Source organism: Lentzea sp. NPDC051213 (assembly GCF_044455585.1).
GTDB lineage: Bacteria > Actinomycetota > Actinomycetes > Mycobacteriales > Pseudonocardiaceae > Lentzea.
Map to the genome: position 1 here is coordinate 111,444 of NZ_JBITEX010000003.1, position 112,041 is coordinate 223,484.

The following is a 112,041-nucleotide window of genomic DNA, read 5'->3' on the forward strand; positions in this document are numbered from 1 at the left end:
GCCGTCTGCACGATCGGCTCGTCTTCAGAACCCGCGGCGGCCGAGCGGCGGACCGCGGCGCGAAGCCTCGCCAGCAGCTCGTCCATGCCGAACGGTTTTGTCACGTAGTCGTCGGCACCGGCGTCCAGCGCCTCGACCTTGTCCACCGAGTCGGTGCGAGCCGAGAGCACGATGATCGGCAGGCTGGTCCAGCCGCGCAGGCCCGCGATCACGTCGGTGCCGTCCATGTCCGGCAGACCCAGGTCCAGAACAACGACATCGGGCTTGCCGTCGGCCGCGAGTTCGAGTGCCGTGGCGCCGTCGTGAGCGGTCAGCACCTCGTAGCCGCGGGCCGCGAGGTTGATCCGCAGAGCGCGCACGATCTGCGGCTCGTCGTCGACCACCAGTACTTTCGTCACGGCACCCTCTCATCGGCCGGGAGCGAGATCACCACGGTGAGGCCGCCGCCGGGCGTGTCCTCCACGTCGATCGTGCCTCCCATCGCCTCGGTGAAGCCCTTCGCCACGCTCAGACCGAGACCAACGCCACCCGGCGTGCGGTCGCCGAGGCGCTGGAACGGGGCGAACACCTCGTCCGCCGTGCCCTTGGGCAGGCCGCGGCCGTGGTCGACCACGCGCAGTTCGACCTCGTTGCCGTGTGCAGAGGCCCGCAGTGCCACGGCGCCGGCGTAGCGCAGTGCGTTGCCGACGACGTTCGCGATCACGCGTTCCAGGAGGCCGACATCGGCGCGCACGGGCGGCAGCGACTCCGGGACGTCCACCTCGATGTCGCCGGTCAGGCCGCGCAACGCCCGCGCCACCGCCTCGTAGTAGCCGACCGAGCGGAACAGCGGCTCGACCGCGCCGGTCGCGAGCCGGGACGAGTCGAGCAGGTTGTCGACCAGGCCGGTGAGCCGGTCCGCCGACTCCTCGACCGCCTCCAGCAGCTCGGCGGTGTCGGACTCCGACAGCCGCAGCTCGGGGTCTCGCAACGAGCCCACGGACGCCTTGATCGAGGTGAGCGGGGTGCGCAGGTCGTGGCCGACGGCGGAGAGCAACGCGGTGCGCAGCTCGGCCTTCGACGACTGCCGCTGAACCTCCAGCGCCTGGTCGGCCATCCGTTGCTGCCGCAGCGCCAGCAACGCCTGGCCCGCCGCCGCCTCCAGCACCCGGCGGTCGGACGCGGGCAGCGAACGTCCGCGCAACGCCAGATGCACGTCCGGGGTGACCGCGATGTCGACGTCCGCCTCGTCGGGCTCGTCGGGCGGGCTCACGCCGACGCACGCCACGCGTTCCCACTCGCCGTCCGCGCGTTCCAGCAGCGCGACCGAGGTCAGGCCGAAGTTCTCCTTCACCTTCTCCAGCAGCCGCGCCAGCGGATACGGGTTCGTCAGCACGGTGCGCGCGTACGACGCGAGAAGGGTCGCCTCGGTCCGTGCGCGCGCTGCCTGCGTGGCGCGGCGGGCGGCGTAGTCCACCACCAGCGCGGTCGACACGCCCACAACGATCATCGCGAAGAAGGTGAGCACGTTCTGCTGCGCGTCGATCGTGAACGTGTAGAAGGGCTCGGTGAAGAAGAAGTTCAGCAGCAACGCGCTGAGCAGCGCGGTGGTGATCGCCGGCCCCAGCCCGCCCACGATCGCCACGACGAGCGTGACCAGCAAATACGCGATGACGTTCGTGGAGAAGTTCAGGCTGCCCCGCAGCGTCGCTCCCGCCGCCGTCACCGCCGCCGGCCCGGCCACCGCGAGGAACCAGCCCCACGCGAGCCTGCTCGGCTTCAGCGGACTGACCGCGAACCGGGCACGCCAGCCGCTGGTCGTCGCCGGGTGCGTGACCATGTGGACGTCGATCGCGCCGGACTCCTGCACGACCGTGGAGCCGATGCCCGCCGAGAACATGCGCGCGAACCGTGAACGGCGTGACGTGCCGACCACAAGCTGAGTGGCGTTCACGCCGCGTGAGAACTCCAGCAGCGCCGTGGGCACGTCATCACCCACGACCGTGTGGAACGTGGCGCCGACGTCCTCCGCGAGTTTGCGGTACTTCGTCAGCGAGTGCGGGTCGGCGCCCGCAAGGCCGTCACCACGCAGAACGTGCACCACGAGCAGGTCACCGCCCGCGCGCGTGGCGATGCGCCGCGCGCGCCGGATCAGCGTCTCGCTCTCCTTGCCGCCCGTGATGGCGACGACGACACGTTCGCGCGTCTCCCACGTGTCGGTGATCTGCTGCTCGGCCCTGTAGCGCAGCAGTGCGACGTCGACCTGGTCGGCGACCCAGAGCAGCGCGATCTCGCGCAGCGCCGTCAGGTTGCCGACGCGGAAGTAGTTGCCGAGGGCGGCATCGATCTTGTTCGCGGCGTAGACGTCGCCGTGGGCGAGCCGGCGGCGCAGCGCCTCCGGCGTGAGGTCGACGAGCTGCGTCTGCGCAGCCTTGCGCACGACCTCGTCCGGCACCGTTTCCTGCTGAGAAACGCCCGTTATGCGCTGAACGACGTCGTTCAGCGATTCAAGGTGCTGAACGTTGACCGTCGACAGCACGTCGATGCCGGCGTCGAGAAGTTCTTCTACGTCCTGCCACCTTTTTGCATTACGCGTCCCCGGCGCGTTGGTGTGCGCGAGTTCGTCGACGACCGCGACCTCCGGCGCACGGGCGAGCACGGCGTCGACGTCCATCTCCGTGAGTTCGACACCGCGGTGCGTGGAGTGTCTGCGCCGCACGATTTCCAGGCCGTCGACCAGTTCGGCGGTCTTCGCGCGACCGTGGGTCTCCACAAATCCGACGACCACATCGGTGCCGCGTTCCCGCCTGCGGTGGGCTTCGCCGAGCATCGCGAAGGTCTTGCCGACCCCGGGAGCTGCACCGAGGTAGATGCGGAGCTCGCCACGCCTGGGTTTCGCACTCACCTGACCAGTCTGCTCCTGGAGCCAGGTCGACCGTTCGGGGGTACGCACTGGGCCGCCCGGCCAGGCAAGTGCTCCTTCCCACATCTTTGTCCTGAGATCTGACTCGTTGAATCATCCTTCAGCACGACGCCCGTTCGAGTGAGCCTCGCTGCGCTTTTTACGCCGTTTACCAGCACATTTAAGTGTGTCGGACGCGCGCCGTGACAGGCCCGGTCACCACAACGGCCGAATGGGTTATCGGCAGTTGGCGGATAGCGCGCAGAGCGTGAATGAGGGAAAGTGCCAGGGTTCGTGTCCGAATTAGGACAATCACATGCGCGCGGAGAAACGATGCCCACCACCGTCACCAACCACGAAGCTCTTCAACTCGTGGTGGCAGTGCACCGGCTGGTGCGAAGTCTTCGGCAGGCTGCTCCGGCCCGCCGTTTGCAACCCACCCAGTTATTGGTGCTGTCAGAACTGAGCTCCCACGGCCCGATGCGGATCGGGGAGATCGCGGTGCGCGCGCTGTGTTCGCAGCCGACCGCGACAACCGTTGTGACCAGCCTCGAAGGCACCGGCCTAGTACGCAGGGAGCCCGACGCGGCTGACGGCAGAGCGACGATAGTCGTGCTCACCGAAGTTGGTCGCGAGACGATCCTGTCGCTCGCTCACGGCGAAGCCGAACTATTGAGTGAAAGAATGGCCGAACTTTCGCCAGAAGACAGAGAACTCCTGCGTTCGGCCATGCCGGTATTGCGCCACCTGGCCGAACCGCAGGAAATCAAGTAGGAGCGGGACCCCCCGACAGGTCCCGCTCCAGGATTACTTGCTGGGTGACACCGAAGTGGGTGGCACCGAGCTGGAAGGTTCGCCACTGGAACTCGGCGACGGCGTGCTCGACGTTGATGACGGAGCGGACACGCTCGGTGCCACCGTGTAACAGGCGCCGTTTTCATAGTCGATCTTCGGACGCGGATACCTGTTAGCCGGAATCATCGGTTCCGGGTCACTGCCACCACAGCCGTAGTACTGCCGGGGCGCGTTGATGGGATTGCCGTCCTGGTCGTACAACAGCACGTTCGTGAGCAACTTGCCGTTCTCGTCGTAGGCGTAGATGTTCTCGTGGTTCTGCACGATCGGCTGCGGGTACGACGAGCGTGACGTGTTGTACGCGAGCTGGTCCGCGGTCACGTCGATCACCTGGACCAACAGTCCCACCGCCAGCGCCGAGGCCGGCAGGCTGAACCACAGCCACCGCCGGTCGATCTTGGCCCGCGGCCCCGCGAACACCGACACCACGGCAATCGCGGCAACGCAGAGGAATCCCAGGATGTCGCGGCCGGCGAGCAACACGGCCCCAAGCCCGAGCAAGCCGGCCCGCACCAACCACCAGGCGGTCTGCAACGACTTCAGGTAGGTCAACGCCCGCTCCGCAGGCGTGCCCTCCTCGAGCGTCAGCCACTTCTTGATCCGATGCGTCTCCGGCAGGTCCATGATCTCGGCCTGCGCCGCCCCGCGGTCGTGCACCAGCGCGAGGCTGAGCACCAGGATCACCGCCGGTACCAGCAGCACCGCCGGTTCACTCAGCGCCGCCGGCCCCAGCAGCAAGGTGAGGGCCGTGGCACCGCCCAACCCCCACGCCGCCGCCCGCGGCCTGGTGAGCAGCTTCTTCTTCGTGGTCACCGGCAGTCGCTCGGTCCGCGGCGGGTAGCCGGCGGCCTGGCGAAGCTCCTGCGCGTACTGCTCGGGAGTGCCGAGCCGCTGCTCGAGCGTCTCGTTCTCCCCGAGCTCCGTGGACAGCTCGGCGACGTGCGCCTCGACGTCCTCCATGATCTCGGCGACCTCGTTGGCCGGCAGGTCGTCGAGCGCCGCCCGCATCCCGGCCAGGTAGTACTCGACGCCGAGCGCCTGCGTGTTCATGCGACCTCCCCGAGCAAGCCGTCCAGCGTGCTGGCGAACGACCGCCACGTGTTCCCCGACTCGATCAGGCGAAGCCGCCCTGTCTCGTTGATGCTGTAGTACTTGCGGTTCGGTCCCTCTTCGCTCGGCACCACGTACGAGGTCAGCATCCCCGCGTTGTAGAGCCGTCGCAGCGTGCCGTACACCGACGCATCCCCCACGTCGTTCAGTCCCCCGGCGCGCAATCTGCGCACCACGTCGTACCCGTACCCGTCGTCCTTGCGCAGAACCGCAAGAACGGCCAGGTCCAGCACCCCTTTGAGCAGCTGACTGGTGTCCATCGACCCCTCCCGCACTGTTGCGCGGTGAACAGTACTACGCAGTGCGCAGTACTGTCTAACGCGCGTTACAGGCTCGAGATCATTTGGCGTGGACGAACGTGTGCACGAGAAGTCCACGCAGGTGGGTGACGGCACACCTGTAGGACGCGGGGGTGCGAGAAGGGTTGGCCGAGCCGTGGATCAGACGCGCGGACGCGGCTGGCAGCGGGGGCAGGAGTAGGACGAGCGGTTCATGAACGGCTCGCGGATGATCGCGGCGCCGCACCGCTTGCACGGCCGGTTCTCCTGGCCGTAGGCGTTCAGGGACCGGTCGAAGTACCCGGACTGCCCGTTGACGTTGACGTAGAGGGCGTCGAACGACGTCCCGCCCTGCCCGAGCGCCTCCGCCATCACATCGGTGGCGTGTTCCAGCAGCTCAGCGGCCTTGGCGCGAGCCAGCTTGTCCGTCATCCGGGTGCCGTGCAGCCTGGCGCGCCACAGCGCCTCGTCGGCGTAGATGTTGCCGATCCCCGAGACGAGGGTCTGATCCAGCAGGGCGCGTTTGATCTCCGTGTGACGCAGGCGCAACGCGCGCACGGCAGCCTCACGGGAGAAAGAAGGGTCCATCGGGTCGCGCGCGATGTGCGCGACCGTGTCCGGCACCAGGTCCCCGTCGACCTCGACGAGCTCGGCGAGCGCGAGGCCGCCGAAGGTTCGCTGGTCGACAAAGCGCAGTTCCGGGCCGCCGTCGGCGAACCGGAACCGGACGCGTAAGTGCTTCTCGTCCGGGGCGTCTGACGCCTCGACGAGCATTTGGCCGCTCATGCCCAGGTGAGCGAGCATGGCGGCCTTGTCGGCCAGTTCTACCCAGAGGTACTTGCCGCGGCGCCTGGCTGCCACCATCGGTTGCGAGACCAGACGCGCGCAGAAGTCAGCGGCGCCGAGATCGTGCCGGCGGATGGCGCGTGGGTGCAGGACCTCTACCGAGGAGATGACCCGGCCGGACACGTGAGCGTCGAGGCCGCGTCGCACGACCTCGACCTCTGGGAGTTCGGGCACGTCAGTCTTCGGACTTGCCCTCGTCGACGGGCTGCGCCTCGATCACGGCGGCCTGCGGCTTGGTGGGCTTGAGCACCCACACACCTGCCCGGCTCGTGTCCCTGACCAGCACAAGTCCCTGGATTCCTCCGTTGCGGGAGGTGTTCACCGGACCGCGAGCGGCGGAGCGGCTGCGGCGGTTGGTGCGGTACCTGGTCGCATACATTGCGGTCTCAGTCTTCCTCGGTTGGGGAGGTCCCTGGCGTCACCGAGGCGCCATTCTGTCGGTTGGCGGAGACAGCCGACTCCTGCTCGGCATGTACCCGCTCCGACAGAACATGATAAGCCGCTTCTGCGGCTTTCTGCTCGGCTTCCTTCTTGGTGCGCCCATCACCCTTGCCGTAGGGCTGGCCACCGACGAGCACCGTGGCGGTGAACTCCTTGCGGTGGTCCGGCCCCTGGTCGTCCACGCGGTACTCCGGGACGCCGAGACTGGCTTGAGCGGTGAGCTCCTGCAGGCTTGTCTTCCAGTCCAGTCCAGCACCCAACAGCGGAGCTTTGGCCAAGAGCGGATCGAACAGCCGGTGAACGAACGTTCGTGCGGTATCGATACCGAACTGCAGGTACACCGCACCGATGACGGCTTCGAGGCCGTCGGCGAGGATGCTCGCCTTGTCCCTGCCGCCGGTCAGCTCTTCGCCACGACCGAGCAACAGGTGTGCACCGAGCCCGCCATCACCCAGGTTGCGCGCGACGCCAGCCAGCGCGTGCATGTTGACCACGCTGGCGCGGAGCTTCGCGAGCTGACCTTCGGGAAGGTCGGGGTGAGTGCGGTAGAGGTGGTCGGTGACGACCAGCCCCAGCACCACGTCTCCCAGGAACTCGAGACGCTCGTTCGGCGGCAAGCCGCCGTTCTCGTACGCGTAAGACCTGTGGGTGAGCGAGAGCACGAGCAGCTCGGCGTCCAGGTGGACGCCGAGCGCTTCGAGCAGGTCCGCGCGGTCCGCTTGCGGTGCGCGCGGCGGCTTTCCCCCCACTACGTCGCCGAGGAGATCAGGCCGGCTGAGCGACCTGGCGGCCAGCGTACTGACCACAGGCCGGGCAGGCGACGTGCTGCGGCTTCGGCTGGCGGCAAGCCTTGTTGGAGCACGCCACCAGGTGCACGGCAGACGTCTTCCACTGGGAACGACGCGCACGGGTGTTCGAACGCGACATCTTCCGCTTCGGGACGGCCACGACTACTTCTCCTCCGAGTTGTCATCGCTGAACCGCTCTTGCAACGCGGCCCAACGAGGGTCAATCGTCTCATGCCCGTGGTCGGGCCCGAGCTCCGCCCACCTGCCACCACACTCGGAGCAAAGCCCCTTGCAGTCCGGCTCGCAGAGCGGCGCCTGCGGCAGTGCGAGAACGATGGCGTCCCGCACCACAGGCTCGAGGTCGATCAGATCGTTGACGATCCGGCTGACCTCGTGTTCATCAGTGGTCTCGTCCGTGGTGCTGTCCGGCCACGCGTAGAGCTCCGTGACCCGGACTTCAACCTCATCGGTGAGCGGCTCGAGACACCTCGAGCACTCCCCTTCGACCTTCGCGAACGCTGTCCCCGACACGAGCAGGCCCTCCACGACCGATTCGATCAGGAGGTCCAGCTCGACTTCCCCGCTCTCGGGCACCGCGATCACCCCGAGCAGCCCGACACCTTCGCCGGGGACCGACCTCACGAGGGGTCGGCTCAACCCGGCGCGACGGCCGATGTCCCTGGTGTCGATGACCCAGGGACTGGATGCTGTGGGACGCGTGGACGCGTGACGATGCTCAGTCATGATTTCGGGTTTTGCCGGCGGGGACCTACCACGTCCAGCTGGTCCAGGGTACGGGACGACGCCCTCACGCGTGAAATCGGCAGGTGATCGCACCTGTCCGACGTAGCGCGAATCACACGTTCAGGCGTGTCCCGGGCCGTCTGGTTCGTCAGGAGCCGTAGTCGAAGGGCGCCGAAGCCCCCGCGACGGCCGGTCCGCGCAGGTGCGAACGGCCCTTGCCGACCGACCTGAGCGTGTGCGCGAGGAGGTCCTCGAAGTCCGCGAGCTTGCTGTCCACGTACGCGTCGCACTCCGAACGGAGCCGGATCGCCTCGCTCTGCGCGGCGTCGAGCACGCGCGCCGACTCGGCGTGCGCCACCCGGACGACCTCCTGCTCGTTGACGAGCCTGGTCTGCTCGGCACGACCGTCCTCGGTCGCGCGCTCGTAGTTGGCCCGGCCCGCCTGGATCATCCGCTCGGCCTCCGCGTGCGAACGGCCGACCAGGTCGTCGTACTCCTGCCGACCGGCGGCGACGGTGCGCTCCGCCTGGTCCTCCGCCTCGGCGATCATCCGCTCGGCGCGTGCGCGCGCGTCGGACAGCATCGCCTCGGCCTCCGCCTGCGCCTCCGCGAGCATCCGCTCGGAGTCCGCGCGTGCCTTCGACACACCGGACTCGGCCTCGTGCTTGGCCTTGCCGACGACCTCGTCGCGGTGGTCCAGCACGTCCTGCGCGTCGTCGAGCTCGGCAGGGATCGCATCGCGCACGTCGTCGAGCAGTTCGAGCACATCACCGCGCGGCACGACGCAGCCCGAGGTCATCGGAACTCCGCGTGCTTCCTCGACGATCGTGACGAGCTCGTCGAGTGCCTCGAACACCCGGTACACGTCTCACTCCCTAACCCCTGTGGATCCCACTCACAAGTGTGCCCTGCCGATCTCCCCGAAAGAGGGAGATCGGCAGGGCGTGTCAGGATTTGCCGGAGTGACGAGGGGGACGCGCGTGGAGATCACCATCAGGCGGGCCACCGCCGCGGATGTAGACCCGATCGTGGCGATGCTGGCGGACGATCCGCTCGGGGCACTTCGGGAAAAGCCGGGCGATCCCGGCTACCTGAAGGCGTTCGAGGTGATCGACGCCGACCCGCACCAGTTCCTCGCGGTGGCCGTCGCTTCCGGGGTCGTCGTGGGGACGCTGCAGCTGACGTTCACGTCCGGCCTGTCGCGGCAGGGCATGACCCGCGCGACCATCGAGGCCGTCCGGGTGCGTTCCGACCAGCGCGGTGGCGGCCTCGGCGAACAGCTGGTGCGCTGGGCCGTCGACGAGGCACGCGCCCGCGGTTGCGGTCTGGTGCAGCTGACGACGGACGCGTCACGGGTGGACGCGCACCGGTTCTACGAGCGGCTCGGGTTCACCGCGTCGCACGTGGGGATGAAGCTGTCGCTCTAGCGGGTCTCCGCCTCTAGCGGGACTCCGCTTCTAGCGGGTCTCGGCTTCTAGCGGGTCTCGGCTTCTAGCGGGTCTCGGCGAGGCGCTGCTGCAGCCGCTGCTCGATCGACGCAGGCAGCAGCGTCTTGACGTCGCCGCCGTACGTCGCGACCTCCTTGACCAGCGAGGACGCCAGGAACGAGTACGCGGGCGTGGCCGGCATGAACAGCGTGTCGACCCCGGTGAGCTGGTGGTTCATCTGCGCCATCTGCAGCTCGTAGTCGTAGTCCGTGACCGCACGCAGGCCCTTGACGATGGCCTTGATGCCGTTCTCGCGGCAGTAGTCGACGAGCAGGCCGTGCCACGAGTCCACGCGGACGTTGGGCCACGGTGCCGTGACCTCGCGCAGCATTTCCATCCGCTCTTCGACGGAGAACAGCGTGCGCTTGGTCTTGTTGATGAGCACAGCGACGACGACCTCGTCGAAGAGATGCGCAGCTCTCTCGATGATGTCCAGGTGACCGTTGGTTACCGGGTCGTAGGAGCCGGGCGTCACGGCACGCGTCATGAGCCGGACGTTAGCACCCGATCGGACGCCTCCAGGTGGGTGCGTGGTTCTCATCACCCATCAGAACGCACCTGACCCCAGTACACGGCGGTGTCGCCATAACGCTTGGCACGCAAGGGTTCTACCTGACTCGGCCAAGCTGGTTCGCCACTTCGCGAAGCTCGCTCCACGATCAACACGGCGTCCTCGGCGAGTCGCCCGGCCAGCCCGTGCAGCACTTTGCCGAGCTCGTCGTCGGTCACCGCGTACGGCGGGTCGGCGAACACGACGTCGAACTTGCTTTGGTCTTCCTTGTTCTGACCTTCGGCTGTGACGTACGCCTCAGCAGTGCGGTTCGTGATCGTCGTGTTGGTGAAACCGAGTTCCCTCGCATTGGCCTTGAGGACCTCGGCGGCCCGCTTGTCCGACTCCACGAACGTCGCGTGCCCTGCGCCTCGGCTCAGCGCCTCGAATCCGAGCGCCCCCGATCCCGCGTACAGGTCCAGCACTTTCGCGCCGTCCAGGTCCATCATCGCTTCTAGCGAGCTGAAGAGGGCCTCTCGTACGCGGTCGGAGGTGGGGCGGGTGCCCTTCGGCGGCACCTTCAGCCTTCGGCCTCCTGCGGTGCCGGCAACGATTCGTGTCACCTGTTCATCGTCCCAGGTGCATGCTTTGGGCATGACTCGCCACCGCGACTCCGGCGACTGCTTGTGTGAGGTGGCCGCGCACCCGGTGCTCGTGGTGTGTCCGGCGTGCTCGGCGCAGGCGGTCGTGGCGTCTGGCCGTCTCACCTGCACGGCGTGCGCTCACGTACGGCCCTACAAGCGCACCTGGTGCTGGGATGACCAACGGTTCGTGCCCGATCTGTGGCTGCGCACGCCTTGCGCCGGGCACACGCTGTGGGCGCTGAACGGCGAGCATCTCGACCTGCTGGAGTCTTATGTGGGTGCGACGCTGCGCGAAGACCCTTCGGTGTCGTCGGTCCGGCGGATGACCATTCTCGCGAAGTTGCCGGTCTGGCTGAAGTCGGCGAAGCACCGCGATGAGGTGCTGCGCGGCATCCGCCGGCTTCGGGATTCCGGCCCAGGTGCGCCCCGCCGTTGACCGCCGGCACCTGACCGCTCGGAGGCGAGGAACGCCACCACCGCGGCCGTTCCTCAGAAGTTGTCAGGCGAGAGCTTGCCACCACCCGTCAACCTCGCCAGGCGCGTCCACATCGACCCGCTCCCCCGGCCGCGGCACCGCCAACGAGAGCCCACGGGCCTTCGCCTCGCGCCACACCCGGTCCACGGGTTCGGTCCACGGGTGCAGGGCCAGGTTGAACGTCGCCCAGTGCACCGGGATCAGCAGCCCGCCGTCGAGATCCTCGAACGCCTGCACGCCCTCCTCCGGCGTCATGTGGATGTCCGGCCAGGCATCCCCGTACGCGCCGACCTGCATCAGCGTCACGTCGAACGGGCCGTGCGCGGCCCCGATCGCCTTGTACCCCGGGAAGTACCCGGTGTCTCCGCTGTAGAACACCGAACGGGACCCGCGCGCAATCACCCAGGACGCCCACAGCGTGACGTTACGTTGGACCGAGCGGCCCGAGAAGTGTTGCGCCGCAGTGCAAGTGAGCGTGAAACCGTCCACGGAGAACGACTCGTCCCAGTCCAGCTCGGCGATCCGGTCGGAAGGCACGTCCCAGCGCCGCAGGTGCGCCGCCAGGCCCAGCGGCACTACGAACACCGCGGACGAACCCGCTACCAGCGCCTGCACGGTCTCCATGTCCAGGTGGTCGTAGTGGTCGTGCGAGATCACCACCGCGCTGAGAACCGGCAAATCCGACAACTCGTGCGGAACCGGGTGCAGGCGCTTGGGTCCTACGTGGGCTGACGGCGAGACGCGGTCGCTCCACACGGGATCCAGCAGCACCGCGGCGCCGTCGATCTCGATCAGCGCCGACGCGTGGCCGTACCAGGTGACGTGCAGCCCGGACGACACCGGCGAGGCCGGACCCACCAAGGGGACCGCCGCGGACGGCTTGCGGTCCTCGCCGCCGAAGATGAACTCGCGGACGGAGAACGAGTCGCGGTCGGGGACCGTGCTGACTTCCTTGTCGTTGTGGAACTTGCCGTTGCGGTAGCGCGGCGAGCGCGACATCTCCACCGGGTCCGGCTTGCCGCCCAGCTGTCTCGGCACGTCTCGCAACGCCCACGCCACACCCGCCAGGCCGAGCAGGCCGGCCAACGCCTTCTTCATGTGCGAAACCCTCTCCCTGACCTGTGCCCGGTGCAACGCACGGAATGGTCGTCGAGTTCCGCACCGCCCGCACGACGAAGGGCCCGGCCACGAGGCCGGGCCCTTCGAGGAACAACCGTGCTACTCCAGGACGATCAGGAGGTCGCCGCCCTCCACCTGCTGGGCGCCGCGCAACGCCAGGCGCTGGACGACACCCGCCTTGGGGGCGGTGATCGCGGCCTCCATCTTCATGGCCTCGATCGTCGCGACGGTCTGACCGGCGTCTACGCGGTCGCCCTCGGCCACCGCCGCCGTCACCACGCCCGCGAACGGTGCCGCCACGTGGTTCTGGTTCGTGCGGTCGGCCTTCTCCGCGGCCGGGATGTCGGCGGCCACCGAACGGTCGCGCACCTGGATCGGGCGCATCTGGCCGTTCAGGGTCGCCATGACCGTGCGGATGCCGCGCGCGTCGGCCTCGGAGATCGCCTCCAGGCCGATCAGCAGCCGCACACCCGGCTCCAGGTCGACGGAGTACTCCTCGCCGGGACGCAGGCCGTAGAAGAAGTCCTTGGACCGCAACACCGACGTGTCGCCGTACGCGTCGCGGTGCGTGCGGAACTCCTTCGTGGGCGCCGGGAACAGCAGCCTGTTCAGCGTCGCCCTGCGGTCGTCGACCAGACCCGCCTCGTCCTCCGGCGAGAGCGCCTCGACGGGCTTCGGGGCCGGGCGGCCGGCGAGCGCCTTGCTGCGGAACGGCTCCGGCCAGCCGCCGGGCGGGTCGCCCAGCTCGCCGTGCAGGAAGCCGATGACCGACGCCGGGATGTCGTACTTGCCGGGGTCGGCCTCGAAGTCACGCGGGGACACGCCCGCGCCCACGAGGTGCAGCGCGAGGTCGCCGACGACCTTGGACGACGGTGTCACCTTCACCAGGTGGCCGAGCATGCGGTCGGCGGCCGCGTACATCGACTCGATCTCCTCGAACTTCTCGCCGAGACCGAGTGCCACCGCCTGGGTGCGCAGGTTCGAGAGCTGACCACCGGGGATCTCGTGGTGGTACACGCGGCCGGTCGGGCCGGGGATGCCGGACTCGAACGGCGCGTAGATCTTGCGCACGGCCTCCCAGTACGGCTCGAGGTCGCACACGCTCTGCAGGTCGAGGCCCGTGGAGCGCTCGGTGTGGTCGGTCAGCGCCACGATCGACGACAGCGGCGGCTGCGAAGTCGTGCCGGCCATCGACGCGGTCGCGCCGTCGATCGCGTCCACGCCTGCCTGGATCGCGGCCAGGTACGTCGCCAGCTGACCACCAGCGGTGTCGTGCGTGTGGAGGTGGACCGGGACGTCGAACTCCTTGCGCAGCGCGGAGATCAGGCGCGCGGCCGCCGGTGCCCGCAGCAGGCCGGCCATGTCCTTCACGGCCAGCACGTGCGCGCCGGCGCCGACGATCTGCTCGGCGAGCTTGAGGTAGTAGTCCAGTGTGTACAGACGTTCGTCCGGGTTGGACAGATCGCTGGTGTAGCAGAGCGCGACCTCGGCCACCGCCGTCCCGGTCTCGCGCACCGCCTCGATCGCCGGGCGCATCTGCTCGACGTCGTTCAGCGCGTCGAAGATCCGGAAGATGTCGATGCCGGTGTTCGTCGCCTCCTGCACGAACGCCTTGGTGACCGCCTCGGGGTACGGCGTGTAGCCGACCGTGTTGCGGCCCCGCAGCAGCATCTGCAGCGCGATGTTCGGCACGGCCTCGCGCAGCGACGCGAGCCTCTCCCACGGGTCCTCGGCGAGGAACCGCAGCGCCACGTCGTACGTCGCGCCGCCCCAGCACTCCAGCGACAGCAGCTCAGGCGTGCTGCGCGCGACGTGCGGCGCCACGGCGAGCAGGTCTTTGGTGCGTACTCGGGTGGCGAGCAGCGACTGGTGCGCGTCGCGGAACGTCGTGTCCGTGACGCCGACCGCCTTGCTCTCCCGCAGCCAGCGCGCGAAGCCCTCCGGCCCGAGTTCGATGAGCTTCTGCCTGGAACCGGCGGGCGGTTCGGCGTTGAGGTCGACGATCGGCAGCTTCTCGCGCGGGTCCACCGCGGTCGGGCGGGTGCCGTGCGGGTGGTTGACCGTGACGTCCGCGAGGTAGGTCAGCAGGCGCGTGCCGCGGTCCGCCGAGTGGCGCGCCGTCAGCAGGTGCGGGCGCTTCTCGATGAACGACGTGGTGACGCGGCCCTCGTAGAAGTCAGGGTCGTCCAGCACGGCCTGGAGGAACGGGATGTTCGTGGACACACCGCGGATGCGGAACTCCGCGACCGCACGGCGCGCACGGGCGACGGCGAGGGGGAAGTTGCGGCCGCGGCAGGTGAGCTTCACGAGCATCGAGTCGAAGTGCGCGCCGATCGCCATGCCAGCGCCGGCCGTGCCGCCGTCGAGGCGGATGCCGGAACCACCGGGCGAGCGGTAGGCGCTGATCGTGCCGGTGTCCGGGCGGAAACCGTTGGCCGGGTCCTCCGTGGTGATGCGGCACTGCAGCGCCGCCCCGCGCAGCTGGACGGTGTCCTGCGACAGCCCCAGGTCCTCCAGCGTCTCGCCGGACGCGATGCGCATCTGCGACTGCACGAGGTCGACGTCGGTCACCTCTTCGGTGACCGTGTGCTCGACCTGGATGCGCGGGTTCATCTCGATGAAGACGTAGTGGCCCTGCGGGTCGAGCAGGAACTCGACGGTGCCGGCGTTGCGGTAGCCGATGTGGCGGGCGAACTTCACCGCGTCGGCGCAGATCCGGTCGCGCAGCTCGGGCGCGAGGTTCGGCGCGGGCGCGATCTCGATGACCTTCTGGTGGCGCCGCTGCACCGAGCAGTCGCGCTCGAAGAGGTGGATCACGTTGCCCTGGCCGTCGGCGAGGATCTGCACCTCGATGTGCCGCGGCTCGACCACGGCCTGCTCGAGGAACACGGTCGGGTCGCCGAACGCCGACTCCGCCTCGCGCGACGCCGCCTCGAGGGACTCGCGCAGCGCGGCGGGCTCGTCGACCTTGCGCATGCCCCGGCCACCACCACCGGCGACGGCCTTCACGAACACCGGGAATCGCATCTTCTTGGACGCTTCGAGGAGCTCCTCGATGTCCGACGACGGCGCGCTCGACTCCAGCACCGGCAGCCCGGCCTCGCGGGCGGCGGCGATGGCGCGCGCCTTGTTGCCTGTGAGTTCCAGCACCTCGGCGATGGGGCCGATGAAGGTGAGACCTGCCTCACGGCAGGCCAGCGCGAGCTCCGGGTTCTCGGACAGGAAGCCGTAACCGGGGTAGATCGCGTCGGCACCGGCCTTGCGGGCCGCCTTGATGATCTCTTCGACGGAGAGGTACGCACGGACGGGGTGGCCCGCCTCGCCGATCTCGTAGGACTCGTCCGCCTTCAGGCGGTGCAGCGAGTTCCGGTCCTCGTGAGGGAAAACGGCGACCGTTCCCGCGCCCAGTTCGTAGGCGGCACGGAACGCGCGAATCGCGATCTCGCCGCGGTTGGCGACAAGAACCTTGCGGAACATCCGTAGCCCTCCCGGTATTGCTCAGCGGTCAGTTCGGGCACGTTACCGTGCGACTCTTGCCTGTTGGGAGAACAGTCTCACGTGATGGGTGTCATCCTGATCGGTCTTGCTGAGCTGGATTCTCGCCTGATGGGAGCTAGGGGGATACCCACCACCCGGTCAGACTGCGGCCGGTAGTGGGTTTAACCAGATCGAGTGACGATCTTCGGAACTATCTCGGTAGGGTGAGCCATATGGCCGGGGCTGATGGAGCCGGGCAGCCTACTGCCCGCACACCGCATTTCGACGTTGTCCTTCGTGGTTACAACCAGCGACAGGTGAACGAACGAGTCACCCGCTTGGAGTTCGATCTCAAGAACTCGAACCGCTCCCGTGACGCCGCTGCCTCGCAGGTGGCAGAGCTCACCAAGTTGCTCAACTCGATGCGCGCCGATCTCGACAAGACCAAAATGCAGTTGTCGAACCTCGCGAACAGCCCCGTCAGCGCCTCAAATGTCACCGAGCGTGTGCGCGTGATGATGAGCCTGGCCGAAGAAGAGATCGCGGACATCCGCCAGGACGCCCTCGACAAGGCCGCCGCCACCCGCGGCGAGGCCGAGAAGTGGGCCGCCGAGCAGCGCGACACGCACCAGCGCCTGCTCGCCGAGACCGAGGCCCGCCGCAAGCAGCTCGAGGTCGGTTATCAGCAGCGCGGCGCCGAGCTGGAGAAGCAGTTCGCCGGCCGGAAGTCCGAGCTGGAGGCCGAGCACGAGGCGCTGCGCGCCAAGCTGGTCGCCGAGCACGAGGCCCTCGTCGCCGAGGTTCGTGCCGACAAGGAGCGCGTGACCGCCGAGTTCGACCAGAAGTCGGCCGACCTGGACGCGCGCCGCGTGGAGCTGGACCAGAAGTACAAGGCGTACCACGACGAGCTCGACAAGGAGTACGACGGCCTCAAGGCGACGCTGACCGCCGAGCACCAGAAGGTGCTGGCGGACGCGCGGGCCGAGGCCGAGCGGATCGCCGCGGAATCCGAGGTCACGCGGGTCGAGGCGCTGCAGAACCTCGACGGCGCGCTGAAGGCCAGGCAGGCCGAGGCCGAGAAGGTGCTCGCCGACCTGGAGACCGAGTCGCTCGCGAAGGCCGAGAAGACCACCACGGAGGCGTCGGCCAAGGCGGTCGCCCTGGTCAGCGCGGCCGAGGCGAAGGCGGGAACGACGCTGCGCGAGGCCGACGACAAGGCCGCGGCAACTGTCGCCTCGGCTGAGGAGAAGGCCGCGACCACCGTGCGCGAAGCCGACGAGAAGGCCGCTTCCACTGTCGCCGCGGCCGATGAGAAGGCCACGACGCTGGTCCGGGATGCCGAAGCCAAGACCTCGGCCCTCGTCCGCGAGGCCGAGGAGAAGTCGGCGGCGGCGGTGGCCGAGGCCGACCAGCGCGCTGCCGCGGCGGCGGAGCGGGAGTCCTCGCTGCGTGCCGCGCACGACAACCTCGCCACGCAGTTCCACGCGGCGCAAGCAGCGGTCGACGCGGCGATGTCGGTGCTCAAGCCGTTAGAAGGCGACACCCCTGGCGAGGCCGCGGGTGAGACGAAGACCGACCAGCTGCCGAAGCCGCGTCAGAACGACTGAGGCTCAGCTGGGGAACGGCGGCAGACTGCCCGTTCCCCAGCTCGTGACGCACGCCGACTCGTCCGCCGTGTAGTCGCTCGCGAACTGGATGATCGACCGCCCGTCGAGCGACGCGACCGCGGTGGGGTGGAAGTGCCGGCAGTGCTCGTCGCTCGCCTTGGGCACCTCGACCGGCGCCGGCGCCTCGTACCAGCCGCCCTTGCCACCGCTGTCCGAGACGAACATCGTCCTGCCGTTGCCCGGATCGATCTTGCCGTCCGGCCCCACGAGCACCTGGCCGATGAGGATCATGCGCCCCTGCGGCGTGCCGTTCGGCGCGAGCGTGATGGACGGCGTGTGCAGGAAGTACTTCCCGGACACCGCGACCTGCCTGGTGCCGTAGGCCGCCGGATCACCCCAGTCGACACCGTCCTTCGAGATGCGGCGGACGGCCTCGCAGAACGTCTTCGGCGGCCCGCACATCTCGTAGGACAGGTAGTACTCGCCGGTGGGCAGCTTCTTCACGTGCGGCATGCCGGGGCGGTACCAGCCGGGCTGGACCGCGACGATCTTCTCCTTGGCGGACCACCTGACCCCGTCCGTCGAGTGAGTGCGGCCGATGTACTGGCTGTGGCCCTTGAGCGACTCGTCGGAGAAGTAGCAGTTCAGCCGCCCGCGGGCGTCCACGGAGAGCTCCGGTTCCCAGAGGCCCGCCAGGTTGTCCGCCGTGGCGCACTCGGAGAGGTACTCCCACGTCTCGCCGGCGTCGAAGCTGCGCCAGATGCGGGCGCGCATGATCTCCGCACGCAGGCCGACGGTTCCTGACCACAGGACGGTGCCCGCGGGCATGTCGCCGACCTGCTGCGGGAGTTCGTAGAGGTGGCCGCAGCACTGCACGTGCGTCGCCAGGGCGTCGCTGAACGAGGCGATCTTCTTGAACTTCTTGCCCTGGCGGTTGGCGCGGAGGATGTCGACCGTCTGCCAGCGGTCCAAGGTCACCAGGACGTCACCGCGGTTGGGGCCGTGCTCCAGGCGGATGGCGTGGGGGTAGCGGGATTCCTCGCCGGTCAGGGCTTTGGTCTCGGCCAGGGCCGGCGTGGGGAGGACAGCGAGGGTCGCGGCTAGTGCGGAGATGATCAGGCGGCGCACGTCCGGGAACGTACGGGCGTGGGCGCGGTTCGGCGGCGCGGCAACGCGGACACCAACGGGTGAAGCTAGGTCTTCTCCAGGAAGTCCGCCTTCTCCTCAGTCATCAGCGTGGCCACCATCCCGGCCAGGCCGGGGTGCTTCTCCAGCTCCGGATCGGCGTCCACGACCTGCTGAGCGGCCACCCGAGCGTCGGCGATGATGTCCTCGTCTCGCAGCAACGACAGCATCTTCAACGCCGAGCGGCGGCCGGACTGGGCGGCACCCAGGATGTCGCCCTCACGGCGCAGCTCCAGGTCGAGCTGGGCGAGCTCGAAACCGTCCAGAGTGGACTCGACGGCACGCAGGCGCTCCATCGTGGCGGTCATCTCCGGCATCTCCGTGACCAGCAGGCAGAGACCCGGCGCGGAGCCTCGGCCCACGCGGCCGCGGAGTTGGTGGAGCTGGGAGACGCCGAAGCGGTCGGCGTCCATGATGGCCATGACGGTCGCGTTCGGGACGTTGACGCCGACCTCGATGACGGTGGTCGCCACCAGCACCTGGACCTGGTTGGCCGCGAAGGCGCGCATCACGGCGTCCTTCTCGTCGGGAGGCATGCGGCCGTGCAGGATCTCGACGCGCAGGCCCCGCAACGGGCCCTGGACCAGCATGTTCGCCACGTCGATCACGGACAGGGCCGGGCGCTTGTCCTCGTCGTCGGACTTCGCGGGCTCCTCGTCACCGATGCGCGGGCACACGAAGTACGCCTGGTGGCCCTTGGCGACCTCCTCGCGGACGCGGGCGAACGCGCGGTCCAGCCACGCGGGCTTCTCCCGCGCGGGCACGACCGAGGTCTTGATCGGGGAACGGCCACCGGGCAGCTCCCGCAGCGCGGACACCTCCAGGTCGCCGTAGACCGTCATGGCGACCGTGCGCGGGATCGGGGTCGCCGTCATCACCAGCACGTGCGGGTTCTCCGTCGCGCCGCGTGCGCTCAGCGCCGCGCGTTGCTCCACGCCGAAGCGGTGCTGTTCGTCCACGACGACCAGTCCGAGCGAGTGGAACTCCACCTTGTCCTGGATGATCGCGTGCGTGCCGACGACGATGCCCGCCTCGCCGGTCACGATGTCGAGCAACGCCTGACGGCGCTGGGCGGTGTTCATCGACCCGGTCAGCAGTGTCACGCGCGTCGCCTGTTCGGCGCCGCCCAGCTGGCCCGCCTGCGCGAGGTCGCCGAGCATCTCCTGCAGTGAGCGGGCGTGTTGTGCCGCAAGGACTTCCGTCGGGGCGAGCATGGCGGACTGACGGCCGGCGTCGACGACCTGCAACATGGCTCGCAACGCGACCATGGTTTTTCCTGAACCCACCTCTCCTTGCAGAAGGCGGTTCATCGGCACGGTGGACTCGAGATCGGACGAGACCTGCTCGCCCACCTCCACCTGCCCCTTGGTCAGCGTGAACGGCAACCGCAAGTCGAACGCGTCCAGAATCCCGCCGGACCGCCGCACACACGTGGGCGAGGGCCGAGCCCGGGAAGCCTTGCGGCGCTGCGCCAGAGCCAGCTGCACGGCCAGCGCCTCGTCCCACTTCAGCCGCTGCTGTGCGACGGTGATCTCCGCCCAGCTCTCCGGGCGGTGGATCGCCCGCAGCGCCTCCTCCAGGCCGATCAGGCCCTGCTCGGCGCGGAAGTCCTCTGGCAGCGGGTCGACGGGCACGCCGTCCCAGATTTCCAACAGCTGCTTCACGCAGTTCGCGATGTTCCAGGTGTTGATGTGCTGCGAGGCCGGGTAGACGGGCAGGAACGTCTGCAGGAACGACGAACCGTCCGACTCCTCGGTGAGGATCTCGAACGCCGGGTGCACCAGCTGCAGGTTCTGCCGGTAGCGGCCGACCTTGCCGGCGAACAGGGCCCGCGTGCCCGGCAGGAGCTCCTGCTCGGCCACGAACGCCACCTTGCCGAAGAACACCAGGTGCAGCTCGGACGTGCCGTCCGTGATCACGGCCTCGGTCATCTGGCCGCGGCGCGCCTTCATCTGGCGCTTCACGCACTTGCGGACCTCGGCCTGCACCGTCACGTGCTCGTCGATCTCGAGCGCCTTGATGTCGGTCAGCTTCCCGCGCTCGTCGTACCGGCGCGGGTAGTGGCGCAGCAGGTCACCGACCGTCGTGAGGCCGAGGCCGGTCTCCAGCGCGTCGGCGGACTTCTTGCCGAGCAACGGCTGCAGGTTGTCGTCGAAGGAGATCATCGCGTCCCATTCAACTACTCGACACCGACAAAAATCACGGCGTCCGGCTGACCGCCCGGATAGGCCGTCACCTCGACCTCCGGATGGGTGACCCGCAGGTGGTCCTCCAGCACGTCGACGAGGCCTTCCGGGCTGTCCGCGCCGAGGATCACCGTGACCAGCTCGCCGCCGCCGTTCAGCATGCGGTCCACCAGGCGGCAGGACAGGTCCATCAACGACTCCGGCGTCGCCGGACCCGGCTCGATCAGGACGACCTCGCCGTCCAGCATGCCCAGCAGATCGCCCGGCTGGCAGCGGCCCACCCACGTGATGGCCTCGTCGGCGGCGATCGAGAGCTCGCCCCGGCGGGTCGCGGCGGCTGCCTCGGCCATCGCGACAACGTCGTCACCGGCGCGCCTGGCCGTGTCGTGCACCGCCAGCGCGGCAAGCGCCTGGACGGGCGAGAACGTCGGCACCACCACTACGTCCTGCCCTGCGGCCTGTGCGTACGCCACGGCCTCATCGAGGGCCTCACGGATGTCCGGGTCACCGGGCAGCACGGCGACGTGACGCGCGCGCGTCGACACGATGGCCGACAACAGGTCCGGGGGCGTCGCCGAAGAAGTGGCCAGGTTGAACACCGTGGCGCCCTCCGCGCGGAACAGGTCCACGGCACCGCTCACCACCACGACGATCGCCCGGTCACGCACGAAGCGAGAGGCCTGCGCGGCGATCTGGTCGGCGAACCGCGCCACCGTGATGCGGTGCGGGCGGCCGCCGCGCACCCCCGCCTCGATGGCGGCGCCGATGTCGTTGCAGTGCACGTGCACGGTCCACAGGTCGCCACCATCGCCGACGACCGACACGCAGTCGCCGAGCAGGTTCAGCGTGGTGCGGAGCTCGGCCACGAGCTCTTCGGAGGTCCCGTCGAGCAGGTACATGACCTCGTACTCGAACTCCGACGAACCGCTTTCCCGCTCGGTGGTGAGCGACTCGGGCGTCCGGGGCAGCAGCGGCGCGTCGATCGGCGATTCCACGGTCTGGCCGGTGATCACCGCGGCGAGTGTGTCCAACAACACAACCAGGCCGCGCCCGCCGGCGTCGACCACACCGGCTTTGGCGAGCACCGCGAGCTGCCGGGGCGTATCGGCCAACGCGATGGCACTCGCGCGTGACGCCGCCAGCACGACCTCGTCCAGTTCGTCGGACGGGCAGTCACGAGCGGCCTCCGCGGCGGCGTGCAGCACCGACAGCACCGTGCCGGCAACTGGCTTGGACACCGCGGCGGTCGCGAGCTCGTCTGCCCGGTGCAGGCCCTTGCGCAGCGTCGCGCCGCTGACGACCGAGAGCTCCTGCACTGACTCCGCCAGCCCCCTGATCACCTGCGACAGGATCACGCCGGAGTTGCCGCGGGCCCCGGCGAGCGCGCCGCGGGCCAGCGCCGACAGCGCCTCGCCCACCGTCGACATGGGCGAACGCAGCAGCGCGTCCAGCGCCGACTGCATCGTGTGCAGCAGGTTCGTTCCTGTGTCACCATCCGGCACGGGGAAGACGTTGATCTGGTCGATCGACTCCCGATTGGCGTCCAACGACCGCACGCACGCATCAGCCCACGCGCGCACCGCGACCGCATCCATGACCTGCATGGCGGCGAGGGTATCCACCCGGTTTGGTCGCAGGTGAGGCCACCGGCTACCCTGACTGGGTTGCCGTGCCCGGTTGAGGCTTGTGCACGCTTGCGCGCCCACCGGGACGCGAGACTTACCGCTTGAGGAACCTGAAGGAGTGGCTGACGTGGCTGCCGTGTGCGACGTCTGTGGCAAGGGGCCGGGCTTCGGCCATTCGGTTTCGCACTCCCAGCGGAAGACGAACCGCCGCTGGAACCCGAACATCCAGTCTGTGCGCGCGAAGGTCTCGGCCTCGCAGCGCCAGCGGATCAACGTGTGCACGTCCTGCCTGAAGGCCGGCAAGGTCGTGCGCGGCTGATCACCGCCACAGTTCGTTTTAGCTAGTTCGAAATGAGCCCGGCTTCGGCCGGGCTCATTTCGCTTTTCAGGGCCCTGCGCACGAACACCAGGCACACCAGGCCGCTGATCAAACCCACGGCCCCGCCCAGCGCGAAGATCGCCCGCGGCCCCATGAACAGCAGCAACACGCCCGCGGCCGCCGTTCCGAGCAGGTTCGCCCCCATCACCGTCGACCCGACCGCGGCGAACACCCGTCCCCGCATCTCGTCGGGCGTGCGCAGGCGCACCAGCGCGTTCAGCGTGACGCTGTCGACGCCGTTGCCCACGCCGCCGACGAACCACGCCACCACGTTCACCGCGACGAACGGGAACGCGGCGGGCGCCAGCAGCGCGGTCCCGGTGAGGATGCCCGTGACCGCGAGGGCGATGGCCACCTGCGAGGGCGTCGTGAACCTCGCAGCCACGCGGTTGCCGACGATCAGCCCGACCATCCAGCACGCCTGAAGCGCGCCCATCAGGAACTCGTCGCCGTGCAGCACGAACTGCACGTACGCGGGATCGGCCACGTTGACGACCACGATCCCGCCGACGAAGAACGCCATGCCGGTGATCGCGGCCAGCAGCAGCGGATCGCGCCGGACGTGCTGAATCCCGACGAGGGCGCTCGGCCGGGCTTCGTGCTCACCGGTCGGCTTGCGGTCCGACCGCACCAACAGCATCAGCGCCGCGTAGATGAGGAACGTGACGCCGTCGAGGAGCAACGCCACCGGGTGCCCGAAGACGGCGGCCAGCAGCGCGCCACCCGTCACGCCGATCATGTTGCCGAGGCTGCGCGAGGTGCTGAGCCACGCATAGCCACGCGTTGCGGCTTCCTCACCGGCGATGTGCGGCAGCAGCGCGGACACCGCGGGCTGGGCGATCGCCCGGCCGCAGCCCGACACCGCCACCAGCGCGACCACGAGCACGGGCTGGCCCATGATCGGCGCGATGGCCGCGATCGCCGCACCCTGCACCAGCAGCGCGAGGACGAGCAGTCTGCGGTTGGGCAACCGGTCGACCAGCAACCCGGCCAGCGGCGCGGCCAGCACGAGCGGCAGCAGCTCGGCGACCAGGATGGCCGCCACCAGCAGCGGGGTGATCGGCGTCGCCCAGAAGAGCAGGACCAGCAACGACAACGCGCTGCCGGCCTCGGACACGCCGGCCCCGGACGTCAGCAGCGCAAGATCACGATTCCCCCGCATGTCTCGCGACGCTAGTCACGAAACATGCGGGGGCAATCGAATTTGCTACGGAAGTTTCCAGTCAACGGGCTCCGCGCCCTGCTTCTCCAGCATCTCGTTGGCGCGGCTGAACGGCTTAGACCCGAAGAACCCGGCATGCGCGGACAGCGGCGACGGGTGCGCGGATTCGATGCAGGGCAACGGTTCCAGCAGCGGGCGCAGGTTGCGCGCGTTGCGGCCCCACAGGATCGAGACCAGCGGTGCGTCACGCGCGGCGAGTGCCTTGATCGCCTGCTCGGTGACCGCTTCCCAGCCCTTGCCCTGATGGGCGTTCGCCTTGCCCGGCTGGACGGTGAGCGCCCTGTTGAGCAGCAGCACGCCGGCCTCGGACCACGGGGTCAGGTCGCCGTTGGACGGCAACGGGTGCCCGAGGTCCTCCGCGTACTCCTTGTAGATGTTCACCAGGGACTTCGGCAGCGGCCGCACGTCGGGGGCGACCGAGAACGACAGCCCGACCGCGTGGCCGGGCGTCGGATACGGGTCCTGCCCGACGATCAGCACCTTCACCTGGTGGAACGGCTGCTTGAAGGCACGCAGCACGTTCTCGCCGGCGGGCAGGTAGGTGCGCCCTGCGGCGACCTCCGTGCGCAGGAACTCACCCATGGCGGCGATCTGGTCAGCAACGGGGGCGAGAGCTTCAGCCCAGCCGGCTTCGACAACTTCGTTGAGGGGACGAGCCACGGGTGTGAACCCTATCTCACTCAGTCCAGACGACGGAGCTTCTCCCGGTACAGCGCGATGTTCTGCACGTACTTCTCGACGATGAACGCCCAGGCCTGTTCTGGCACAACGTATCCAGCGCGCTCTCGCGCAGGCACGCCGAGCACCATCGTGCGTTCCCGGACGTGTCCGTCGAACGACACCACCGCGCCGGCGCCGACGATCGCGCCCTGCTCGACGATGGAACCGTTGAGCACCACGGAACCCGAGGCGATCAGGCAGTGGTCGGCGACCGTAGCGCCCTCGATGTGCACGTTGTGGCCGATCACGCAGGACGAGCCGACGTGCACCGGGTGGACCTCGGTGCAGTGGATCACCGTGCCGTCCTGGACCGAGGTGCGCTCGCCGACGACGATCCGGCCGTAGTCACCGCGCAGCACGGCCTGGGGCCACACCGACGAATGCGCGCCGATGCGCACATCGCCGATCACCGTCGCATCCGGGTGCACGTACGCGTCCGGGTGGATCTGCGGCGAATAGTCCCCCAGCGCATAGATGGCCATGCGGTCGAACCTACAGCGGCTTGCCGTAGCAGCGGCTCTCCGGGTGGTCGCGGTACACGCCGAAGTTGTCGATGCGCTCGTACCCGGTGGCGAGGTACAGCCCGATCGCCTCGGGCTGGCGGAGGCCGGTCTCCAGGACCATGCGCTGATGACCGGCGTCGCGCGCGGTGTTCTCGAGGTTCGTCAGCACCAGCCGCGACAAGCCCTTGCCGCGCAGCGAGTCGGCCACGTACATCCGCTTGATCTCCGCGGCACCCTCGATCTCCTGGTGCACGCGCCAGCCACCGCACGCGACGGGCGCGCCGTCGAGGTAGCCGACCACGAAGTAGCCGAGCGGCGCCGCGAACTGCGCCGGGTCGACCGGGGTGACGTCCTTCTCCCCGTACCGCTCGACGAAGACCTGCTGGAGGTCCTCGATCAGCTTGACCGCGTCTGGATGGTCATACGTGCGCGCGTATAGTTCCACATCGGTCAGTTTACGCGCGCCAGTGCTCCCAGCCAGGGGGTTTTTCGTACGTCCTGCCGTCGACGGTGACGCCGTCGCCCGCGCGGACCGTGCCGATGGTCGTCCAGCCTGGCGGAACCGACTTCGGACCGGGGAAGGTCGCGGCGAGAGCGTGATCTTCGCCGCCGGTCAGCGCCCAGTGGCGCGCGTCGCCGCCGAGTGCCGACGCGACGTCGAGCAGGCGCGAGTGCAGCGGCAGCAGTTCGGTGCGGATGTCGATCGCCACGCCCGAGGAGTCGGCGATGTGGCCGAGGTCCTGCAGCAGGCCGTCCGAGACGTCGATCATCGACGTGGCGCCCGCCTCCGCCGCCCTGGGGCCTTCCTCGTAGGGCGGCTCCGGGGTGCGCTGGGCGTTCACAATGCCGACCGGGGAACGGAAACCGCGGCCGAGCACGGCCAGTCCCGCTGCGGCCCAGCCGAGCCGTCCTGTCACCGCGACGACATCGCCGACCAGTGCGCCAGAACGTGTGACCGGCTCAAGTCCGTTCATGTCGCCCATGGCCGTGATGGAGATCACCAACGTCGCGGAGCTGACCATGTCGCCACCGACGATGCCGGCGCCGGCCTTCGCCGCTTCCTGCCAGAGACCCGACATGATCCCCTCCACAATCGACGCGGGGGTGTCGGCCGGGCAGGCGAACCCGACCAGCAGAGCCGACGGCAACGCTCCCATCGCGACGACGTCCGCGAGATTCACGGCGGCCGCTTTTCGGCCCACCTGCTCGGGACTGGACCAGTCGAGTCTGAAGTGGACACCCTCGACCAGCAGGTCCACCGACGCGACGACACGCCCGTCCGGGACGGCGACCACGGCCGCGTCGTCACCCGGCCCGAGGATCGTCGTCTCGGGTTGCGCCCGACCGGTCGTCACCCGGTGGATGAGATTGAACTCACCCACTTCGGCGACCGTCTCCGCGTCGCGCGGCGGCTCCGGGCGCAAAGTTGCCTCCCAATCTGAGCATTCGGAACCCCAACTGGGGTACGTTGCGTGACACGTTCCTACCTCGACCCAACCTGTCGCGACGAAGGGGCACGCCGTGGTGCATGCATACATCCTCATCCAGACCGAGGTCGGCAAGGCCGCTGCAGTCGCCTCCGAGATCTCCGGGATCGCCGGGGTCGCCACCGCCGAAGACGTCACCGGGCCTTACGACGTCATCGTCCGCGCAGAGGCGGAGACCGTCGACCAGCTCGGCCAGCTCGTGGTCGCGCGCATCCAGAACGTCGAGGGAATCACCCGGACACTGACCTGCCCGGTGGTGCACCTCTAGCCCGTGTTGTCATAACCGGGTGACTCAGCAGGAATCCACGTCGGCGCTGTCCCGGCCGCTGCTCGCGGCGGTCGGGCTCGCTGTGCTGCTCGCCATCGGCGTCGCCGCCCTCGGTCTCGTGCTGGGCACGGGAAACCAGACCGAGGACGTGCCCGGCCGCACGGGCCCACTGGCGCTGGTCTCGATCGACGCCCCCGCGGCCGGCTCGCCCGAGTGCACGTCGCTCGTCGAGAAGCTCCCGGTCGGGCTGCCGTCCGGGAAGGACATGCTGCCGCGCAGGGAGATCGCCACACCGGCGCCGCCCGCGGCCGTCGCGTGGGGTGACGCCAAACACGATCCGGTGGTCCTGCGCTGCGGGTTGCCGCGGCCGGCCGAGCTCTCGCAGACCTCGCAGCTGCGGGTGATCTCGGACGTCCAGTGGCTGCAGCTCCCCGGTTCCGGCAGCTCCACCTGGGTGATCGTCGACCGCGGCGCGTACGTGGCGCTGACGGTGCCCGACGACGCGGGCACCGGGCCGTTGCAGGACATCTCGACGACGGTGCGCGACCTGCTGCCGAAGCAGCCGGTCAAGACCTCGCCCTAGTGCTGTGATCGTCAGCCTTTGCCCCGTATTTCGGTGGTCAGACGGGTGCATCGTGGTGCCGGCCCCGCGTCCTCGTACTCGTTGTACGGGGGCGCGGGGCCGGTGCCGCGAGGCGCCCTGCTGAGCGCCGGAAGACGCGGCGAAGGTTGGCGATCACAGCACTAACGCAGGCCTGAGCCGCGTGCGATCGCCGTGTCGATCAACGTTGTCAGCAGCGTCGCGAAGTCCACGCCGGTCGCCTCCCACGCCTTGGGGTACATGGAGATCGGCGTGAAACCGGGCATCGTGTTGAGCTCGTTGATGATGAGCTCGTTCTGCTCGGTGAGGAAGAAGTCCACCCTGGACAGCCCCTGGCAGTCGAGCGCCTTGAACGCCGTGACGGCCATCTCCCGCAGCTGCGCGGTGATGTCGTCGTCCAGCTTCGCCGGGATGTCGGCCTCGTAGGAGTCGTCGACGTACTTGGCGTTGAAGTCGTACCACTCGACGCCCTCGCCGACCGGCCGCAGCTCGGCGGGCAGCGACGCCTCGACGCGGCCGTCCGGGAACTCCAGCACCGCGAGCTCGATCTCGCGCACGTTCGGCACGGCGGCCTCGATGATGACCTTGGGATCGTGCTGGCGCGCCTCGAAGATGGCGGCGTCGAGCCCGGCCCAGTCGCTGATCTTGGAGATGCCGACGGACGACCCCGCGCGCGACGGCTTCACGAACACCGGCAGGCCGAGGTACTCGCGCTCGTCGAGGGTCAGCGTGGTGGCGGCGCGGTCGAGTGCGACGAACTTGCCGACCGGCAGGCCCTCTGCGTGGAGGATCTTCTTGGCGAACACCTTGTCCATGGCGGCGGCGCTGGCGAACACGCCGGGGCCGACGTACGGGAGGCCGCCGAGCTCCAGCAGGCCCTGGATGGTGCCGTCCTCACCCCACGCGCCGTGCAGCAGCGGGAACACGACGTCGACGTCCGCGAGCGCCTGGCCCGGTTCGATCGGGGTCAGGCCGGTCTTGTTGCGCAGCGTCGGGAGGTTGCCCGCACCGCGGTCCAGCGCCTTCGGGTCCGTGCCGAGTGCCCACTGTCCCTGCGGTGTGATGCCGATCGGCACCACCTCGAAGCGGTCCTGGTCCAGGTACGGCAGGACGCTCTTGGCGGACTGACAGGAGACTTCGTGCTCGGAGCTGCGGCCGCCGAACACCACGGCCACCCTCGTCTTGCGCTGCGTCATGGGGCCCGACCCTACCCGTTTGGGCGATTGTGCCTACTGAGCAGTTCAGTGAGCTGGGGCAGCGCGCTGATCAGCTGTTCTCGTGAGCACGCGCTGTAACCGATCGCGAGCCCGTGCCACCTCGCCCGGTTGACGAAGTGCCGTCCGAGACCGTCTACCCGCAGGCCTCTTTCGAGCGCCTGCTTCATGACCTCGCGCTCCTGTTCGGCGCTGGGCAGCAACACCACGACGTGCGCGCCCGCGTCGTCGCCGAGCACCTCGATGCCCGCCTCCGCGAACGTGCCGATGATCAACGCCCGGCGCTCGGACAGCTCCCGGCGCAGTTTGCGCAGGTGCCGGCCGAGGTCGCCGGTCCTGGCGAGCTCGACGACGACCCGCTGGCCCGCGGCCGACGGGCTGGTGCCGGTGAGATCGCGGTGCTCCAGGACGGCCGTGGCGATGTGCTCGGGCGCGACCATCCAGCCCGCGCCCAGCGTCGGGGTGAGGATCTTGCTCGTGGTACCGAGGTGGACCACGACGTCCGGGGCGAGCGCGGCCAGTGACGGCAGCGGTGCCACGTCGTAGCGCAGCTCACCGTCGTAGTCGTCCTCGATGACGAGCCAGCCGTCCTTGCGCGCCCGTTCGACGAGCGCGACCCGCCGGCCCGCGGACATGCGGCCGCCCAGCGGGTACTGGTGGGCTGGCGAGCAGTAGACAGCCCGCACGCCCGCCGGAACGGCATCGGGAAGCAGGCCCTCGGCGTCCACCGCCGCCTGGACGACCTTCAGGCCGTTGGCCCGGAAGACCCCCACCGCGCGTTGGTAGCCGGGTTCTTCCACGGCCACGACATCGCCGCGCTTGAGCACCGCGACCGCGATCTCGGTCAGCATCGCGGTGGTGCCGCCGGTGGCCAGCACCGGATCGGCGTTGACGGCCAGACCGCGGTGGCGCAGCAGGTGCTCGGCGATGACCTCCCGGTACTCGGGCAGGCCGGCGCGCTCGGGGCGGGACAACGGAGGTGTGTCGGCCGCGGCGCGCCACGCCCTGCGCCAGGCCGCGCGGTCGAGGCCGCTCGCCCACGGCGCGCCGGTGCCCAGGTCGACGAAGTCGGTGACGGCGGGGGCCACCGGCTTGCGCACACGTTTGCGCAGCGAGCCGGGCGGGGTCGTGGTGACGTAGGTGCCGGAACCGTGCCGGCCCGCGATCCAGCCTTCCGCGTGGAGCTGCTCGTAGGCGGCGGCCGTGACGGTGCGGGACACACCGAGCGATTCGGCCAGCGCTCGCGTGGACGGGAGGCGGTCGCCCGCGCGGAGCCTGCCTTCCGAGGCGGCGGAGCGCAGGGCGTCGGCCAGCTGGACGGCGAGGGGTTCGGCGGACTCGCGGTCGAGGGCTACGGGCAGCGCGGTCTCCGGCAAAGTGGCCTTCTCATATCGATGGAAACTGGCGCTTCAATGATGCCACTTCAGGCAGCACAGTGGGAGCATGACCGCTGACCTGCAGCTCTCCCCCACCCCGCGCAGCACGCCCGTCCGCGGCAAGAAGCGGGCCGTCGAAGACCGCCAGGTGCTCTACGACATCCTCGACGCCGGCCTGGTCTGTCACCTCGCCGTGGAGGTCGACGGTGCGCCGTTCCTCATCCCGACCGCGTACGGGCGGGACGGCAACCGCATCTTCCTGCACGGGTCGACCGGATCACGGTCCATCAGGAGCATGCTCGAAGGCAAGGACGTTTGCGTGGCCGTCACGCTCGTGGACGGCGTCGTCTACTCGCGCTCGGTCTTCCACCACTCGATGAACTACCGCTCGGCGATCATCCACGGCACCGCGAAGATCGCCGAGGACCCCGAGCACGCCCTTCGCACGATCGTCGAGCACGTCACGCCGGGCAGCTGGGACTACGCGCGCAGCCCGTCCAAGAAGGAGCTGGCGCAGACGGCCGCGCTGGAGATCGACCTCACCGAGGCCAGCGTGAAGGTGCGCGACGGCGGGCCCGGCGAGGAGCCGTCCGACCTCGAGGCGAACCTCGTGTGGGCCGGGCACATGCCGCTCGTCACGACGTGGGGCGCGCCGGTGCCGCACGAGACGGACAAGGCCGTCCCGCCGCACGTCAGCGCACGGGGCCGTTGACCGGGTCGTAGCGGTACGGGGTCATGGCGCGTGTGCCGTGGCGGTAGACGTGGATCGACACGGCCGGATCCACACCGTCGTTGCGCACCTGGTGCACGTAGCCCGGCCCCCACACGCGTGACTGACCGGCGTGAAGTGAGTGCACGACCTGAATGCGAGTCGTCACCACCTCGGTCAGCAGGCCGCTGACCACGGTGAACGCACCGGAGGTCGTGTCGTGGTCGTGCAGCGAGGCGACCTGGCCGGGGAGCCAGCTCATCAGCCAGATCTCCTGGTCGGCGGTCTTGTCGACCAACGCCGAGAAGCGCTCTTCCGGGTCGTACCGGAGCAGGTGCTTCCAGCGGTCGCGGTCGGCCGCCCACGCGAGCGCTACCCGGACCGGGTGCAGCAGGTGGGTGTTTTCAGGCAGAACGACGCTGTTCTCAGGAACGGCGAACATCGGGGAAAAGTCCTTACCGGGCGAGTGCGCGAAAAGAGGACGCGGGACTATCGCCGGGTACAACAGCAACATGCGTTGAAGGACATGACGCAGAGGGTCCCGGAACCGGGACCCTCCGTCAATCCAGTCCCAAAGCGTGGGACACGTCCGCGACCAGATCCCGAGTGTCCTCACAGCCAGCCGAGAAACGGACGAGTCCCTCGGGCACCGGGTCGCCGAACTGGGCGCGCCGGTCCGCCGTGGAGTGCAGGCCACCGAACGACGTCGCCGCCGACACCAGCTTCGAGCGCGCCAGGAACTCGTCGACCGCTGCCACATCGGGAAGTTCGAACGTCAGCACGCCGTTGAACCGCCGCATCTGCTGCGCCGCCACGAGGTACGCGGGATCGTCGGACGCGCCGGGCCAGCGCAACCCGGCCACGCGGCCCTTCAGCAACTCGTAGATCGCCGCCGCGTTCTCCGCCTGCCGCGCCAGCCTCAGGTCGAGGGTTCCCAGGCCGCGCAACGCGAGCCAGGTCTCGAACGGGCCGGGGATCGCGCCGGACATGGTCCGCGCGGCCCGCACCTTGGTCGCCAGCTCCGCGGAAGCCATCGTCACGTGTCCGAAAAGGACATCGCTGTGGCCCGCGACCGCCTTGGTGTCCGAGGCCACCACGATGTCCGCGCCCAGCTCCAACGGCCGCTGCCCCAGCGGGGTCGCGGTCGTGTTGTCCACGGCCACCAGCGCGCCTGCCTCGTGCGCCGCGTCGACCAGGGCCGCGATGTCGCACACGTCCAGGCCGGGGTTCGACGGCGTTTCCAGCAGAACCAGCTTGACGCCCTCGAAGGACGGATACGGCCCGGCGGTGGGCACCTCGACCACGCGGACGTCCATTTCGGACACGAACTTGCGGGTCAGGAAGTAGCCGTCCGACGGCAGCACCAGAGTGTCCCCAGTGGACAGCACGGTGCGCAGCAACGTCGAGATCGCCGCCATCCCGGACGGGAAGACGACGCACTCGCCGCCCTCCAGCGACCCCAGCGCGTCTTCCAGCGCCCGCCACGTCGGGTTGCCCGCGCGGCCGTAGTAGTCAGGCCCGCCGAGGTGGTACGCCGACGCGAACACCGGCTGCGCACCGAACGGTTCGCCCGGCGCACCCTGAACCGCGTGCACGACCCTCGTGCCGTCACCCAAGGATTCGGTCACTGGCGTTCGTGCTTCCGGTCGCGGCCGAGCAGCGCGGCACCGAGGTCACGCGCGCCGAGCCCGTCGTGGCACACCATGTGCACGCCATCGGTGATCGGCATGTCCACGCCGTTCGCCCGCGCCAGCTCGCGGATCGAGGAGCACGACTTCACGCCCTCGGCCACCTGCCCGTGCGCGGCCTCCTGCGCCTGCTCCAGCGTCTCGCCCCGGCCGAGCCGCTCACCGAAGGTCCGGTTGCGCGACAACGGCGACGCGCAGGTCGCCACCAGGTCGCCGAGCCCGGCCAGGCCGGCGAACGTCAGCGGGTCGGCGCCCAGCGCCGCGCCCAGGCGTGCGGTCTCGGCGAGCCCGCGGGTGATGATCGACGCCATCGTGTTGTCGCCGTACCCGAGACCGGCGGCCATGCCGCACGCCAGCGCGATGACGTTCTTGCACGCCCCGCCCAGCTCGCAGCCGACCACGTCGGTGTTGGTGTACGGGCGGAAGTAGCTGTTCGAGCACGCCTGCTGCAGGTCGACCGCGCGGTTGTGGTCCGTGCAGGCGATGACGGTCGCGGTCGGCTGCCCGACGGCGATCTCCTTGGCCAGGTTCGGCCCGGACACGACGGCCACCTGCGACTCGTCGACACCGGCGACCTCGCGGATCACCTCGCTCATCCGCTTGAGCGTGCCGAGCTCGACGCCCTTGGACAGCGACACCAGAGTCGCGTCCGGCGGCAGCAGTTCCTTCCAGGCCGACAGGTTGACGCGCAACGTCTGCGACGGCACCGCGAGGATCACGGCGTCCGCGCCGTCCAGCGCCTTGGCCGGGTCGGACGTCGCCGTCAGGTTCGCCGGCAGTTCGATCCCGGGCAGGTAGTCGGCGTTCACGCGGGTCTCGGTGATGCGCGAGGCCACCTCCTGGCGCCGCGCCCACAGCACGACCTCGGGGCCGGAGTCCGCGACGACCTTCGCGAACGTCGTGCCCCACGAACCGGCGCCGAGCACCGCAACGCGTTCGATTCCCATGCGCTCAGGCCTTCCTCGGTCCGTAGAAGCCCTCGGGGGCCGGCTGCTGACGTACCTCGGCGAGGTGGTCCTTGACGTGGTTCATCAACAGGTCGGTGACCTCGCGCAGCATCGGGAGCGTCTCCTCCTTGCCGCGGTACGCGGAGAGGTCGACCGGCTCACCGACGAAGTGGGTGATCGTCTTGCGCGGGAACGGCCGGAACTTCTTCGCGTAGTGGTTGTAGAGGTCGAGCGTGCCCCAGCGGGCGACCGGGATGACCGGGCCGTCGTGCTGCAGCGCGAGCCGCGCCACGCCGGTGCGGGAGTTCGCGGGCCAGCCGTCGGGGTCCTTGGTGATCGTGCCCTCCGGGTAGATCACCACCACCTGGCCGGTCTCCAGCGCCTTGTGCGCCTCGCGCAGGCTCTGCTGCGCGTCCGAGCTGCCCCGGTAGACCGGGATCTGCTTCGCGCCCTTCAGGATCGAGCCCATGATCGGCACGTTCCACAGGCTGTGCTTCGCGAGGAAGTGCGGCACCCGGTAGCTGCGGTGCACGAACACCGCGTCGTAGCAAGGGTCGAGGTGCGAGATGTGGTTCATGACCAGCAGCGCCGAACCCTGGCGCGGGATGCGGTCGCCGTGCAGGATCTTGTGCCTGCCCAGCACGAACGACATCGGGTAGACGATCGCCGCGGCGACACCGACCCAGAAGCCGCCCTTCTCCCTCTTGGCCACGTGGCCTCTCCTCACTCCCATGACCTGCGTCAACTGCGCCCGCAAACACACTAGTCCGCAGATCGTGGACTATGACGAGGTGCGGGATGAAGTTGACCTAGTGGTTCCGGTCAAAACGCTCGACAGGGCCAAGACCAGGCTGACCAGCGCGACAGGTGGAGATCCGGTGTCGCACGCGGCGCTGGCGCTGGCGCTCGCCATGGACACGGTGAGTGCCGCCGCGGCCACGGCGGGAGTCCGCCGCGTGGTCACGATCACATCGGACCCGGCCGTGGCGTCTGAAATGGCGGCGCTGGGTGTCGAGTCGCTGCCAGAACCTGCGGAGCCCGGACTCAACGCAGCCCTGAAGCACGGCGCGCGCATGCTCCGTTCACCACGCGTCGGCGCGCTCCAGGCCGACCTGCCCGCTCTCAAGCCGGACGAACTTCAGGCCGCCCTCGAAGCGGCAGACGGCAGGCGCGCGTTCGTCCCGGACCGCCAGGGCACCGGCACGACGCTGTTGCTCGCCGCGCCCGGCGGTGAGCTCGACCCGCGGTTCGGCGTGGGGTCGGCCGGCCATCACCGGATTTCGGGCGCAGCAGCCCTCTTCGGACCGTGGCCGTCGCTGCGCTGTGACGTGGACACAGAAGAGGATCTGCGACTCGCGGTGATGCTCGGACTCGGCGTGCACACCGCGAACGCCTTGCCCGCCTGGACAACCTGAGCAGTCCTCACGCGTCTTCCGGGTCACGGGGGTGATCACGACTTGGGAGATAGATGCGAGCGCTCATGGCGCTGGCGGCGATCACGGCCATCGCAGGCTGTGTCGCCGCTGTGCCGATCGACCGGCCATCCGACTACACCGCACCGAGCAAGCTCCGGTCGTGCCGAGTGGACCTGCCGCAGGGCTGGAAGGACGAGCTGTCCCGCAACAAGAGCGAGGCAGGCCCGCACGAGCAGGTGACCATCGTCGGCGCGAACGAGGACGCGGGCACCACGCTGGTGAGGACCACGCGCAACAGGACCACCGAACTCGTGCTGCGCGACAGCAAGAAACGCCAGCAAGTCATGGCGGTGCAGGACGACGCCCAGCTCTTCGGCGTCGAGTTCGACGGCCGCTGGGTGACGTTCTCCACGACCCCGAGCCCCTCCGACCGCACCACGACCACCTACGCGTGGGACTCGCGCAACGACGGCGCGCCCGTGCGGATCGGTGACAGCGGCGCCGTGGTGCACAACGGCAAAGCCGCCTGGTCCGACGCCAAGGGCGTGCACCTCTACGACCTCGTGAAGAAGAAGGACAGGATCGTCGGCCAGGGCAAGGAGCCCGCGTTCCTCGGCGACACGGTCATGTGGCTGCAGGACGGGAAGTTCCGTGCCGAGGTGGCGTTACCGGAGCCGCTCAGGAACGCCAAGCCCGACAGCGTCGCGTCTGACGGGCGCACGGTGGTGTGGACGCAGGCCGATGCGCTGCACGGCTGGCGCGAAGGCTGGACCGAACCGCGCGAGCTCGCCGGGATCAAGAACCCGCCCAAGGCTGAGGGCATCGTGTTCCCGCGGGTCAGCGGCGACTTCGTGTCCTGGCAGTCGGAGTCGTCGTACGTGACGGACATCCGCAGCCGTGCCACCGCGCACACGACCGAAGGCGCGTACTGGCTGGAGGTCCACGGCGGAGCGCTGACACAGCAAGGTTCGCGCGTGGCCGCTACCGCACCACTGTCGGCGCTTTCACCGTTGAAATCCTGTTAACGCAGTGATGAACGCCACGAAAATGTTGTTTCGGGCAACGTGACGGGGAACCCCGGCACCTTTACATCCGTATCCCTCAATAACTCGACGTACCCCCCGGCGTCGGGCCCCGACGCGTTGCTGAGGTGTTCCTGCATGAAGTCGTTGACGCACGCCGACTACCTGGCGTTGCGCCGCTTTCCCGCGCTTGACGGCCTCCGGGCCATTGCCGCGGTGCTGGTGGTGTTCTTCCACTACGGGGGACCGGATTGGCTGCAGGGCTGGGCGGGGGTCCAGATGTTCTTCGTCCTCAGCGGATTCCTGATCACCACGCTGATGCTGCGCGAGGAGCGCGGCAGCGGCCGGATTTCGCTGAAGGAGTTCTACCTGCGCCGGGGGTTCCGGATTCTGCCGGTGTACTTCGTGATCCTGCTGGTGACCGCGGCCGGCTCGGCGATCGCGGGCACGTTCACGAGCAACGGCATCGGTCCCGCGCTCAAGTACTTCCTCACGTTCACCAACGAGTTCGCCGGCGGCAGCCCGTACGGACAGTCGTGGTCGCTGGGCATCGAGCAGAAGTTCTACCTGGTCTGGCCGCTGGTGGCGATCGCGCTGGGCACCGTCGTGCTCAAGCGCCGCGCCGGTGCCGCCGCCCTCGGCATGCTGCTCGCGCTCGTGGTCGTGAACTTCACCGCGTCGCACAGCAATCCCGGCTGGCCGCTGCACTACTTCTCGATCCTGACCGGTGTGCTGCTCGCCGTCGCGCTGCACAGTCAGCGCGGATTCGCACTGCTGCGCCCGCTCACGAATCCTGTCGTTCAGCTGTGCGTCTCAATCGGATTCATCTGCGTGCATCTGGGTGTGAAGCCGATCGCCGGTTTCCTCGACGGGATCAACGGAATTCCCGGCCACGTGCTGGTCATTCCGGTGTACGCGCTCGCCACGGCCGTGCTGCTGACGGCGATGATCTCGCCGGGACCGGTCACGACTTTCCTGTCCACGAAGCCGATGCAGTTCGTCGGTGAGCGCTCGTACTCGCTTTACCTCGTGCAGACGATCGCGGCGACGATCATCGCGTTCTTCTGGCCCGCTTTGTCCGGTATCGGGCAGTCCGTGGTGGTCACCGCGCTGGGATTGGCGCTGGCGAGCGTTCTCTACACGACCGTGGAGATCCCGATGATCAACCTCGGCCGCCGGGTGATCGCCCGCCAGCGCGCAAAGGATCAGCAGGGTGCGCCGCAGGCTCCCACGCCGCAGTCCGCGCCGGAGTCCTCCCGGCTCGCGACCATCGGGCAGGCCCAGCCGTAGAACGGGTTCGGGGCGAGCGGCACGGGTTCCCGGTCGCTCTCCCTGGCCAGTTCCCTGGCGTGGTGCTCGGTCAGCGTCACGTTCGTGCCGCTCGCCTGCGCGTCGAACGCGCCCTTCTCCAGTTCGAGGATCTCGACTCCGCGCGAGATGTCCGCGACGAACACCGTGTTGCGATGCCAGTACGGCGCCCACGACGTGGCCGTGTCCGGCCGCCAGTAGCCGATCTGGATCGGCTTGGCCGGGTTGGAGATGTCGAGCAGGCGGGTGCCCTGGTTGTACCAGGAGTAGGCGACGATCCGCTTCTGCACGTCGAAGTAGTGCGCCGAGCACGTGACGTTGCCGGGGATCGTGCCCTCCTGGTCGTCCGGGCTCCAGATGCCGACGGTCTTCATCTCCTTGGGCTGCTCGCCCCAGCCCTCACCGTTGTGCGTGCCCTTGAGCGACGAGATGACGAAACGGCCCTCGGTCTTGCACGTGGGCGAGCCGAACGCCTCCTCGGTGTGCAGCAGGAGACTGCCCGCCGGGTTCTCGGGCGTGGGGCGCGGCCCGTCGTCGAGCGTGCGGCCGATCGGCCGGAACGAGTTGTGCGTGAACGAGGTCGGCATGTCGGCCTTCGGCACGGTGCCGCCCGCGTACGCGACCGGGTCCCACGCCTTCGCCTCGCGGTACTTGCCGCTCAACGGGTCGCGGTGCCAGCCCTGCGTCCAGTAGCCACGCGTGCCGTCGTCGCCCGCCACCCAGGCGATGCCCTGGGCGTCGACCTGGACGTCGTGCGTGATCTTGCCCTGGCCCGCCTTGCCCCGGACGTCGATCGAGACCGGGAGTTCTTTCGGGTTCTTCGGATCGCGGATGTCCGTGACGAAGATCCGCCCGGTCTTCGCGTCCGACCTGTCGAGGCCGGCCGTCCACAGGTAGGAGCAGTCGTTGATGCACGTGGACGTGTGACCGGTGTTCTGCCGGTGGAAGCTCAGGATCTTGAGGTCGGCCGGGTCCACAGCGGACACGATGTAGTTGCCGGTCGGACGGTCACCGGGCAACGCTCGCCCGAACGAGTTGACCTCACGCGCGAGGAACGCGAGCTTGCGCTTGGGGTCGACGTTGATGTCCTCGTTCTCCCAGAAGCGCTTCGTCGGGTCGTCGCCCGGCAGCGCCATCTCCTCCTTGGTGAGGTGGTCGAGGAGCTTGGGCTGGTCCAGGTCGGTGACGTCGAACGTCTTCAGCCCGGTCTCCATGCTGACGAACGCCACGTCGCGCTTGCCGTACTGGGCGAACGCGATCGAGATCGCCCGCTCGGTACCGGGAAGCGCGGCCTTGAGGCGCACGTTCTTGGCCGCCGCCTGCAGTCGAGGTTGATCCACCTTGGGAGTCTTGGGTTCGGCCGTCGCGGCCGTTGCCAGTCCTGCCGTGGTGAAGGCCAACAGGGTCGCCGCAGTCAATGTGGCAATAACCTTCATGGCTTGACCCTGGCAGTGCGCCGAATGAGACGTGTACCGACGAACGTCTAGGCTTCTGCTCCGTGCAGGCGACTGTGTCTACGTTTAACAGTGACGGCTCCGCCGTCGTCCTGCGAGATGACGGCGTTCTGGTCGATGTGAGCGCGGAAGCAGTCACTGCGGGTGGCTGGCGAATGCTGCGTCCGGGCCAGCGGGTGACCCTCGAACGTAGCCCTGACGGGGCCATCACCGCCCTTCGCCTGCCTGTTCTGTGACGAGGAGTTCACCAGTCAGTCGTCCTGGGCAGGGGCGCTCGCGGCGATAGTGCGGAACAATGCCGGTCGTGAGCAAGGACGACTCTGACGGCAAGGCGACCCCTCGACGTCGCGCGGCGGCACGAGCCAAGGCCGAGGCGGCGACCCCGCGCAAACAGCCTCGTGCGGCGACCAGGCGGGTTTCCACGACGCGGGCGAAGGTCCAGCGGGAGCCCGATGCCGCCGCCCCGTTGCGCGGGGTGCCCTCAGCGCCGCCCGCGGTGACGTCGAGCATCCTGCCCACCGACCTGCCGGACGACCGGTACTTCAACCGTGAACTGTCCTGGTTGGACTTCAACGCCCGCGTGCTCGCGCTGGCCGAGGACTCCTCGCAGCCGCTGCTGGAGCGCGCGAAGTTCCTCGCGATCTTCGCCTCGAACCTGGACGAGTTCTACATGGTCCGGGTCGCTGGCCTGAAGCGCCGGGCCGAGACCGGCCTCTCGGTGCGCAGCGCGGACGGGCTCACGCCGCGCGAGCAGCTCGTGTCGATCTCCAAGCGCTCGCAGGAACTCGTGGAGCAGCACGCCCGCGCGTTCCTCGACCACATCCGGCCCGGTCTGGAAGAGCACCGGATCAGCATCGTGTCGTGGGGCGACCTCACCGACTACGACCGGCTGCGGCTCTCCAACTACTTCAGCGAGCAGGTCTTCCCGGTCCTCACGCCGCTGGCGGTCGACCCGGCGCACCCGTTCCCCTACATCTCCGGGCTCTCGCTGAACCTCGCGGTGACCGTGCGCGACCCGGAGGGCGGCGGCGAGCGGTTCGCCCGGGTGAAGGTGCCGGACAACGTGCCGCGCCTCGTTCGGGTGGAGGCGGACCGGTCGTCCTCCTCGGCGACCTTCCTGCCGCTGGAGGAACTCATCGCCGCGCACCAGGGCGAGCTGTTCACCGGCATGGAGGTCCTCGAGTGCCACGCGTTCCGCGTGACGCGCAACGCGGACCTCGAGGTCGAGGAGGACCGCGACGAGGACCTGTTGCAGGCGCTCGAACGCGAGCTCGCCCGGCGCCGGTTCGGGCCGCCGGTGCGCCTGGAAGTGGCCGACGACATGACCGAGCACATGCTCGAGTTGCTGCTGCGGGAGATGGAGGTCGACCCGCACGACGTCGTGACCGTGCCCGGCCTCCTCGACCTGTCGTGCCTGTGGCAGCTCTACGGCATCGACCGCAAGACGTTGAAGGAACCGGCGTTCGTGCCGGCGACGCACCCGGCGTTCGGTGAGCGCGAGACGCCCAAGAGCGTGTTCGCGACGCTGCGCGAGGGCGACGTGCTGGTGCACCACCCGTACGACTCGTTCTCCACGTCCGTGCAGCGCTTCATCGAGCAGGCCGCCGCGGACCCGCACGTGCTCGCCATCAAGCAGACGCTGTACCGCACCTCGGGTGACTCGCCCATCGTGGACGCGCTCATCGACGCGGCCGAGGCGGGCAAGCAGGTCGTGGCGCTGGTCGAGATCAAGGCGCGCTTCGACGAGCAGGCGAACATCAAGTGGGCCCGCACGCTGGAGAAGGCGGGCGTGCACGTGGTCTACGGCCTCGTGGGCCTCAAGACGCACTGCAAGACGTCCTTGGTGGTGCGCCAGGAAGGCTCGACGATCCGCCGCTACTGCCACATCGGCACCGGCAACTACAACCCGAAGACGGCGCGGTTGTACGAGGACGTCGGCATCCTGACCGCCGAGCCGACGATCGGCGCGGACCTGACCGATCTGTTCAACGTGCTGACCGGCTACGCGCGTCAGGACGAGTACCGCAGCCTGCTGGTCGCGCCGTACGGCGTCCGCAAGGGCATCGTGGAGCGGATCAACCGCGAGATCGAACAGGCCCAGGCAGGCGAACCTTCCGGCGTGCGCATCAAGGTGAACTCGCTCGTGGACGAACAGGTCATCGACGCGCTGTACCGGGCGTCGCAGGCTGGCGTGCCCGTCGACGTGGTCGTGCGCGGCATCTGCGGCCTGAAGCCGGGTATCAAGGGGCTGTCGGAGAACATCCAGGTGCGCTCGATCCTCGGGCGCTTCCTGGAGCACTCGCGCATCTTCCACTTCGTCGCCGGCGACGAGTACTGGATCGGCAGCGCGGACATGATGCACCGCAACCTCGACCGCCGTGTCGAGGTCGCCCTGCGCGTGGCCGACCCCAGGCTGACCAAGCAGCTGGCGGAGATGTTCGACTCGGCGCTCGACGCGCACACGCGCTGCTGGGTGCTGCGCGCTGACGGAGAATGGGAAGCGTCACCGTCCGACGGGACATCGGTGCGCGACCACCAAATGGAACTGCTGCACAAGCACGGAGCTCTTGGGTGATCAAAGCTGCTGGGGCGGTGCTCTGGCGCGATGCCGACGGTGACGTCGAAGTCGCGATCGTGCACCGCCAGCGATATGACGACTGGTCGCTGCCGAAGGGAAAGCTGGATCGAGGCGAGACGGTCCCCGCCTGCGCGGTGCGCGAGATCCTCGAGGAGACCGGGTACTCCTGCGTGCTCGGCCGCCACCTGCGACAGGTGTCGTACGAGGTTCGGTCGGTTCCGAAGACGGTCGACTACTACGCGGCCGAGGCGGTTTCCGGCTCTTTCGTGGCCAACGAAGAGGTGGACGAGCTCCGGTGGCTGCCGGTCGCCGCTGCTTCGGAGTTGCTGACCTACGAACCGGACCGCGCCGTGCTGGAGGAGTTCGCTCGCCTGCCCGCCGACCTGTTGCTGGTGTTGCTGGTGCGGCACGCGAAGGCTGGGAAGCGGTCCGAGTGGGACGATGACGACGACCTGCGGCCGCTCTCCGACGCCGGCTGGCGACAGGCTGAGGCCCTTCGTTCGTTGCTACCGCTGTGGGCGCCGGTGCGCGTCCACACTGCTCCTCGGGTGCGTTGTGCGGACACCGTGCGAGGCGTAGCCGTGGATTTGGCCGTGGACATGGTCGAGGAGCCTCGGTTGTCCGAGGAGGGCTACTGGCCCGACCCGGAGGCCGGTCTCGTGCGCCTGCTGGAGGTCGCCGCCGAGGAGGGCCGTGCGGTCATCTCCTCACAGGGCGGGGTGATCCCGTCGGTGGTGCAGACGCTGGCCGAACTCGGTGGTGCGCGGAAGTCCGAGACCCCGTCCAAGAAGGGCAGCGTGTGGGTGCTGGCCTTCACCCGGCCGTTCGGCACCTGGTCCACTTCGGACTCGCCTTCGCGCTGGCCAACGCTGGTGTCGGCGCATTACCTGGCCTCGGCGCTGCCTCGCCCCTGAGGGCTCTGCCGATCGTTTTCAGACCGCCGTCTTTCCGGCCCGCGAAAGTTCGCCTCAGGCAACGAAGTGGGCGGGGAAGGCGGCGGTTTCGCTTGTGCGGAGCGCTGTCGCAGGCGTGCAGGCGTTATTTCTATTGGTGTATCGGGCGTTCGGAGACGCCACCGCGGGAGCTCCGCCGAATAGAAACTCTGAACGCTTCCCCAGTGCCGAACGTGCGCGCGGAGATGCTTCTCCGGCCTTCTCGCCTCGTGCCGGCCGTTCCCGTTAGTACGTCTGCATGTTCTGCCGCCGCACCGTCCGCAAATGCGAACCAGTCGGCTTCCCAGCAGGTCAGAGGCTTTCTGGCGATCTCTCCCAAGCGCACCAAGAGCTTCTTCGAGCCCGTCGGCGGCCTCCCTGACGCCCCAGGGCCTTCCTCGAGCTCCCGAGACGCTTCCCAGGCGTGCCAGCGCCTTCGGCAGGCGCCTTACCCCAGGCACGCGGAAGGCCCCGGTGTGCGCACACCGGGGCCTTCCGCGTGTTGAGCCGAAGTGACGCAGCCTCCTACCTGAGGAGGCCCGTCTCACTTCTTCTTGGCAGCAGGCTTGCGAGCAGCCGGCTTGGCAGCAGCCTTGGCGGCCGGCTTGGCAGCGGGCTTCGCTGCGGCCGTCGTCTTGGCAGCGGGCTTCTTGGCCGCAGTGGCCTTCGCAGCCGGCTTCGCCGCAGCCTTGGTGGCGGTCGCCTTCGCAGGCGCCTTGGCAGCCGGCTTCGCGGCAGCCGTGGTGGTGCGACGGGTCGCGGGCGCCTTGGTGGCGGCCGCGGCCGTGCGAGTGCGCGTCGTGGTCGCGCGGGTGGTGGTCGCACGGGTCGTCGCGGCCTTGGTAGCAGGCGCCTTCGCAGCCGCGGGCTTCGCAGCGGCAGCAGCAGCCGGCTTGGCAGCAGCCTTCACGGCAACAGCCTTCGGCAGCTTCTTCGCACCGCTGATGACGTCCTTGAACGTCGAGCCGGGGCGGAACGCGGGCACGTTGGTCTTCTTGACCTTCACGGTCTCGCCCGTGCGCGGGTTGCGCGCGGTGCGAGCCGCACGGGCGCGCTTCTCGAAGACGCCGAAGCCCGTGATGTTGACCTTCTCGCCCTTGTTGACGCTGCGGACGATCACGTCCACGAGGCCATCAACAGCAGCGCCGGCGGTCTTCTTGTCTCCAAGGCGCTCGGCGAGCGCCTCGATGAGCTGGGCCTTATTCACCGTCAGTCCCTCCCAGGACGCTCCCGGCCCTAAGCGTCGGGCCGACTAGAACGCAACGGTAGGCCCAAATCGCAAGAAATACCAATCGCCACGCCAGATTTTTCGTTGTGGCGTGGCTAATTGCGCCCCTTCGAGGGACAGGAGGCGCCGGATTCGCCCCTCTGAAGGGGAGAATCCGGCCCCCTCTCAGACGGCCGGAAGTGGATCCGTTGTGGGCAGCCAAGTCTGGCGATTGCCCTCGAATCCGCTGATCTCGGCCTCATGGCGCAGCGTCAAAGCGATGTCGTCGAGGCCTTCCAGGAGGCGCCAGCGGGTGTAGTCGTCGATCTCGAACGGGGCAACCAAGTCCTTGGCGCGAACGGTCTTGTCGGTGAGGTCCACGGTGACCGGCGTGCCGGGTTCGGTCTCGAGCAGCTTCCACAGCAACTCGACATCGGACTGGCTGCACTGCGCCGCCACGAGCCCCTGCTTGCCCGAGTTGCCCCGGAAGATGTCGGCGAAGCGGGACGACACGACCACGCGGAAGCCGTAGTCCATCAACGCCCAGACGGCGTGTTCCCGAGAGGACCCGGTGCCGAAGTCGGGGCCCGCCACGAGGACGCTGCCCGACTTGAAGGGCTCCTGGTTGAGGATGAAGTGCTCGTCCCCGCGCCAGGCGGCGAAGAGCCCGTCCTCGAACCCGGTGCGCGTCACCCGCTTGAGGTAAACGGCCGGGATGATCTGGTCGGTGTCCACGTTGGACCGGCGCAGCGGCACGCCGACGCCGGTGTGGGTGGTGAAGGCGTCCATGGCTCAGTTCTCCAGGTCTGCGGGGGCGGACAGGGTGCCGCGCACGGCGGTGGCGGCGGCGACGAGCGGCGAAACGAGATGCGTCCGGCCGCCCTTGCCCTGCCTGCCCTCGAAGTTGCGGTTGGAGGTCGACGCGCTGCGTTCGCCGGGCGCGAGCTGATCCGGGTTCATCCCAAGGCACATCGAGCAGCCGGCCTGCCGCCACTCGGCGCCCGCGTCCAGGAACACCTTGTCCAGACCCTCGTCCTCGGCCTGTTTGCGCACCCGCATCGAACCGGGGACGACCAGCATCCGTACTCCAGAAGCGACGTGCTTTCCCTTCAGCACGTCCGCGGCGGCCCGCAGGTCCTCGATGCGCCCGTTCGTGCACGAGCCGAGGAAGACGGTGTCCACGTGGATGTCGCGCAGCGGCATGCCGGGCTCCAGGCCCATGTACGTCAGTGCCTTCTCGGCTGCCACGCGCTCGTTCTCGTCCGCGATCGCCTCGGGGTCCGGCACGTTCGCGCCGAGCGGCAGGCCCTGTCCGGGGTTCGTGCCCCACGTGACGAACGGCGTGAGGACGTTGGCGTCGAGGTGCACTTCCGCATCGAAAGTCGCGTCGTCGTCAGTCCGCAGCGTCTTCCAGTACTCGACGGCCGTGTCCCAGTCCGCGCCGGACGGCGCGTGCGGACGGCCCTCGATGTAGTCGAAAGTCGTCTGGTCCGGTGCGATCATGCCGGCGCGCGCGCCCGCCTCGATCGACATGTTGCAGACCGTCATGCGTGCTTCCATCGACAACTTCTCGATCGCCGCGCCGCGGTACTCGAGCACGTAGCCCTGCCCGCCGCCCGTGCCGATCTTCGCGATGACCGCGAGAATGATGTCCTTGGCCGTGACGCCCGGTCCGAGCTCACCGTCGATGTTGATGGCCATCGTCTTGAACGGACGCAACGGCAACGTCTGCGTCGCCATCACGTGCTCCACCTCGGACGTGCCGATGCCGAACGCCAGCGCGCCGAACGCACCGTGCGTGGACGTGTGACTGTCGCCGCACACCACCGTCATCCCCGGCTGCGTGAGGCCGAGCTGCGGCCCCACGACGTGGACGATGCCCTGCTCGAAGTCCCCCATCGGGTGCAGGCGCACCCCGAACTCCGCGCAGTTGCGGCGAAGCGTCTCGACCTGCGTGCGCGACACGAGGTCCGCGATCGGCTTGTCGATGTCGACGGTCGGGACGTTGTGATCCTCGGTGGCGATCGTGAGATCGGCCCGCCTCAGCCCCCGCCCGGCGAGACGCAACCCGTCGAACGCCTGAGGACTGGTGACTTCGTGCAGCAGATGGAGGTCGATGTAGAGCAGGTCCGGCTCCGCACCACTGCCGTGGCGCACAACGTGTGCCTCCCACACCTTCTCCGCGAGCGTGCGGCTCATCGCGACATCTCCCACATTATGGACGCGCCGACAGATCTGGACTTCTCACTGTCTGGGAAGTTAGTATCGGCTTGTGGGACAGCATAGCGGGATCGGCGTGCTGGACAAGGCAGTGGCCGTGTTGAACGCCGTAGCAAAAGATCCGTGCGGCCTGGCCGAGTTGTGCAATCGCACCGGCCTACCGCGAGCAACCGCGCACCGCCTGGCCGTGGGCCTCGAGGTGCACCGGTTGCTGCGCCGAGGCTCCGACGGCCGCTGGCGCCCAGGCGCCGCACTGGCCGAACTGGCCGGCGGCGCGACAGACCCCTTGCTGGACGCGGCCTCCTCCGTGTTGCCGCGCCTGCGCGACATCACCGGCGAAAGCGTGCAGCTCTACCGCCGCGACGGCATGCAACGCGTCTGCGTCTCCTCGGCAGAGCCTCCGTCAGGCCTGCGCGACACCGTGCCGATCGGCGCCCGCCTCCCCATGACGGCAGGCTCAGGCGCCAAAGTCCTGGCCGCCTGGTCGGACCCAGGCACCCAACGCGCCGTCCTGGCAGACGCCGTCTACGGCGAACGCACCCTCCTGGAAGTCCGCCGCCGAGGCTGGGCCCAAAGCGTGGCAGAACGAGAACCAGGCGTGGCCTCAGTCTCAGCCCCAGTACGAGACTCCTCAGGCGCCGTAGTAGCAGCAGTCTCAGTAAGCGGCCCCATAGACCGAATGGGCCGCCGCCCAGGAGCCCGCTGGGCGGCAGACCTACTAGCAGCAGCCGAGGCCCTACAAAGCCGCCTCTAACACCCACCCCACCAGTGGCCGCCCTCCCCCAGGAGAGGCGGCCACTGGCGCAAGAACCCCTCCGACACGCCGCCCCTTCAGACCGACACGCCACACGAACCCGTCTCAGCTGGCCCCTCAGACAGCGAAAACCGGCCACGGCGCCGTGGCCGCCTGAGGCGGAGCAGGAGACACGGCGACACAAAGGGGGGACTCGGTGAATGCAGGTACGGGACGGGAAACGAAACAAAGGCCGGCGACAGAAGGCGCACCACGGCCGAAATAGGCAGCCGCACCCATTCACCAAACGCAACATCGCCCAAGTGACGCCAGCCACACCAACAAATTCGACAAGCGAAGCGAAGTCGCTCTCAACCCATGATGGCGAGCGAAGCGAAGCCCCAGCCATCAATCATGGGCAACCTACCGGGGGTCCGGGGGCGGAGCCCGCCGGCTGGGGGTCTGGGGGCTCGGCCCCCAGAGGACATAGCGAAAGAGGCCCGCGAGCGCGTTCCGCTCGCAGACCTCTACCACCTCTGTAGCCCCGAAGGGATTCGAACCCTCGCTACCGCCTTGAGAGGGCGGCGTCCTAGGCCGCTAGACGACGGGGCCCTAGAACTTCTTGCCGGGAGAACCTTATCAGATCATTCTGTCCGGTCCAAATCGGCTATTCAGTTCGTTTTCAAGCTTTTCTTGCCATCGTGCTCAGTTGCTTCGAAAGTTACCCGAAGGCAGTTCTTCCGCAGCAGCTGGGGTACCAGGACTCGAACCTAGACTAACTGAACCAGAATCAGTCGTGCTGCCAATTACACCATACCCCATTGGCTTTCACGATCGACTTCGGTGTCCCGAAGGAGTTCCGAGGCTCTCGTTGCTGCCGGGAGAAATACTAGACCACGGGGCTGCCAGAAGTGAAATCGGCCCCCACCTGGAGGCAAACTGCCAGGTGAGGGCCGGTTTCGGAGGCCGTTCAGGCGGTGGCGGCGCTCAGCTCGCAGACGAGGAGCTCTGGCAGTTCCGCCAGCCCCGTGATGGAGGACAGGCCGGCGGGCAACGTGCCACCGGTCGGGCCCGTCCGGTTGATCCAGACGCCGTGCATTCCGGCGTCGCGCGCTCCGATCGCGTCGGCGTGCAGGCGGTCTCCCACGTGGACCGTGTCGCCGGGCGGGACGCCCAGGGCCAGGCACGCCGTGTGGAAGATCACGCGGTCCGGCTTGGCGCAGCCGACCTCGCCGGCGATCAGCACCGCGTCGAAGTACTCGGAGAGGCCGAGCTGGGCGATCTTCACGCGCTGGTGGCGGCCGGAGGCGTTGCTGATCGCGGCGATGGGCAGACCGGTGGCTCGCAGCCAGTCGAGCATCGGGATCACGTCCGGGAACAGGCACCAGCCGGCCGAGAGGACCTCCTGGCGGGCCAGTTCGCGGCGGGTCGCTTCCTCGAGCGACAGCTCCTCGCCGAGAGCGGCGAAGAAGGCTTGGGTGCGGATGTTGCGCATCGACTCGTACTGGAGTTCACCGGCGAGCTGGCGGGCGACGTGGTCGTCGGTGATTCGCTGCCACAACGACCAGGCGTCGGCGTTACCGACCATCGAGGCCAACGCGGCGCGCGAGGAAGTGCTGTAGTCGACAAGTGTGTCGTCGACGTCCAGGCACACAGCGCGGATCTCGCCGGTTCTCTTACGCGTGAAAGTCGGGGACGCAGTTGTCACCCCGGAAGGTTAGGTGCGCGGGGGCCTCGTCCGATTCGGCTAACGAGGTGATTCCTGTGGGTCCTTGCACGATCAAGCAGACCTTGAGGCCCCGAACGAACTAGTCGCACTCGTCCGAGCGCCGAACGCAATCACCCGGTCGAGTGTTGTTCGGCGACTCGAGCAGCTCTGCCCGAACGGGCGATTCCGCGAGCGCGACACCATAGCTCGCAGCGCAAGGTTTCGCATCAGCTGCAACCTTTTCGAGGCCTGGAGCCCCAGACAGTCCACAGAGGACGACCGCCCCCGGCGGGCGAGCCACGCCACACGGAACACGGCTTGACGACTGCGGCGATCAAGAGCATGCTGAGTTTATTCAACGCCCGTTGAAAAGAGGGGATCGAGATGGAGAGGACCACCTGCCTCGTCGTCGGAGGCGGACCTGCGGGGATGGTGCTGGGGCTGCTGCTGGCGCGCGGTGGCGTCGAGGTCACGGTGCTGGAGAAGCACGCCGACTTCCTGCGCGACTTCCGCGGCGACACGGTGCACGCGTCGACGCTCACGCTGCTGGACGAGCTGGGGCTGGGGCCCGCGTTCGAGCAGGTGCCGCACCAGGACGTCGACAAGATCGAGGCGCTGCTCGACGGCGGCGCCAAGGCCACGGTCGCCGATCTGCGCCGGTTGCCCGGCCCGAACAAGCGCATCGCGATGGTGCCGCAGTGGGACTTCCTCGACTTGCTGGCGGACGCGGGCAAGCTCGAGCCGGCGTTCACGCTGCGGATGAACACCGAAGTCACCGGAATCACCAAGAGTGGCAACAAGGTCACCGGCGTGCGCTACCGGGACCGGATCGACGGCCACGAGGGCGAGATCGCCGCCGACCTCGTCGTCGCGGCGGACGGGCGGGGTTCGATCCTGCGCTCGGCGGTGGACCTACCGGTCTACCGGTTCGGCGCGCCGATGGACGTGTGGTGGTTCCGCTTGCCGCGCAAGGAGAACGATCCGGTCCAGGGCGGCGCCGGCCGGTTCAGCGCGGGCAGCGGGCTCGTGCTCATCCCGCGCGGCGAGTACTTCCAGTGCGCTTTCTTGATTCGCAAGGGAACGGACCAGGCGGTGCGCAGCGAGGGCGTCGAGAAGTTCCGCGACCGCGTGCGCACGCTCATCCCGTGGCTCGCGGACCGCGTGGACCACATCCGGAGCATCGACGACGCGAAGCTGCTCGACGTGAAGCTGGACCGGTTGCGGCAGTGGCACGTCGACGGCCTGCTGTGCATCGGTGACGCGGCGCACGCGATGTCACCGGTCGGCGGTGTGGGCATCAACCTGGCCGTGCAGGACGCGGTGGCGGCCGCCGGGCTGCTCGCGAAGCCGTTGCGGCTGGGCACGGTCACGGGCGGGGTGCTCGCGAAGGTGCGCAGGCGCCGGTTGTTCCCGACCGTGGTGATCCAGACGGTGCAACGGGTCATCCACCGGCTGTTCCTCGGCCGCAAGCTCAACAGCACCGAGACGGTCTCCAGCACGGGCATGCCGTTCCCGCTGAAGGTGGCGCAGCGCTTCCCGTTCCTGCAGGCGATCCCGGCGTACGTGATCGCGATCGGGCCGAGGCCGGAGCACGCACCGGACTTCGCGCGGCGTGCACCGCAAACGATCGCTAGGTCGTGACGAAGGTGTCCGACGACTCACCGAGCACCATCGCCACGGCGTGAGCCCGATCCCGGGCGCCCAGCTTGCGCAGGATCGCCTTGACGTGGGTCTTCACGGTGTCGTTGCTGATGAAGAGCCGCTGGGCGATGCGCGAGTTGTCCATCCCCTTCGCCATCTCGGCCAGCACGTCGAACTCCCGTGCCGACAGCTGGCCGAGCGAGGCAGGCGGCGGCATCCGCCCCGGTAAGCGCGCCAGCGACCCCACCCGTGCGTCGATCGTGGCGGGAGCACCCCGCACCGCGGCCGCGATGAGCGGCAGCAACTCGGCCACGGGTGAGGTCTTGAGCAGGTAGGCGACGGCGCCGGCGTCCAGCGCCGCCTGGGCCCAGCTCGGACTGTCCGCATTGGACAGCACGACCACACGGGCGCCCGGCCGGTACTGCGCCGTGTCCCGCACGGTGCGCAGCGGACCGGCGCCCGGCACGTCGAAATCTGTGACGACCAGGTCCACCAGGACGCCGCGCAGACAGCGCGCAGCGTCGGCCACGGTGTGGGCGATACCCACAACGCGGAAGCAGTGCGTGCGGTGCAGCGAGATCCGCAGCCCCTCGGTGATGAGCTGCGAACCGTCGACGAGCAGCACACGGGTGGACGCCAGGTCCGTCATGACACCGGGAAGTTACTCGCGGGTACCCAGCTGCGTAACCTGCCGGACGCCGGATTGCTCTGAACGGCTACCTATTTGCGACCGGATTGGTGAGCGTGCCAAGGCCATCCACAGTCACGGAGACTGTCTGTCCGGCCCTGATCGGCCCGACACCGGCCGGCGTCCCGGTCAGGATCACGTCGCCCGGCAGCAGCGTCATGATCCCGGAGATGTACTCGATGAGCGACGGAATGTCGTGCACCATCAACGAAGTACGCCCGTCCTGTTTGACTTCCCCGTCAACTTCGGTGACGACGCGGACGTCGGAGGGGTCGAACTCCGTTTCGATGAACGGACCCATCGGGCAGAACGAGTCGAAACCCTTGGCCCGCGTGAACTGCACGTCCTTCTTCTGCAGGTCGCGTGCCGTGACATCGTTGGCGATGGTGTAGCCCATCACGACGCTCATCGCCTTGGCCTTCGACACCTCGCGGCACGGCTGGCCGATGATGACGGCAAGTTCGCCCTCGAAGTCGACGCGTTCGGACGCGGCCGGGAGCTTGATCTCCACGTTCGGGCCTACGACCGAGGTGTTGGGCTTCAGGAAGAGCAACGGGTTTTCGGGAACCTCGTTGCCCATCTCCTTGGCGTGGTCGGCGTAGTTGCGGCCGACGCCGATGATTTTGGTCGGCAGGATCGGCGCCAGCAGCCTGACGTCGCCCAACGGCCACTTGCGGCCGGTGAAGGTGGGCTTGCCGAAGGGGTGCTCGGCGATCTCTGCTGCTTCCTCGCCGTGGACGGCGACGAATGCAACACCTTGGGGATGAGCGATCCGGGCTATACGCACTGTGCCAGTTTAAGAGTAACCGGAGCATGAGTGGTGACTGTGCTTGTTCACGAGTAACAGGAGCATGAGTGGTGAACTCCCCGGAGGGAAGCGCCGGGGCGCATCAAGGGTGTCCGGGGAGCGCTGGCGTGCATCAAGCGTGCCAAGGGGAGCGCCGGGGCGCGCCGCGGGTGTCAGGGGCGCGCCCCGGCGCATCACGGGTGTCGACGAGGCGACAGCACTCGTAGTGACTTGTGGACAAGTGCGTCACACAGCGCCAGCCAGCTCGCCTCCACGATGTTGCCGTGCACGCCCACGGTCGTCCACTCCCGCTCGCCGTCCGTCGACTCCACCAGCACGCGGGTCACCGCATCCGTACCGGGATGCTCGGTGAGGATGCGCACCTTGTAGTCGGCCAGCTCCACAGTGTCCAACCAGGACAGATGCGGCAGCAACGCCTTGCGCAGGGCCGCGTCCAGCGCGTGCACGGGGCCGTTGCCCTCGGCGGTCGCGATGACCCGCTCCCCCGCCACGTGCACCTTGACCGTGGCCTCGGACACGATCTCGCCGTCCGAGCGGTGGTCCAGCACGACCCGGTAGGACTCCAGCGTGAACGGGGCCGGACCGTCCAGTTCGGACAGCTCGGTGCGCAGCAGGAGTTCCAGCGACGCGTCGGCTGCCTCGAAGGACCAGCCCTTGGCCTCCAGGTCCTTCACGCGCCGCAGCGCGCTGCCTACCTCGGTGCCCCGGCCGGCCAGGTCGAGCCCGAACTCACGTCCCTTGAGTTCGAGGCTCGCCCGACCGGCCATCTCGGTGACCAGCACCCGCATGTCGTTGCCGACGGTGTCCGGATCGATGTGGTTGTACAGCTCCGGATCCACCTTGATCGCGCTCGCGTGCAGACCCGCCTTGTGAGCGAATGCTGACGACCCGACGTACGCCTGGTGGGTGTCGGGTGCGATGTTCGCGATCTCGGCCAACGCATGGGAGACGCGGGTGAGCTCGGCCAGCGCTCCGGTCGGGAGCACCTCCATGCCGAGCTTGGTCACGAGGTTTCCCACGACGGCGAACAGGTCTGCGTTGCCTGCTCGCTCGCCGTATCCGTTGGCGGTGCACTGGACGTGCGTCGCGCCCGCCTGAACGGCCGCGAGGGTGTTCGCCACGGCGCAGGACGTGTCGTCCTGGCAGTGGATTCCTACTCGGAAACCGGTCTTCTCCACGACCTCGGCGACCGTCTCCGCCAGACCCAGCGGCAGCTGGCCGCCGTTCGTGTCGCACAGCACGACCACGTCCGCGCCACCCTCCACAGCGGACTCCAGCACCCTGAGGCTGGTGTCCGGGGAGAGCGCGTACCCGTCGAAGAAGTGCTCCGCGTCGAGGAAGACGCGCCTGCCGTGCTCGACGAGGAACCGGACGGTGTCGCGCACCATCCGCAGGTTCTCGTCGGCGTCGGTGCGCAGTGCGCGTTCGATGTGCCGCAGGTCCGACTTGGCCACCAGCGTCACGACCGGTGTCTGCGCGTCCAGCAATGCTTTGACCTGCGGGTCGTCTTCCACCTTGACCCCGGCCTTGCGGGTCGCGCCGAACGCGACCAGCTCGGCGTGCTTGAGCTCCAGTTCGCCCGCTGCCGCCTTGGCGAAGAACTCCGTGTCCTTGGGCAGTGCGCCGGGCCAGCCGCCCTCGATGAACCCGACGCCGAGCCCGTCCAGCAGGCGCGCGACCGCGAGCTTGTCCGTGACGGAGTAGGAAATGCCCTCACGCTGCGCGCCGTCGCGCAACGTCGTGTCGTAGACGTGGAAGTCGTCAACAGGGCCGGCCATCTCGGTCATCTCCTCATCAGGACAAACAAAAAGACCCCCCGCGGGATGCGAGAGGTCTGCGCGTCGGGTGCCAGAGGGGCACTACCCGACGCGCTCGTCGATAATGATGGCGAGGTGCTGAGCCATGACGCGGATGCTGCCACAGCTCAGCACGACGTACCAAGTGCCGGGAGGAAATCTCCCACTATCTGGTCACGCTCAGTACTGCCGCACGCCTGGCAGTACTGAATCTCATACGCCGGCGAGGTACTTGGCGAAGGCCTCGATCGAGGCCGGGTTGCGCGGCGACTCGACCAACGCGGCGTACGGGAGAGCGAAGAAGCGCTTGTTCTTGATCGCCGGGGAGTTCGCCAGCCCGGCGAAGCCCTCCAGGAACGCCTGCTTCTGCGCGGGCGTGTTCGCCTCACCGTCGGCGTAGTCCACGATCAGCACGACGTCCGGATCGCGCTGCACGACGGTCTCCCAGTTGACCGTGGTCCAGCTGTCGTCGAGGTCGGCGAAGATGTTGTCGCCGCCGGCCTTCGCGATCACGTCCTGAGGCGCCGCGTTCTTGCCCGACGTGAACGGCTGGTCCTGCCCGCTGTCGTAGAGGAACACCTTCGGCCGCGGCTTGCCCGCCATGAGCTTGCCCGCGTCCTCGATCTGCCGCTGGTAGCCCTTGATCAGCTCCTCGGCCTTCGCCTCGACCCGGAAGATCTTCCCGAGGTTGCGCAGGTCGGTGTAGAGGGCGTCGAGCGCGGGCATGATGCCGCGCCGCTTGCCGACGCCGTTGCGGCACGCCTCGGTGAGCAGGTACGTCGGGATGCCGAGCTGCTTGAGCGCGTCCGGGGTGAAGCCGGTGCTCTCGCTGAAACCGTAGTTCCAGCCGGCGAACACGAAGTCGGCGTTGGCGCCCTGCACGACCTCTTTGGAGATCTTGTCGGACAGGTGCTTCACACTGTCGAAGTCGGCCTTCCACGGAGACGTGCGGACGTCGACGGTGTCGGTGCCGTCCACCACGTACCCGGCCATGCGGTCCTTGAGGCCCAGCGCGAACATCAGCTCGGTGATGCCGGTGTCGTTGGTGACCACTTTGGACGGCACCTTGTCGAACGTGACGTCCTGGCCGCAGTTCTTGACGGTCACCGGGTCGGACTTCGAGGTGTCCTGCGCGACCGTGGCGCCGCAGCCCGTGACGAGCAGCAGGGTGGCGACGGCGAGGGCGGTTCTCAAGGGGTGACCTCCTGGTCGAACAGGAGCTGGGGAACTCCCGTGGTGGGGTGGGTGACGACGTGCGCGGTGACGTGGAAGACCTTGGCGATCAGTTCCGGGGTGAGGACCTCGTGCGGGGTGCCGCCGGCGACGAGCCGTCCTTCGTCGAGCACGTACAACGTGTCGCAGTAGGACGCCGCGAGGTTGAGGTCGTGCAGCACGGTGATGACGGTCCTGCCGAGATCGCGCGTCAGGCGCAGCACGTCGATCTGGTGGCGGATGTCGAGGTGGTTGGTGGGCTCGTCGAGCACGAGCACGTTCGGTTCCTGCGCGAGGGCCCTGGCGATGAGCACGCGCTGGCGCTCGCCGCCGGACAGGCTGAGGAAGCTCCTGCCCGCCAGGTGCGAGGCGTCCACTGTGGCCAGTGCCTCGGCGCAGACGCGCACGTCCCTCGCCGGGTCGCGCTCGTGCGGCAACCTGCCCATCTCCACGACCTCGGCGACCGTGAAGTCGAACTCGACCTGCGACTCCTGGGTGAGGGCGGCCAGGTCCCTGGCGACGTTCAGTCGCTTGTGGACGTTCTCGCCGCCGACCAGCACGGCTCCCCCGGTCGGCTTCAGCGCCCGGTAGACGCAGCGCAGCGTGGTCGACTTGCCGCTGCCGTTGGGGCCGACGATGCCGACGACCTCGTTCTCCGCGCGGAAGGTGATGTCCTCGACGATGCCCTTGACGGTCACGCCGCGCAGTTCGACCAGCATCAGCGTCCTCCGAAGACGTAGGCCTTGCGGCGCATGAGGAACACGAAACAGGGCACCCCGAGCGCGGCGGTGATCACGCCCAGCGGCAGCTCTTCCGGTGCCGCCAGCAGGCGTGCCGCGACGTCCACCCAGACCAGGAAGCTGGCGCCCGCGAGCGGCACCAGCGGCAGCACCTTGCGGTGATCCGCGCCCACGACCATGCGCGTCAGGTGCGGAAGCATCAGCCCGACGAACCCGACGGCGCCGCTGACCGCGACCAGCACACCGGTCATGGCGGCGGTGATGAGGAACAGGTGGGTGCGCAGGCGTTGCACGGGCACGCCTAGCGTGGTCGCGGTCTCGTCCCCCATCGCCAACGCGTTGAGAGGCCGCGCCTTGGTCAGCAGGTAGGCGATGCCGAGTGCGGTCACCAGCGCGGCCACGGGCAACGACTGCCAACTGGCCCCGCCCAGACTGCCGAGCAGCCACAGCATGGCGGCGCGCGAGGCGTCACCGCGCGGCGCCTGGAAGACGAGCAGCATCGCGACGGCGGAGAACCCGTAGCCGAGCGCGGTGCCGGTCAGCACCAGCTTCAGCGGCGTTAGTCCGCGGTTCGTGCGTGCGGTGAGGTAGACGAGCACGCTCGCCGCCAGCGCGGTCACGAACGCGCCGAACGACATCGCGTAGACCCCGAGCGAGGAGAACACCCCGAGCGTCGCCACGGCGATCGCCCCCACGCTCGCACCCGAGGAGATGCCGAGCACGTACGGGTCGGCCAACGCGTTGCGCACCATCGCCTGCATGGCCACGCCGACGGCGGCGAGCCCGGCCCCGACCACGGCGGCGAGCAGCACGCGAGGCAGCCGGATGTCCCAGACGATGTGGTACTGCCCGGCGAGGTCCGCCGGAATCACCCCGCCGGCGATGGCGGCGTGCAGGAGTTCGGCTGTCTGCCCGAACGGAATGCTGACAGGCCCGAGCGCAACGCCCGCCACGATGCTGATGGCGAGCACGCCGACGAGCGCGCTGATCTTCGCGATCACTTGGTCCCTTCCCGCAATCCACGGCAGGAGTCGGAGCTTGTTGGACAGCCGTGTGCGGGTATTCGGGCTCGCCCCCGGTGATGGGGACCTACCGTTGCGGGTCAGCGCCGGATTTCGACCGGACTTCCCCCGTGCACGACGTCCGCACTGTAACCCGCGCTTGTGCACAAAATCGCCACCGAGGTCGTCTAGGTGACATGGACCTCGGTACCCGAAGACAGTTGAGGCGCGAGCGGTTGAGGCGCGAGCACGGCACCCCGGCGGCGACGATCTTCAAGGACGAGACCACCGCGGCCTGGATCGCGCTGGTCATGATCTGCGTGGGCGTCAGCGCCGGCAGCTTCGGGCACATGCCGATCGCCCACGCGCTGGAGCGGATCTACTGCACGCCCGTGGCCTGCGCGTCGCTGCCTCAGGCGCTGACCGGCTGGGCGATCGCGGTCGCGCCGCTACCGGTGTTCCTCTGGCGCCGCGACCTGGCCGTCTACCTGGGCCTGCTCCTGGTCACCTTCATGAGCACGTTGTTCGTCACGTCCAACCAGGACATCCCGGTCGAGATCAACCCGATCATCGACCTCTGGGTGCTGTCGCTGACCTACTTCGTCGTGGGCATGCTGTTCGTGCCGCTCAGCCTCGGGATCTCCCGTCTGGTCAGGCCGTCCCGGCGGGCGGTGGTGGTCGCCGCCCAGCACTGGCTCCTGCTGGCCGTCCTCGTCCTGTGGCTGGCGTGATCTGCGAAGGAAGAAAGTTCGAAAACTTCCGGGGTGTGCTGTCGATTCGGCATGCGGCCCGTTCGACCTGTGGATGCCAAGGGCCTGACGCGGCCCCCGGAACGCAGGGAGACACACCATGAAGTTCATGATGATCTGGCGCGCGACCGACGAGGCCTTCGCGAACATGGGCGAGTTCGACTTCGAGAAGATGCTGGAGACGGTCGGCCGGTACAACGACGACATGATCCGCGCGGGCGTGTTGCTGGCCGCGGAAGGCCTCTCCGACCCCTCCGAGGGCGTGGTCGTCGACTTCTCCACCGAGCCGCCGGTCGTCACGGACGGCCCGTACGGCGAGACCAAGGAGCTGTTCAACGGCTTCTACATCATCAACGTCGCCTCCAAGGAAGAGGCGATCGAGTGGGCCAAGCGCGCACCGATGACCGGGCCCGGCTTCAAGACCGAGATCCGCCGCGTTCCCACGATCGACGAGTTCCCGCAGGACAACGAGTGGATCAAGAAGGAGCGGGCGTGGCGTGAGTCCACCGGCCAGCTCTGAAACACCAAGGCCCGGCCGGAGTCTCCCGGCCGGGCCTTGGTACGTGCGAAGAAACCTCAGCCCGTGCGCACGTTCGACGAAACGAGCGCCGCGAGCCGGTCACCGATGGCGTAGGTCTGGCCAGGCGACTGGTGGTCACGGGTCGCCAGATCGAAGGCCACGGAGGCCTCGATCCGGCGGGACGACTCGTGCTCGCCGAGGTGGTCGAGCAGCAGTGCCACCGACAGCACGGCGGCCGTCGGGTCCGCGATGCCCTGGCCCGCGATGTCCGGTGCGGAACCGTGCACCGGCTCGAACATCGACGGGTTGCGCCGCGTCACGTCCATGTTGCCCGACGCGGCCAGGCCGATTCCGCCCGTGACGGCGGCGGCCAGGTCGGTCAGGATGTCGCCGAACAGGTTGTCCGTCACGATCACGTCGTACCGGCCGGGGTCGGTGACCAGGTGGATCGTCGCCGCGTCCACGTGCTGGTACGCCACCGTCACGTCCGGGTGCTGCAACGAGACCTCCTCGACGACGCGCGACCACAACGAGCCGGCGTGCGTGAGGACGTTCGTCTTGTGCACCAGCGTCAGGTGTCGGCGCGGGCGGAGTGACGCGCGGGCGAAGGCGTCGCGGACGACGCGCTCCACGCCGAACGACGTGTTGATCGAGACCTCGGTGGCGATCTCGTGCGGTGTGTCCTTGCGGAGCAGACCGCCGTTGCCCGCGTACGGGCCCTCGGTGCCCTCGCGGACCACCACCATGTCGATCTCCGGCGGGTCCGCGAGCGGGCTGCGGACTCCGGGGTAGAGACGAGCGGGGCGGAGGTTCACGTGGTGGTCGAGTTCGAAGCGCAGACGCAGGAGCAGACCGCGCTCCAGAATTCCGCTCGGCACCGACGGATCGCCCACCGCGCCGAGCAGGATCGCGTCGTGCTGGCGGAGCTCACCGAGCACCGACTCGGGCAACAACTCTCCCGTGGCGTGCCAGCGCGCCGCGCCGAGGTCGTAGCGAGTGATCTCGGCCGCCGGAACGACCTCGCCGAGGACCTTCAGGGCCTCAGCGATGACCTCGGGCCCGATCCCGTCTCCTGGGATCACTGCGAGCCGCATCCACACACCTCCCAGGTGTCAGTCCCCAATTAGTGGGACTACTTTCCTTCGCGAAAGGCTACCGGCAACGCCGCCACTCGCCGCATGCCGGACACCCCTTCGGGGTGTTCTCTCCCGTACTGCGGGACACCCACACGGCCCATTACCCACTTTCGTGTGTCACTCGACCGCAGTACAGCTGTCGCGTCAAGGGGTGACGGCCCCTGCTCACAAAAGTAACGCGGGGGCCCCGCGTTACCTCTGGGGTAACGCGGGGCCCCCGCGTGACGTCAGGAAACGTCGGAGGAGACGCTGCTAGTAGGCGGAGCCTCGTCCACTTGAGCGGACCGTGACGACCGACGCGCGATCGCCGTTGGCGTTGTGGTGGTTGAGCACCAGCAGGCCCTCGGACTTGTCTGCCTTCAGCGCCGCCTCGTCCCGGTTCACCACGAGCGCGGTGCCCGGCTTGGCGACGTAGGACAGCGCCGCGTCGCCGCCGCCCTGCACCCACAGACCCGGCTTGAGCGGGTCGAAGGACAGGTTGCGGTCGATGACGTCGACCAGCTTGTTCGCGTTGCCCGGCGCCGCGTAGTAGCCGCCGGTGCCGACGACGTACGAGATCCGCGACGTGTCCTTCGCCGGGTCGATGCCCAGTGCCGTGAGCAGCACCGGCAGGACCACGACGTTGGTGTCGGCGGTGTTCGTGTCCACATCGCCGAACTGGCCGTTGACCGCCTGGATGTCGACTTCCTTCTCCGTCTTGAGGTCGATCGTCGTCGCGACCAGCAGATCGGTGTCGGTCAGGCGGGTCGCGAACGTCTCGAAGTCCGCGGTCCCGTCACCATCCACGTCGATGTCGACGAACGGGATGGTGTTCATGCCGAGGTTGTACCAGTTGCCCCACGTCGCGACACCGAACGCGAGCAGCGACTCCTCCGGCTTGCCCTGGGCCTTGGCGAGCGGGGCCGTGGAGGCCGCGCCGACGTAACGCAGGTCGCCGCCCTTGGCGGTCTCGTTGAGCGCGCAGTTCTCGGTGACGTTCTTGCGGCAGTCACGCAGCTTCGGCGACTGGGCCTGCAGTTCGAGGACGCTGACCAGCGAGCGGTAGGCCTGCGTGCCCGTGCCCTGGTCGACGCCGCGGCCGGTCAGGTTGAGGACCGCCTGCTTGTCGTTGCCGCGGAAGCGGAGGCTGTCCGCGGTGTTGATGTCCGCGACCGGCTTCGGCGCCGCGTAGACCGACAGGCGCAGCGGAACCGTGGCACCGGCGGTCGGCGTGAGCGTCACGCGACCGGAGGCGTCCGCGAGGAACTGACGCGGCGTGTCGAGCTGCGTCGGCGCGACGGTCGAGTCGACCGTCTTGCGCAGCGCCTTGGGGTCGTCGATCTTCAGGGTGACCTTGACGCGCGCGACACCGCGCGGGCTCAGCTTCACCTTGTCCTGCGAGAGCACGTAGCTCACACCGGGGATCGACGTGGCGGCCGTGTAGCCGACCTTGTACTCCACCGACTTCGTGGACTTGTTGACGATCTTGATCGTCTTGGTCTTCGAGACCGGCTTGGCGACCTCGACGACGCCGAAGTTCGCGCTCACGTAGCCGTTGTCCTCTTCGACGTACGCGAGGACCTGGTTGTCGATCGCGGCCTTGCCGTCGACGCGGCCGGTGCCGACCCGGTTGGGCGCGAAGGTCTTGCCGTTCTCCTTCACGTCCGCACCGGCGGTGTTCATGATCGAGGCCTTGACCTCTTCCAGCGACCAGTCCGGGTGCGCCTGGCGCACCAGGGCGGCGATGCCGGCGACGTGCGGGGACGCCATCGACGTACCGGAGATCACCAGGCGGTCGTTGCCGGAGCCGACGGCCGTCGAGGAGATCGTGTCACCGGGAGCCGCGACGTCGGGCTTGATCGACCCGCTGCGCGTGCCACGGCTGGTGAACGCGCTCGGCGTGTCCGAAATGGACTGCTCGTACGTCGGCACCGTGGTGCGCAGGGAGCCCGCGAGGCGGACGGTCAGCGTGCCCGCGTCCAGCAGCGGACGCACCTGGCTGGTGGCGTCGCCGGTGAACTGGAAGACCGGGATGGTCGCGTTGCCGGCGATGCCCGCGTTGAAGTTGTTCAAAGTGGACGAAAGCACCACGCCCGCCGCACCGGCGGCCTGCGCGTTGTTGGTGCGGCCGCCCGAACCACAACGGCGCGTCGAGTCGACGTCGTCCCATTCCAGCCACACGTACTTGCCCGCGAGAGCCTCGGTGATCGGCTGGCAGCCGTCGAGGTTGCCCGCCTGGGTCAGCTTCACGACCGGCAGCGTCTTGTCGTAGGTCAGGTAGCCGGTGAAGTTCTGGCTGTACTGGCCGGGCTTCGTCTGGCCGTTCGCCACGGCACCGTCGCGCAGCACGAACGAGTCACGCGTGGACGCGACGGTCAGCGCCTCGGGCGTGTTGCCCGGCGAGCCGCCGATGTCGTAGAGGTCGCCGCCGTTGCCCGCGGAGAAGACCGGCATGACGCCGACCTTGTACAGCTTCTTGACGAACAGGCTGTCCGGGTCGTCCGGGGCACCGTAGTCGCTGCCGAGCGACAGGTTGACCACGTCGAGGTGGTCGGAGAAGTCGCCGTCGCCGTCGGGGTCGAGCGACCAGTCGAGCGCCTGCGAGGTGACGTTGGTCGAACCGTCGCAGCCGAAGACCTTCAGCGCGTAGATCAGGGCCTTCGGCGCGGTGCCGGGGCCGATCTTCATCGCGTTGAGCTTGTCGGCGTCGAGCTTGGTGTAGTCACCCTTGAACGTGCTGCCGTCGGCGTTCTCACCGAAGCCGGCCGTGGTGCCCGCGACGTGCGAGCCGTGGCCGTTGCAGTCGATCGGGTTCGCGTCCGGCTTCGGCGTGTTGATCGCCGGGTCCTTGCTCTCCCCGTCGTAGTCCTCGCCGACGAAGTCGTAACCGCCGACGACCTTCGCGGTCGGGAAGTTCGGGTCCTTCGCACGCGGGTCGACGGCGCGGAACGCGTCGACCGTGCCGGGACCACCGAAGTTCGCGTGCGTGTAGTCGACGCCGGTGTCGATGATGCCGACCCGGACGTCGTCGCCGAGCTTGCCGTACTGCGTCCAGACGTTCAGCGTCTTGGTGAGCTGCACGGCGTTGGAGTTCTGGCGCTTCTTCGGCACGACCGGGTACACCGCGACGACGTCCGAACGGTTCGCGAGCTCGCGAACCTTTGCGGCGTCGGCGTTCACGACCACGCCGGGCACGCCGTTGGACGTGCGGTAGAGCTCCTTGGTGCCGGCGTCCGCGGTCTTGAGCTGGCCGACGACCTGGTCGACCGCGGCCGACGTGTCGTTCTTGGCCTGCTTTGCGGCCTGCTTCTGCGCTTCCTTGCCCTGGCCCTGCTTCTCCTCGAACGCGTCGACAGCGGGCTTGCGGTCGAGCGCGACGAACGCGGTGACCTTGCCCGCCTTGTCCAGACGCGGAGAAACCTTGAGATGCAACGCTTTCGCGTCCAGCCCGGGTGCACCCTTCACCGGCTGCGCGAGCGGTTCGCTCTGCGCCGAAGCCGTAGCGGGTGCGATCAGCAGTGTGGTGATGGCAGAGAACACCACCAGACTCGATCGTCTCTTCACAACGTTGCCCCAACCGAGGTGTGTGCCTTCGACCCGAATGAAAACTGCGCCGTGCCCTCTACGGCACCGGGTCAACCTCGTGGGGAACCTAATCGCTGACCGTGTCTCTCGGATTGCCCCGAAAGTATGAATGTGGTCTACAGATAGTGGCCTGTTACGCGTTCGTTGTGAACTGCGATAGTCACGGGAAGGGGACTTTGCTGTCCCCCTCCCGGTTTGTCGTGACTATCCGAAGTCGACAGAGCGGACGGTGCGCGCTCCCACGGCGGCACCGATCGGGTCGAGCACCGCGGTGTCCACCGGACGGTCCACCCGCAGCACCATGACGGCGTCCTCGCCGGTCTGGCTGATCTGCGCGGCCTCGATGTTCACGCCGGCCTCGCCGAGCAACGTGCCTACCGTGCCCATGACACCCGGCCTATCCGGGTACTCCAGCAGCAGCACGGTGCCTTCGGCCCTCAGGTCGAAGTTGCGGCCGTTGATGTTCACCAGCTTCTCGACCTGGGCGATGCCGCTGATCGTGCCGGAGACGCTGTTGCTGGTGCCGTCCGCGTGCACGGCCTTGACCGTGACGAGGCTGCGGTGGTTCGGGCTCTCGGTCTCCTTGACCAGCTCGACGCTGACGCCGAGGTCCTCGGCGAGGCGCGGCGCGTTCACGAACGTCACCTGCGAGTCGACGACCTTGGTGAAGACACCGCGCAGCGCCGCGAGCGGGAGCACCTGCACGTCCTCATTGGACAGTTCGCCGCGGACCTCGACGGTGACGCTCGTCGGGGCCTTGGGCGACAGTGCACTGAGGACGGTGCCGAGCTTCTGCACCAGCGGCAGGTACGGGCGGACCTCCTCGCCGACCGCACCACCCTGCACGTTCACCGCGTCCGGCACGAAGTCGCCGGCCAGGGCGAGGACGACGCTCTTCGCGACGTCCGTGCCCGCGCGGTCCTGCGCCTCGCTGGTCGACGCGCCGAGGTGCGGCGTGACGACGATGCCCGGCACGTTGAACAGCGGGCTCTCGGTGGTGGGCTCGGTGCTGAAGACGTCGACACCGGCGCCGCCGACCTGCCCCTCCTTGACGGCCTCGGCGAGGGCTTCCTCGTCGATGAGGCCACCGCGGGCGGCGTTGACGATGATGACGCCGCGCTTGGCCTTGGCCAGCTGCGCGGCGCCGATGAGGCCCTTGGTCTCCGGCGTCTTCGGCAGGTGGATGCTGATGGCGTCGGCGCGCTCGAGGAGCTCTTCGAGGCTCACCAGCTCGATGCCGAGCTGGGCTGCCCGCGGCGCGGACACGTACGGGTCGTACGCGATCAGCTCGACGCCGAACGCGGCGATGCGCTGCGCGAACAGCTGGCCGATCTTGCCGAGGCCGACGACGCCGACGGTCTTGCCGTTCAGCTCCACGCCGTTGAACTTGCTGCGCTTCCACTCGTGGTTCTGCAGCGTCGCGTGCGCGGCCGGGATCTGGCGCGCGACGCTCAGCAGGAGGGCCACGGCGTGCTCGGCGGCGCTCACGATGTTGGACGTCGGGGCGTTGACGACCATCACGCCGTTGGCGGTGGCCGCGGGAACCTCGACGTTGTCCAGGCCGACGCCCGCGCGGGCCACGACCTTGAGCTTGCGGGTGGCGGCGAACACCTCGGCGTTGACCTGGGTGGCGGACCTGACGAGCAGGGCGTCCGCGTCCGCGACGGCTTCGAGAAGGGCCGGGCGGTCGGTGCCGTCTACATGGCGCACTTCCACACCGTCACCGAGAGCGTCCAAGACGGACGGCGCGAGCTTCTCGGCGATGAGGACAACAGGTCGGCTCGTGTTGGTCACGGACATCGCTCCCAGGAACGGTCGGATCGTGGGGCGCGGGCGTGGTCGGGGGCGGCTTGCCCGCGCCGACCGGGCACCGCAATGTGTCCGGACTGTTAACGAGCATAGTCAGGGGACTCGCGCAGGGCTTGTGGCGGGTGGCTCAGGTCACCGCGGTGTCCTGAGGTGTGGGACGACGTTTGCGCTCGTTTCATCGGGCAGGAGCTGATAAACGCGCGTGCGGCGGGGGCCCGAGCGGTGTCAGCCTGTCCCACGTGAGCTCCCCTGGGTCGACCTCCGTCCACACCGCCGCGGCGCGGAACAACGCCGAGTGGTGCGCTGCGGTCTGCCGCTCCCACGGCATCCCGACGATCTTCAGCGAGACGGCCTGGCACAGTGCCCACCGCACGCCGCTGTACTACCCGGACGCTGTCACTCTGCGCCCTGACGCGGGCGACTTCCTCCACGAGCTCGACACGGCCTCACCGGGGTGCTCGATCAAAGACAGCTTCGCCACCCTCGACCTCACGTCGGACGGCTTCGTCGAAGTGTTCACCGCCCAGTGGATCCACCGCCCAGCTGGACTGTCCACACCGCGACCGTCGGCTCCACGCGCCGAGCGGGTCTCCACGGCCGCCCACCTCCGTGACTGGCAGGCCGCCTGGCGCGACGACGAGGACACCCCGGACGTTTTCCGGCCGGCTCTGCTGGCGGACCCGTCCGTGCTGGTGCTGGCCGTGCACGAGGGCAAGGACCTCTGCGGAGGCATGATCCTGAACCGCGGCGCGGGACTGGTCGGCGTTTCCAACCTGTTCGCCGTCGACGGCGGCGACACCTCCGCGGTCTGGACGTGCGCTCTCACCGCGGCGGCTGATCACTTCCCCTGGCTGCCCCTCGTCGGCTACGAGCGCGGAGACGACCTCGCGCCCGCCCTGGCCAACGGCTTCACGGTGCTCGGCCCACTGCGCGTCTGGCTGCACCGCCCCTGAGAGCGAGGCTCACCAGGGCTCGTCGAACTCCCCGTCCTTCGCACCGGCCACGAACGCGTCCCACTCCGCCATCGTGAAGGTCAGCACCGGCTCGAGCTGCTTGGAGTTGCGCATGGCGACGTAGGTCTTGCCGTCGGTGTGCTCGACGAAGGCGATCTCCACGTGGCCGTCCTCCGGTTCCGGCTCCGGCGGGCGCTTCCACTCCGCGTTGCGGAGGTCCAGGTTCCCGCGCACGTGGGCCTTGTCGTCGTAGATCGGCGCGCTGTCACTCATGCGAAAGAAGCTAGCGGATGATCAAAAACAAGCGGAAAGGCCCGCAGCGCGTCACACACGCGCCACGGGCCTCCCTTGAGGAAAGACTCAGGCGGTCTCGGTGATCGGCCGGTCGACCCACGACATCATGTCGCGGAGCTTCTTGCCGGTTGCCTCGATCGGGTGGTTCTCACCCTCCTGCTGCAGCTTCTTGTAGTTGGCGCGGCCGTTGTCGTCCTCTGCCACCCACTCGTTCGCGAAGGTGCCGTCCTGGATCTCGCCCAGGATCTTCTTCATCTCCTCCTTCACCGCGGGGGTGATGACGCGCGGGCCGCGGGTCAGGTCACCGAACTCGGCGGTGTCGGAGATCGAGTAGCGCATGCGGGCGATGCCGCCCTCGTACATGAGGTCGACGATGAGCTTGAGCTCGTGCAGGCACTCGAAGTACGCGACCTCGGGGGCGTAGCCCGCCTCGGTCAGCACCTCGAAGCCGGCCTGGACGAGAGCCGACGCGCCACCGCAGAGGACGGCCTGCTCGCCGAAGAGGTCCGTCTCGGTCTCTTCCTTGAAGGTCGTCTTGATGACGCCGGCGCGGGTGCCGCCGATGCCCTTGGCGTAGGACAGCGCGAGGGCCTGGGCGTTGCCGGAGGCGTCCTGCTCGACGGCGATGAGCGCCGGGACGCCCTTGCCGTCGACGAACTGGCGGCGCACGAGGTGGCCGGGGCCCTTCGGGGCGACCATGGCGACGTCCACACCGGACGGTGCGGTGATGAGGCCGTAGCGGATGTTGAACCCGTGACCGAAGAAGATCGCGTCACCCTCGTTGAGGTTCGCGGCGATCTCGTTCGCGTAGATGTGGCGCTGGGCGGTGTCCGGCGCCAGGATCATGATCACGTCGGCCCACGCGGAGACCTCGGCCGGGGTGCCGACCTCGAGGCCCTCTTCCTCGGCCTTGGCACGGGACTTGGAGCCCTCCTGCAGGCCGATGCGGACCTCGACGCCCGAGTCGCGCAGGGACAGCGCGTGGGCGTGGCCCTGGCTGCCGTAGCCGATCACGGCCACCTTGCGGTCCTGGATGATGCTCAGGTCGGCATCGTCGTCGTAGAAGATCTCGACGCTCACAGTGTTTCCCTCTTTCTGGATTTCTAGCGGACCGCGGTGGCGGTGATGGAACGAGCGCCACGGCCGATGGCGACCATGCCGGACTGGACGATCTCGCGAAGCCCGTAGGGCTCCAGCATGCGCAACAACGCGTCGAGCTTCTCAGACGTGCCGGTGGCCTCGATCGTGAGCGCCTCGGGCGACACGTCGACGACCTTCGCGCGGAAGAGCTGCACGGTCTCGAGCACCTGCGACCGCACCGTCGCATCTGCCCGGACCTTGATCAACACCAGCTGCCGCTGAACGGAAGCGGCGGGCTCCAGTTCAACGATCTTGATGACGTTGATGAGTTTGTTGAGCTGCTTGGTCACCTGCTCCAGGGGCAGCTCGTCGACCGAGACCACGATGGTCATGCGGGAGATGTCGGGGTACTCGGTGCGCCCGACCGCGAGCGACTCGATGTTGAAGCCGCGGCGGGAGAACAGGCCGGCCACGCGCGCCAGCACACCGGGCTTGTCCTCGACCAAAACGCTCAGCGTGTGCCTGGTCATCACAGATCCTCGTCGAACAGGGGGCGGATGCCGCGGGCGGCCATGATCTCGGAGTTGCCGGTGCCCGCCGCGACCATGGGCCACACCTGGGCGTCCTTGCCGACGACGAAGTCGACCACGACCGGCCGGTCGTTGATCTCCAGCGCCTTCGCGATCACCTCGTCCACCTCCTCGCGCGTCTCGGCCCGCAGGCCGACACAGCCGAGAGCCTCCGCCAGAAGCTTGAAGTCTGGGATGCGGTGCTTGTGCGTCCCCAGATCCGTGTTGGAGTACCGCTCGCCGTAGAACAGCGTCTGCCACTGGCGGACCATGCCGAGGTTGCCGTTGTTGATCACGGCGATCTTCACCGGCAGGCCCTCGATGGCGCAGGTGGCGAGCTCCTGGTTGGTCATCTGGAAGCAGCCGTCGCCGTCGATGGCCCACACGGTGCGGTCCGGCTGACCCGCCTTGATGCCCATCGCGGCCGGAACCGCGAAGCCCATCGTGCCGAGGCCGCCGGAGTTGATCCACGTGCGCGGGTGCTCGTACTTCACGAACTGCGCGGCCCACATCTGGTGCTGGCCGACGCCCGCGGTGTAGATCGTGTCCGCCGGGGACAGCACGCCGATGCGCTCGATGGCGTACTGCGGCGACAACGTGCCGTCGTCCGGCCAGTCGTAGCCGAGCGGGAACGTCTCACGGATCGAGTTCAGCGTGTCCCACCACGGCGTGAGGTCGACCTTCTTCGACGTCTCGCGCTCGGTGCGCAGCGCGTCGATCAGCTCGGTGATGATCTCCTTGCAGTCACCGACGATCGGCACGTCGGCGCGGCGGTTCTTGGAGATCTCGGCCGGGTCGATGTCCGCGTGGATGATCTGCGCGTCCGGCGCGAACGAGTTCAGCTGGCCGGTGACGCGGTCGTCGAAGCGGGCGCCCAGCGCGATGAGCAGGTCCGACTTCTGCATCGCCGCGACGGCCGCGACGGTGCCGTGCATGCCGGGCATGCCCATGTGCTGCTGGTGCGAGTCGGGGAACGCCCCGCGCGCCATCAGCGTCGTGACGACCGGGATGCCGCTCTCCTCGGCCAGGCGCAGCAGCTCGGCGTGGGCATCGGCCTTGATCACGCCGCCACCCACGTAGAGAACGGGCTTGTGGGCGTTGACGATCAGCTTCGCGGCTTCGCGGACCTGCTTGCCGTGCGGCCGGGTCGTCGGCCGGTAGCCGGGCAGGCGCAGCTCGGGCGGCCAGGAGAAGCTGGTCTGCTCCTGCAGCACGTCCTTGGGGATGTCGACGAGAACCGGGCCGGGTCGGCCGGTCGACGCGATGTGGAACGCCTCCGCGATCGCCCGCGGGATCTCCGCCGGGTCGGTCACGAGCACGTTGTGCTTGGTGATCGGCATCGTGATGCCGCAGATGTCCGCCTCCTGGAAGGCGTCCGTGCCGATCAGCGGCCGCGACTGCTGGCCGGTGATCGCGACGATGGGCACGGAGTCCATGTTCGCGTCCGCGATCGGGGTGACGAGGTTCGTCGCGCCAGGACCCGAGGTCGCCATGCAGACCCCGACCTTGCCGGTGGCCTGCGCGTATCCGGTCGCCGCGTGCCCTGCGCCCTGCTCGTGGCGGACGAGGATGTGCCGGACCTTCGTGGAGTCCAGCAGCGGGTCGTACGCGGGAAGGATCGTCCCGCCGGGAATGCCGAACACCACTTCGCACCCGACCGCCTCAAGCGAGCGGACGAGGGACTGGGCCCCGGTCACTCGAATCGGCGCGCCAGTGGGCGGTGCCGGTTTGGGCCGCGGACCTGGACGTGGCGACGAGGGCTCGGAAGCCTGTCGCGATGGTGCGCTGGTCATTGGTTTGCCTCGTGGGTATCGGGGTCCGGACACGAAAAAACCCTCGACAACCCGGAGATGGGTCGTGCGAGGGTCGCGCGTCGACGCAGGCTGTTCGGCTCAGGCGTCGACGCGCCTGAGAAGTACGAGAACGAGCGTGCGCTGCATGAAGCGGACGTTATCGCCTCGCGCAAGAGTGCGTCAACTCTGCGGGATGGAATTCCCGGATCGTGGACGTGGAACAATCGTCCGAGTGAAGAAGCTGGTCTTTCGCATCCCGGCAACCGCGCTGCTCGCGGCGGGTCTGATCGCCATCTGCGTGACTCCTGTGGCGTGGGTCGCTCCGGGGCTGCAAGCGCTCTACGTTCTCCCGCTCGGGTACGCGTACTGGGTCGTCCGCAGCCGCACCACGGTGACCGAGGAGGAGCTCGTCGCGCGCGGCCTGTTCGGCTCCACGACGGTGAAGTGGTCCGAGGTGAAGTCGATCCGGCTGGTCCAGAAGGGCTGGCTCAAGGCGGTTCGCGAGGACGACACCGAGGTGACGCTGCCCGCGGTGCGGTTCATGCACCTGCCGGCGTTGTCGGTGGTCAGCGGTGGGCGTGTGCCGGACCCGAGTGTCGTGGAAGAGATTGCGGAGGAACCCGCGGAGGAGTCCGTAGAGTCGGAGAAGTGATCAAACGAGTTCCGCTGCTGAGCCTGCTGCTGTCCATCGCAGGCCTGCTGACCTCGGCTTATCTGACCTACACGCACTTCAACGCCGGCGCGCTGCTGTGCTCGGCCGACTCGGTGATCGACTGTGAGACCGTGACCACGAGCGAGCAGTCGGAGGTGCTGGGCATCCCCGTGGCGTTCCTCGGGCTGGCCTTCTTCGCGTTCCTCACCGTGATCTGCCTCCCGTTCGCGTGGCGGATCGAGGCACTGAAGTGGGTGCGCCTGGCCGCGGTCGGCATCGGCGTGCTGATGGTCATCTACCTGGTGGCGGCCGAGTTCCTGATCATCGGCAAGATCTGTCTGTGGTGCACGGTTGTGCACGTCATCACGCTCGCGCTGGCCTATCTGCTGGTCTCGGCAAGTCTGCGCACTAGTAACCTTTGAGGCACCGCTCCCAGACTGGTGACGCCTGACCCGGCTGTCCCGCGCGCATTTTTTCTTGAACTGAATCTGGAGGAGCAGTGCCTCAGCTCCGCTCTCGCACCACCACGCACGGCCGCAACGCCGCGGGGGCCCGCGCCCTCTGGCGTGCGACCGGCATGACCGACAGCGACTTCGGCAAGCCGATCATCGCGATCGCCAACTCCTACACGCAGTTCGTGCCCGGTCACGTGCACCTGCGCGATCTCGGCGACATCGTGGCCGAGGCCGTGCGCGAGGCGGGCGGCGTGGCACGCGAGTTCCACACCATCGCGGTCGACGACGGCATCGCCATGGGCCACAGCGGGATGCTCTACTCGCTGCCCAGCCGCGAGATCATCGCCGACTCGGTCGAGTACATGGTCAACGCGCACCAGGCCGACGCGATCGTCTGCATCTCGAACTGCGACAAGATCACCCCCGGCATGCTGAACGCGGCGATGCGGCTCAACATCCCCGTCGTGTTCGTGTCCGGCGGGCCGATGGAGGCCGGCAAGGCCGTCGTCGTCGAGGGTGTCGCCGTCGCGCCGACCGACCTCATCACCGCGATCGCCGCGTCCGCTTCCCCCGCCGTGAGCGAGGACGGGCTCTCCGAGGTCGAGCGCTCCGCGTGCCCGACGTGCGGCTCGTGCTCCGGCATGTTCACCGCGAACTCGATGAACTGCCTGACCGAGGCGCTCGGCCTGTCGTTGCCGGGCAACGGGTCCACTTTGGCCACCCACGCCGCGCGCCGCGAGCTGTTCTCCGAGGCCGGCCGCGTCGTCGTGGAGCTGTGCCGCCGCTGGTACGGCGAGGACGACGAGTCGGCGCTGCCGCGCTCGATCGCGAACCGCAAGGCGTTCGAGAACGCGATGGCGCTCGACATGGCGATGGGCGGCTCGACGAACACCGTGTTGCACATCCTCGCCGCCGCGCAGGAGGGCGAGATCGACTTCACGCTCGAGGACATCGACGACCTGTCGCGCCGCGTGCCGTGCCTGTCCAAGGTGTCGCCGAACTCCGACTACCACATGGAGGACGTCCACCGGGCCGGCGGAATTCCCGCGCTGCTGGGCGAGCTCTACCGCGCCGGCCTGCTGAACGACGACGTCACCTCGGTGCACACGCCGACGATGGCGGAGTGGCTCGGCAAGTGGGACATCCGCGCGGAGAACCCGTCCCCGGAGGCGATCGAGCTGTTCCACGCCGCTCCCGGTGGCGTGCGCACGACCGAGGCGTTCTCGACGTCGAACCGCTGGTCCTCTTTGGACACCGACGCGGCCGGCGGCTGCATCCGCGACGACGAGCACGCCTACACCCGTGACGGCGGCCTGAACGTGCTGCGCGGCAACCTGGCCGAGCGCGGCGCGATCATCAAGTCCGCGGGCATCGACGAGGAGCTGTGGCACTTCGAGGGTCCGGCGCGCGTCGTCGAGTCCCAGGAGCAGGCCGTCTCGGCGATCCTGAACAAGGAGATCCAGGCGGGCGAGGTGCTCGTGGTGCGCTACGAGGGCCCGTCCGGCGGTCCAGGCATGCAGGAGATGCTGCACCCCACGGCGTTCCTCAAGGGCTCCGGTCTCGGCAAGAAGTGCGCGCTGATCACCGACGGCCGCTTCTCCGGTGGCTCGTCGGGTCTGTCGATCGGCCACATCTCGCCGGAGGCGGCGGGTGGCGGCACGATCGGGCTGGTCGAGAACGGTGACCGGATCCTGATCGACGTGCACGAGCGGCGCCTCGAGCTGCTGGTGGACGACGAGGTGCTGGCCGAGCGGCGCGCCAAGATGGACGCGTCGGAGCGGCCGTGGCAGCCGGTGGACCGGATCCGGCCGGTGACGGGTGCGCTGCGGGCGTACGCGCGGATGGCGACGGACGCGTCGACCGGCGCGGTGCGCGACCCGAGCCGCTAGGGGTGTCGTGCCGGGACGGTCAGGGCTGCACGGTGAAGATTCCGCGCGCCCACTGGCCACCGTCCCGGCACTGCCCGACCACGTCGTAGTCGTTGGGCGAGGTGCCCTGCGGAATCGTGAACTGCGCGTCGACCGTGCCGTCCGCCTTGATCGGCGCCGTCGTGCTGAGTCCCATCGCGCTGATGCTCACGTTCACCGACCTGTCCCCGTAGTCGGGGCATCCGTCGAAGTTGGTGCCGCGCACGGTCAGCACCTGTCCCGCTCGCAGCTTGGCCGGACTCGCCGCCACGACGAGCGGCGGCGACACCGTGTAGGTCGACGGCGCCCCCAGGCCCGCGTCGTCGGTGCACTGCCCGGAGAGGTGGTGGTCGCCGACCGACGCGTTCTCCGGCACCGTGAACCGCACGCCGAACCTGCCGTCCGACTCGATCGGCACGGCGGACTCGGCGACGACGCCGTCCCACAGGACGTTGACCGTGCGGCGCCCAGGGCACCCGTTGTAACCCGTGCCGTAGAAGTTCACCGACGTGCCCGGTAGTCCGCGCGCCTGGGACATGGTCGTCGCCAGCTGCGGCCCGGGACCCGGTGTCTTCGTCGGTGACGGGCCGGACGTCCTGGTCGGCAGGTTGATCGACTTCGAGGGCACGAGCGTCGGCACCAGCGGTGCACTGCCGCCCGTCGGCGAACTCGACTCGGTGCCGGACGGCTGCGACGAGACGCTGGCCGCCTTCTTGTCGTCCGGCTCCTGTGTGGTCCCGCGGTCGGGTACGAGCGCGTACCAGCCGGCGCCCCCGGCCGTGACCAGCACCGCGACGAACACGATCGTCGTCTTCCGCTTGTTGTTCTTGCGCGACTCGCGCAGGACCTCGCGCAGCAACGCCGTGAACTCGGCGTCCTTCGCGGCGAGCGCGCCCAGTTCGTCCGGACCGGCGTCGTCGCCCACGATCTCGACGAGTCTTCGCAGCCGGGGCGGCACCGGTCCGTCGTCCTTCGTCGTCGCGATGAGCCGGGCGATCTCACCCAGGTCCGCCGGGCGCGTGGCCTCGATCTTGATGTCGCCGCTCGTCGCCACTGTCTTCCCTTCAAGTGCCGTCTTTCACCGAAATGTCGGCGCTCGTGACAGGCGGCTTGAAGGAGAAAAGGGGCCAATACAAGGTCAAACTGCGAACGACAGCGCCAGCAAGGCGCCGAACACGAACCAGCCCGTCAGCGGGCCGCTGACGGGCTGGTCGGTCTTCTTGACCATGATGCCGCTGACAGTGAGGCCCGCAAGCAGGCCGAGCGGCGGTAGCAGGGACTTCGCGGTGAGACCGAACGGGAACGCCACCAGGTAGACGATCGGGATCCCGATCACGAGCAGGGCGAGCTGGAGCAGCGCTCCCGTCAGGTTCTTCCGCACGGGGAGTGTTTACCGGAAGACGAAGTACGTCACTGCCGCGCCGCCCGCTCCGATGAGCAGCGCGATGAAGCCGGCCGCCAGCGGGTGGCGGAACCAGCTGCGGTTGTAGTCGAGCGCGGCCCGGCCGGGTCCGGCGAAGAGCGCGGCGAAGGCCATGCCCGCGAGCGCCAGTTCCAGCTCCACGCCGTTGGGGCCGAAGAAGCCGCCCTTGTACTGCAGCGCGATGACGTTCGCCATCACCGCGAGCAGGCCCGCCGCGGCCAGCGGCGTGAAGAGGCCCAGCACGAGCAGGCCACCTCCGGCGAGTTCGGTGATGCCGGTGACCCAGGAGAGGACCACGGACTCGCGGTAGCCCATCTTCTCGAGCGACTGCGCGAAGCCGTTGATGCCGGGGCCGCCGAAGAGCCCGAAGACCTTCTGCAGGCCGTGCAGCAGGAAGATGCCGCCGAGCACGGCACGCAGCCCGAGCAGGCCGATGTCGGGACCGGCCGTCCAGCCGAACTTCCTGCGGTCGTCCTCGAACGGGTCGTCCTCGTCACCGAACGCCGGTGAGTCCACAGTGGACTTGCCCAGCGGCGTGTAGCCCGTGTTGTCGAACGCCTTCGTCGTCGAGTCGTACGACTGCGCGCTGCCTCCGACTCTGTCCGTGCTGTCGTCGAAGTGGTGCACTCCCCCTCCGCTGCTCGAGTAGAACGAGTCGTCGGAGAAAGCGCTCGATGTGGTCGAGCCTTTGTCGTGAGTAGCCACGCCCGCACGCTAGGAGACCTCGCGCGAGCGCGCGACGTCCGAACGGCAGCCCAGCTTCACCCAGATGGACTAATAGGTGCCGTTGACGAGGTTGTTCGGACGCTCTCCGGCGGCGTACCGAGCGACCTCCGAGGCGACGATGGCGTAGGCGCGGTGCGCGTGCCCTGTGCAGCTCCCGGCCACGTGCGGGGTGAGCAGCAACCCCGGCGCGGTCCACAGTGGATGATCCGCCGGTAGCGGTTCCGGATCGGTCACGTCGAGCGCCGCGCGCAGTCGCCCGGAATTCAGTTCCGCGAGCAATGCATCGGTGTCGACGACCGGCCCGCGGGCGCCGTTGACCAGGATCGCGTGGTCCTTCATCGCGGCCAGGAACTTGGCGTCGACCAGGTGCCTGGTCTCCTCGGTCATCGGCGTGAAGACGACCACCGCGTCGAACTCCGGGAGCAACGACGGCAGCTCGTCCACGCCGTGCACGCCGTCACGCGCGGTGCGGCCGACCATGGTCACGGTCGCGTCGAACGGCTCCAGGCGCCGCCGCATCTGCTCGCCCAGGTCGCCGGCACCGACGATGAGAACCTTCTTGTCCTGCAAGGTGTCCGTCAGGTGGTAGTCCCAGCGGCCCTCGGCGCGGGCACGTTCGAAGACGAGGAACTCTCGATATATCGCCAGCAACGCGCCGATCGCCCACTCCGCGGTGCTGCCGCCGTGCGCGCCGCGGCAGGTGGAGAGCAACACACCGGGCGGCACCTTGCCGACGAAGTTCTCCGCGCCCGCGCTGAGCAGTTGCACGAGCTTCAGGTTCGGCAGCTGCGCGAACACCTCGCGTGGATCCGTGCCTGCCAGGAACCTCGGGACCAGGACCTGAGCGTCCGCCGCCTCCTGCGGAAGCGGTTCCCCCGGCACGTAGCGGACCGGCCGGACACCGTCCACCCGGGACAGCGCCTGGACTCCGAAGTCATCTGGCACAAGCACGGTGAGCGTCACAACTGCAAAGTACGTCAGAATGGCGGTCATGCGGGAGCACGACATCATCTCCTGGGACGGCACGAAGATCCGAGCATGGCAGGCATCGGGTGAAGGCACACCCGTACTGCTGTGCCCCGGTGTCGGGTCCGGGCCGGAATCCTGGCCGTCGCTGACCGACCATGACGGTCTGATCAGCTGGTACATGCGCGGCACGATGGGCTCCGACCGGCCCGTCGACGAGCGCAACATCTCGTTGGACGACCACGTGTCGGACGCGATCGCCGTGCTGGACGACGCCGGCATCGAGCGGTGCGTCGTCATGGGCTGGTCGATGGGCGTCACGATCGCCGCCGAGCTGGCGTTGCGTCATCCGGAACGGGTGTCGGGCCTGCTGCTCGTGGCGGGTGCGCCCGGCGACTCGTTCGACGGCATGCTGCCGGTGCTGCCGAAGAACGTCCGCCGGTTCGTCGGGGTGACGGGCACGAGGCTGCTGCAGCAGGCCGGTCCGGTGCTGGACAGCGTGCTGCACCGGATCCCGGTGACGGACGTGACGTCGTTCCTGCTGCGGCACAGCGGGGTGATCAAGCCGACCAGCGACCCGAAGGCGGTCACGCACGCGGTCGGCCGGTTCCTGCAGCACGACTGGCGCTGGTACTTCACGCTGGCGCTCGCGCTGGGCGAGACGCCGCGCCAGGATCTCAGCCCGATCGTGTGCCCGGTCACACTGCTGGCCGGACGAGACGACCTGCTGGCGACGACGGAGAGCATGGCGGGGCCGGTCGGCGCGCTGCCCCAGGCACGGCTGAGGGTGCTGCCGTGCAGCCACTACCTGCCGCTGGAGGCGCCCGACGTGGTGTCGGCCGAACTCGATCTCCTGATGGACCGGGTGCGGTCGGTCGACTTCGCCACCGCCGAGGCGTTCACTTCGGGTTCACGGTCCCGCACCTAGCCTGGGGTAGTGGTCCGTTCCGTCGTGTTGTTGGCCGCCGCCTGCCTGCTGGCAGGGGGCTGCGCGAGCTTTCCAGAAGAGCCGCCACCCACGGGCTGGAGCGCACAACCACAGCTGACCCCGCAGGCCGGCCCGCGGCCGGAGTTGCCGGGCGAGTTCCGGCCTACGCCGGGCGAGCAGGGCCGCGGCCAGACGCCGCAGAGCATTCCGCCGCCGCAGGGCTGCAAGGACTTCAACCCCGCCGTGATCGCCACCTGCCTCAGCACCGTCACGGGCGTCGCCCCGATCGGTGCGGACGCGCAGGGTGGCGTCGCCGCGTACGCGACGGAACGCGGCGGGCGCCTGGTCAAGGTCACCAAGGACGTCGACCCGGTCGTGATCGCCCAGATCGAGGTCGACGCGTCGACCGACGGCGGGCTGACCGGGCTCGCGCTGTCGGCCACGTTCGCCGAGGACCAGCTCGCGTACGTCTACGTGACGACCGCGACGGACAACCGGGTGCTGCGCATCGCGCCGGGTGACACGCCTAAGCCGATCCTCACCGGCATCCCGAAGGGCCCGTCCGGCAACCGCGGTGTGCTGGCGAGCGACCGCAGGGGCTCGATCCTCGTCGCGACCGGTGACGCCGGGAACCCCGCCCTGGCCGCCGACCCGAACTCGCTGGCCGGCAAGGTCCTGCGGATCGACGGCTCCGGCAAGCCCGCGCAGGGCAACCCGACCGCGGGTTCCGCGGTCGTCTCGTCCGGGCTGCGGCTGCCCGGCGGGCTGTGCGTCTCGGCGGACGCCCAGAAGATCTGGGTCACGGACTGGACCACGAACGCCGACGTCGTCTACCGCGTCACGCCGGGCAAGCTCGGCGAGGTGGCGTGGAACTGGCCGGACAAGCCGGGCGTGATGGGGTGCGCCTCGTACTCGGACATGCTGACCGTGACGACGTCCAAGACACCCGGCTTGCAGGACCTGCAGATGAACGCCGCCGGTGCGTTCACCGGCAAGCCCGAGCTCAGGATGCAGGAGGACGGCTACGGCCGGATGGGGCCGATGGAGATGCTGAACGACACGGCGTCGCTCGTCGGCACGGTCAACAAGGTCGGCGGGCAGCCCGTGTCGTCGGACGACCGGGTCGTCATCATCGTGCGGGAAAGCCCGGCCGGCGGCGGCAAGGACTGAACCGCGGGTGTGTCACGGGCTGAGGGCGAACGCCTCTCCTCCGTCGTGCCACCACCGTGCGTAGGCCTCGCTCTCCTCGACCAGCTTCAGGTACCCGGCGGCGACCAGGTCGCACAGGTCGTCGATCTCGGCCGCGACCGGCGCGTCCGTGCGCCAGGCCAGCACGACCTCGCGGACCAGCGGGTTCCCGGCGACGGGCAGCCGCGCGACGCCGGGCGGGGTGCCGCCGACCGGGTAGAGCGGGCAGACCGCGCCGGACTCCCTGATCAACGTCATCGCGACGTGCGGCTCGCTGCTGAAGTGGGCGATCCGCTGGTCGAACCCGGCGGCCGCGCACTGGCGGGCGAAGTGGGCGTTCATGCCGCTGTCGTCCGGCTCGGGCATGACCCACTTGTCGCCGGCGAGAGCGGACAGCGGGACCTCGTCCTCCCCCGCGTACGGGTGGTGCATCGGCACGCCGACGAACAGCGGCTCGCGCGTGAGCAGGCGGTGTCCGACGTTCGGCGGAAAGGAAAGCGGAGTTCCGGGGAACTGCCGCATGACGGCCACGTCGAGTTCACCCGTCGTGAGCAACGCGGTGAGCGTGCCGGTCTCCTTGATCGTTCGGCTCGTGACGTTCTCGCCGAGAGCGCTCACCAGTAGTCCGAAGTGATAGGCGGGGATTCCCGCGAGCCTGGTAGGAGCACCGGAACTGTCCGCGTTACGGCGTGTTACGCGTTCCAGCGTGTGCAACTGGGAGAGCATCGAACGCGCTTCCTGCACGAAATCCGCACCGGTCGGCGTAGTGCGCACACCATCCGCCACTCGGATGAACAGCGCGCCGCCCAAATGGTCCTCGATGCGTTTGAGCTGTGTCGTCACCGCGGGCTGGGTGAGGTGCAGGCGCGCAGCGGCCTTGCGCAGGCTGCCGCAGTCGGCGATCGCCACGACCAGTTCGAGATGCCGCACTTCAAGGCGCATGGGCCTCATGTTATCGCTCAATGTAATAGGGCCAATACCGTCCGGAATCTCGCGCGAGACGATCCCGTCTCGATACGTTCGCTCACGTGATGAAATTGGCCGAGCGCCCGACTCGCACCGACGCGGTGCTGTTTTCGGATCGCGCAGTGAAAACGTTTCTGGAGGCTGCATCCGCCGAATACTCGTTCATCACGGAGGATGAGCCGAGACCGTGTTTCGCAGTGCTGCTCGGCCGGACCGCCGGCGCCGAGGCCGTGGTCCAGGACGTGGCTTTCGGCCGCAACGCGCGCCTGACCGACCCGAGCGCGCGGGAGGAGTTCGCGTCGACGATCGTGCCGCGGTTCGGCACGGCGTACGAGAACCCCGTGCGGGCGTGGTGGCTCGACCCCGCCGACCTGCTCACGATCACGCGCTCGGCGGACGCGCGGGGTCTGGACGTGCTCGGCTCGATCCACCTGCACCCGGACTGGCACCGGCTCGGGCCGGTGTGCGAGCGCAACCGGCCGTTGAGCGACAGCCCGACGCCGATGGACGAGCACATGTTCCGCAGCAGCGGATGGCCCGTGAACGTCGTCTGCTACCTGGAAAGCCGCCACGGCGGCCTCTACTACTCGCTTGCCGCGTGGGACGACGACTGCCTGCGCCTGCCGTTGAGGGTGAACCACTCGTGACTGAACAGATCTACGAACTCTGGCGACGGATGGAACAGGGCTGGGCGCTGGGTGACGGCGACCTGTTCGCCAGCGTCTTCAGCGAGGACGTCGACTTCGTGACGGTGCGCGGTGAGGAGCTGTTCGGGCGGCGGGCCGTCGCGCTGGGGCACGGCACGCTCTTCGCCGGGCCGTACCGCGACACGAAGCTGACCGCCGAGATCAGCCTGATCAGGCCGCTGACCGACGGGATCTCGATCGTCCACGTCACGTCCTCCATCGCCCCGGCAGGCATCACCACACACGCGCAGGCCGTTGTCGTGCAACGTGACGACGTGTGTGAGATCGCCGCGTTCCACAACATGATCCCGAAGGGACAGTGATGAGCAGGCCACGGCTGCGGCACATCGCGTTCGTCGTGCAGGACCCGAAGAAGATGGCCGACTTCTACACGTCGCACTTCGGGATGGAGCTGTTCCACACCGACCCGGACGGCAGCCACTTCGTCACCGACGGGTACCTCAACCTGGCGCTGATCCAGCAGCGGCTGGACGGGGACGTGCCGACCGGCTTCAACCACTTCGGCTTCCACGTCGAGTCCGTCGAGCCCTATCTGGAGACGCTGGAGCCGAAGCCCGCGCTGCGCGGCGGGGACCGGCCGTTCGCCGAGTACCGGGCGATCGACCCGGAGGGCAACTGGTTCGACCTGTCGGCGCACGGCTTCCTGCCGCCCGGCGCCGGGGAAGCGTGACCTCCCCGGCCTGATTGCTCGACGCACGCGGGGCGCTCTCGTGCTCCAAGAGTGCACGAAAGCTCCCCGCGTGCGCTTTTCGCTAGCGGCTGCCCGCCCAGAAGAGGGCGCGGGCCACCTGGGCGTAGAGGCCCTTGGGGTGGTTGCGGAACATGGGCTCGGTGCCGAAGAGAACGGTCTTGGTGCCGTTCGCCGACGTACCGGAGACGACCGCCGCCTGGCCAGCGGCGGCGTCCTGGCCGCCCGTGCCGTTGGCCCGTGCGTGCCAGTGGCCCGCCGCGACGACGGTGGAGCCGTAGCGCTGCTCGACCGTCACGCCGGCACCCAGGTTCGTGAACCACTGCGGCCCGTAGACGAACGAGTGCGGCAGCGCGCCCGTGCCGATCGGCCCGGTGCCGTTGACCACGTTCACCACGCCGTTGGCGTCCTCCCAGCCCGCCACCGGGGTGGCCTGCAGGAGCTTGGCGTCGACGTTGAACTTGCTGCCGGTACGGCCGCGAGTGACCACGCCGCCGCGCTGCAGGAACGCGTTGAGCGACGCCTTCGCGGTGGCGTTGAGCCCGGCGTAGTCGAGGCCGGCACCCACGTACAGCACGTCGATGCGCGACCAGTCGAAGCCCGCGTTCAGCACGGCCGTGGAGATCGTGCGGACCTCGAACCCGGACTCGCGCAGCACCTGCAGCTCGTCCGCGCTGACCGCGGCCGCGACCACCTTGCGCTGCAACGCGACACCACCCGGCTTGGCGGTGGTGAACCGCACGCCGTAGCGGTCGGCGACCTCTTTCGCCGCCGCCCTTTCCCGTGCGGGCACGACGACCGTGCCGTCGTCCTGGCGACGCAACTCGATACCGCGACCGAGCAGGTCGTTGACGGCGTTGACGTCCTTGCCGTCGGTCAGGGTCAGCGCGAGGTCGGCGCCCGGTGCGGCGTTCACGTCACCGGTCGGTGCCGCGGCGACGACGGGCTTGCCGTCGAACCGGAAGGAGCCCGACTTGTAGACGTCGACCGACGCACCCCACAGCAAACGGTGGCTCCAGCCGGAGATGTCGTACATCACCGGTGCCTTGTCCGAGATGTCGCTGCCCTGCTCCAGCATCACGTTCGCCAGGCCGCGCTTCGGCTGGTGCATGTCCACCACGTACGACCCGGCGGGATAACGCTTACCACTCAGCGTGAAGGGCTTTTCCGCACGTTCCACCCGGACGTCGTGCCGAACGAGTTGGTCGACGAGGCGGGCGGTGGCGGGTGCCGACCGGTCGTTGGTGATCACGTACGCGCGGGGGAACTCGGTGCTGAAGCGGTCTTCCGGCCCGAAACCGGGCACGAACCCGTCCGGGATGTAGCGCTGCGCTTCACCGGCGGCGCCGCGGCGGAACATCTCGCTCTGGCCGGCGATCAGGTTGCGCCGGTTGTCGTCCACGTAGTCGAGCGTGGACTTGATGGTGGCCTCGACGACGTCGGCATTGATCTTCGAACGCCGCTGGAGCTCGGCCACCGGCTGGGTGTTGTAGTCGCCGCGGTTGACCCGCATCGGGATCTCGATCGTGTACGAGACGGCACCGTGGTACATCGCGTACTGCGCGGTGTAGATCGGCGCCCAGCCGTCCCACTCGCCGACCGGGTAGTCGCGGAACGGGATCTCCGGCTTCGCGGCCTCGGGATGCCCGAGCGCCTGCACGGCCTTCTCCATCTGCAGGCCACCCGCGTAGCCGTGCTTGATGTAGAGGTCGAAGTCGTAGTTCTGGCCGTGCGGCGGCGTGGTCGGCTCGATGAGCGTGTTCGCCGAGTAGCCGTGCTCGTCCAGCATCATCAGCGGCTGGGTGCGTTCGACCATCTCCTGCATCACCCGGTTCTCCGGCTGGGAGTTGGTGACGAAGTCGCGGTTGAGGTCGAAGCCCGCGGAGTTCTCCCGCGTGCCGGCGACGCGGCCGTCCGGGTTCGCGGTGAGGTTGAAGTAGATCCTGCTGCGGCGCAACAGGTTCTGCACCTCGCGGTCGTTCGAGGTGGCAAGGTGCTCGATGACCCGCAACGCGCCGTCGGTGCCCTCCCACTCGTCGCCGTGGATGTTGTTGTTGATCCAGATCGGCGCCTTGTAGAGGCCGGCCGGAACGTTGCGCCCCTCCTCGATGGTGGCGCGGAACCGTTCCTGGACGCGGGTTTCGAGCGGCGATTCCGGGGCGGTCAGCGTGACCAGGTACAGGTCGCGGCCGAGGCCTGACTGGCCAGCGACCTCGACCGAGATCCGGTTGCTCTTCTGCTGCAACGCGTTCAGCTTCGGCGCGAGCGAGTGGTACGGCGCGAGGCCGAGCTTGATGGCCTTGTCGGCCGGGTTCTCCGGGTACGTCCGCAGCTTCGTCCTGCGCGGATAACCCTGGTGCCGGTCGGCCTGATTCTCCCCCTGTGCCAGCACGGACTGCGCGGCGAACGCGTTGTCCTGTACGGCGATTTCATTGCGTTCAGGCCCATTTCCGGGCTCACGATCATGATTCGACGGTTGTGCTGTTGCCGTGGTGGGTGCTGCCACCACCGCGGCGACCGATAAGAGAACAGCAAGCAGAGATCTGCGCATGTGGACGTTCTCGCACAACGGCCCGCTCATCGACTAGAGCCGATAGGCGGGCCGTTGGCACGGACACCGTCACCCCAGCCCCACCCCCTGAGTGGCTGCGGCGACCGTGACCGGTTTCCCCTCGGTCATGACTTCGACCAGATGACACAAGGCCGTTCGTGCATCTGGGTCTAAACCCAGAGTGGCACAGACCGCGAGGCGTAAGCGAGAGAAGTTCACCAACAGCAAACGTGAGCGGTACACAAGTCACAGTTGACCTGCGTGTTCAGCCTGCTGACCGCGAGACAACCACTCGAACGGACTAGCCAGAACCTAGGCACAGGAACGGTCTGCGGAACGGGTCCTTCGCCATCGCTTCAGCGAGCGCGACGGCTGGCGCGGCGCCCGCCACCAGCGCCCGGTGGTAGTCCGCCATCGCGGCCGCGCTGGTCTCGTCGCCGACCTTGCTGGCCGCCGCGACGACGGTCCTCGTGCCGCCCGCCAGCATCGCGCCGGCGAATCCGAGGGCCTCATCACCAGGGCGAACGCGGTTCGAGGCGAGCGAACAGGCGGACAGGACGACATGCGCAGGCGGCGTACGAAGACGACCCAGTTCGTGAGCGAACAGCGGGCCGTCGACGAGTTCGAGCCGGGAGAACAGCGCGTTCTCGTTCTCGTGTTCACCATGGGCGGCCACGTGCACGAGATCCGCGCCGTCGAGATGTGCGAGCACCGCCGCCGCGGTCGCGTCCCCACCCGACAGAACCTTCGCCCTGTCGTGGTGTGAGGCCAGCCGGTCCAGCTCGTCGTCGGCGAACTGCAGGCTCGGGCCCCTGACCAGCAGCACCCGATCGGCCTTCGGCTTGTCGGCCTGGGCCGCGGCGAGCCAGGCCGTCGCCGAGGGCGCCGTGACCACAGGGCGGCCGTGCAGGCTCGGGAGGACACCCCACGGCACCGTGTACAGCGGACCGGTCGGGACCACGACCAGTTCCCGTTCACCGATGAGGTGGATCAACGGCTTGATCAGCAACGAATCCAGCGCGGCTGCCTGCCTGCGCGCCGACCCGCCGATGACTTCGACCAGCGGCGGTGGGAGGTAGTCGGGAGCCAGGGCGTTGAGGTCGATGTGGAGCTTCTGCGCCCCTTCCAACGCGTCGTCCGCGGCACCGAGGCGGACCATCCGCACCTGGCCGCCCGCGACGACGACGGCCACCATGTCCCCACCGGACACCACGAAGCTGACCATGGCACGCTCGCCCAGCTCGGCGATCACCTCGTTGATCGTCGCCATTTCACGCGTGCGTCCCCACCGCTGCGAGTGCCAGCCCAGCCTGGTCGCTTCGCGCTGCGCGTTCACCAGCTCGTTGCGCAGCTCGCTGGTCGATCGACCGTCGAGACCTGCGCGCATCAGCTCCCGGCCGAGCCCGCGCACCTCGGCGATGCGTTCTGCCAGCTCGATGTTCTCGATGAGTTCCTGCGGTTCGTAGCGATAGGCCTGTGCTCGGGTGCGCTCCAGCCACACGAACATCTGGCGCGCGTTGTTGCTCTCCAGCGCCAGGCGGATCGCGAGTTCACGCAGCTCACGACCGTGCACCGCGGTCGCGGACACCAGTTCGAGTCCCCCGAGCTGGTCTCGCACCAGGCCGAGCTCGTCCAACCCCTTGCGCGCGTGCCGCAATGCGGTGCGGCGGTCTCCTTTGGCCAGAGCGAGCTCGGCGAGCACGAGTCGGCGTTGCATGCGGTGGTCGATCGGCGTGACCGCGCGCGGACCCGGCAGGCGGCTCAGCAGTTCCTCGGCCTCTGTGATCCGGCGCCTGCGAACCTGGAGCCGGACGGCCAGCAACCCTGCCAGCCGGGCTTCGTCGATCAGGTGGTTGGCCGCGAGGTGCTCGGAGAGGGTCAACGCCTTCTGCACCAACGCGTTCGTCACCCGCTTCACCTGCATGGCGTGGGCCCAGAGCTCGATCAGCGCGGCCACCATCCACCAGGTGCTGCCGCGCTTCTCCAGCTTGCGCATGGAAGCCTTCGCCATGCGACGGGCCAGGTCGTACTGATCGTCGAGGAGTGCCGCCGATGCCCGGTACATCTCCACCTCGGCGATGTCCTGGCTGACCTTGTTCTTGCGCAGTACCGGCAACGCCTCGTCGAGCATCCGGCCGACGTGGTCGGACATGCCCACCATCAGCAGACACTCCGCGTGCAGGAGCTGAACGCTGGCGAGCAGCGAAGGCTTCTGGTGGGCGCGGAAAACGTTCTCCGCCTCCTCGTAGCGCCTCAGCGCTTCGACTACGTCGCCGCTCTGTTTGTAGGTGTTGGCGAGCGCAACGACCGTGTACGGATAGAGCCGGTCCAGACTGTGTTCGAGGCTGAGAGCCGACACCCGTTCCAGATCAGCGATCGCGGTCTGACGCCGACGAATGGCCGCGTTGGAGTAAGCCCTGGCGATCAACGACGACGCGAGCCGGTTCACCCATTCCGCGTCGACTCGTTCCGGCGAGGTCCGCATCGCGTCTTCGGCGAAGTCGATGAAGGGGCTGAACCACTGGACCGCCTGCTCGGGCTGGCCCATCCGCATGATCATGCTGCCGCGGTAGTAGTCGGAGTTGCCCTTCAGCAGGACACGCAACCACGGATCAGGAAGCAGCTCGATCTCACGATGGGCGCTGTCGAACAGCTCGACGGCGGTGTCCGAGCCGCTGGCCTCAGCGGTGGCGTCACCCAGGCAATACAGGATGCGAGCCCGCAGCTCCGTCCGCTCCGGACTGTCAGGCGCGCGATCGGCGTGCACGAGTGCACGCTTGTGAAGGCGGATGGCAGACGGGAAGCGGTAATGGTCCTGCTCCGTCCACCCCTTCTGGTACAACTCGCGCGCTCTGTCCAGAGCACGAGCGGGCATGTGATCATCACACCACATGCGACCAAACGCCGCTGTCCGCCAACCAGGCGCAGAGCCGGATGACGGACAGCGCGGAGTGTGACCTAGGCCACGACGTCCTTGGGCAGATTGTCCGGGTGGTTCGGGCAGTCCGCGTCATGCACCTTCGACTCCTCGGCGGTCAAGTCCTCCGCCGTCGGCGCGAACTTCGGCGTCGGGCCGCAGCACTTCGGCTCGACCACCGGCCCGTCCGGCTTGTTGTCGTCGTCAGGCGTGATGATGTCCTTGACCTTCTCAAGGATGTCGTCCAAGAAGCCTTCACGCTGTGCGCTCATGAGGTATCCCCCCTCGTTTGACCTATTTACTCTCATCCCCCCAGATGAGTTGCAACGAGAGAGTCGCACACACGGCTACACGTATACGTCTCAATTAGCTAACAGCCACCCGTCCGGCCTAAGATCACAAAGGGTCACCTGCACGAACAGGTGACCCTTTGTGATTCTCGCTTCGATTATGTATCTATGAGCAGCGTGCGATCACGATCTCGCGAACGCGTGCTGCGTCGGCCTGACCCTTGGTCGCCTTCATGACCGCACCGACAATCGCGCCGGCCGCCTGGATCTTGCCGTCGCGGATCTTCTGAGCCACGTCCGGCTGCGCCGCGAGAGCCTCGTCGACGGCCTTCTCCAGCGACGAGTCGTCCGAGACGACCTTCAGGCCGCGCTTCTCGACGACCTCGTCCGGCGAGCCTTCGCCTTCCAGCACGCCGTTGACGGCCTCGCGGGCGAGCTTGTTGGTCAGCGCACCGGAGTTGACCAGCTCGATCACCCGTGCCACCTGGGCCGGGGTGATGGGCAGGTCGGTCAGCTCGACGCCGCGGGTGTTGGCCTGCTGCGCGAGGTAGCTGACCCACCACGGGCGGGCCTCGTCCGGCTTGGCGCCGGCCTCGACCGTCGCGATGATCAGGTCCAGCGCACCGGCGTTGACCAGGTCGCGCAGCACCTCGTCGGTGAGGCTCCACTCCTTCTGGATGCGCGCGCGGCGCTCCCAGGGGAGCTCGGGCAGCGTGCCGCGCAGCTCCTCGACCCACTCGCGCGACGGCGCGATCGGGACCAGGTCCGGCTCCGGGAAGTAGCGGTAGTCCTCTGCCGTCTCCTTCTTGCGGCCGGGCGAGGTGCTGCCGGACGACTCGTCGAAGTGACGGGTCTCCTGGGTGACCTCGCCGCCGGACTCGAGCACCGCGGCCTGCCGCGTCATCTCGAAGCGGACAGCGCGTTCGACGCTGCGCAGCGAGTTGACGTTCTTGGTCTCGGTGCGGGTGCCCAGCGCGCCGGTGGTCTTCGGCGAGAGCGACACGTTCGCGTCGCAGCGCAGCGAACCCTGGTCCATGCGGACGTCGGACACGTCGAGCGCCTTGAGCAGGTCGCGCAGCGCCGTGACGTACGCGCGGGCCACCTCGGGAGCGCGCTCGGCGGTGCCCGGGATCATCTTGGTGACGATCTCGATCAGCGGCACACCGGCGCGGTTGTAGTCGAGCAGCGAGTGCTCGGCACCGTGGATGCGACCGGTCGCGCCGCCGACGTGCAGCGACTTGCCCGTGTCCTCCTCCATGTGCGCGCGCTCGATCTCGACCCTGATGACCTCGCCGTCGTCCAGCGTCACGTCGAGCCAGCCGTTGAAGGCGATCGGCTCGTCGTACTGCGACGTCTGGAAGTTCTTCGGCATGTCCGGGTAGAAGTAGTTCTTCCGCGCGAACCGGCACCACTCGGCGATCTCGCAGTTCAGCGCGAGGCCGATGCGGATCGCCGACTCGATCGCCTTGGCGTTCACCACCGGGAGCGCGCCCGGCAGGCCGAGGCACGTCGGGCAGGTGTTCGTGTTCGGCTCGCCACCGAAGATGTTCGCGCAGCCGCAGAACATCTTCGTGTTGGTGTGCAGCTCGACGTGCACCTCAAGACCCAGGACGGGGTCGTACTTCGTGACGACCTCGTCGTAGTCCATCAGCTCAACCAGAGAGGTCATGCCAGGTCGTCCTTCCGCAGAGCGCGAACGGCCAGCGCCGCACCGGTGATCGCCACGGCGATGCTGGCGATCGCGTTCGCCAGAGCAAGCTTGTCGTTCTTCTCCCGCGCGGCCCGCAGGCCGGAAACCGCGGCCACGGCGCCACCGACGGCACCCGCGAGACCGAGGAAACCCTTGGCCTTCTTGATGTTCACAGCGACGGGCCTCCAAACGCACCACGCGCCGCCTCGTAGGCAGCGGCCACGCGGTACATGCGGTGGTCCTGCAGCGCCGGCGCCATGATCTGCAGGCCGACCGGCAGACCGTCCTCATCGGACAGACCGCTCGGCACGCTCATGGCCGGGGTGCCCGCCAGGTTCGCGGGAATCGTGCAGAGGTCGGCCTTGTACATGGCCATCGGGTCGTTCGCGCGCTCACCGATCTTGAACGCCGTGGTCGGCGTCGTCGGCGAGATGAGCACGTCGAAGTTCTCGAACGCCTTCGCGAAGTCCTGCGTGATCAGCGTGCGGACCTTCTGCGCCGAGCCGTAGTACGCGTCGTAGTAGCCGGACGACAGCGCGTACGTGCCGATGATGATGCGGCGCTTGACCTCCGGGCCGAAGCCGGCCTCGCGGGTCAGCGACATGACCTCTTCGGTGCTGCGCGTGCCGTCGTCACCGACGCGCAGGCCGTAGCGCATGGCGTCGAACCGGGCGAGGTTCGACGAGCACTCGCTCGGCGCGATCAGGTAGTACGCCGGCAGCGCGTAGTCGAAGCTCGGGCACGACACGTCCGCGATCTCCGCGCCGAGCTCCTTGAGCTGCGACACGGCGGCCTCGAAGCTGCGCAGCACGCCCTGCTGGTAGCCGTCACCGCTGAACTGCGTGACGACACCGATGCGCACACCGGACAGGTCGCCCTTCAGACCCTCGCGGGCAGCGGCGACGACCGGCGGCACCGGGGCGTTGATCGAGGTGGAGTCCATCTCGTCGTAGCCGGCGATGATCTCGTGCAGCAGCGCGGCGTCGAGCACCGTGCGCGCACACGGACCGGCCTGGTCGAGGCTCGACGAGAACGCGACGAGGCCGTAACGGCTGACACCGCCGTAGGTCGGCTTCACGCCGACGGTGCCGGTGACCGCGCCGGGCTGGCGGATCGAGCCACCGGTGTCGGTGCCGATCGCGAGCGGCGCCTGGTGAGCGGCCAGCGCGGCGGACGAGCCACCGCCGGAACCGCCGGGGATGCGGTCGAGGTCCCACGGGTTGTGCGTGGGGCCGTACGCCGAGTTCTCGGTCGACGAACCCATGGCGAACTCGTCCATGTTCGTCTTGCCGAGGATGACGACGCCGGCTTCCTTGAGCTTGCGGGTCACCGTCGCGTCGTACGGCGGCAGCCAGCCCTCGAGCATCTTGGAACCGACGGTCGTCGGGATGCCCTCGGTCGTCATGACGTCCTTGAGCGCGAGCGGCACACCGGCGAGCGGCGAGACCTTCTCGCCCGCCTTGACGGCGTCGTCGACCTTGCGGGCCTGCGCGAGCGCGCCCTCGGCGTCGACGTGCAGGAAGGCGTGGACCTTCCCGTCGACCTCGGCGATGCGGTCCAGGTGGGCCTGCGTGACCTCGACGCTGGAGACCTCACCGCTGTGGATCTTCGCGGCGAGCTCGGCCGCGGTGGTGTGGATCAGGTCGTTGGTCATGCTTCCTCACCCAGGATGCGGGGCACGCGGAACCGGCCGTCCTCGGCCTCAGGAGCGCCGGAGAGCGCCTGCTGCTGACCTAGGCTCGGACGGACCACGTCCTCGCGGAAGACGTTGGTCAGCGGAACGGCGTGCGACGTCGGTGGGATGTCGGCCGTGGCGATGTCGCCAACGGTGGCCACCGACTGGAGGATCACGTCGAGCTGTCCGGCGAACAAGTCGAGCTCGTCCTCGGTAACAGCCAGCCTGGCGAGCTTCGCCAGGTGCGCGACCTCGTCGCGGGAGATGCTGGGCACTCCTGTCAACCCCCGTAGGGTCGGGATACGAATCGGGAACCCCGTGAGTCTATGGGCTGGTCAGGTGCGCCTTCGAACGGGTTGCTGACCAGCATCTCAACTTAACCGTTCCGCAACGCGACCAGCGGGTCATGCGTCAAGGATGCGTCTGCGAGAATCACCGACCGGCAACGGCGCGAGACGCGGGGTCTCGCGCACGAGCTATGGAGGCGTTCACCTTGTCCTTCCTGATCCGGGTCCAGCTCCCGGACCGTCCCGGCACCCTCGGCGCGGTCGCAACGGCATTGGGCGAGATCGGGGCGGACATACTCAGCGTCGACGTGGTGGAACGCGGTTCCGGGCTGGCCATCGACGACCTCGTGGTGGAGCTGCCGTCCGGCCGGCTGCCGGACACGTTGATCACCGCGGCCGAATCCGTCGAAGGTGTCGAGGTCGACGCCGTGCGCCCATATGCCGGGATTCTGGACACCCACCGCGAGCTGGAGCTCGTGGAAGAGGTCGCCGAGGAACCGCGCAAGGGCCTCGAGGTCTTCACCGAGGGCGTCCCGAAGATCATCCGCGCCGGCTGGGCCGTCGTCGTCGGACCGGAGGGCACCGGTGTCGGGAGGCTGACCTCGTCGTCCGCGGCACCGGAGACGCGGATCGCCGACGCGCCGTGGTTCCCGCTGGAGCGCGCGACCGTGCTCGACGGCGAGGACGAGTGGGTGCCGGAGACCTGGCGTGAGCTGGGCACGGAGCTGGCGGCCACGCCGCTGGGCAAGCCGGACCGGGTGCTCGTCGTCGGCCGGCCCGGCGGGCCGATGTTCCGCGCGGCCGAGGTGGCTCGGCTGGCGCACCTGGCCGGAATCGTCGCGGTCGTGCTGCCCGACTAGTTCGGGGCTCGGCCTTCTGGGTGCCGGATCAGCTCGGGGCCTTGGACCTCTGGTTCCTTCTTGCCGTCGCGATCAGTTCGGCGTTGTTCCTGGCCAGCACGCCGTCCGGTCGCCTCAGGGTGTCGCCCAGGCCCATGCGCACGTGGTGTTCGAGCCTCACCGCGTAGGTGAAGACCGGCCAGGCGTCGTTCTCCCTGCCGTGCAACAGGATCGGCAGACCGAGCGGTTCCACCTGGCGCAAGAGTTCTTCTGCGGTCTGGGGCGTCGCCGTGACGGTGATCCGGGTGACGCCCGGTGGCACCGGTCCGAGGTCACAGACGCTTTCGACGACGAGCTCCACACCGACGTTGACCTGGTGCAGGGCCTGGGCCAGCTCCCGCCAGCCGGGGTCGTCGACGTGGACGCTCGCGACGTCGGGCCGGCCCGCCGCGAGCGGTGCCCAGCTGGCGATCACCGCGAGGCGGTTGCCGGGGACGTTCGTCGACACGCTGATCTCGATGCCCGGCACGGCGGCACGCACCGTGGCGATCGTGGTGGCGATCTCCGGGCCGGCGAGCGTGGCCGCGCCGATGACGTCTCTCGGGTGGAAGTGCACCGAGGTGACGCCGAGTGCGGCCACGTCGGCGGCGTCCTCGGCGAGGCGCTCGGGGGTCAGTGGCAGGGCCGGGTGCTCCTCGGCTGTGCGGGAGCCGTTCAGACAGGCTTGCAGCACAGTTCATACGGTCCCACACAAAACCGCTGCGCGCGTTGCTCCAAGGGTTAGTTTGAAGCTATGCGACTGGCCGTTGTTCTCGCCCAGCAGACCGACTTGGCGCTGGGCGATCTGGCGCTGGGGTTGGCCGGGCTGCTCGCGGTGGTGACGGTGATCGTCGTCGCGGTCAGGCGGAAGCGGTGATTCCTCTGCCTGTCGGGCCGCCCGAGGCCGGCCGCCGGTGAGTCCCTCATGTTCTGCGGAGTCGGTGATCTACCACCAGAATCGGGCGTGATCGCCCCAACCCCGGAGGTAGAAGATCATGGCTGTCACCGTGAACCTCGACATGCTGCTCGACAAGGCCTACGAGAACCTCCCGCTCACCGAGATCCTGGACGCCCCCGTCGACGCGCTGCAGGGTGTGAGCCCTGGCGACGCGGAGAAGCTCAAGGCCGCGTTCAACATCAAGACCGTGCGTGACCTGGGCACCAACAAGTTCTTCCGCGCGGCCGTGACGCTGCTCGACCTGGAGGCCACCGCCCGTTAGAGCACGATCCGGTAGTGGACGAACTGCGTTTTCTCCGCGACCTGGTCGTAGAGCCCGCGGGCGGTCTCGTTCCACTCGCTGGTGTGCCAGTACACGCGGCAGCACCCGCGCTGTTGCGCCCACTCCTTCACCGCCTCGATGAGCGCGCGGCCCGCACCATGGCCGCGCGCCTCGGGTGCGGTGAACAGGTCCTGCAGGTAGCAGACGTCCGGGCCGGACGTGCTCGGGTGCTGGAAGAAGTGCGTGATTCCGACGAGCTCGCCCTCCAGGCGCGCGCCCAGAGCGTGGATGTGGTTGCCCGCCAGGAAGGCCTTCCACTTCTCGTCGAAGGTTTCCGCTGGCAGCGTGCGTTCGTAGAAGGTGTTGTAGCCCTCGAAGAGTTCCTGCCACCGCTCGCGGTCTGCGGGTTCGAGCGGGCCGATCGCGATCATGTTGTTCCTCTCGTGGGTCACCCGGTTGGATGACCTTCGTGTCGACGACCCTCACCACCGAACTGCTGCTGCACCGCGCGGGCACCAAGTCGTACTGGCGCGGGCTCACCTACCGCGAGTCCGTGCTGTCCCTGCGGGTGCACAGCCGGCACGTGACAGCGCGGGTGCGGGGAGGCGAGGACGCCGCGTACGCGGTGGAGCTCTCGTGGTCGGGTACACATCTGGTCGGCGCGTGCAGTTGTCCGCACGGGTCCGAGGGGTTCTTCTGCAAGCACTGCGTGGCGGTCGGGCTGGTGCTGCTGGACCGCGGCGAGACCGTGCCGCCGCCGGATGCGGAGGACGTCGAGCTTCGAGACCAGCTGAGATCGTTGCCCGCGGAGGTGCTGCGCGAACTGCTGTACGAGCAGGCGGCGGGGGATCTCAAGTTGCGGGCGCGGATCATGTCATGGCTCGGATAGCCTGCCGCAGAACTGGGTGTTCGGCGGCAGTTTGCACACGGCACCCGGTGGTTGCATGGCGGCCGCGAGCACCCAGCCGTGTGCGGTGCGGTTGAAGATCAGCACGTGCGTCATGGCAAAGCTGCTGTGCGTCACGCCGCCGAACTCCCGGTAGTGCAGTGCGGTCTCCTCGCGGATGTGGGTGATCACGCTGCCGTCCGGGTCCACCACGACGCGTCTCAGCGTGATGCGGGCCTTCGCGTGGGAGTAGTAGCCGCCGGGCGAGTACGAGTTGTGCCGCTCGCGGCGGGCGTGGAGTTTGGACTCGTCGATGCGCAGCTGTGCCGCGAAGGCTTCGGTCGTGGGCACACCGAAGCCGGAGACCTGCGGGCTGTTGGTGAGCTTGTCCGCGCGGTGCTGGAAGTAGCTTCGGGCGAGCTCCTCGATCTGTCGCCGCTCGTGGTCGGGCAGGCGGCCTGGCCCGGCCGATGCGGCCAGCAGCAACGCGGACACGAGCAGCACAGCGGCAGATCTCATCTCGCGAACCCCCATTCGCACTCGCTGGGTAGACGCGCGAATGGTGCCGAGGTTCCCTAGGCGGGCATGCCCCAGGCGTAGGCCACCAGGTTCACGCCGGGCAGCGGTGCCCAGTCGCGTTCCGGCATCCGCGTGAACCCGAGCCGTTCGTACAACCGGTGCGCCGTCAGCATCTTCTCCGACGACGACAGCACGACGTGCCCGGCACCGGCCGCCTTGGCCCGGTCGATCACGGCGCGCACCAGGGCCTCGCCCACGCCCCGGCCGCGCGCCGAGGACGCGACCGAGAGCATGCGGAACTCCAGTTCGCCGGACTCGGAGATCTCCGCGTAGGGCGTGCCGGGGTGCACGACCGTGACCGAGCCGAGGACCTCGGCGGAGGCTCCGTCGACGGCCACCAACAGCTCGGCGTCGCGGAAGCGGGACGCCGCGTCGGCCAGGGTGTCGGCGTAGTCGTCGGTGCCGTCCAGGAAGCCGTCGACCCGGTACGCCTCGACGGTGATCGCACCGACGGCGGGCAGGTCGGCCTCGCGGGCCGGGCGGATGAGCAGGTCAGCCATCTGAGCCTTCTTCCCCGATGACGGCCACGTCCCTCGCCGCGTCCGGGCCCTGTTCCAGCAGGACGCGGAAACCCGCCTCGTCGAGAACCGGGACCTTCAGCGAGATGGCCTTGTCGTACTTGGATCCTGGCGAGTCGCCGACGACCACGAAAGCGGTTTTCTTGGACACCGAACCGGCCGGCTTGCCGCCGCGGGCCAGGATGGACTCCTTGGCCTCGTCGCGGGAGTACTCGTTCAGCGACCCGGTGACCACGATGGACAGGCCCTCGAGGTTGCGGGTGATGGACGCGTCGCGCTCGTCCTCCATCCGCACGCCCGCGGCCCGCCAGCGCTCCACCACACCCTGGCGCCACTCGGTTTCGCGCCACTCGACGACCGCTGTGGCGATGGTCGGGCCGACGCCCTCCGCACTCGCGAGGACCTCCTCCTCCGCCTCGATGATCGCGTCCATCGAGCCGAACTGCATGGCCAGCGCGCGGGCCGCGGTGGGGCCGACGTGGCGGATCGACAGCGCGACCAGGACCCTCCACAGAGGACGGGACTTGGCGGACTCCAGGTTGTCCAGCAGCTTCAGCGCGTTCGCGGAGAGCTCGCCGTTCTTCGTCGTGAACCGCTCGACCTGCTGCAGGGCGTCGGCGTCGAGGTCGAACAGGTCGGCCTCGTTCGTGTACACCGTCGACTCGGTGATCGCGGCGGCCGCCTCGTAGCCGAGCACCTCGATGTCCAGCGCGGCGCGGGAAGCCAGGTACGCCAGGCGTTCGCGCAGCTGACCGGGGCACGTCTCCGCGTTCGGGCAGCGGATGTCGACGTCGCCCTCCTTCATGGGGCGCAGCTCGGCGTTGCACTCGGGGCAGCGCGTCGGCATCACGAACTCGCGCGCGTCGGCCGGCCGCGCGGCCAGCACCGGGCCCAGCACCTCGGGGATCACGTCGCCCGCCTTGCGGATGACGATGCGGTCGCCGATCAGCACGCCCTTGCGCTTGACCTCGGACCCGTTGTGCAGCGTCGCCCGCGCGACCGTCGAGCCGGCCACCTTCACCGGCTCCATCAGCGCGAACGGCGTGACGCGGCCGGTGCGGCCCACCTGGACCTTGATGTCCAGCAGGGTCGTGGTGGCCTCCTCCGGCGGGTACTTGTAGGCGATGGCCCACCGGGGAGCGCGCGACGTCGTGCCCAGGCGGCGTTGCAGCGACACCTCGTCGACCTTGATGACCACGCCGTCGATCTCGTGCACCGCGTCGTGCCGGTGCTCGCCCCAGTACTCGACGTGCTTGCGGACGTCCGCCGGGTCGGTGAGCACCTTGGTGTGCGTGGAGACCGGGAGACCCCACGTCTTCAGCGCCTCGTACGCGAGCGACTGGCGGGCGACCTCGAAGCCCGCCGACTTGCCGATGCCGTGGCAGATCATCCGCAGCTTGCGGGCCGCGGTGACCTTGGGATCCTTCTGCCGCAACGAACCCGCGGCGGTGTTGCGCGGGTTCGCGAACGGCGGCTTGCCCTGCTCGACCAGCGAGGCGTTGAGCGCCAGGAAGTCCTCGACCGCGAAGAAGACCTCGCCGCGGACCTCGACGAGATCCGGCACCGGGTACTCGTCGGAGCCTTTGAGGACCACGGGCACATCCGCGATGGTGCGGACGTTCAGCGTCACGTCCTCGCCGGTGCGCCCGTCCCCCCGGGTCAGCGCGCGCGTCAGCCTGCCCTTCTCGTACAGCAGGTTGATCGCGAGACCGTCGATCTTCAGCTCGCACAGGAAGTGCGTGCCCGCGCCGATGTCCTTCTGGACGCGCTCGAACCAGCCCGTCAGCTCGTCCTGGGCGAACACGTTGTCCAGGCTGAGCATCCGCTCCAGGTGGTCGACCGCCTTGAACTCGGTCGAGAACGTGCCGCCGACCAGCTGCGTCGGCGAGTCCGGTGTGGCGAGGCCGGGATGCTCGGCCTCCAAGGCCTCCAGCGACTTGAGCAGATCGTCGAACTCACCATCGGTGACGATCGGATCGTCCAGCACGTAGTAGCGGAACTGGTGCGAGCGCACCTGTTCCGCGAGCACGGCATGCCGCTCGCGCACCTCTGCGGGGACGTCTTCAAGGCTCTCGCTGGTCACGTCCGACAGCTTAGTGACCTGGTCTGACAGTTCTAGTCGTCCGAAACCTCGGCGAGTGTCCGAACGAGTGAACGCAGCTCCAGCAGGCTGATCGTGCCCGCGGGCTCCAGTTGCGCGGTCTCCACGCGGCGCAGCCGCTCCCCCGCCAGCCGCTCGCCGAGCGTGACGTCCAGCGGCAGGAACGTCATCGTCTGCCGCTGCTGGTCGGTCAGTTCGGCCAGCGCCGGGTGGTACACGGCCACGTCCACCACGTCACCGTCCACCTGGGCCACCACGCGGTAGTCGCCCAGCCGCAGCTTCACGCCGCCGAGGTTCACGATCACCTCGGTCGGGTCCGGCACCGGTGGCACCGAGTCGTGGAACTCCCACACCATGTCGGTCGGCGGCGCCGCGGCGATCCACGCGTCGGTGTACGGGCGCAGCCGCGGGTCTTCCTGACCCGTCACGACCAGCGCGTACATCGCCAGGTGGCCCTGTTCGAGCGAGAAGATCAGGTCCGGGTGCAGACCGGCGACCAGCTCCTGCAGCTCGTCCTCGACCCGGTGCGGTTCCCCGTCTCCCAGCGCCGCGCTCACGACCGGGACCAGCTCGAACCACCGCTCCCAGAACCGTTCGGCGGCCTCTTGAGCGCTAGGCACGTGCGTAGGAGCGTCGTCTTCGGGCTTGCGGCGGCGGAACCACTTCATGATTCTCAAGGGTAGGGCTTCCACCCCTCGGCCAGCCGCTCAACGAACTGAGCGATGCGCTTCTGGCGTGTCTCCGCCCTCTTCGCGTCGTGCACGCGCAGCAGCACCGCGTACCGGTTCTGGCTGCTCAGCGTCTCGAAGACCTTGGCAGCCTCGGGGTTCGCGTCGAGCGCCGCCCGCAGGTCGTCCGGCATCTCGATCGTCGCGGGCCCCGCGTAGGCGGCCTCCCAACGGCCGTCCGCCTTGGCCTTCTCGATCTCGGCGAGCCCGGCGGGCAGCATCCTGCCGGCCGCGATCAGCTCCTCGACCTTGCCGCAGTTGCGCTTGGACCACTTGCTGCGCGCCCGTCGCGGCGTCCAGCGCTGCGAGTAGTAGGTCTCGTCGATGGAGCGCACGAGCCCGTCGATCCACCCGTGGCACAGCGCGATGTCCAGCGCCTGGTCGTAACTGATCGACTTGAGCCCTGAGGTCTTCTTGGCGTACTTGATCCACAGCTCGCTCTCCGTGGCGCCGTTCTCGTGCAACCACGCGTCGAACTGCTCGGGCCCCTCGAAGAAGATCAACGCACTCTCCTCAGACACAACGTCATGTCCTCATAGGGAACACCGAGTTCGGCCTCTTCGGGGCAACTTTCCTTCGCGATGCCGACGACCTGCACGTTCACCCGCGGCGCCGCGCAGTCGAACTTGGACACCACGGACCGCTGGAGGTCCTCGGTGTCGAGCTCGAAGCAGTCACCCTCCTTCGCGTTCGGCAGCAGGCACAGCGCCGCGTTGTGCCTGGTGTCGCGCAGGACCTTGTACTCGCCGCGAGGGCAATCCGCGGACGTCTCCGTGAGCACGGTCCCGATCCTCAACGCGGCCCGGTCGCCGTTGCAGTCGATGACGGTGAGGCCCAGGTCGTTCTCGCCGGGACCGTTGAACTTGACGCAGGTGTCCTCCGACGCCTTCGAGTAGTCGGTGAGGAACATCGAAGCTGCGGGCGCGGGTTCGTCGTCGTCCGTGCTGAACAACGCCCACAACCCGAGGTACGCCAACACGGCAAGTACGCACACCATCACGGTCTGTCTCACGACCACGCTGCGGATTATGGCGGCGAAAACTCAGTGGCGCGCGACGACTCGTCGGTCCACAGTGCGCGTCATGCTGATCCGGCGGGAGACACCCGCAGACATCGACGCCATTCGTGCCGTGACCGACCTGGCCTTCAAGCACGGCCCCGAGGCCGGTCTGATCGACGAGCTGCGTGCGGACGAGGGGTGGATTCCGGAGCTGTCGCTGGTGGCGGACGGCGTGATCGGCCACGTCGTGTGCACCCGCGGGTACATCGAGGAAGTGCCGGTGCTCGGGCTCGGGCCGATCGCGGTGCATCCGGATCGTCAGCGCGCTGGTGTCGGCAAGGCTCTGGTGCATGCTGTGCTGGGTGCGGCGGAGGCTCGGGGTGAGTTGGCGGTCATCCTGCTCGGCAGCCCCGCTTACTACTCGCGGTTCGGGTTTCGGCTGGCGTCGGAGTTCGGGATCACGCCGCCGGTTCCTGAGTGGGCGCCGCACTTTCAGGCTCGGCTGTTCGCGCCGGTGCGGGCGGGTGCGTTCCGGTACTCGGAGCCGTTCAACCGACTTTGACCACTGTGCCATCGGCTCGCCGCGCAAAGACCGAGCCATCCGGCCGGGCCGACACGGAATCGATGAAACGACCCTCGCTCACCTGCTCCCAGGCCGTGCCAAGGCGGTGCACCCGGCCGTCGACCAGCGCGTAGACACCGACCGTCCCATCAGGACGGAGCACCGCCTCCGGCGATCCTTCGAGACCGCCAGCGACCTCGCGCCACCCGCCCGGGATGCTGACCACGAGCGCGGCGCCGGACCGCACGTACACCGCCACCGAGCCGTCCAGGTACGCGATCGCCGAGGGCTTGCCGGCGGCGAACCCCGGCGGGCTCAACGGAATCGATCCCGATTCGCCCCCCGCCTGGGGGGAGCCTGAGGCCCCCACTCCTATCGTCGCAGAAGGGTCTGACAATTCCTGGACGCTGCCGTCGACGGCCACGGCGTACAGCCTGACCGTCCCATCAGGACGGAGCACCGCCTCCGGATCACCCGCCACTCCGGCAGCCACCTGCCGCCACGCCCCGTCCGACAGCACCATCACGGCACCCCGCACGGTCCGGGCGAACACGAGGCTCCCGGCCACCGAAGGACGTCCAACGAAGTCACCGGACGTGCTCAGCCGCGTGTCATCGACCCAGACATCGCCGTCCCGCACCACGTAGACACCGCCGTCCACGACCTCTGGCCCGCCCTGCCACGCCTGCCGCAGCATCGACGAGGCCCGGTCCAGCGCCTGGTCGTAGCGCTCGGGGCAGCACGACCGCTGCACGGCGTCCGCGAGCAGTCCCGGCGTCAGGTCCGGCCGGTCGATCTTCGCCGCGTACTCGAAGAACCGCCGCGCCGCGTAGGACACGTCCATGATCTGCTCGGGCGTGCCCCACCCCATCGACGGCCGTTGCTGGAACACGCCCAGGGAGTCACGGTCGCCGCAGTCGAGGTTGTTCATGTGTGACTCGACCCAGCCGGCCGCGAACCCGGCGAGCATCACCTTGTCGCTCACCCGCATCGACAGGCCCACCAAGTGCACGGTCCTGATCACCTCAGGGTCGTGGACACCCGGCACCCGGCACGCGGCGTTCAGCGGCAGGGCGTGAGCCGGGGCAGCCGCCAGCAACAGCACGAGAACCAACCCGAGCCTGAGCACAAGTCCGAATTGGACACCCGAACACGAAGAAGCGCCACACGGAAGTGTGGCGCTTCCCCGAAAGAAACCTCAGCCGTTGGCGATCAGCGAGAAGCCGAGCACACCCGTCGCCGTGAAGTCGATGGCGGGCTCGGAGCTCGGCCACGACCGCAGGTCGTCCGCGAACACGGACTTCTCGGAGTTGAACTCGAGCGTGTACGGCTTGGTGCAGTCCACCGAACCCGGCGGCATCTCACCGAGGTCACCGAACAGCGTGGCGTCGTTCGGGCCGTTGATCACGGCGCCGACCAGCACCTTCGCGCCACCGTTCGGCGAACCGGAGAGGTTCGCGGCCTGGTGGTGCGGGCACTCCGGGAACTTCGCGCCGACACCGACGATCAGCGAGGTGCCCCAGGCGTTCGTGCCGAGGGCGAAGCCGCGCTGCTGGGTGCCGAACGTCTCGTACTGCGCAGAGCCGGTCACCTTCTTGTACAGCGCGGCCGTCGTGATGAAGCCGAACGTGCGCGAGCCGACGTCCCAGGTCTCGACGTTGGCGGCCGTGCGGAACGGCGAGTTCTTCGACGCGTCCGCGCCCTGCTGCAGCTGGCGCTGGAGGTCACCGACGACCTGCGCCTCGGTCACCTCGGCACCGGGCACGCCCGCCCTCAGCAGCTTCGCGAGGTCGGCGTGGCCGAGCGCGGAGATGTTGTAGACGTTCAGCGTGTCGGGGTCGGCCGTCGCCAGGAACTCCTTGGCCCAGTGCGTGGCGGCACGCGCGAACTGGTTGTAACGCTTGTCGTTCAACGCCTTCGCGGCCAGCGCGAGCTGGGTGGCACCGAACTCCAGATCGTCGGTCCACGACGACTCCGGGTAGTAGGCGTGCGGGAACGCCGTCACGAGCTCGCCGACATCCGAGGTCTTGGCCAGCGCGAACAGCTTCGCGGCCTTGTCCAGGTACTCGCACGCCAGCCGCGGGTTCCGACGAGCCTCGATCTGCGCGGCCAGCGCGAACGACCCGGCCACGCGGCCGACCAGGTTCGGGCTGATCTTGTCGCCGGCGACGTTCGCGCGGAACGCGGGGCGGTGCTTGATGTAGTACTCGCTGTCGCCCGGCTTCACGTTCAGCTTGTCGTCGGCCTCGGGCAGGCGCCACACGTCGTGGTCGCCGACGAAGCCGAACTCCTCGGAGCCGGTACCGATGCCGACCTGCGCGTAGAGCGTGCCGGACTTCTCGTCCCACGCCTTGTCGAGCCACTCGAGGCCGAACTTGGCCTCGTCGTACAGCGCGTCGTTGTGCTTGTTGCGCAACGCCAGCAGCATCGAGGCGGTCGAGTAGGACGAGGCGTGGGTGAACTTCACGAAGTCACCCGCGTCGAACCAGCCGCCCTCGAGGTCGACCTTCGCGCCGGTGGGCTTCAGCGGCGCCGCGATCTGGTCGCCGCCCTCTCCCTTGAACACCGGCTCCTCGTAGACCAGGGTCTCGCGGTCGGTGAGGTGCGCCGGCTTGCGGTTCAACCGGCCGGGGATCACGTCGGCGCCGTCGCGCTGCGCCTGGAAGAACTCGACGGTGTTGTGCGCGACCGGCGCGAACAGCTTGTTCAGCGAGTCGATCTTGAACGCCGTCGAGGTCGTCGAGCCGACCTTGATCCGGTACGTGCCCGGCGCCTTGACACGAGAGAAGTCGATCGGGTGCACCGAGGGGAACTTGGTGCTCCACGAGCCCGTGGAGGCGCCCGTCTTGCCGGTCAGCACGGTCTTGCCCCTGCTGTCGACAACGGTGAACGTGGCGTTCGCGGCACCACCGAGCACGTAGGCGTGCTTCGCCTCGGTGGTGCCGAAACCGATCTGGTCCAGTCTGATGTGTCCGGTGGGAGCCGCCTGAGCAGGCGCCACGACCACACCGGTGAGCACTGCGGCAACTAGAGCCGCGCGTCTGATGCGCATGAGGGGGAACTCCCGGTCCAGGCCCGGCGGTGGCCTACGGTTAAGAAAGTTTCCTAATAGTTCGCAGCAGACTAGCCGCACAAACCGGACATCACCAGCCCTCAGGCGGTTCCAAAAAGGCCGAGGAGAGATCACGGGTCAGCGACAGCGAGCGCTTCACCCAGCTCGACGTCGCACCCGCGAGACCGCAGGTCGGCGTCGGCAACGCCTTCTCCGCCAGGATCGACCGCGGGAAGCCGAGGCGGTCCGCCAGGGTGAAGGCCCGCTGCCCGACCTCCTTCAACGTCACCGGCGTGCCCGGATCAGTGCTCGGCACCAGGCCCAGCACCAGGGTCGTGCCCGCCTCCCACGTCTCGCCGATCTCGTCGAGCGACTCCGACCCCTTGATCAGCGTGGCGTCGAACGCGATCGCCGACGCACCCGCTTCCCGCAGCAGCGTCAGGGGCGGCTGCGGGGCACAGCAATGAACGATCACCTCATGGTCGTTCAAGGCATCGATCACCGTGGCGAGCACCGCGCGGGCTTCCTGCTCGCCCACCGCGGGCACGGTTCCGAGCTTCGACGGCGTCGGCAACAGGCCCCGCAGCACGGCGGGCAGACCGGGTTCGTCCAGCTGCACGACGACCTTCGCCCCGGTCCGCCGCGCGACTTCGGTGGCGTGCTGCTTGAGGCCCTCGGCGAGCGACTCGGAGAACTCCTTCACAGCACCGGAGTCCGTGAGCACCCGATGGCCGCGCATCAGCTCGATGTTCGACATCAGCGTCCACGGTCCGGCGGACTGCACCTTCACGACCTCCGGCTGCGCGCCGGCGCGTTCCAGCGCCTCGTCGAACGCGTCCAGGTCGCCCCTGAGCAGGTCGACGGCCCGGCGGTGGTCGCGGCCGGCGCGAGCGGTCACCCGGTAGCCGGACGTGATGACCTCGATCGCGAGGTCGACGAGCAGGCCGGCGGTGCGGCCGATCATGTCCGCGCCGACTCCCCGGCCAGGCAGCTCCGGCACGTGCGGCAGCTCAGGCAGCTCTCCGACGACGACGCGCGCCGCCTCGTCGATGTCGGTTCCGGGCAGCGATCCGATTCCAGTGGCTCCACGCACCCATCGAATTGTTCCACTGTCCGCCGGACAGAAGAGGTCTAGACCCATTGACGCTGTGGTCTAGGCCACTTACCGTGATTGAGCAGGTGCTGAGCGTGTGAGCACCTCCCTGTACGTGGTGGGGGAACGCGTCGCGCCCCGCGTTCCCACACCGCCCCTTCCTCCCCTGCCGGAAGGACCCGCCCGATGGCCCGCTTCGCCCTTCTCGCCGCCGGGGCCGCCACCGCGCTGGTGGCCGGACTCGTCGCGATCGCCCCTGCCTCGGCCGCCGGCGAATCCGCCGTCTTCAGCCAGGACTCCACCTGGAGCTCCGGCTACCAGGGCAAGTACACGATCACCGCTGGCACCACCGCGCTGAACGGCTGGAAGCTCGAGTTCGACCTCACCGGCGCCTCCCTCGGCTCTTACTGGGACGCGACCGCGACGAGCAGCGGCAACCACCACACGTTCACCAACCGCGACTACAACGGCTCGGTTCCGGCCGGGTCGTCCGCGAGTTTCGGCTTCCTGGTGAGCGGCTCCGCGGTACCCACGAACTGCAAGCTCAACGGCGTTCCGTGCGGCGGTGGCACGCCCACGACGACGACCACGACTCCCACCACCACAACGACTTCCGATGTGCCGCCGATTCCGGGCAGTGCCCGCGTCGCGCCGTACGTCGACATCACGATGCCCTCGCCGTCGCTGATCGACGTGGCCAACGCGACCGGCCAGAAGGTCTTCACGCTCGCGTTCGCGCTGGGTTCATCAGCGGGCTGCTCTCCCGCGTGGGGCGGCACGGTCCCGCTGAACGACAGCCGGATCGTCAACGACGTCAACGCCCTGAAGGCGCGCGGCGGCAGCGTGATCGTCGCGACCGGCGGCGCGATGGGCCCGTACCTGGAGCACGTCTGCTCGACCGCGGACTCCCTCTACAACGCCTACGTGGCCGTGCTGAACGCGGTGGGGTCGAACAGCCTCGACGTGGACGTGGAGGCGACGATCCCGCACGCGATCGTGAACACGGCACTCAAGCGGCTGCAGGACACCCGTGGCACCACCATCAGCTACACGATGCGCATCCAGGGCCAGGACTACGGCATGGACCCGTACTCCGTGTCAGTGCTGCAGGACGCGGCCGCGAAGGGCGTCACCGTGCTGGTGAACCCGATGCTGATGAACTTCGGTTACACGGGCAACTGGGGCGACGCAATGGTGGCCGCCTCGAACGCGACCCTCGGCCAGATGCGCTCTATCTGGCCGTCGAAGACCGACGCGCAACTCAAGGCGTTGCTCGGTCTCACGCCGATGATCGGACGCAACGACACCGGAATGACGACGACGCAGGCCGACGCGCGGAAGGTGCTCGATTACGCGAAGGCCAACCACGTCGGGCGGGTCGCGTTCTGGTCGGCCGGCCGCGACAACGGCAGCTGCCCCGGCGGCGGAGTTTCGCCCACGTGCAGTGGAATCTCGCAGGCGAATTGGGAGTTCACCAACCTGTTCAAGGCGTACTCAGGCTGAGTCGCCCCTGCCGGGCAAAGGCCGGCGCGGGATCTTCCGTCCTCGCGCCGGCCTTTGCTCGTTCGTCCGAGACCTTTAACAGCTGCTGCAGCACCCGCAGCCCGGACCCGTGCACGAGCCGCAGCAAGAGCATCCAGCCATGTTGACCTCCTCCGATGTTGAGCGATCAAGCATCCGGACAGTAAGACGCTCTCAACGCTGCGTGACACCACCGCGCGAGTGATTACATTGCACGAATGAATGGTCCTGCGGAGATGCTCGCCGCCGACAAGGCGTCGACCGCGCTCGGCATCACGCCGGTCGAGCTGCGCGACGGCTACGCGTTGCTGCGGATGACGGTCACCGAGCTGATGATCAATGGCCACGGCATCGCGCACGGCGGTTACGTCTTCCTCCTCGCGGACACCGCGTTCGCCTGCGCCTGCAACAGGGCCGGGTCCGTCACCGTCGCCGCCACGGCTGAGATCGACTTCATCCGGCCCGCGCAGGAAGGCGACGAGCTGGTGGCGGAGGCGGTGGAACGGACCCGGTTCGGCCGCAGCGGGATCTACGACATCACGGTCAGGCGAGGGTCTGAGACGGTCGCCGAGTTCCGCGGCCGATCGCGGACCCTGCGCTCCTGAGGCCGATCGACTGCAGGATCGCGAAGCCGAACACGGCCAGCGCCTGAGCGAGGACCAGCGCCACACCGGCGTCGGTGAACGGGAACCACTTCAGCTCGGCCGCGAGAACGCTGTCCACACCCCACACCGCGTTGCCGATGATGATCAGCAGCACCATTCGGCGGTCCGGCGCGGTCCGCGTGCCCAGGGTGAACACGCCTGCGCCGTAGACGACGAAGAAAATGCCGACACCGATCAGCCACGCGGCCGGGAGCCCGATTTCCGGGCGGATCAGCAGGGCGAGCACGCCCATCGTGAACGAAGCGACACCGTCGAGTTTCAAGGCGAATTTCAACATGGCCCGACGATCACCCGCCCAGCGCTGCCAGAACCACGTCAAGCGCTGCCAACTCCTGCCATCAGGTCCGTCGCGACCAGGCGCGCGGCGGCGTTCTGCCAGTTGTGGAGGGTGCGCTCGGGCACCTGTGTCACGAACCACTGCAGCGCGCGGCGATCCTCGGCGTCCAGGTCCTCGCGCTTGGTCCGGACCGAGTACGGGCGGATTCCCTTGATGTAGTAGAAGTACAGCGCGTTGTAATAGCGCCATTCATCGCTCGTCCCGAAATCACCGTCCGCGGGCTTGAGCCGTTGAATGCTCATGAGCAACATGTTCTTCAACGCGGCGGCGCGGTCGAGCGGCGCGCCCTCCTCGGTGAGCGCGATCAACGGGCTCGCCACGAGCTTCCCCAGATCGCCGTAGTGGCTCAACGCCTTCCGGGTGAGGCGAGCGAACTCGGCTTCGTCCTCGGTGATCAGGGGCCGGCGCTTGGGCAACGACTCGGCGGCCTCACGGAGCTCGGCGCGTTCGGCCGCAACAGCAGGCACGGCAAGACGGTCGACCACGGACGCGAGCGGGTTCGCGAGCACCTGAACCGCGATGGCCGCCGCGACCGTCGTGTAGGCGAGCAGCTGCGGACCGCCGAACAGGACCACCTGCGAGCCGAACAGCACCGCCGTGAAGCCCGCGATCACGAACGACCGCAGCATGTCCGCGCGGATCGCCTCGCCCTCCTCCACCGCGTCGGTGACCGCGACCAGCACCCCGAACACCACGAGGTCGAAGCCGATCGACGGCAGCGTCACGGCGTTTGGCAGAAGTTGCAGGAGGAAGGCGGCAGCAGAAAGCCCGAACATCACTCCGACGAGTGAAAAGTAGGTGCGTTTCCTTATGGCTAGGACTGTCGACACGGCCAAAGGGAGCAGTACGAGCCATGGCACCCAGAACGATGCGACGAAGAACGGCACCACCCCGACGACCCACCACCGGATCAACTCGGGGCGGGCGATCAACAGGATCGCACCCGTCCAGGCCAGCGCGGGTACGCCCAGCAGCACCGGATGTGGCACGACGACCGCCGCCGAATAGCCGAGCATTCCCGCCCCCGCCCACCACAGCAGCGGCTTGCGCGGATCGCGCGCGAGCAGGTACAGCCCCAGCCACCAGGCCAGGCCGGAGACCAGCAGCGATAGGCCAAACACAGGTCAAAGCTAGCCCTACCTGCGAAACTAATCTTCATGCCGGTAGAGCTGACGCTCCACAAAGCGGCCGACGAGATGAACCGAGGCGATCTCGCGAACGTGCTTCGCGCACGTCAGCGCATCGCCGGGCTCGTCGGCACCTACCCGCACCGGCTGGATCTGCGCGAGCGGCTCGCCGAGGTCTACCGGGTGCTGGGCCAGCCGGCCCAGGCCGGCCGCTGGAACTACCTGTCCGAAGAACGCGACCCCGAGGAGACGCTGGCCTTCGAACGCGCCTACCGCCACGCCGACGCCCGGCTCGTGGCGTTGAGCTGGCAGGGACGGGTGGACGAGGCGCCCACCGAGACCGCACGGATCCGGCTGGAGTCGCTCTACCTGGAGGCGCGGGTCGCACTGCAGCACGAGCTGGACGCGACCCCGAACGAGGAAACGTCCTGGGGCGCCTGCCTGATCGTGATGGTCGGCGGCACGTTCATCCTGGTCTGCTTCCTGCTCGGCATCGTGACTCTCGCGCAGTTCTTGTGGAGGCTGGTGTCATGAGAACGCTCTCGCAGTACGTCCGCCGCACCCCGGTCATGCACGTGACGGTCGACGGGCGGCAGCTCGTCTTCAAGCTGGAGCAGCTCCAGCTCACCGGCTCGTTCAAACTGCGCGGCGCGGTGAACAAACTGCTGGCGCTGAACGTCCCGGAGGCCGTCACCGGAGTCGTCACCGCGTCCGGCGGCAACCACGGCATCGCCGTGGCCCAGGCCGCCCACCTGCTCGGCGCGCACGCCACCGTGTTCGTGCCGGTGACCGCACCCGAGACCAAGACCAGGCGCATCGAAGCGTTGGGCGCCAAGCTGATCCGCCACGGCAACACCTACGCCGAGGCAGCCGCGGCAGCCCGCGACCTCGGCCTGACGTACATCGAGGCGTACAACGACCCGACGGTGATCGAGGGCCAGTCGACCGTCACCCGCGAGATCGTCGAGGACGCACCCGAGGTGGACTCGATCGTCGTCGCGGTCGGCGGCGGCGGGCTGGTGGCCGGTGCCGCGTTGGCTTCCGGCGGGAGGCACATCGTCGCGGTGGAGCCGGAGAACTGTTGCGCGATGCACCACGCCCTGCAGGCCGGTGAACCGGTCGACTCGGTGGTGAACTCCGTGGCGGCAGACGCGCTGGGCGCGACCCGCGCCGGCTCGTTGGCGCTGGGAATCCTGCAGCAGCACCAGGTTTCGTCGGTTCTGGTGTCCGATGAGGAGCTTTTGGCGGCGCGCGACCGGTTGTGGGAGGAGTTCCGGCTGGCCGTCGAGCCCGCTGGGGCCGTGGCGTTCGCCGCGGTTCTCAAGGGAGACGTGCCGGGCGAACTGCCGTGCGTGATCCTTTGTGGAGCTAACTCGGAGTGGTTGGCACGTTAGATCAACTGGTCGCGTCGATCGTCGCGCTGGCCAGCACGATGTCGCCGGCCGAATCCTCACGATAGATCGCCACGGCCTGCCCAGGAGCCACACCCTTCAACGGCTCCCGCAACTGCACCTGCAACACACCGTCGACCAGCTCGGCGACCGCCGGAGCCGTCCCACCATGCGCACGAACCTGAGCAACGCACTCAACAGGCCCGTCCAGCACCACATGAGCAACCGGATCAGAAGCCGAAATCCCGCTCACCGCAAGCTTCTCCACGGCCCCGACACGCACGTTGCCGGAAACAGGCTCCAACGCCAGCACATACCGGGGACGCCCATCAGGAGCGGGACCATCGATCCCGAGCCCCTTGCGCTGCCCCACGGTGAACTCGTGCACACCCGCATGGCGCCCGAGCACCGCACCGGTCTCGTCGTCGATCAGCAGGCCGGGCTTGGTGTCCATGCGGCCGGCGAGGAACTTCTGCGTGTCGCCGTCCGGGATGAAGCAGATGTCGTGGCTGTCCGGCTTCTTCGCGACCGACAGGCCGCGGGCGGCGGCCTCGACGCGCACGTCGTCCTTCGTGGTGTCCCCCAACGGGAACATCGCGTGCGACAGCTGGTCCGCGGTCAGCGACGCGAGGACGTACGACTGGTCCTTGCCCAGATCGGCTGAACGACGCAGCTCCGGGCGGCCGTCGACGAGGGCGAGGCGCGCGTAGTGGCCGGTGCAGACGGCGTCGAAGCCGAGGGCGATCGCCTTGTCCAGCAACGCCTCGAACTTGATCCGCTCGTTGCAGCGCAGGCACGGGTTCGGCGTGCGGCCCGCCGCGTACTCCGCGACGAAGTCCTCGACGACCTCCTCGGTGAAGCGCTCGGCGAAGTCCCAGACGTAGAACGGGATGCCCATCAGGTCCGCCGCGCGGCGGGCGTCGTGGGCGTCTTCGATGGTGCAGCAGCCGCGAGCGCCCGTGCGCAGGGTGCCGGGCTTCGCCGACAACGCCAGGTGCACGCCCGTCACGTCGTGCCCCGCTTCGACGGCTCGTGCCGCCGCCACCGCGGAGTCGACACCGCCGCTCATCGCCGCGAGGACCTTCACTGCTTGACCACCTTCCGGTTGCGCCTCATGCCTGCCAGCCCTGCCGTGCGGGCCCTTTCCACCACCGGCCCGATCACCGACGCGAGTTGTTCAACGTCCGCGCGCGTCGACGTATGCCCGAGCGAGAACCTCAGCGAGCCGCGGGCCAGCGACGGTTCGACGCCCATCGCGAGCAGCACGTGGCTCGGCTGCGCCACGCCGGCCGTGCACGCGGAGCCCGTCGAGCACTCGATGCCCTTCGCGTCCAGCAGCATCAGCAGGCTGTCGCCCTCGCAGCCGGGGAACGTCAGGTGTGCGTTGCCGGGCAGCCGGTCCACCGGGTCGCCGTTCACGATCACGTCCGGCACGACCGCGCGCACCGACGAGATCAGCTCCTCGCGCAACGCGACCAGTTCCGCCGCGCGCTGCTCCTGCTCGTCCACCGCGATCCGCACGGCACGCGCGAGCCCGACGATCGACGGCACGTCCAGCGTGCCGGACCGCACGTCCCGCTCCTGGCCACCGCCGTGCAGCAACGGCGCGCACTTCACGTCCCGCGCCAGCAGCAGCACGCCCACGCCGTACGGGCCGCCGACCTTGTGGCCGGTCATGGTCAACGCCGACGCGCCCGACGACGCGAAGTTCACCGGGACCGCGCCCACGGCCTGCACGGCGTCCGTGTGGAACGGCACGCCACGGGCAGCGCACACGCGCGCGATGTCGTGCACCGGGTTGAGCGTGCCGACCTCGTTGTTCGCCCACATCGCCGTGACCAGCGCCACGTCGTCGTCCAGGGCGGCCTCAACGGTCTCGGCGGACACCCGGCCGTGCGCGTCGGTCTCCAGCCAGGTGACCTCGGCGCCCTGCTTCTCCAGCCACTCGACGGCGTCGAGCACCGCGTGGTGCTCCACCGCGGAGGCCAGCACCCGGCGCTTGCCGCGGGCCCAGTAGATGCCCTTGACCGCGAGGTTGTCGCTCTCCGTGCCACCGCCGGTGAACAGCACCTCGGACGGCCGGGCGCCCAGCGCGTCGGCGATGGTCTCGCGGGCCTCCTCGATCGCGCGCCGCGCCCGCCTGCCGGAGGTGTGCAGCGACGAGGCGTTGCCCGTGGTGGACAACGCCTCGGTCATGGCCGCGACCGCCTCGGGGTGCATGGGGGTCGTGGCAGCGTGGTCGAGATAAGCCATCAGGTCTCAAGGGTAGCCCGCATGCGCGGCCCGGTCAGAATCGCTCCCACCACCGCCAACGCCGCCATCGACAGGTTCAGGACCACCACGCCCGCGGTCGGCGCGGTCGCGAGCACGATGACGCCGCCGAGTCCGATCATGGTCGCCGAGAACAGCATGTCGCAGATCTGCAGCGCCGCCGAGTTGAAACCGCGGTCCTGGTCGGGTGACGCGGCCATCATCAGCACGCCGACGCTGGACGTCGCCATGCCCATGCCCGCGCCCGCGATGCCCCAGATGACAGCCGTCAGCCAGGCAGGACCCCACGAGGGTGCGACGAGCGTCACCAGCGCCATACCGGCCCCGGTGAACAGGAAGCCGGTGCGCACGAGCGTGTAGCGCTGAATCTCCGGGTGCCGCGACGCCCACATCGACGCACTCGCCCAGCCGAGCGCGCTCAACGTCAGCGGAATGCCCGCCTCCAGCGGCGAGTAGCCGTGCACGACGGTCAGCGTGAGCGGGATGAAGCCCTCGACCGCGAAGAACGTGCCGGCGAGCAGGCCACGCGCGAGGATCGTGACCGGGAGGCCGCGGCGGGCGATGAGCGTGCCCTTCGGCAGCAGGATGTGCAGCGCGGGTGCCAGCAGCACCAGCGACAGCACGAGCAGCCACCACGTGCGGTGCTGAAGCCCCCAGCTCAGCGCCGCCACCCCGGCACCGGCCGCCAGGGCGGCGGCGGGCAGGTACTTGCGCTGCGGCGGCGTCACGGCGTGCGGCGGCAGCTTGCGCATCACCGGCACGAGCAGTCCGATGCCGAACAGCACCAGCGGCACGATCGCGAGGAACACCAGCCGCCAGCTCAGGTGCTCGGTCGCCCAGCCCGCGACCGCGGGACCGACGAGTGACGGCACCACCCAGGCCGCGGACAGCGCGCCGAACACGGCGGGCCGGGTGTCCTCGGGGTAGGCGAGCGCGATCAGCACGTAGATCGCGACGATCAGGAACCCGGCGCCGAAGCCCTGCAGCACCCGGCCGGCGAGCAGCACCGTCATGGTCTCCGCGACGCCGGCGACCACGAGCCCGGCGAGGAACAGCACCACGCCGATGATCACGGCGGGCTTCGGGCCGCGCCGGTCGGAGAGCCGTCCGGAGAAGACCGTCGCGATGACGCTCGCCGCGAGGTTCGCGAGGAACGGCCACGCGTACAGCGCCTCACCCCGCAGCTCGCGGACCATGGTGGGCATGGCCGTGCCGACGCCCATCGCCTCGAAGGCGAGCAGCGTGACCAGCAGGAGGATGCCGATCGTGGGCCAGCGGCGGTCAGGCGACCAGAGGCGTGATGGTGCGGGCGCGGTGAGTGTCACCCGTTGATGGTGCAAGCTCCAGTTCGGTCGAGGTCAAGCGACTTGCCTGCTCTTCGGCGAGTTTCGCCAGCTCGCGGCGGTTCTCCGCCCGTCCGGGGGCGATCTCGTCGAGCACGTGCACCTCGACGACCAGCCCCTTCGTCCTGAGCACCCGCCGGATCGAGTCGACCAACGTGTCGCTGCCCACGAACGCGGGCTGCGTGGTCGGGTGGTCGCCGATCCGGTACCGCAGCACGATCGGCCGCACCGGCACACCGGCGTCCAGCGCGGCCTGGAACAGCGCCGGCTTGTAGTGCCCGGACGCGAGCCCGCACCACGTCGTGCCCTCGGCGTGGATGCCGACCGCACTGCCGTTGCGCAGCGTCTGGGTGAGCTCGGTGACGGTCTTCGGCAGCTCGCGCAGCCGTTCCCGGTCGAGGTAGACGGTGCCGGCCGCGGTGATGATCCGGCCGAGGACCGGCCAGTCCCTGATGTCCTTCTTCGCCACGAGCTTGATCGGCTGCACCGAGTCGATCGCGAGCTCGTCCAGCCACGACACGTGGTTGCTCACGACGAGCACGCCGCGGCCGCTCGTGGCCTGGAACTTCCGGGCGCCGTGGATCTGCAGCCTCACCCCGAACGCCCTGAGGACGGCGTGGAACCAGAGGCGGATGGCGCTTTCCCGCTGCTTGCCCGGGAGGAGGAGCGCCAGCGCGATCGCGGCACCGCACAGAATCGCCGCCACTGCGGTGACCGCCCGCCACGTCTGCCGGAGCCTGCCGACCTGCGTGTGCGAGCCGCTGACGCACCCGTCACCACACGGCGACGAGGGCATCCAGGCGTGACTCATGCCGTCTCCCCGAGGAAGAACTTCAGGTAGCGCTGATCCACGTGGTCCATGCCGAGCAGGATGAAGAGGTCGGCGACCCCGAAGTCCGCGTCGAGCGCGGGCCGTCCGCAGATCTGGGCGCCGAGCCGCAGGTAGCCCTTCAGCAGCGGCGGCAGCACGGTCTTGGCCGGCCGCTCGATCCGGTCGACGTCCCACGGGTGGTGCGGCGTGACGCGGAACTGCTCGGGCGCGTAGTGCTTGGCGTGCACCGTGTCCCACACCCCGGCCGCGAAGCTGCCGCCGTCCTGCAGCGGGATGGACGCGCACCCGACGAGCCACTTGTGACCGCTCAGCAGCATGTAGCGCGCGATGCCCGCCCACACGAGGCTGACGACGGCGCCGTTGCGGTGGTCGGGGTGCACGCACGACCGTCCGGTCTCGACGGTGGTGTGCCGGATGTCGTCGAGGTTGCTCAGGTCGAACTCGGTGTCGCTGTAGAGCCGGCCGGCGTCCCTGGCCCGCTCAGGAGGCAGCATCCGGTAGCCGCCCACGATCTCCCCGGTGCGGTCGTCCCTGACCACCAGGTGGTCGCAGTGCTCGTCGAACTCGTCGACGTCGTGGCCGGGCACGGTGGTGTGCAGCGTCGCCCCCATCTCACCGGCGAACACCTCGTAGCGCAGTCTCTGGGCGGCGACGACCTCGGCGCTGTCGCGGGCGACGAGGAGTGAGTAGCGGGGGGCGTCCTTGTCCTGCTGGGCAGGGGTGCTGACAAGCAGTTCCGGCTGCGTCATGCGAACCAGGGTGAAGCCGGGTTGGCGAATTACAGCAGGTCAAACCGATGACGCCTCAGTGGCAGTCGGGTTAACCGCTGGTGCAGGACGCAACGCTAGAGGTGTCCGCTCGCGTAGGTGCGGCAGTCCGAGCACTAGACGAGCGCGAAGCAGCGCTCGTAGGAGTGGTCTTCTGGCGGGTGGAACCGCCTGAGGTAGCGGTGGATCGTGCCGGCGCACACGCTCGCCGTGGCCTCGTCAGGCGGTGCGTGCAGCCGGGAGACTTTCCTTCACTGGTACTGGAGCCAGTGGCGCTCGTCGGTCATGCGGCCGACCTTACAGCGGCGCGTCCGAGTGTTGCTCACCGTTTGCGCCTCCCCAGAACAGGCGAATGGCCGCCCCGCACCAGCGGGACGGCCACCCATCGAGCTGTGCTCAGCCCTTGCGCTTCTTGACCTCGTCGGTCAGCTGCGGCGCGACGTTGAACAGGTCGCCCACCACACCGAAGTCGGCGATCTCGAAGATCGGCGCCTCGGCGTCCTTGTTGACCGCGACGATCGTCTTCGAGGTCTGCATACCCGCGCGGTGCTGGATGGCACCGGAGATGCCCAGCGCCACGTACAGCTGCGGCGAGACCGTCTTACCGGTCTGGCCCACCTGGAACTGGTGCGGGTAGTAGCCGGAGTCGACCGCGGCGCGCGAGGCACCGACGGCGGCACCGAGCGAGTCGGCCAGCTCCTCGACGACGGAGAACTTCTCGGCCGAGCCGACGCCGCGGCCACCGGACACGACGACCGAGGCCTCGGTGAGCTCCGGGCGGTCGCCACCGACGATGGCCTCGCGCGAGGTCACGCGGGCGGACTTGGCGGCGTCCACGGAGATGGCCACCGACTCGTCCAGGACGGCGTCCG

The 112,041-nt window shown here is 68.6% G+C and carries 112 protein-coding genes, 2 tRNA genes and 1 riboswitch (2 of these 115 running past the window's edge); of the genes, 35 read left to right on the forward strand and 79 right to left on the reverse strand.

Features of this window, described 5'->3' with window-relative positions:
* Nucleotides 1–398 carry the 5' portion of a response regulator gene (locus tag ACIA8G_RS13990; RefSeq protein WP_396418817.1) on the reverse strand. 283 nt of this gene lie to the left of the window's left edge, so only the first 398 of its 681 coding nucleotides appear in the window; it begins with the start codon at nt 396–398; its stop codon lies off the left edge, out of view.
* The gene (locus ACIA8G_RS13995) at nt 395–2,968 is read right to left on the reverse strand and encodes a DUF4118 domain-containing protein (RefSeq protein ID WP_396418818.1); all 2,574 of its coding nucleotides are present in this window, start codon (nt 2,966–2,968) and stop codon (nt 395–397) included. The genes ACIA8G_RS13990 and ACIA8G_RS13995 overlap by 4 nt, the downstream gene beginning before the upstream one ends.
* A gap of 246 nt (nt 2,969–3,214) precedes the next feature.
* On the opposite strand from ACIA8G_RS13995, the gene ACIA8G_RS14000 reads away from it, so the two are divergent.
* The gene (locus ACIA8G_RS14000; protein WP_396418819.1) at nt 3,215–3,655 is read left to right on the forward strand and encodes a MarR family winged helix-turn-helix transcriptional regulator; all 441 of its coding nucleotides are present in this window, start codon (nt 3,215–3,217) and stop codon (nt 3,653–3,655) included.
* Between the two features lie 33 nt (nt 3,656–3,688).
* Here ACIA8G_RS14000 and ACIA8G_RS14005 read toward each other — a convergent pair whose 3' ends face one another.
* From ACIA8G_RS14005 to ACIA8G_RS14040, 8 genes are all read right to left on the reverse strand, one after another.
* Nucleotides 3,689–4,786, reverse strand: coding sequence for a DUF1700 domain-containing protein (locus ACIA8G_RS14005; RefSeq protein WP_396418820.1), 1,098 nt, complete (start codon nt 4,784–4,786; stop codon nt 3,689–3,691).
* The gene (locus ACIA8G_RS14010) at nt 4,783–5,106 is read right to left on the reverse strand and encodes a PadR family transcriptional regulator (protein ID WP_396418821.1); all 324 of its coding nucleotides are present in this window, start codon (nt 5,104–5,106) and stop codon (nt 4,783–4,785) included. The genes ACIA8G_RS14005 and ACIA8G_RS14010 overlap by 4 nt, the downstream gene beginning before the upstream one ends.
* Before the next feature lie 180 nt (nt 5,107–5,286).
* Complete coding sequence (gene mutM / locus ACIA8G_RS14015) at nt 5,287–6,144, reverse strand: bifunctional DNA-formamidopyrimidine glycosylase/DNA-(apurinic or apyrimidinic site) lyase (RefSeq protein ID WP_396418822.1); 858 nt, start codon at nt 6,142–6,144, stop codon at nt 5,287–5,289.
* A gap of 1 nt (nt 6,145) precedes the next feature.
* A complete protein-coding gene (locus tag ACIA8G_RS14020) occupies nt 6,146–6,349 on the reverse strand; it encodes a hypothetical protein (protein ID WP_396418823.1) in 204 nt (67 codons plus the stop codon).
* Nucleotides 6,350–6,356: 7 nt separating this feature from the next.
* Nucleotides 6,357–7,160, reverse strand: a complete 804-nt coding sequence (gene rnc / locus ACIA8G_RS14025) for a ribonuclease III (protein ID WP_396419657.1) — start codon at nt 7,158–7,160, stop codon at nt 6,357–6,359.
* Between the two features lie 16 nt (nt 7,161–7,176).
* Nucleotides 7,177–7,359: a 50S ribosomal protein L32 gene (rpmF, locus tag ACIA8G_RS14030; RefSeq protein WP_030467958.1), complete on the reverse strand. Its 183-nt coding sequence runs from the start codon at nt 7,357–7,359 to the stop codon at nt 7,177–7,179.
* 2 nt (nt 7,360–7,361) lie between these two features.
* Complete coding sequence (locus tag ACIA8G_RS14035) at nt 7,362–7,943, reverse strand: YceD family protein (RefSeq protein ID WP_396418824.1); 582 nt, start codon at nt 7,941–7,943, stop codon at nt 7,362–7,364.
* A 148-nt stretch (nt 7,944–8,091) separates the two neighbouring features.
* Complete coding sequence (locus ACIA8G_RS14040) at nt 8,092–8,808, reverse strand: DivIVA domain-containing protein (RefSeq protein ID WP_396418825.1); 717 nt, start codon at nt 8,806–8,808, stop codon at nt 8,092–8,094.
* A gap of 169 nt (nt 8,809–8,977) precedes the next feature.
* On the opposite strand from ACIA8G_RS14040, the gene ACIA8G_RS14045 reads away from it, so the two are divergent.
* Nucleotides 8,978–9,370, forward strand: coding sequence for a GNAT family N-acetyltransferase (locus tag ACIA8G_RS14045; RefSeq protein ID WP_396419658.1), 393 nt, complete (start codon nt 8,978–8,980; stop codon nt 9,368–9,370).
* 64 nt (nt 9,371–9,434) lie between these two features.
* Here the strand turns inward: ACIA8G_RS14045 and coaD are convergent, their stop codons facing one another.
* Nucleotides 9,435–9,917, reverse strand: a complete 483-nt coding sequence (gene coaD, locus ACIA8G_RS14050; RefSeq protein WP_396418826.1) for a pantetheine-phosphate adenylyltransferase — start codon at nt 9,915–9,917, stop codon at nt 9,435–9,437.
* A gap of 53 nt (nt 9,918–9,970) precedes the next feature.
* Nucleotides 9,971–10,543, reverse strand: coding sequence for a 16S rRNA (guanine(966)-N(2))-methyltransferase RsmD (rsmD, locus tag ACIA8G_RS14055; protein ID WP_396418827.1), 573 nt, complete (start codon nt 10,541–10,543; stop codon nt 9,971–9,973).
* A gap of 31 nt (nt 10,544–10,574) precedes the next feature.
* On the opposite strand from rsmD, the gene ACIA8G_RS14060 reads away from it, so the two are divergent.
* The gene (locus ACIA8G_RS14060) at nt 10,575–11,000 is read left to right on the forward strand and encodes a TFIIB-type zinc ribbon-containing protein (RefSeq protein ID WP_396418828.1); all 426 of its coding nucleotides are present in this window, start codon (nt 10,575–10,577) and stop codon (nt 10,998–11,000) included.
* A gap of 63 nt (nt 11,001–11,063) precedes the next feature.
* On the opposite strand, the gene ACIA8G_RS14065 is transcribed toward ACIA8G_RS14060, so the two are convergent.
* Both ACIA8G_RS14065 and ACIA8G_RS14070 read right to left on the reverse strand, forming a co-directional pair.
* Nucleotides 11,064–12,137: an MBL fold metallo-hydrolase gene (locus tag ACIA8G_RS14065; protein ID WP_396418829.1), complete on the reverse strand. Its 1,074-nt coding sequence runs from the start codon at nt 12,135–12,137 to the stop codon at nt 11,064–11,066.
* Nucleotides 12,138–12,257: 120 nt separating this feature from the next.
* A complete protein-coding gene (locus ACIA8G_RS14070) occupies nt 12,258–15,635 on the reverse strand; it encodes a pyruvate carboxylase (protein WP_396418830.1) in 3,378 nt (1,125 codons plus the stop codon).
* A gap of 338 nt (nt 15,636–15,973) precedes the next feature.
* Between ACIA8G_RS14070 and ACIA8G_RS14075 the strand changes: the two genes are divergently transcribed.
* A complete protein-coding gene (locus tag ACIA8G_RS14075) occupies nt 15,974–17,242 on the forward strand; it encodes a hypothetical protein (protein WP_396418831.1) in 1,269 nt (422 codons plus the stop codon).
* A gap of 3 nt (nt 17,243–17,245) precedes the next feature.
* Here the strand turns inward: ACIA8G_RS14075 and ACIA8G_RS14080 are convergent, their stop codons facing one another.
* From ACIA8G_RS14080 to ACIA8G_RS14090, 3 genes are all read right to left on the reverse strand, one after another.
* Nucleotides 17,246–18,370 (reverse strand): hypothetical protein, encoded by a 1,125-nt coding sequence (locus ACIA8G_RS14080; RefSeq protein ID WP_396418832.1) that lies wholly within the window; start codon nt 18,368–18,370, stop codon nt 17,246–17,248.
* Between the two features lie 65 nt (nt 18,371–18,435).
* The gene (recG, locus tag ACIA8G_RS14085; protein ID WP_396418833.1) at nt 18,436–20,592 is read right to left on the reverse strand and encodes an ATP-dependent DNA helicase RecG; all 2,157 of its coding nucleotides are present in this window, start codon (nt 20,590–20,592) and stop codon (nt 18,436–18,438) included.
* A 14-nt stretch (nt 20,593–20,606) separates the two neighbouring features.
* Complete coding sequence (locus tag ACIA8G_RS14090) at nt 20,607–22,217, reverse strand: DAK2 domain-containing protein (RefSeq protein WP_396418834.1); 1,611 nt, start codon at nt 22,215–22,217, stop codon at nt 20,607–20,609.
* Nucleotides 22,218–22,365: 148 nt separating this feature from the next.
* Between ACIA8G_RS14090 and rpmB the strand changes: the two genes are divergently transcribed.
* Nucleotides 22,366–22,557, forward strand: a complete 192-nt coding sequence (gene rpmB / locus ACIA8G_RS14095) for a 50S ribosomal protein L28 (protein ID WP_030467945.1) — start codon at nt 22,366–22,368, stop codon at nt 22,555–22,557.
* 22 nt (nt 22,558–22,579) lie between these two features.
* On the opposite strand, the gene ACIA8G_RS14100 is transcribed toward rpmB, so the two are convergent.
* Genes ACIA8G_RS14100 through ACIA8G_RS14120 form a run of 5 tightly spaced genes read right to left on the reverse strand, consistent with a single transcriptional unit; the run spans nt 22,580 to nt 26,486 of the window.
* Nucleotides 22,580–23,779 carry an MFS transporter gene (locus tag ACIA8G_RS14100; protein WP_396418835.1) on the reverse strand — a complete coding sequence of 400 codons (1,200 nt, stop codon included), beginning with the start codon at nt 23,777–23,779 and terminating at the stop codon, nt 22,580–22,582.
* A gap of 45 nt (nt 23,780–23,824) precedes the next feature.
* Entirely contained in the window at nt 23,825–24,499 is a 675-nt protein-coding gene (locus ACIA8G_RS14105) for a uracil-DNA glycosylase (RefSeq protein ID WP_396418836.1), read from the reverse strand.
* A gap of 20 nt (nt 24,500–24,519) precedes the next feature.
* Nucleotides 24,520–25,041 (reverse strand): gamma carbonic anhydrase family protein, encoded by a 522-nt coding sequence (locus ACIA8G_RS14110; RefSeq protein WP_396418837.1) that lies wholly within the window; start codon nt 25,039–25,041, stop codon nt 24,520–24,522.
* Nucleotides 25,042–25,051: 10 nt separating this feature from the next.
* Nucleotides 25,052–25,507, reverse strand: a complete 456-nt coding sequence (locus tag ACIA8G_RS14115) for a GNAT family N-acetyltransferase (protein ID WP_396418838.1) — start codon at nt 25,505–25,507, stop codon at nt 25,052–25,054.
* Between the two features lie 10 nt (nt 25,508–25,517).
* The gene (locus ACIA8G_RS14120; protein WP_396418839.1) at nt 25,518–26,486 is read right to left on the reverse strand and encodes a thiamine-phosphate kinase; all 969 of its coding nucleotides are present in this window, start codon (nt 26,484–26,486) and stop codon (nt 25,518–25,520) included.
* A gap of 97 nt (nt 26,487–26,583) precedes the next feature.
* Between ACIA8G_RS14120 and ACIA8G_RS14125 the strand changes: the two genes are divergently transcribed.
* Complete coding sequence (locus tag ACIA8G_RS14125; protein WP_030467939.1) at nt 26,584–26,817, forward strand: Lrp/AsnC ligand binding domain-containing protein; 234 nt, start codon at nt 26,584–26,586, stop codon at nt 26,815–26,817.
* Nucleotides 26,818–26,836: 19 nt separating this feature from the next.
* On the forward strand, nt 26,837–27,400 hold the full coding sequence (locus ACIA8G_RS14130) for a DUF3515 domain-containing protein (protein ID WP_396418840.1): 564 nt from the start codon (nt 26,837–26,839) through the stop codon (nt 27,398–27,400).
* Nucleotides 27,401–27,561: 161 nt separating this feature from the next.
* Here ACIA8G_RS14130 and ACIA8G_RS14135 read toward each other — a convergent pair whose 3' ends face one another.
* Both ACIA8G_RS14135 and ACIA8G_RS14140 read right to left on the reverse strand, forming a co-directional pair.
* Nucleotides 27,562–28,614 carry a D-alanine--D-alanine ligase family protein gene (locus ACIA8G_RS14135; protein ID WP_396418841.1) on the reverse strand — a complete coding sequence of 351 codons (1,053 nt, stop codon included), beginning with the start codon at nt 28,612–28,614 and terminating at the stop codon, nt 27,562–27,564.
* Between the two features lie 11 nt (nt 28,615–28,625).
* Nucleotides 28,626–30,008 (reverse strand): PLP-dependent aminotransferase family protein, encoded by a 1,383-nt coding sequence (locus ACIA8G_RS14140; RefSeq protein ID WP_396418842.1) that lies wholly within the window; start codon nt 30,006–30,008, stop codon nt 28,626–28,628.
* Nucleotides 30,009–30,075: 67 nt separating this feature from the next.
* Here ACIA8G_RS14140 and ACIA8G_RS14145 point away from each other — a divergent pair, with 67 nt between their 5' ends.
* Complete coding sequence (locus tag ACIA8G_RS14145) at nt 30,076–30,720, forward strand: pyridoxamine 5'-phosphate oxidase family protein (RefSeq protein WP_396418843.1); 645 nt, start codon at nt 30,076–30,078, stop codon at nt 30,718–30,720.
* Here the strand turns inward: ACIA8G_RS14145 and ACIA8G_RS14150 are convergent.
* The 4 genes from ACIA8G_RS14150 to ACIA8G_RS14165 form a co-directional block, all read right to left on the reverse strand.
* A complete protein-coding gene (locus ACIA8G_RS14150; RefSeq protein ID WP_396418844.1) occupies nt 30,701–31,159 on the reverse strand; it encodes a cysteine dioxygenase in 459 nt (152 codons plus the stop codon). The genes ACIA8G_RS14145 and ACIA8G_RS14150 overlap by 20 nt on opposite strands.
* A gap of 118 nt (nt 31,160–31,277) precedes the next feature.
* Nucleotides 31,278–32,345 (reverse strand): cystathionine gamma-lyase, encoded by a 1,068-nt coding sequence (locus ACIA8G_RS14155; protein ID WP_396418845.1) that lies wholly within the window; start codon nt 32,343–32,345, stop codon nt 31,278–31,280.
* Entirely contained in the window at nt 32,342–33,352 is a 1,011-nt protein-coding gene (locus ACIA8G_RS14160; RefSeq protein ID WP_396418846.1) for an NAD(P)H-dependent glycerol-3-phosphate dehydrogenase, read from the reverse strand. Before ACIA8G_RS14160 ends, ACIA8G_RS14155 begins: the two co-directional genes overlap by 4 nt.
* 4 nt (nt 33,353–33,356) lie before the next feature.
* Nucleotides 33,357–34,064: a lysophospholipid acyltransferase family protein gene (locus tag ACIA8G_RS14165; protein ID WP_396418847.1), complete on the reverse strand. Its 708-nt coding sequence runs from the start codon at nt 34,062–34,064 to the stop codon at nt 33,357–33,359.
* 79 nt (nt 34,065–34,143) lie between these two features.
* Between ACIA8G_RS14165 and cofC the strand changes: the two genes are divergently transcribed.
* The 3 genes from cofC (at nt 34,144) to ACIA8G_RS14180 (ending at nt 37,079) form a co-directional block, all read left to right on the forward strand.
* On the forward strand, nt 34,144–34,767 hold the full coding sequence (gene cofC / locus ACIA8G_RS14170) for a 2-phospho-L-lactate guanylyltransferase (protein WP_396418848.1): 624 nt from the start codon (nt 34,144–34,146) through the stop codon (nt 34,765–34,767).
* 53 nt (nt 34,768–34,820) lie between these two features.
* Nucleotides 34,821–35,792, forward strand: a complete 972-nt coding sequence (locus tag ACIA8G_RS14175; protein WP_396418849.1) for a hypothetical protein — start codon at nt 34,821–34,823, stop codon at nt 35,790–35,792.
* 135 nt (nt 35,793–35,927) lie between these two features.
* Nucleotides 35,928–37,079, forward strand: coding sequence for an acyltransferase family protein (locus tag ACIA8G_RS14180; RefSeq protein ID WP_396418850.1), 1,152 nt, complete (start codon nt 35,928–35,930; stop codon nt 37,077–37,079).
* On the opposite strand, the gene ACIA8G_RS14185 is transcribed toward ACIA8G_RS14180, so the two are convergent.
* The gene (locus ACIA8G_RS14185; protein WP_396418851.1) at nt 36,995–38,437 is read right to left on the reverse strand and encodes an LVIVD repeat-containing protein; all 1,443 of its coding nucleotides are present in this window, start codon (nt 38,435–38,437) and stop codon (nt 36,995–36,997) included. The genes ACIA8G_RS14180 and ACIA8G_RS14185 overlap by 85 nt on opposite strands.
* Nucleotides 38,438–38,846: 409 nt before the next feature.
* Here ACIA8G_RS14185 and ACIA8G_RS14190 point away from each other — a divergent pair, with 409 nt between their 5' ends.
* Together ACIA8G_RS14190 and ACIA8G_RS14195 are read left to right on the forward strand one after the other, a co-directional pair.
* The gene (locus ACIA8G_RS14190; RefSeq protein WP_396418852.1) at nt 38,847–41,126 is read left to right on the forward strand and encodes an RNA degradosome polyphosphate kinase; all 2,280 of its coding nucleotides are present in this window, start codon (nt 38,847–38,849) and stop codon (nt 41,124–41,126) included.
* Nucleotides 41,126–42,043 carry an NUDIX domain-containing protein gene (locus ACIA8G_RS14195; protein ID WP_396419659.1) on the forward strand — a complete coding sequence of 306 codons (918 nt, stop codon included), beginning with the start codon at nt 41,126–41,128 and terminating at the stop codon, nt 42,041–42,043. The genes ACIA8G_RS14190 and ACIA8G_RS14195 overlap by 1 nt, the downstream gene beginning before the upstream one ends.
* Before the next feature lie 562 nt (nt 42,044–42,605).
* On the opposite strand, the gene ACIA8G_RS14200 is transcribed toward ACIA8G_RS14195, so the two are convergent.
* The 3 genes from ACIA8G_RS14200 to leuC all read right to left on the reverse strand — a co-directional run bounded on the left by ACIA8G_RS14200 (nt 42,606) and on the right by leuC (nt 45,467).
* Entirely contained in the window at nt 42,606–43,268 is a 663-nt protein-coding gene (locus ACIA8G_RS14200; protein WP_396418853.1) for an HU family DNA-binding protein, read from the reverse strand.
* Between the two features lie 186 nt (nt 43,269–43,454).
* The gene (gene leuD, locus ACIA8G_RS14205) at nt 43,455–44,057 is read right to left on the reverse strand and encodes a 3-isopropylmalate dehydratase small subunit (RefSeq protein ID WP_396418854.1); all 603 of its coding nucleotides are present in this window, start codon (nt 44,055–44,057) and stop codon (nt 43,455–43,457) included.
* A gap of 3 nt (nt 44,058–44,060) precedes the next feature.
* A complete protein-coding gene (gene leuC, locus ACIA8G_RS14210) occupies nt 44,061–45,467 on the reverse strand; it encodes a 3-isopropylmalate dehydratase large subunit (protein ID WP_396418855.1) in 1,407 nt (468 codons plus the stop codon).
* Between the two features lie 73 nt (nt 45,468–45,540).
* Here leuC and ACIA8G_RS14215 point away from each other — a divergent pair, with 73 nt between their 5' ends.
* Entirely contained in the window at nt 45,541–46,242 is a 702-nt protein-coding gene (locus tag ACIA8G_RS14215) for an IclR family transcriptional regulator (RefSeq protein ID WP_053736944.1), read from the forward strand.
* 518 nt (nt 46,243–46,760) lie between these two features.
* Here ACIA8G_RS14215 and ACIA8G_RS14220 read toward each other — a convergent pair.
* The 3 genes from ACIA8G_RS14220 to ACIA8G_RS14230 all read right to left on the reverse strand — a co-directional run bounded on the left by ACIA8G_RS14220 (nt 46,761) and on the right by ACIA8G_RS14230 (nt 47,929).
* Nucleotides 46,761–46,833 (reverse strand) — tRNA-Glu (locus ACIA8G_RS14220).
* A 137-nt stretch (nt 46,834–46,970) separates the two neighbouring features.
* Nucleotides 46,971–47,042 (reverse strand) — tRNA-Gln (locus ACIA8G_RS14225).
* A 149-nt stretch (nt 47,043–47,191) separates the two neighbouring features.
* Entirely contained in the window at nt 47,192–47,929 is a 738-nt protein-coding gene (locus tag ACIA8G_RS14230) for an HAD family hydrolase (protein ID WP_396418856.1), read from the reverse strand.
* Nucleotides 47,930–48,313: 384 nt separating this feature from the next.
* On the opposite strand from ACIA8G_RS14230, the gene ACIA8G_RS14235 reads away from it, so the two are divergent.
* Nucleotides 48,314–49,570, forward strand: coding sequence for an FAD-dependent oxidoreductase (locus ACIA8G_RS14235; protein ID WP_396418857.1), 1,257 nt, complete (start codon nt 48,314–48,316; stop codon nt 49,568–49,570).
* Here the strand turns inward: ACIA8G_RS14235 and ACIA8G_RS14240 are convergent.
* From ACIA8G_RS14240 to ACIA8G_RS14265, 6 genes are all read right to left on the reverse strand, one after another.
* Nucleotides 49,560–50,219 (reverse strand): LuxR C-terminal-related transcriptional regulator, encoded by a 660-nt coding sequence (locus ACIA8G_RS14240; protein WP_396418858.1) that lies wholly within the window; start codon nt 50,217–50,219, stop codon nt 49,560–49,562. The genes ACIA8G_RS14235 and ACIA8G_RS14240 overlap by 11 nt on opposite strands.
* 67 nt (nt 50,220–50,286) lie before the next feature.
* Nucleotides 50,287–51,045 (reverse strand): fumarylacetoacetate hydrolase family protein, encoded by a 759-nt coding sequence (locus ACIA8G_RS14245; protein ID WP_396418859.1) that lies wholly within the window; start codon nt 51,043–51,045, stop codon nt 50,287–50,289.
* 194 nt (nt 51,046–51,239) lie between these two features.
* Nucleotides 51,240–52,853 (reverse strand): citramalate synthase, encoded by a 1,614-nt coding sequence (cimA, locus tag ACIA8G_RS14250; protein WP_396418860.1) that lies wholly within the window; start codon nt 52,851–52,853, stop codon nt 51,240–51,242.
* Nucleotides 52,854–53,075: 222 nt separating this feature from the next.
* On the reverse strand, nt 53,076–54,056 hold the full coding sequence (locus ACIA8G_RS14255; protein WP_396418861.1) for an ABC transporter substrate-binding protein: 981 nt from the start codon (nt 54,054–54,056) through the stop codon (nt 53,076–53,078).
* Nucleotides 54,053–54,793, reverse strand: coding sequence for an ABC transporter ATP-binding protein (locus tag ACIA8G_RS14260; RefSeq protein ID WP_396418862.1), 741 nt, complete (start codon nt 54,791–54,793; stop codon nt 54,053–54,055). The genes ACIA8G_RS14255 and ACIA8G_RS14260 overlap by 4 nt, the downstream gene beginning before the upstream one ends.
* Nucleotides 54,793–55,815 carry a FecCD family ABC transporter permease gene (locus ACIA8G_RS14265; protein ID WP_396418863.1) on the reverse strand — a complete coding sequence of 341 codons (1,023 nt, stop codon included), beginning with the start codon at nt 55,813–55,815 and terminating at the stop codon, nt 54,793–54,795. The genes ACIA8G_RS14260 and ACIA8G_RS14265 overlap by 1 nt, the downstream gene beginning before the upstream one ends.
* A gap of 35 nt (nt 55,816–55,850) precedes the next feature.
* Nucleotides 55,851–55,988: riboswitch (cobalamin riboswitch) on the reverse strand.
* A gap of 24 nt (nt 55,989–56,012) precedes the next feature.
* Here ACIA8G_RS14265 and ACIA8G_RS14270 point away from each other — a divergent pair.
* Both ACIA8G_RS14270 and ACIA8G_RS14275 read left to right on the forward strand, forming a co-directional pair.
* Nucleotides 56,013–56,546: a hypothetical protein gene (locus ACIA8G_RS14270; protein WP_396418864.1), complete on the forward strand. Its 534-nt coding sequence runs from the start codon at nt 56,013–56,015 to the stop codon at nt 56,544–56,546.
* 118 nt (nt 56,547–56,664) lie between these two features.
* Nucleotides 56,665–57,084: a YciI family protein gene (locus ACIA8G_RS14275; RefSeq protein ID WP_396418865.1), complete on the forward strand. Its 420-nt coding sequence runs from the start codon at nt 56,665–56,667 to the stop codon at nt 57,082–57,084.
* Between the two features lie 56 nt (nt 57,085–57,140).
* Here the strand turns inward: ACIA8G_RS14275 and ACIA8G_RS14280 are convergent, their stop codons facing one another.
* From ACIA8G_RS14280 to serA, 3 genes are all read right to left on the reverse strand, one after another.
* Complete coding sequence (locus ACIA8G_RS14280; protein WP_396418866.1) at nt 57,141–58,178, reverse strand: 3-isopropylmalate dehydrogenase; 1,038 nt, start codon at nt 58,176–58,178, stop codon at nt 57,141–57,143.
* 294 nt (nt 58,179–58,472) lie between these two features.
* Nucleotides 58,473–61,745, reverse strand: a complete 3,273-nt coding sequence (locus tag ACIA8G_RS14285; protein ID WP_396419661.1) for a S8 family serine peptidase — start codon at nt 61,743–61,745, stop codon at nt 58,473–58,475.
* Between the two features lie 243 nt (nt 61,746–61,988).
* The gene (serA, locus tag ACIA8G_RS14290) at nt 61,989–63,578 is read right to left on the reverse strand and encodes a phosphoglycerate dehydrogenase (protein WP_396418867.1); all 1,590 of its coding nucleotides are present in this window, start codon (nt 63,576–63,578) and stop codon (nt 61,989–61,991) included.
* 254 nt (nt 63,579–63,832) lie between these two features.
* On the opposite strand from serA, the gene ACIA8G_RS14295 reads away from it, so the two are divergent.
* Nucleotides 63,833–64,546, forward strand: a complete 714-nt coding sequence (locus tag ACIA8G_RS14295) for a hypothetical protein (RefSeq protein WP_396418868.1) — start codon at nt 63,833–63,835, stop codon at nt 64,544–64,546.
* A 9-nt stretch (nt 64,547–64,555) separates the two neighbouring features.
* Here ACIA8G_RS14295 and ACIA8G_RS14300 read toward each other — a convergent pair whose 3' ends face one another.
* The 4 genes from ACIA8G_RS14300 to ACIA8G_RS14315 form a co-directional block, all read right to left on the reverse strand.
* Entirely contained in the window at nt 64,556–64,819 is a 264-nt protein-coding gene (locus ACIA8G_RS14300) for a DUF397 domain-containing protein (RefSeq protein WP_396418869.1), read from the reverse strand.
* An 87-nt stretch (nt 64,820–64,906) separates the two neighbouring features.
* Nucleotides 64,907–65,920, reverse strand: coding sequence for a ketol-acid reductoisomerase (gene ilvC, locus ACIA8G_RS14305; protein WP_396418870.1), 1,014 nt, complete (start codon nt 65,918–65,920; stop codon nt 64,907–64,909).
* A 23-nt stretch (nt 65,921–65,943) separates the two neighbouring features.
* Nucleotides 65,944–66,450, reverse strand: a complete 507-nt coding sequence (gene ilvN / locus ACIA8G_RS14310; RefSeq protein ID WP_396418871.1) for an acetolactate synthase small subunit — start codon at nt 66,448–66,450, stop codon at nt 65,944–65,946.
* The gene (locus ACIA8G_RS14315; protein ID WP_396418872.1) at nt 66,450–68,282 is read right to left on the reverse strand and encodes an acetolactate synthase large subunit; all 1,833 of its coding nucleotides are present in this window, start codon (nt 68,280–68,282) and stop codon (nt 66,450–66,452) included. The genes ilvN and ACIA8G_RS14315 overlap by 1 nt, the downstream gene beginning before the upstream one ends.
* 232 nt (nt 68,283–68,514) lie before the next feature.
* Here ACIA8G_RS14315 and ACIA8G_RS14320 point away from each other — a divergent pair, with 232 nt between their 5' ends.
* The 3 genes from ACIA8G_RS14320 (at nt 68,515) to ilvD (ending at nt 71,278) form a co-directional block, all read left to right on the forward strand.
* Nucleotides 68,515–68,934: a PH domain-containing protein gene (locus ACIA8G_RS14320; protein WP_396418873.1), complete on the forward strand. Its 420-nt coding sequence runs from the start codon at nt 68,515–68,517 to the stop codon at nt 68,932–68,934.
* Complete coding sequence (locus ACIA8G_RS14325; RefSeq protein WP_396418874.1) at nt 68,931–69,356, forward strand: vitamin K epoxide reductase family protein; 426 nt, start codon at nt 68,931–68,933, stop codon at nt 69,354–69,356. Before ACIA8G_RS14320 ends, ACIA8G_RS14325 begins: the two co-directional genes overlap by 4 nt.
* Nucleotides 69,357–69,433: 77 nt before the next feature.
* Nucleotides 69,434–71,278, forward strand: a complete 1,845-nt coding sequence (gene ilvD / locus ACIA8G_RS14330; RefSeq protein WP_396418875.1) for a dihydroxy-acid dehydratase — start codon at nt 69,434–69,436, stop codon at nt 71,276–71,278.
* A gap of 19 nt (nt 71,279–71,297) precedes the next feature.
* On the opposite strand, the gene ACIA8G_RS14335 is transcribed toward ilvD, so the two are convergent.
* The 4 genes from ACIA8G_RS14335 to ACIA8G_RS14350 all read right to left on the reverse strand — a co-directional run bounded on the left by ACIA8G_RS14335 (nt 71,298) and on the right by ACIA8G_RS14350 (nt 74,408).
* Nucleotides 71,298–72,350 carry a hypothetical protein gene (locus ACIA8G_RS14335; protein WP_396418876.1) on the reverse strand — a complete coding sequence of 351 codons (1,053 nt, stop codon included), beginning with the start codon at nt 72,348–72,350 and terminating at the stop codon, nt 71,298–71,300.
* 84 nt (nt 72,351–72,434) lie between these two features.
* Nucleotides 72,435–72,677, reverse strand: a complete 243-nt coding sequence (locus ACIA8G_RS14340) for a hypothetical protein (protein WP_396418877.1) — start codon at nt 72,675–72,677, stop codon at nt 72,435–72,437.
* Nucleotides 72,678–72,686: 9 nt separating this feature from the next.
* Nucleotides 72,687–73,424, reverse strand: a complete 738-nt coding sequence (locus tag ACIA8G_RS14345; RefSeq protein ID WP_396418878.1) for a DoxX family protein — start codon at nt 73,422–73,424, stop codon at nt 72,687–72,689.
* Between the two features lie 69 nt (nt 73,425–73,493).
* Nucleotides 73,494–74,408: a 2-hydroxyacid dehydrogenase gene (locus ACIA8G_RS14350; protein ID WP_396418879.1), complete on the reverse strand. Its 915-nt coding sequence runs from the start codon at nt 74,406–74,408 to the stop codon at nt 73,494–73,496.
* 28 nt (nt 74,409–74,436) lie between these two features.
* On the opposite strand from ACIA8G_RS14350, the gene ACIA8G_RS14355 reads away from it, so the two are divergent.
* Both ACIA8G_RS14355 and ACIA8G_RS14360 read left to right on the forward strand, forming a co-directional pair.
* The gene (locus ACIA8G_RS14355; RefSeq protein WP_396418880.1) at nt 74,437–75,339 is read left to right on the forward strand and encodes an alpha/beta fold hydrolase; all 903 of its coding nucleotides are present in this window, start codon (nt 74,437–74,439) and stop codon (nt 75,337–75,339) included.
* 9 nt (nt 75,340–75,348) lie between these two features.
* Entirely contained in the window at nt 75,349–76,509 is a 1,161-nt protein-coding gene (locus ACIA8G_RS14360) for a PQQ-dependent sugar dehydrogenase (protein ID WP_396418881.1), read from the forward strand.
* 12 nt (nt 76,510–76,521) lie between these two features.
* On the opposite strand, the gene ACIA8G_RS14365 is transcribed toward ACIA8G_RS14360, so the two are convergent.
* Complete coding sequence (locus tag ACIA8G_RS14365; protein WP_396418882.1) at nt 76,522–77,469, reverse strand: LysR family transcriptional regulator; 948 nt, start codon at nt 77,467–77,469, stop codon at nt 76,522–76,524.
* Nucleotides 77,470–77,690: 221 nt separating this feature from the next.
* Between ACIA8G_RS14365 and ACIA8G_RS14370 the strand changes: the two genes are divergently transcribed.
* Genes ACIA8G_RS14370 through ACIA8G_RS14380 form a run of 3 tightly spaced genes read left to right on the forward strand, consistent with a single transcriptional unit; the run spans nt 77,691 to nt 78,870 of the window.
* On the forward strand, nt 77,691–78,140 hold the full coding sequence (locus ACIA8G_RS14370; protein WP_396418883.1) for a hypothetical protein: 450 nt from the start codon (nt 77,691–77,693) through the stop codon (nt 78,138–78,140).
* A complete protein-coding gene (locus tag ACIA8G_RS14375; RefSeq protein WP_396418884.1) occupies nt 78,137–78,502 on the forward strand; it encodes an SgcJ/EcaC family oxidoreductase in 366 nt (121 codons plus the stop codon). The genes ACIA8G_RS14370 and ACIA8G_RS14375 overlap by 4 nt, the downstream gene beginning before the upstream one ends.
* Nucleotides 78,502–78,870 carry a VOC family protein gene (locus ACIA8G_RS14380; RefSeq protein ID WP_396418885.1) on the forward strand — a complete coding sequence of 123 codons (369 nt, stop codon included), beginning with the start codon at nt 78,502–78,504 and terminating at the stop codon, nt 78,868–78,870. The genes ACIA8G_RS14375 and ACIA8G_RS14380 overlap by 1 nt, the downstream gene beginning before the upstream one ends.
* An 82-nt stretch (nt 78,871–78,952) precedes the next feature.
* Here ACIA8G_RS14380 and ACIA8G_RS14385 read toward each other — a convergent pair whose 3' ends face one another.
* The 7 genes from ACIA8G_RS14385 to gatC all read right to left on the reverse strand — a co-directional run bounded on the left by ACIA8G_RS14385 (nt 78,953) and on the right by gatC (nt 88,286).
* Nucleotides 78,953–81,280: a M14 family zinc carboxypeptidase gene (locus ACIA8G_RS14385; protein WP_396418886.1), complete on the reverse strand. Its 2,328-nt coding sequence runs from the start codon at nt 81,278–81,280 to the stop codon at nt 78,953–78,955.
* 460 nt (nt 81,281–81,740) lie between these two features.
* Nucleotides 81,741–84,206: a CHAT domain-containing protein gene (locus ACIA8G_RS14390; protein WP_396418887.1), complete on the reverse strand. Its 2,466-nt coding sequence runs from the start codon at nt 84,204–84,206 to the stop codon at nt 81,741–81,743.
* Between the two features lie 191 nt (nt 84,207–84,397).
* Nucleotides 84,398–84,628 carry a hypothetical protein gene (locus ACIA8G_RS14395; RefSeq protein ID WP_396418889.1) on the reverse strand — a complete coding sequence of 77 codons (231 nt, stop codon included), beginning with the start codon at nt 84,626–84,628 and terminating at the stop codon, nt 84,398–84,400.
* Nucleotides 84,629–84,812: 184 nt separating this feature from the next.
* A complete protein-coding gene (gene gatB, locus ACIA8G_RS14400; protein WP_396418890.1) occupies nt 84,813–86,315 on the reverse strand; it encodes an Asp-tRNA(Asn)/Glu-tRNA(Gln) amidotransferase subunit GatB in 1,503 nt (500 codons plus the stop codon).
* Nucleotides 86,312–86,509 (reverse strand): hypothetical protein, encoded by a 198-nt coding sequence (locus ACIA8G_RS14405; protein ID WP_396418892.1) that lies wholly within the window; start codon nt 86,507–86,509, stop codon nt 86,312–86,314. The genes gatB and ACIA8G_RS14405 overlap by 4 nt, the downstream gene beginning before the upstream one ends.
* Nucleotides 86,506–87,990 carry an Asp-tRNA(Asn)/Glu-tRNA(Gln) amidotransferase subunit GatA gene (gatA, locus tag ACIA8G_RS14410; protein ID WP_396418893.1) on the reverse strand — a complete coding sequence of 495 codons (1,485 nt, stop codon included), beginning with the start codon at nt 87,988–87,990 and terminating at the stop codon, nt 86,506–86,508. Before gatA ends, ACIA8G_RS14405 begins: the two co-directional genes overlap by 4 nt.
* Nucleotides 87,987–88,286 carry an Asp-tRNA(Asn)/Glu-tRNA(Gln) amidotransferase subunit GatC gene (gatC, locus tag ACIA8G_RS14415; protein ID WP_086660690.1) on the reverse strand — a complete coding sequence of 100 codons (300 nt, stop codon included), beginning with the start codon at nt 88,284–88,286 and terminating at the stop codon, nt 87,987–87,989. Before gatC ends, gatA begins: the two co-directional genes overlap by 4 nt.
* Nucleotides 88,287–88,504: 218 nt before the next feature.
* Between gatC and ACIA8G_RS14420 the strand changes: the two genes are divergently transcribed.
* Nucleotides 88,505–89,158: an ACT domain-containing protein gene (locus tag ACIA8G_RS14420; RefSeq protein ID WP_396418894.1), complete on the forward strand. Its 654-nt coding sequence runs from the start codon at nt 88,505–88,507 to the stop codon at nt 89,156–89,158.
* Between the two features lie 28 nt (nt 89,159–89,186).
* On the opposite strand, the gene ACIA8G_RS14425 is transcribed toward ACIA8G_RS14420, so the two are convergent.
* Complete coding sequence (locus ACIA8G_RS14425; RefSeq protein WP_396418895.1) at nt 89,187–89,870, reverse strand: 3-keto-5-aminohexanoate cleavage protein; 684 nt, start codon at nt 89,868–89,870, stop codon at nt 89,187–89,189.
* Between the two features lie 60 nt (nt 89,871–89,930).
* On the opposite strand from ACIA8G_RS14425, the gene ACIA8G_RS14430 reads away from it, so the two are divergent.
* Both ACIA8G_RS14430 and ACIA8G_RS14435 read left to right on the forward strand, forming a co-directional pair.
* The gene (locus ACIA8G_RS14430) at nt 89,931–90,053 is read left to right on the forward strand and encodes a hypothetical protein (RefSeq protein ID WP_396418896.1); all 123 of its coding nucleotides are present in this window, start codon (nt 89,931–89,933) and stop codon (nt 90,051–90,053) included.
* Nucleotides 90,054–90,171: 118 nt separating this feature from the next.
* Entirely contained in the window at nt 90,172–90,396 is a 225-nt protein-coding gene (locus ACIA8G_RS14435; protein WP_396418897.1) for a hypothetical protein, read from the forward strand.
* On the opposite strand, the gene ACIA8G_RS14440 is transcribed toward ACIA8G_RS14435, so the two are convergent.
* Nucleotides 90,393–90,848: a GNAT family N-acetyltransferase gene (locus ACIA8G_RS14440; protein ID WP_396418898.1), complete on the reverse strand. Its 456-nt coding sequence runs from the start codon at nt 90,846–90,848 to the stop codon at nt 90,393–90,395. The genes ACIA8G_RS14435 and ACIA8G_RS14440 overlap by 4 nt on opposite strands.
* A 17-nt stretch (nt 90,849–90,865) precedes the next feature.
* On the opposite strand from ACIA8G_RS14440, the gene ACIA8G_RS14445 reads away from it, so the two are divergent.
* Nucleotides 90,866–91,285, forward strand: coding sequence for an SWIM zinc finger domain-containing protein (locus ACIA8G_RS14445; RefSeq protein ID WP_396418899.1), 420 nt, complete (start codon nt 90,866–90,868; stop codon nt 91,283–91,285).
* On the opposite strand, the gene ACIA8G_RS14450 is transcribed toward ACIA8G_RS14445, so the two are convergent.
* Genes ACIA8G_RS14450 through ACIA8G_RS14475 form a run of 6 tightly spaced genes read right to left on the reverse strand, consistent with a single transcriptional unit; the run spans nt 91,271 to nt 96,226 of the window.
* A complete protein-coding gene (locus ACIA8G_RS14450) occupies nt 91,271–91,801 on the reverse strand; it encodes a hypothetical protein (protein ID WP_396418900.1) in 531 nt (176 codons plus the stop codon). The genes ACIA8G_RS14445 and ACIA8G_RS14450 overlap by 15 nt on opposite strands.
* Nucleotides 91,802–91,857: 56 nt before the next feature.
* A complete protein-coding gene (locus tag ACIA8G_RS14455) occupies nt 91,858–92,361 on the reverse strand; it encodes a GNAT family N-acetyltransferase (RefSeq protein ID WP_396418901.1) in 504 nt (167 codons plus the stop codon).
* Nucleotides 92,354–94,492, reverse strand: a complete 2,139-nt coding sequence (ligA, locus tag ACIA8G_RS14460) for an NAD-dependent DNA ligase LigA (RefSeq protein WP_396419662.1) — start codon at nt 94,490–94,492, stop codon at nt 92,354–92,356. Before ligA ends, ACIA8G_RS14455 begins: the two co-directional genes overlap by 8 nt.
* A 2-nt stretch (nt 94,493–94,494) precedes the next feature.
* Complete coding sequence (locus tag ACIA8G_RS14465) at nt 94,495–95,148, reverse strand: hypothetical protein (RefSeq protein ID WP_396418902.1); 654 nt, start codon at nt 95,146–95,148, stop codon at nt 94,495–94,497.
* 5 nt (nt 95,149–95,153) lie between these two features.
* Nucleotides 95,154–95,729 carry a YdeI family protein gene (locus ACIA8G_RS14470; RefSeq protein ID WP_396418903.1) on the reverse strand — a complete coding sequence of 192 codons (576 nt, stop codon included), beginning with the start codon at nt 95,727–95,729 and terminating at the stop codon, nt 95,154–95,156.
* Nucleotides 95,708–96,226 (reverse strand): hypothetical protein, encoded by a 519-nt coding sequence (locus ACIA8G_RS14475; protein WP_396418904.1) that lies wholly within the window; start codon nt 96,224–96,226, stop codon nt 95,708–95,710. Before ACIA8G_RS14475 ends, ACIA8G_RS14470 begins: the two co-directional genes overlap by 22 nt.
* Before the next feature lie 64 nt (nt 96,227–96,290).
* Between ACIA8G_RS14475 and ACIA8G_RS14480 the strand changes: the two genes are divergently transcribed.
* Nucleotides 96,291–96,770 carry a GNAT family N-acetyltransferase gene (locus ACIA8G_RS14480; RefSeq protein WP_396418905.1) on the forward strand — a complete coding sequence of 160 codons (480 nt, stop codon included), beginning with the start codon at nt 96,291–96,293 and terminating at the stop codon, nt 96,768–96,770.
* Here ACIA8G_RS14480 and ACIA8G_RS14485 read toward each other — a convergent pair.
* The 3 genes from ACIA8G_RS14485 to ACIA8G_RS14495 form a co-directional block, all read right to left on the reverse strand.
* On the reverse strand, nt 96,757–97,899 hold the full coding sequence (locus ACIA8G_RS14485) for a hypothetical protein (RefSeq protein WP_396418906.1): 1,143 nt from the start codon (nt 97,897–97,899) through the stop codon (nt 96,757–96,759). The two genes, ACIA8G_RS14480 and ACIA8G_RS14485, sit on opposite strands and share 14 nt — an antisense overlap.
* 69 nt (nt 97,900–97,968) lie before the next feature.
* Complete coding sequence (locus ACIA8G_RS14490; protein ID WP_396418907.1) at nt 97,969–99,822, reverse strand: glycoside hydrolase family 9 protein; 1,854 nt, start codon at nt 99,820–99,822, stop codon at nt 97,969–97,971.
* Nucleotides 99,823–99,913: 91 nt separating this feature from the next.
* Nucleotides 99,914–100,963: a methionine synthase gene (locus tag ACIA8G_RS14495; protein WP_396418908.1), complete on the reverse strand. Its 1,050-nt coding sequence runs from the start codon at nt 100,961–100,963 to the stop codon at nt 99,914–99,916.
* 138 nt (nt 100,964–101,101) lie between these two features.
* Between ACIA8G_RS14495 and ACIA8G_RS14500 the strand changes: the two genes are divergently transcribed.
* Together ACIA8G_RS14500 and paaI are read left to right on the forward strand one after the other, a co-directional pair.
* Nucleotides 101,102–102,418, forward strand: coding sequence for a cellulose binding domain-containing protein (locus ACIA8G_RS14500; protein WP_396418909.1), 1,317 nt, complete (start codon nt 101,102–101,104; stop codon nt 102,416–102,418).
* Between the two features lie 236 nt (nt 102,419–102,654).
* On the forward strand, nt 102,655–103,041 hold the full coding sequence (gene paaI / locus ACIA8G_RS14505; RefSeq protein ID WP_396418910.1) for a hydroxyphenylacetyl-CoA thioesterase PaaI: 387 nt from the start codon (nt 102,655–102,657) through the stop codon (nt 103,039–103,041).
* Here paaI and ACIA8G_RS14510 read toward each other — a convergent pair.
* A complete protein-coding gene (locus ACIA8G_RS14510; protein ID WP_396418911.1) occupies nt 102,980–103,378 on the reverse strand; it encodes a hypothetical protein in 399 nt (132 codons plus the stop codon). The genes paaI and ACIA8G_RS14510 overlap by 62 nt on opposite strands.
* A gap of 38 nt (nt 103,379–103,416) precedes the next feature.
* On the reverse strand, nt 103,417–104,559 hold the full coding sequence (locus tag ACIA8G_RS14515) for a hypothetical protein (RefSeq protein WP_396418912.1): 1,143 nt from the start codon (nt 104,557–104,559) through the stop codon (nt 103,417–103,419).
* 36 nt (nt 104,560–104,595) lie between these two features.
* On the opposite strand from ACIA8G_RS14515, the gene ACIA8G_RS14520 reads away from it, so the two are divergent.
* A complete protein-coding gene (locus tag ACIA8G_RS14520; RefSeq protein WP_396418913.1) occupies nt 104,596–105,099 on the forward strand; it encodes a DUF6584 family protein in 504 nt (167 codons plus the stop codon).
* Nucleotides 105,096–105,959 carry a serine/threonine dehydratase gene (locus ACIA8G_RS14525; protein WP_396418914.1) on the forward strand — a complete coding sequence of 288 codons (864 nt, stop codon included), beginning with the start codon at nt 105,096–105,098 and terminating at the stop codon, nt 105,957–105,959. The genes ACIA8G_RS14520 and ACIA8G_RS14525 overlap by 4 nt, the downstream gene beginning before the upstream one ends.
* Before the next feature lies 1 nt (nt 105,960).
* On the opposite strand, the gene mnmA is transcribed toward ACIA8G_RS14525, so the two are convergent.
* The 6 genes from mnmA to ACIA8G_RS14555 all read right to left on the reverse strand — a co-directional run.
* Nucleotides 105,961–107,043, reverse strand: coding sequence for a tRNA 2-thiouridine(34) synthase MnmA (mnmA, locus tag ACIA8G_RS14530; protein WP_396418915.1), 1,083 nt, complete (start codon nt 107,041–107,043; stop codon nt 105,961–105,963).
* The gene (locus tag ACIA8G_RS14535) at nt 107,040–108,209 is read right to left on the reverse strand and encodes a cysteine desulfurase family protein (RefSeq protein WP_396418916.1); all 1,170 of its coding nucleotides are present in this window, start codon (nt 108,207–108,209) and stop codon (nt 107,040–107,042) included. Before ACIA8G_RS14535 ends, mnmA begins: the two co-directional genes overlap by 4 nt.
* Nucleotides 108,209–109,552 carry an MFS transporter gene (locus tag ACIA8G_RS14540; RefSeq protein ID WP_396418917.1) on the reverse strand — a complete coding sequence of 448 codons (1,344 nt, stop codon included), beginning with the start codon at nt 109,550–109,552 and terminating at the stop codon, nt 108,209–108,211. The genes ACIA8G_RS14535 and ACIA8G_RS14540 overlap by 1 nt, the downstream gene beginning before the upstream one ends.
* Complete coding sequence (locus tag ACIA8G_RS14545; RefSeq protein WP_396418918.1) at nt 109,509–110,381, reverse strand: lysophospholipid acyltransferase family protein; 873 nt, start codon at nt 110,379–110,381, stop codon at nt 109,509–109,511. Before ACIA8G_RS14545 ends, ACIA8G_RS14540 begins: the two co-directional genes overlap by 44 nt.
* Nucleotides 110,378–111,151 carry a GNAT family N-acetyltransferase gene (locus ACIA8G_RS14550; protein ID WP_396418919.1) on the reverse strand — a complete coding sequence of 258 codons (774 nt, stop codon included), beginning with the start codon at nt 111,149–111,151 and terminating at the stop codon, nt 110,378–110,380. Before ACIA8G_RS14550 ends, ACIA8G_RS14545 begins: the two co-directional genes overlap by 4 nt.
* 414 nt (nt 111,152–111,565) lie before the next feature.
* Nucleotides 111,566–112,041 carry the final stretch of an electron transfer flavoprotein subunit alpha/FixB family protein gene (locus tag ACIA8G_RS14555; protein ID WP_396418920.1) on the reverse strand. The gene runs 478 nt beyond the window's last position, so 476 of the gene's 954 nt are visible here — the last part of the coding sequence; its start codon lies off the right edge, out of view; it ends in the stop codon at nt 111,566–111,568.

Bases quoted from the DNA above. Each gene is read 5' to 3' on its own strand.
- ACIA8G_RS14500 (WP_396418909.1), top strand. From the start codon at position 101,102: ATGGCCCGCTTCGCCCTTCTCGCCGCCGGGGCCGCCACCGCGCTGGTG.
- ACIA8G_RS14240 (WP_396418858.1), bottom strand. From the start codon at position 50,219: ATGACGGACCTGGCGTCCACCCGTGTGCTGCTCGTCGACGGTTCGCAG.
- leuD (WP_396418854.1), bottom strand. From the start codon at position 44,057: ATGGACGCCTTCACCACCCACACCGGCGTCGGCGTGCCGCTGCGCCGG.
- ACIA8G_RS14355 (WP_396418880.1), top strand. From the start codon at position 74,437: ATGCGGGAGCACGACATCATCTCCTGGGACGGCACGAAGATCCGAGCA.
- ACIA8G_RS14430 (WP_396418896.1), top strand. From the start codon at position 89,931: ATGCGACTGGCCGTTGTTCTCGCCCAGCAGACCGACTTGGCGCTGGGC.
- ACIA8G_RS14020 (WP_396418823.1), bottom strand. From the start codon at position 6,349: ATGTATGCGACCAGGTACCGCACCAACCGCCGCAGCCGCTCCGCCGCT.
- ACIA8G_RS14005 (WP_396418820.1), bottom strand. From the start codon at position 4,786: ATGAACACGCAGGCGCTCGGCGTCGAGTACTACCTGGCCGGGATGCGG.
- ACIA8G_RS14270 (WP_396418864.1), top strand. From the start codon at position 56,013: ATGGACCTCGGTACCCGAAGACAGTTGAGGCGCGAGCGGTTGAGGCGC.
- ACIA8G_RS14260 (WP_396418862.1), bottom strand. From the start codon at position 54,793: ATGCTGGTCGAACTGCGCGGCGTGACCGTCAAGGGCATCGTCGAGGAC.
- ACIA8G_RS14000 (WP_396418819.1), top strand. From the start codon at position 3,215: ATGCCCACCACCGTCACCAACCACGAAGCTCTTCAACTCGTGGTGGCA.
- ACIA8G_RS14145 (WP_396418843.1), top strand. From the start codon at position 30,076: ATGACCGCTGACCTGCAGCTCTCCCCCACCCCGCGCAGCACGCCCGTC.
- ACIA8G_RS14550 (WP_396418919.1), bottom strand. From the start codon at position 111,151: ATGACGCAGCCGGAACTGCTTGTCAGCACCCCTGCCCAGCAGGACAAG.
- paaI (WP_396418910.1), top strand. From the start codon at position 102,655: ATGAATGGTCCTGCGGAGATGCTCGCCGCCGACAAGGCGTCGACCGCG.
- ACIA8G_RS14365 (WP_396418882.1), bottom strand. From the start codon at position 77,469: ATGCGCCTTGAAGTGCGGCATCTCGAACTGGTCGTGGCGATCGCCGAC.
- cimA (WP_396418860.1), bottom strand. From the start codon at position 52,853: ATGACCGAGATGGCCGGCCCTGTTGACGACTTCCACGTCTACGACACG.
- ACIA8G_RS14535 (WP_396418916.1), bottom strand. From the start codon at position 108,209: ATGGCTTATCTCGACCACGCTGCCACGACCCCCATGCACCCCGAGGCG.
- ACIA8G_RS14035 (WP_396418824.1), bottom strand. From the start codon at position 7,943: ATGACTGAGCATCGTCACGCGTCCACGCGTCCCACAGCATCCAGTCCC.
- ACIA8G_RS14175 (WP_396418849.1), top strand. From the start codon at position 34,821: ATGCGAGCGCTCATGGCGCTGGCGGCGATCACGGCCATCGCAGGCTGT.
- ACIA8G_RS14275 (WP_396418865.1), top strand. From the start codon at position 56,665: ATGAAGTTCATGATGATCTGGCGCGCGACCGACGAGGCCTTCGCGAAC.
- ACIA8G_RS14045 (WP_396419658.1), top strand. From the start codon at position 8,978: ATGCTGGCGGACGATCCGCTCGGGGCACTTCGGGAAAAGCCGGGCGAT.
- ACIA8G_RS14545 (WP_396418918.1), bottom strand. From the start codon at position 110,381: ATGAGTCACGCCTGGATGCCCTCGTCGCCGTGTGGTGACGGGTGCGTC.
- ACIA8G_RS14495 (WP_396418908.1), bottom strand. From the start codon at position 100,963: ATGGGTCTAGACCTCTTCTGTCCGGCGGACAGTGGAACAATTCGATGG.
- ACIA8G_RS14180 (WP_396418850.1), top strand. From the start codon at position 35,928: ATGAAGTCGTTGACGCACGCCGACTACCTGGCGTTGCGCCGCTTTCCC.
- ACIA8G_RS14100 (WP_396418835.1), bottom strand. From the start codon at position 23,779: ATGCGGGGGAATCGTGATCTTGCGCTGCTGACGTCCGGGGCCGGCGTG.
- ACIA8G_RS14380 (WP_396418885.1), top strand. From the start codon at position 78,502: ATGAGCAGGCCACGGCTGCGGCACATCGCGTTCGTCGTGCAGGACCCG.
- ACIA8G_RS14135 (WP_396418841.1), bottom strand. From the start codon at position 28,614: ATGACGCAGCGCAAGACGAGGGTGGCCGTGGTGTTCGGCGGCCGCAGC.
- ACIA8G_RS14190 (WP_396418852.1), top strand. From the start codon at position 38,847: ATGCCGGTCGTGAGCAAGGACGACTCTGACGGCAAGGCGACCCCTCGA.
- ACIA8G_RS14065 (WP_396418829.1), bottom strand. From the start codon at position 12,137: ATGAAGAAGGCGTTGGCCGGCCTGCTCGGCCTGGCGGGTGTGGCGTGG.
- ACIA8G_RS14315 (WP_396418872.1), bottom strand. From the start codon at position 68,282: ATGACCAGCGCACCATCGCGACAGGCTTCCGAGCCCTCGTCGCCACGT.
- ACIA8G_RS14395 (WP_396418889.1), bottom strand. From the start codon at position 84,628: ATGAGCGCACAGCGTGAAGGCTTCTTGGACGACATCCTTGAGAAGGTC.
- ACIA8G_RS14455 (WP_396418901.1), bottom strand. From the start codon at position 92,361: ATGGCTGACCTGCTCATCCGCCCGGCCCGCGAGGCCGACCTGCCCGCC.
- coaD (WP_396418826.1), bottom strand. From the start codon at position 9,917: ATGACGCGTGCCGTGACGCCCGGCTCCTACGACCCGGTAACCAACGGT.
- recG (WP_396418833.1), bottom strand. From the start codon at position 20,592: ATGATCTCCTTCGACGACAACCTGCAGCCGTTGCTCGGCAAGAAGTCC.
- ACIA8G_RS14070 (WP_396418830.1), bottom strand. From the start codon at position 15,635: ATGTTCCGCAAGGTTCTTGTCGCCAACCGCGGCGAGATCGCGATTCGC.
- ACIA8G_RS14520 (WP_396418913.1), top strand. From the start codon at position 104,596: ATGCCGGTAGAGCTGACGCTCCACAAAGCGGCCGACGAGATGAACCGA.
- ACIA8G_RS14150 (WP_396418844.1), bottom strand. From the start codon at position 31,159: ATGTTCGCCGTTCCTGAGAACAGCGTCGTTCTGCCTGAAAACACCCAC.
- leuC (WP_396418855.1), bottom strand. From the start codon at position 45,467: ATGAGCCGCACGCTCGCGGAGAAGGTGTGGGAGGCACACGTTGTGCGC.
- ACIA8G_RS14110 (WP_396418837.1), bottom strand. From the start codon at position 25,041: ATGGCCATCTATGCGCTGGGGGACTATTCGCCGCAGATCCACCCGGAC.
- ACIA8G_RS14480 (WP_396418905.1), top strand. From the start codon at position 96,291: ATGCTGATCCGGCGGGAGACACCCGCAGACATCGACGCCATTCGTGCC.
- ACIA8G_RS14435 (WP_396418897.1), top strand. From the start codon at position 90,172: ATGGCTGTCACCGTGAACCTCGACATGCTGCTCGACAAGGCCTACGAG.
- ACIA8G_RS14510 (WP_396418911.1), bottom strand. From the start codon at position 103,378: ATGTTGAAATTCGCCTTGAAACTCGACGGTGTCGCTTCGTTCACGATG.
- ACIA8G_RS14450 (WP_396418900.1), bottom strand. From the start codon at position 91,801: ATGAGATCTGCCGCTGTGCTGCTCGTGTCCGCGTTGCTGCTGGCCGCA.
- gatB (WP_396418890.1), bottom strand. From the start codon at position 86,315: ATGACCTCTCTGGTTGAGCTGATGGACTACGACGAGGTCGTCACGAAG.
- gatA (WP_396418893.1), bottom strand. From the start codon at position 87,990: ATGACCAACGACCTGATCCACACCACCGCGGCCGAGCTCGCCGCGAAG.
- ACIA8G_RS14060 (WP_396418828.1), top strand. From the start codon at position 10,575: ATGACTCGCCACCGCGACTCCGGCGACTGCTTGTGTGAGGTGGCCGCG.
- ACIA8G_RS14300 (WP_396418869.1), bottom strand. From the start codon at position 64,819: ATGAGTGACAGCGCGCCGATCTACGACGACAAGGCCCACGTGCGCGGG.
- ACIA8G_RS14010 (WP_396418821.1), bottom strand. From the start codon at position 5,106: ATGGACACCAGTCAGCTGCTCAAAGGGGTGCTGGACCTGGCCGTTCTT.
- ACIA8G_RS14090 (WP_396418834.1), bottom strand. From the start codon at position 22,217: ATGCAGGTCATGGATGCGGTCGCGGTGCGCGCGTGGGCTGATGCGTGC.
- ACIA8G_RS13995 (WP_396418818.1), bottom strand. From the start codon at position 2,968: ATGTGGGAAGGAGCACTTGCCTGGCCGGGCGGCCCAGTGCGTACCCCC.
- ilvN (WP_396418871.1), bottom strand. From the start codon at position 66,450: ATGACCAGGCACACGCTGAGCGTTTTGGTCGAGGACAAGCCCGGTGTG.
- ACIA8G_RS14235 (WP_396418857.1), top strand. From the start codon at position 48,314: ATGGAGAGGACCACCTGCCTCGTCGTCGGAGGCGGACCTGCGGGGATG.
- ACIA8G_RS14465 (WP_396418902.1), bottom strand. From the start codon at position 95,148: ATGAAGTGGTTCCGCCGCCGCAAGCCCGAAGACGACGCTCCTACGCAC.
- ACIA8G_RS14280 (WP_396418866.1), bottom strand. From the start codon at position 58,178: ATGCGGCTCGCAGTGATCCCAGGAGACGGGATCGGGCCCGAGGTCATC.
- ACIA8G_RS14160 (WP_396418846.1), bottom strand. From the start codon at position 33,352: ATGGGAATCGAACGCGTTGCGGTGCTCGGCGCCGGTTCGTGGGGCACG.
- ACIA8G_RS14525 (WP_396418914.1), top strand. From the start codon at position 105,096: ATGAGAACGCTCTCGCAGTACGTCCGCCGCACCCCGGTCATGCACGTG.
- ACIA8G_RS14490 (WP_396418907.1), bottom strand. From the start codon at position 99,822: ATGCGCATCAGACGCGCGGCTCTAGTTGCCGCAGTGCTCACCGGTGTG.